The sequence below is a fragment of the Flavobacterium sp. GSB-24 genome (genome assembly GCF_027924665.1).
GTDB lineage: Bacteria > Bacteroidota > Bacteroidia > Flavobacteriales > Flavobacteriaceae > Flavobacterium.
This window is the reverse complement of sequence record NZ_AP027043.1, coordinates 2017882-2133224: the sequence shown is the minus strand read 5'-3', so window position 1 is coordinate 2133224 and position 115343 is coordinate 2017882. Positions and strand designations below refer to the sequence as shown.

Genomic DNA, 115343 nt, shown 5'->3' with positions numbered 1-115343 from the left:
CGATAAGAACAATGAAATTGGTGAAAGAAGTTTTAATTAATGAAGAAACTTTGTCTGCAGATTTTGAGAATGTATGGAATGTTTATGATGATTTTGAAGATTTAGAAAATGTACCATTTGGTGATGGATTGTTTTACAGGATTACCGTTTCAAAACAAATTGAATATGCAGATTCAGATTCGACAATTGATAATCCTATCATAAGCATCGATTATGCACCATCACAACCGTCAAAAATTACAGCTGTCGTTATTGTGGATAATGTTTCGCCAGAATCTCCGGACTTAGAAGCTTCGGGAGTGCCAACAGGAACAAATGGAGAAATCTTAAAACCAATAGTTTTCAATTGGGAGAAAACAGTTCATAATGGTAAATATCATTTATATAAAATGAATAATCAGGGGAATTGGGAAAAAATTCATGAACTCAAGTCAAACTTAAACGAAGTTATTCTTCCTCTCAACGACATTGAAAAATTTACCGACGAATTAGTAATAAAAACAGAAGATGGAGACCGAATCTATCATCACTTTAAAGCGATTTCTGAAAATTCATCTGGTATGTACAGCAGTGATGAAAAAATCCTAACTCTTTAAAAAACTATTAAATACCAATGAATTACCTCATTGGTATTTAATATCGAGTCTTATCAAAAAACATTTAAAAGCAAAGAAATAAAACTATATAACATGGCAACAAGCAGAAATGACTTTCGCAACAAATTCAATGACGGAGATATTCCCTCACACATTGACTTCGTAGAGATTTTTGAAAATTTCGTTCATAGAGACGATGACAAAGCTAATTTTCAAATGGTCGAAACAGGTACAGATAATGAACATTATATAACTCCAGCACTTTTAAAAGTTGCTTTTCAAAATGCCGGAATTATTTCTGGTAATTGTTATGTCCCTTTCAAAGAATTTCAGGATAACTTTTCAGGATCATATATTCAGTTAAATCATACCCCTATTGAGGACAGTGTAAAGGTTTATAAAAATGGTCAGTTACTAAACGAAACTAACGATTACAATTTAAATGATAATGCCATCATTGTTTTTTCTGATCCCATAAGCAACCGCAATATCGAAGTAAATTACTGGGCTAAAAATATCGATACAGAACCAGATGATCCTAATTCTGATCCTATTCTTGGAAGTTTATCTGTTCCTTTCAAAGAAAATTTTGATCATGACACTTTTAATGATGATAAAATTACTTTAACAGAAATTCCTATTAAAGATAGTATTCGCATCTACAAAAATGGTCAGCTTCTTAGAGAGGGAACTGGTAAAGATTATATCGTAAACTACAACAATGGAATAATTACATTTTCTGCTGTAATAAGCGATCGTAATATCGAAGTAGATTACTGGTATAAAAGTTCTGTTTCATTATCAGATTTGGAACTAAATAACAAATACGTTGATTTAACAACAGCTCAAACTATTGCAGGAATTAAAACTTTTACTGAAGCAACAGAAAGTAAGAGTTTCATTAAAACCGGCGGAACTCCAAGTCAATTTTTAATGGCAGACGGCTCAGTTTCGACCTCTCCAGGTTCGGATTATGATGCTGGACATTCTATAGGCTTAATCCCTTTTACTGGAGGCTATCAAAAATTTAGCAACGGATTAATATTACAGTGGGCTCATTTAATGAGTAATGCCAATACGTACACTTTTCCTTTAACCTGGCCAAATGGTGCTTTGAGTGTTATGGTATCAACTTTAAGAACAAATTCGGGAAGCAGAGGATATAACCACGTGGGTAATATTACAAAGAATACTTATTATGCCCTTATCGATGCCAATGAAGGATATATGTTCTCAATTGGATATTAACAATAAACTTTAAAAAATGAAAAATACATATAAAGGAACTTACGATCAAAATGGAGAATACACAGGTTTTTATGTTGAAGGAATTCACGAAAACATTCCTCAACCTAATATCGAACTAACCGAAGAAGAATGGCAGCAGGCATTGTCAAAAAATTATAAAGTAATTAATGGAACTCACACTCACTTTCCTTTCATTCAAAGTCAGGAAGAACTTCTAGAAAATATTAGGGCTACTAGAAACACCTTATTAACCGAAAGCGACTGGACACAAGTAGAAGATTCACCACTTTCTGAAGAGAAAAAAAGCGCTTGGAAAAATTATAGACAAGAACTTAGAGAATTAACTGATATCGATGATTTAGCATCTATTGTCTGGCCAATACAGCCAGTTTAATCAAAGTAATTGTTTAATGTCTTTTTTAATGATTTAAGAAAGCAAATTATTAATGAATATATGGAAGAAAACACAACATATAAGCCTTTTTCGTATTTAGACAATTATATTCCTGTTGAAGGCGAAACTGTTTATTATAATACAGAAAAAACTTTAAATAAAACCAAAAATGATTGTGCTGCAGGAATCGGAAGTTCTGTTTCACTGATTGCTCCAGCAAATAAATTTGTATCAAATTTGAGCATTAACGATGCAAATGAGCAAGCACAAGAATGGTTAAATACCAATAGTCAAGCGTATGCCAATAACGTAGGAACATGTTTAATTGATTCTACTCCACCAAGTAGTTTTTCTTTAAGTCAGACATCTATTACTGCAACTACAGTATTATTAACATGGACTCCTGCAATAGACAATATTGGAGTTGTTGCTTATGACATTTTCATCGACGATAGCTTTTTAGATTCTATTTCATCTAATGTGTTTAGCTATGCTGTCACAGAACTCTCATCATCAACCACATACAATTTTTATATAAAAGCAAAAGATGCTGCTGGCAATTCGACTAATAGTAATATTCTAGCTGTTACTACTCTGCCTATTACTTTAATTTTACCTGTAACTAAATCAGCAATATTTGAAAATAAAAATAGTAACTGGTCAATCTGTCACGATGCCGATGCAGCAACAACTTATTATGAAGGAAATGCTTACTTAGGAGCTGCAAAAGATGCATCAGGATTTTCCCTTAATAGATACAGAGGAGCAATTGATACCTCATCAATTACATCGAACCCTAAATCTGCTAAAATAAAATTTAAGTTCGCGACAAATGCAGTTGGTAACGCATTAACTTTTAATCTTTATACCTCTAACATTCGAATTCCTTACTTTAAAAATTTTGAACTTATTGATTGGAACGATTGGGATTCTAATAATTTTCTTGGCAGTGTAATAGTACCTAGTAACTCAACTGCATATGTAGAAATTACATTAAATCCTGCTCAATTCTATTTACTAACCCAACGAGAAGGTTTTAATTTTTTCCTAATCTCAAATGCCGATAAGGAAGGCAATAGTGCCCCTACTACAAATAACAGACCTATACTTTCTACTACAGCAGACTCTGGCGAAATTTATTTGGAATGTGAGTTTTAGATTTATTAATCTCAAAACTTAATAATAAAAACAAATTTAAATACCACAAAAAATGGATACAAACTACAATAGAATAAAAGTGGCTGATTTAGAAACAAATCAGCCAGATAAAATTTTAAGCACAAACTCAAGCGGCGAATTGGAGTTTAATGATATTGATGCGATTAAAATTGATAGTTACAATGGTTTAGATTATACTGAAGAAGGAAAAGTTTTAGATGCTAGACAAGGAAAAGTTTTGAAAGATTTAATTAATAATTTTTCATCAGCAGTGCCATATACTGTATTTATTGACACTGTTAATGGTATAGATAGTACAGGTATAATTGAAAACAGATCAAAACCATTTAAAACAGATGAAGCTGCTTATGCTGCATTACCACCTAATGATGGTAATGCATGGAATTTCGTTTTCCTTTGTAATGATGTTACTAGAGTGTTAAATACAAATACTAATTCAAGAAGGATAAAGTATATTTGTTATAACAAGGGAATTATTGACTTTTCATCTTTTAACGGTTTTAATCATAAGGAAATTTATTTTGATATCCCTTACGGAACACTATTTCACTCAACATCTATAACCACAGGTTTTAGTTCTTCTTCGGTTCTTAACATTTATATCAATGCCAATAAATTTCATACAGAATCCACGATTCTGTTTATCAGTAAAGGGGCAGGTAGTGTGAATTTTTACGCAAATGAATATTATCAAAGAGTTTCAACTTATTCTCTTTTTAGAAGTGGATACTTCAGAATTGATAAATTTGACTCAATATCCACTACGTTGGTTTCTGCAACTTTAAGCGATTTGGATATTCAAATAAATAACCTTGTTCTTAATAATAACTTCTTATTAAATCACATTGGGAAATTTCCAGTAAAGAAGATTACAGGTTCAGGTCTTTTAATGGTTGGCGGCAGTGATGTAATAGACGTTTCAAAAATTATAACAAGCGAAAATGTCACAATTGTTATGTCACAATCATCTGTTTTAACTGGTAAAACCAATGGTCTTTTTTTAGGTAAGATATGTCTCTCTCCATACAGTACAACAAATATTTTTAATTTCTATGGCAAAATTGAAAAATCGACACCTAATTATCCAATAATGAATGCTGGCTTTCAATTAACAATAAATGCTATTAATAGTACAATTTTTCTAGAAGAATCACTAATAGAAAGCAGCTTAGATCTAAATGGAGGTCCTTATAATTTTTATTTTAATAATGTAGAAATAATCATGATAACACCTTCAAGTTTAATCAAAAATGTGAAAAATAATCAACTAGTAAAATATTACAAAACTGGATTTATAAAAAGTAATGGGAATTTAGGATTAAATGGTATCAATATCATAATTGAAGACAGAACAAGTAATTCATATTAAGAATTAAAATATACGGTATTAAATAAGATTCATACTATACTGAATTTGTTAAATATCTCAAGAAATCAATTGATACGAGTAAAATTTATTTAATTCAAAATTAAAGAACACAAATCAAAATAGAAGAAAAGTGTGTGAATTTGAAAAAACCAAATTGTACTCTCAACCAGCAGGTAAACTTTAATTTCTTAATTTTTAACAGAGATATAGAAAACAATACTCCAAAGCCGAATAGCTGACCTTTCCAAAACTGTTGAGACAGGCGAAATTTATTTGGAATGTGAGTTTTAGATTTATTTAATCTCAAAACTTAATAATAAAAACAAATTTAAATACCACAAAAAATGGATACAAATCACAATAGAATAAAAGTGGCTGATTTAGAAATAAATCAGCCAGATAAAATTTTAAGCACAAACTCCAATGGCGAATTGGAGTTTAGTGACATAACCTCTGCTTTAGATTTTAAAACTATCAATGGAGAAGCAATTCTCGGAATCGGAAATATTGACTTGTCTAACAAACAAGATATTTCAAATCAGATTAATGTGACATTGCCTGCAACAGTTCAGGATACATGGCATGGAAAAACGGTGAAATTTACTGGAACTGGTACACTTACAATTCCTAATTCGTTTGCTAATTCAGGAATGTGTTTCGAAGGAATCACAAAAACAGGAGCAACATTAAATTGGTTTATTACAACTCCCAAAACATTTGAATTTGGCTCACCTCCAACAGTAACTGAAAAACAGATATTTACATTTATGCAAAATGAGGGTCAGCATTCAATAATGATTTTAGGACTATAATTATGGGGTTACGAAAAACAATATTTGGAAGAGTAAAATCAAAACCTAATACTTTTATTGGAGGCATTTCAGGAACAATAAATACCCCTGCATTGTTAGCTACAAAAATAGGTGTATCTGCTAGTCAAATTAAAGACTTTAAAGTGGTTGGCAATGATATTCATTTTAAAATAAACACAATTTATCAAATACCATCTAATGCTTTTAATGGAAATACTAATATAACATATTTTAACGATTCTGAAGGATATGTAAATTCATTAGGAGTAAGATCATTCTATAACTGTACTTCTTTATTAAATTTTACTGCAGACAACCTAGAATCGATAGCCGAATCGGCTTTCTACAATTGCACATCCATAACAAGTTATAGTTTTCCTAAAGTTACGATTATCGACAGCCAGTCTAATACTTCACTTGGCACATTCAGGAATAATACTTCTCTGCTAACTTTCTATGCTCCATTGCTCACCAGCATAACGGGAACTGGAAGATGCTTTGAGGCCGCAAGCAAAATGACAACCTTCTATGCTCCAAATTTAGCAGGCAGCCTTGCTGGAACAAGCTTTAACGGGTGTGCAGCATTGAATGACTTTACAGTGGGGCCGATTACAAGTATTGGCAGTAGCTGCTTTTCAGACTGTTCTTCTCTGACTTCTCTAACTTTTAATAGTCTGAATACATTAACAGGAGCTAACGCATTTTCCAACTGCTCAGGCTTAAAATATTTTTCAGCCAACAGCCTAAAAGATATTCCAACCGGAACTTTTACAGGGTGCGCCAACTTGGAAAATGTTTACATAGCCTCATCTGTATCCATTCCTGCCAACTGCTTTATTGGTTTTACTAAATTGAAAAACATAGACATTTCATCGGTCAAAACGATAGCCAGCAGAGCTTTCTATAACTGTACTTCTCTATTAAATTTTACTGCAGACAACATAGAATCGATAGCCGAATCGGCTTTCTACAATTGCACATCCATAACAAGTTATAGTTTTCCTAAAGTTACGATTATCGACAGCCAGTCTAATACTTCAATTGGCACATTCAGGAATAATACTTCTCTGCTAACTTTCTATGCTCCATTGCTCACCAGCATAACGGGAACTGGAAGATGCTTTGAGGCCGCAAGCAAAATGACAACCTTCTATGCTCCAAATTTAGCAGGCAGCATTGCTGGAACAAGCTTTAGCGGGTGTGCAGCATTGAATGACTTTACAGTGGGGCCGATTACAAGTATTGGCAGTAGCTGCTTTTCAGACTGTTCTTCTCTGACTTCTCTAACTTTTAATAGTCTGAATACATTAACAGGAGCTAACGCATTTTCCAACTGCTCAGGCTTAAAATATTTTTCAGCCAACAGCCTAAAAGATATTCCAACCGGAACTTTTACAGGGTGCGCCAACTTGGAAAATGTTTACATAGCCTCATCTGTATCCATTCCTGCCAACTGCTTTATTGGTTTTATTAAATTGAAAAACATAGACATTTCATCGGTCAAAACGATAGCCAGCAGAGCTTTCTATAACTGTACTTCTCTATTAAATTTTACTGCAGACAACATAGAATCGATAGCCGAATCGGCTTTCTACAATTGCACATCCATAACAAGTTATAGTTTTCCTAAAGTTACGATTATCGACAGCCAGTCTAATACTTCACTTGGCACATTCAGGAATAATACTTCTCTGCTAACTTTCTATGCTCCATTGCTCACCAGCATAACGGGAACTGGAAGATGCTTTGAGGCCGCAAGCAAAATGACAACCTTCTATGCTCCAAATTTAGCAGGCAGCATTGCTGGAACAAGCTTTAGCGGGTGTGCAGCATTGAATGACTTTACAGTGGGGCCGATTACAAGTATTGGCGGTAGCTGCTTTTTAGACTGTTCTTCTCTGACTTCTTTAATACTTAATGATGTAATGTCAATTGGAACAAACGCTTTTTATAATTGCACTAATATCAACAACATAAGTCTTGAATCTTTAACTACATGTGGCGATACCACGGCAAGCAACAATGTGTTTTTTGGAATTAAATTAGGTTGTAATATAACTGTACCTGTCACCTTACAGACTGCAAATGCAGGAGCACCAGATGGCGATTTGGTTTATGCCCAAACATCTAGAGGTGCAATTATAAATTATATATAAAAAACATTCCAACGTATGAAGGGGGAGCCTTCTTTAGATTATCATGCTACAAATTTTGCAAAGAAAAAAATTAAAAAAGGCTTTTCTCTTTATTACCAACTTAAAAGAAAAACACTTCAAACATCTAAAAGATACAATTGAAGCTTACACAATCTGAAGAAATTCAGAGAGAAGAAAAAATTATACGATTTAAAAACTTACTTAAAAAACACCTGAAATTTTTTCTACAGTTGTGGTCCATTTTACCGGATTGTACATTTGTCCGAACATGGAAACTGAGAGCAATAACAGGAATGTAATTATGGTATTTCTTATTGTTTTTTCATTAGATTTTTGAAAAAAAAGAGCTGCTTGCCGACAGCTCTTAAAAGGTCTTTCATAGAAAATGGCTTACTAATTCAGATTCTAAAATGAAATAATGAAAGACGATTACTGATTGATGATTTTAGTCTCAGTTTACAATCACAGTTTACAGATTAGGTTACTAACTGAAAGCTGTGACTGTAAACTGCCACTTAAAAAAAACTACTTCAACGGATTACCGTTTTGGTCAAGAGAACCAGATTTGATTATAATCATTTTATCCAGTTGGATGTATTTCTTAATCGCATCGTTTACTTGCTGTAAAGTTGCTTTTTGAATATCTTTTGGATATTGGTCAATATAGTTTGGCTCTAAACCTCTTTCTATAAAACTCAAAATTGTTCTTGCCAGCCCGTTTGTCGTGGACATTCCAACTTTAAAACTTCCTATTAAGTTGGTTTTCTTGTTTTCTAATTCTTCTGCCGTAATTCCGTTTTTTACCCATTTATCAACTTGAACCATCGTCGCGTCTAAACCTTTTTGAAATAATCCTGGATTGAAAGAAGCGTTTACAAACCAGTAACCACCTGTCTGAATATTTCCGCCAATTCCTGAAGAAATACTATAGGTCAAACCATCATTATCGCGAACTGTCTGCATTAAACGTCCTGCAAAACCAGCTCCCAAAGTATAATTAGCAATATAAAACGGAATATAATCTGCATCGGCTCTTTTTAAACCTGTAAACTGTCCTATAAACAATTCTGCACTTGGTTTTTCTGGAATTGTAACGACTTCTTTTTTAGCCGAAGTTTTTGAAGCTTCTTCAAATTTCAAGTTTTCCGCAACTCCCCCATTCCAATTTTTATAAGATTTTTTTAATGAAGCATTTAAATTCGCTCCATCTGTGTCTCCTACAATTACCAGACGCATAGATGCTGTTCCGAAATATTTTTTGTGAAAAGCTTTAACTTCATCCAACGCTGCATTCTTAATATTCGAAATATTATCTTCAACGTTCAAGCTGTAATTTGGATTGTTTTTTGGATAAATGGCTTGAGATAAAGCAATGCTTCCTCTTTCGCCTGGATCGTTTAAACTTTGTTGTATGTTTCCGATAAACTGTTGCTTTAGATTTTCAAACTCTTTTGAATCAAACAGAGGATTTCTCAATTCTTCTGCCAATAAGGCAATTACTTGATCTAGATCTTTTTTCAAACATTTAAATCCAATATTTATTTTAAATGTTGATGCATTGACATTCAAGTTTACTCCTAGTTTTTGAAGCTTTTCTGAGAATTTAAATTTATCATTTAAAGTCGTTCCTTTAGACAGCATCGAAGCGGTTAAAGCAGGGATGATAGGATTTTTATTTTCTCCTGAATAATTTCCTAATGAAATACTCGCTGCAACTGTAACGAAATCTTTAGCAGAAGTTTTAACCGAAACTACATCTATTCCTGATACTTTTTCTCTTTTATAAGCTGAAGCTGTTTTTTCAATATTTTCTTTCGAAATACTTTCCTCTAAAATATTTTTTATCGGTGAAGCAGCCACAGATGAACTTTCTTCCTGTACATGTCCTTCCTCTGAATGTCTGTAATAAAATGGTCCGTTTTCTGGTAAAAAATTATTTGCCTGAGCTGTTTCTTTATTTTGAGAACCTGACTGCTTCGGAATAAAATATCCAGTTGTACTTTGATCTTCAACTAAATATTGCTGCGCTACGCGAATAACATCTGCCGGAGTAACTTTTTTCAAACGGTCAACTCCTGTAATGTAATCGGTCCAGTCTCCAGCTGCAATGGCTTCGTTTAATTCGGAAGCAATAACACCAGAACCGTCACGAGCTAAGATTGTTTGTGCGCTAATTTTTGCCACAACACGATTTACCTCATCCTGTGTCACGCCTTCTTTCTGAATTTTAGCTACAACTTCAGTGATTTTAGCATCGATATCTTCATGTTTTGATGTGGTTGGAAAACCAACACCAATGGTAAAAAGTCCGACTTCTTTAAAATTCGTTGCATTCGCATACGTATAAACTCCCATTCGGGTATCAACGAAAGTTTTGTTCAAAATAGCCGAAGGACCCGAACCAATGATTTCTCCCAAAATATTCAATGCCGGAAGATCTTCATGCAATGCACCTGGAATTTTATAGGCTTTGTTTACTACGCCCAATTCTCCTGGTTTTCTAACCACAATTTTACGAGCTCCATACTGCTGAGGCTCTTCTGTATATGGCTGAGGCATGACGTGTGGCGCTTTCGTAATTTTTCCGAAATACTTTTCAATCAATTCAAAAACATTTTCTTTTTTGAAATCTCCGATAATTGTTAAAGTTGCATTATCTGGCCAATAATAGGTATTGTAAAAGTTTTTTAAGACTTCAATTGGCGCTTTTTCAATATCTGATTTCCATCCAATTGTTGAATGATGATATGGATGTGCAATATAAGCGGAAGCCCAGATTTCTTTATCTAATAAACTGTTCGGATCGTTTTCACCACGTTCAAATTCGTTTCGCACAACTGTCATTTCCGCTTCTTTATCTTCTTTTAATAATAAAGAATTTCGCATTCTGTCAGCTTCGATTTGAATCGCCAATTCGATTTTATCACTCGGAAGTGTTTCAAAATAATTGGTACGGTCGTACCAAGTTGTCGCATTTAACTGTGCTCCTGTATTTTGAAGAACATCAGTAATTGTATTTCCGTTTTTTTTGTTGAAAGTCGGAGTTCCTTTAAACATTAAATGTTCTAAAAGATGCGTTGATCCCGTGTTTCCTAAAACTTCATGTTTAGAACCTACGCGATATACGATTTGTACCGTTGCAACTGGCGAAGCGTTGTCCTGCAAAAGCAAGATATTCATTCCGTTGGGCTGATATAAATATTCTTCGATTCCGCCGACTTCTTTAATTTTCTTAAAATTAACCGATTTATTCTGCGCAGAAACAAGCGTACAAAAAGCTAATGAGCAATAGCCCATAAAGATGTATTTTTTCATTTTTTTGTGATGTTATTTTTTTAGTTTTCAGTCACAGTTTTCAGTCGCAGTTCCACTGGAAACTGAAAACTGTGACTGAAAACTAATTTAAGATTTACTGAAGATTTCTTTCAATTTTGATTGTAATTCAGCTTCTCTAAGATTTTTGGCAATGATTTTCCCGTCAGGTCCAATTAAGTAATTGGTTGGAACCATTTTTACACCGTATAAAACGGCAGCTTCGTTCTGCCAGCCTTTTAAATCAGAAACATGAGTCCACGTTAATCCGTCTCTTTCAATTGCTTTTTCCCAAAGTTTCTTTTTATCATCTAACGAAACTCCTAAAACATCAAATCCTTTATCATGGTACGTTTTATAAGCCAAAACTACATTTGGATTCTCTTTTCGACATGGACCGCACCAGCTCGCCCAAAAATCAACCAAAACATATTTTCCTTTATAATCGGCTAATTTCACAACTTTTCCGTTTACGTCAGGTTGAGAAAATTCAGGTGCCTGAGAACCAACAGCTGTTTTATCATTAAGATCAATGGCTTCTTTTAACTGTTTTCCGTAAAATGATTTTTGTACTTCTGGAGACAAAACAGCAAAATACGTTTTTACTTGTGCTGGAGTTCCGTAAGAAACAATTCGATCATTAATTATTAAAGCAGCGGCTATTTTATCTTTATTTTTTCGGATAAACTTATCGGTTAAATCATCAGCGAAAGCGGCAAGATCTTTCCATTTTTTATCCATTGCAGTTTGCTGTTCTGCATTTAATTTTACTTTTCCGTTCTGAGTTAAAGAATCAGACAATTTGTAAATAGGACCAGCGATGTTTTGTATTTTTTTGAATTCGTTATCATAATACGACTTATAAATATCGTTTTGTGTCGCGCCGCTAACTTTAGCTTTAAAAATGGAATCTTTTTTAGCTTCTACTTTTATATCTTCATTATCCAAAAGAAAATAGGCACCGTATTCTTCTCCCTTTAGTTTAATAGTATGCAGCAATGGTTCTGAAACTTTTCCCGTAAAAGTAAAAGCTCCTTCTGGACTGATTTGTGCGGAATCGGTTATTTTCTTGTTTCCTTTTTCATCTGTGTTTTCCAGATAAACCGTTCCTTTATCTAATCCTGCGATTGTGCCATTGATCGTAAATCCTTCTTTTTTGGAACAAGAAGAAAGCGCGGTTATAAATGCCAAAGCAGTCAAACCTGATTTTAAGATTGTACTTTTCATGTTATTTTTTTGTTTTTATTTTTTATTTAAACACGTAGAATCATAGATGCTGTAAGCTTTAAAAAAGACATTTCATTTATTAAAACAAACATAGTTATAGTTCTGATCAAGTGTTTTTTAATTTTTAATTCTCAATTTTTAATTCCTAATAATTAAGATTTCAAAAGCTCTTTTAATTTTGCTTCCAATTCTGCACCTCTTAAATTATCGCTGATAATTATACCTTTACTATCTACTAAATAAGTGGCTGGAATTGTTTTTACGTTAAACGATTTACTTACTTTATCATCGTCTAAAAGATTGTGCCATGGCATTTTTTCTATTCCTAGTGCTTTATGCCAGGCTTTATCATCTTTATCAATTGAGATGCTTAAAATTTCAAATCCTTTATCGGCATACTCAGAATAAGCTGTTTTTAAGTGCGGAATTTCTTTTCTACATGGACCGCACCACGAAGCCCAAAAATCAATTAAAATATATTTTTTTCCTGAAACGATTTCTTTAGCTGTATAAGCCTTTCCGTCTTTATCTTTTAATCCGAAATTAGCAACACTTGTTCCTATTAGAGATTTAGGATTCAAATCTTTGTCTACCAATTGTCCGTAATAACTTTTCTTTGCCGTTTCAGAAAATTGCTCAAAAAGCGGCTTTTGATCTGGCGTAAAATAACTGTATTGGGTCATCATGAAAAAAGGTCCCCACCAAGTTGTTTTATGTTTGGCGATAAGATCTGTTGTTGTTTTTTGTACTTTGGTAAAAAATGCTTTTTCATCTGCTTCGAATTTTTTCCATTCTGGAGAATTGCCGATAGAGTCTATCAGCTTTTTATTTCCAGACGTTCTGGCTTTCGAATATAGTTTTCCAAGTTCTTCTGTACCTTTATGATAGTTTTCGTAATCTTTATTTAATTCAGCTTTAAAAGCAGTTTCCTTTTTATAATAGTCGTTTGATTTAGAACCTGTAATAACTTCATTTTTAAAGTTAATTCGCTCGTCTTCACTTTTTGAAACTTCTCCATCTGCTGTAACTTTTATTTTAGAATTTTCAACGATTAAATGAATATATCCTTTATTCTTTCCAAAAACCAGATAAAAAAAACGCGGTTCATTTAATTTTCCTGTAAAGATAAATTTACCCTCTTTCAAGGTTGTTTCAGCGACTGGCGATTCAGAAGAATGTGTTGCGCCAGGAATTAATTGCACTGTTGTCCCGTCTGCAAGTCCAGTAATAGTCCCTTCGATAGAATAAGAAGCTGGTGCAGTCATTATTGCTTTTTTCTTTTGTGCAATACCGTGATTTGAAATCACAAATAGGCAAATACACAATCCTAATATTTTGTATTTAATTGTATTCATTTTTTTGGATTGATGTTTAAAAAAAGCTTCCCTTTCGGAATTCCTACTCAGGAAGCTTTGGGATTTTTATTTCGCTACATTTTGAGTTATCGTTCCGTTTCCTGGATTTTGCGTCGCTCCCTGTGGAAATGGCATTGTCCATAAATGAGAATCTGATGATAATGTGTACATAGTTCCGTTTGCTGTTTTAGTATAACTTACTTTATAAACACCTTCTGCATTTAAACGGCGTGCGTCTGCAAAAGGAATCAATGTGTTCGTAAGTTCATTGTTTTTTGTTCTGAAAATAGCATTCAAAGCTGTTGTTTTATCTGTAGTCGAAATATCCTGATAAGAAGCTGGAAGAATACGAGTTTTACGAACTGTATTTAAAACGTTCAGCGCCTCACTAATTTGTCCTGCGCGAGCCAAACATTCAGCTTTAATTAAATAAACTTCTACAGTTGTGATTCCGCCGAAGTTAAAAAAGCCAGACAAAGTTCTTCTGTAATAGGTTTCTGCACCAACAGTGTAAATTTTCCAACGAGAAATAAAACGGGCATCACCAGTTTCAAAACGCTGTGCGCGCTCTACTGGAATACTATTTTCTGTCGATAAATTATTTGTAATACCATGACGATAATTATAATTTTCTACATAGTTAAATCCCATAGGAGAAGTTGTTGCAGTATAAGAATTTGGAACATCAATAATTGCTTTATTTGTATTGTAATATCCAATCCAATCATACAATTTATTATTTTCTGCTAATGCTAAATCTGCATATTTTAACGCTTCTGTATAATTATTCATTTGCAGATAAACTCTTGCATAAAAGGCATAACCCGCTCCTAAATTTGGATGTAAAGGCGTTTGAGAAACTTTCAACAAATAGGGTAAAGCTTCTTTGACATCATTCAAAATGAAATCATACATTTCCTGAATCGTTACTTGTTTGCTCGGTGCATTAATATTGGCACTTGTAATTAACGGAACTGATAATTTTGTTGAAGCTGATGAAGCGACATAAGTATCTGCATAAAAATTCACCAAATTAAAGTAATTCATGGCACGAAGTACTTTTGCTTCTGCCCATACTACTCTTTGTTCTGCTTCCGTTGCTTGAGTGGTACTTAATGCATTTTCAATAATTAAATTAAAAGTCGAAATTCCAGCATAACTTGAGTAATACATCGTTTCATCAGATACCTTCAATGCAATACGGTCTGCATTCTCGTCCCACATATAATTGGCAGCATATAACCTATTATTTGCCAAAGAGGCAACAGTTACATATTGGTCATTTAATAATTGTGAAGCTCCAGTAATATCAACTCTATGATTTGTGTATTCGTCACGTAAAAAAGCTTCATAATCTGCTAATGTTGTTGGTGATTTTGATCCTTTTGGAATGTCACTCAAATAATCTTCGCAAGATGCTAAAGTCAATCCTAAAGCCAATAAGCACGCAATCTTTTTATATATATTTTTCATCGTCTAGTCTTTATAAATTAGAAATTAACGTTTACACCCAAAACAAAACTTGGAGATTGGAAACCATTTAAAAGATACTTTGCATCTCTGCTTTTAGCAAAAGTATATACGTTTTCTGCGTTTAAATTGAAACGTACACCGTCTAATTTTACTCTTTTTATAATGTCACTTGGCATTTGATAAGCCAATGAAATGTTGCTTAATCTTACATTCGATGCATCTAAAATATTAATATCTGCATAGGAATAAATAGTACGAGAATCTGAGCTAAATTCTGGATCATATTCGTATACTGCTCTCGGAATATTTGTGAAAGCTTCGTCTCCAGGCTGCTGCCAACGGTCTGCAATATGATTATTAACAACTGAAATATTGGTAATATAACCTCCCATTGCACCCGAATAAACATTATCTAACATTGGCAGAAACGTATTTCTAATTTTATGACCTAGTTCGTAAATGAAAAGTGCTGAAAGTGAGAAGTTTTTATAATTTGCAGAAGTATGGAAAGATCCACTGTGCGTAGGAACTGTTGAACCAAAATCCTGAATAGCATCTATTTGTCCCGGATTGTATTTTACTGCCGTTCCAGAAGCATCATAAACCTGAGGTATTCCTGTACTGCTTAAGCCAGCCCACTTGTAACCATAAATAGAATTAAAACTTGTTCCAACTCTAGGAAAAGCCTGTGGGTAATCTAATTGCAGGTAATAAACGGGCGCTTTTACATTTACGTAATCGACTTTGTTCTTGTTGTAAGCATATAAAACAGATGCATCCCAAGAGAATGAAGGCGTTTTTACAATAGTTCCTCTTAAAGTAACTTCGATACCTTTGTTAGTCATTTCCCCATTGTTAAGCGTGTAAGTCGAATAACCCCATCCTTCTGTTGGAATTCCCTGGCTGCTCGCTAACAAATTTTCTCCTTTTTTATTATATAAATCTAAAGTTCCGCCTAATCTGCTCTTAAAAAATGAAAAGTCTAAACCGATATTAGTTGTCGTTGTTTTTTCCCAAGACAATTCTGGGTTTGGTCTCTTGCTTACAGTTCCCTGGTTTCCTCCAACATTGGAGTTAGAATTATAATATGCTGTTAAGTACGGCGCAGAATCTTTAGCGATATTTCCTCCAATACCATATGAAGCACGAAGTTTAAGCCCGTCTACCCATGCAGCATCAAAAAATGATTCTTTGTCAATATTCCATGCGGCTCCTGTTGACCAAGTTGGTTTGTTTTGGTATTCACTGTCTGTTCCCCAAAGGTTAGAACGATCCCAGCGAATACTTCCAGAAAGTGTATATCTTTTATCATAAGTATAACCTCCAGTTCCATAAACCGAAACGAAACGATTTTGTAATTCTTTTTCTAATGAAAACTCGTTTTGTGACATATAACCACTAAAAACAGTTCCGTACACTTTTAATAAATCAGCTTGATTTACTGGTGCAAAACCTAAAGTCTGCGAATCATATCCGTAACGTGTATTGTCTTTATATTCTTGTTTGGAATGGCGGATTTCCATACCTGCAATCGCAGAAAAATCGTGCTTTTCGGCAAAAGTCTGATTGAAGTTTAATTGCTGACGGAAATTATAAGAATTAGAATACTGATTGGTTTCTTTTATAATATCTCCGTATGGTAAATTATAAACAGCTTTGTTATTGGCAATTGTCACCATTCCGTTCACCTTACTTCTTACATAATAAGAGTCTTTACCAAATAATTGATTAGCACGATCTGAACCAAACTCGTATTGAAACATTGCATTATATGTAAATGCGTTACTAAATTTCACATTAAACTTTGCATACGTCCTGTTTAAGAAATTTTTGCTTTCAATTAAATTTCTCCCCAACTCATCCATCGGAGTGATGCTCATATCATAAAGACCATAATTCTTTATAGAATTAAGTGTAAAACTATTGTAGCGAGATTCTGGTGTAGATACAAAATTAGTTCCATCATTATTAACTAATTGATTGTATGGCTGATATTTATATCCAGGATTTGAAGCAAAATAACTTTGCGTATCTCCTTTTCCGAAATTAACATAAGTCCCTAAGTCTAAAGATAACCAGCTGTTAATTTGAGTCGAGTTTTTTAAATTAAGACCGACTGTTTCATTTTCAGAATAAATATCTTCAAGCTGATTATTTTTATAGGTTAAAGAAGCATTGAAAGTATTCGTTTCTGTCGCTTTTCCTAGACTAAGATTATGCTGCAAAAAATATTGATCGCGTTTTGCATATCGCGCTACATCATCATAATATTTATAACCTTGAGAACCAAGCGCATCTAAACGACTGTTCATTTCTGCCATTGAAGTTTTTCCTGCATAACCATTTAAAATAGTCTGCATTCCTAAACTTGTAAATACGGCATTGTTTAGCAATGATTGTGCATACGTACTTGCATTAGCCGTTTTTAAATTAGGATTTCCGTCTGCCCATCCTTTTTCTAAACCAATAATATCAGCAGAACTCGTAAGGTTTCCGGTATAATTTCTATAAGGAGTAACCGTTAAATTACTTGAAAATGAAATAGTTGTTTTTCCTGCTTTTGCTTTTTTAGTTGTAATAACGACAACTCCATTTGCGGCACGCGCACCATAAATAGACGAAGCAGCAGCATCTTTTAGAACCGTTATCGTTTCAATATCTTCTAAGTTCAGACTTGGAAGATTTTCTTCTAGTGTACTATAAGGAGTTAGCCTAGTGTTTTCAACAGGAAACCCGTCAATAACATACAAAGGCGCTGTTGACCCAGTCATTGAAGTCGTTCCACGAATTTTACCATCCTGATATCCTACGATACGTCCTTCTAAAATTTTATCTATACTGCTTAAACGTTGTTCTTTAAAGTCTGCAGCTTTTAAATTTGAAAAAGATCCTGTAGCCTTTTCCGCATCAATATTTTGATATCCAGTTTTTAATACTAAACCTTCTAGTTCTAGTACATCTTCTTTCAATACAACATTAATAACACTTCTTCCTTCAACTTTAATTTCTTGTCTTACATATCCTAAATAAGCAAATGCTAAAGTAGTTTCGCTGCTTACCGCTATAATTTGATATTCTCCATTAAAATCTGTCTGAACGCCTCTACCCGAACCATTATCAGAAATTGCGGCGCCAACTAGAGGCATACCTTTTTCATCGGTTACACGTCCTTTTACGATAAAGTCTGCTTCGGCTTTTACTGTTCTTTCTTCAGGAGCTTTTTTAGCCATTAAAACGATATGATTTCCAGAAACTTTATAGTCAGTTCCTGTATCTCCAAAAATGGTATTTAAGAGTGTCTCAATAGCAACATTACTTTCATTAATAGTAATGATTCTATTTAAATCGACAGATCTTACATTGTAAACAAATCTGTAATTGGTTGTGTATTCGAGCTTTTCAATAGCTTTAGCAACAGTCATATTATTAGCACTAAAAGAGATTTTAGCTTTTTGCGAATAAGTAGTTCCGGCGTGCATTATTGTTAAGGCGGTGAATAAAAATAATGTGGTCAATTTCATCTTCAAATCAAATTTCAAAAAAGGCTTGTCGAACCTGATTTTGTTCAATACTTTTTTCATACTTTTAAAATGTTTTTTTAATGTTGGTTGGTTAATTAACTGACCGCATTTACTCTACCGGGAAATGTTGGCGCATTTTCCGGTTTTTTTTATAAATAACGATCCATTTCATTTTTGGACTTTTGTTACATAGGCGCTTTTTATTTTAGATTGGTGATTTTAGATTTTAGATTGGTGATTTTAGATTTTAGATTTTAGAGTATTAACATTCAAACTAACAACTAACAACTAACAACTAACAACTAACAACTAACAACTAACAACTAACAACTAATAACTAATAACTAATAACTAATAACTAATAACTAATAACTAATAACTAATAACTAACAACTTACTTAATCGTGATTTTATCCCTGTCAATGATATAATCTATTGCGTAACTATCACTAAAATATTTCAAAACCACTTCGATGGGTTCGTTATCAAATCGGGCATTGAAAATTTCTTTTCCGAGCATTTTATTTCGGTTTATAAACGTGACATTATAATGACGTTCCAGCTTCTTGATAATATCATTAAACGAAGCATTTTTAAACACTAAACTTCCTTTTACCCAAGCCGTATAATAGTCTGTATTAACTTGTTCTATTTTAATTTCTGAACGACTTTTTATAGTCGATCCTTTTTCACCAGGTTTTAAGTAAACAGGATTTTCTTTTGCTTTCTGATCTTTATAAAGCGATACTTTTCCTTCGACCAAAACCACATCAGTACTTATATTTTCAGTATATGTATCTACGTTAAATTTGGTTCCCAAAACCTCAACGTTTACATTTTGTGTATTAATCATAAACGGATGCTGCTTGTCTTTTTCTACTTCAAAATAGCCTTCTCCAAGAAGATAAACTTGTCGGTTTTGATTTTTTACAAATTGCACTGGATATCGAAATGAAGTCCCAGCGTTTAAATGCACCAATGTGCCGTCTGATAATTGCACTTCAAACTTTTTACCATATGGAATTCTAAGGACATTATAAACCAGTTCTCCTTCAGAATAAGCTTTGTTATAAACCAATCTATTTTTTTCTTGTTTACCAATGATGTTTCCATTTTTGTCGGTTACATTTCTGGCTTCATTGGGATCAAGAGTTTGCGATTCATTTCCCAACTGCAGTACAATTTCATCTTCTCTCGGAATCACTACATTTTGCTTTGAAGGTGAAGATTCTGAATTTTTATAAAGATAAAATCCTCCCAGAGCCACAATCAAAATCGCTGCATATTTATAATAAGATGAAAATCTTCTTTTTGCAAAAACATTATTTTCGTTTTGAATTCTTTGAGAAAGCTGTTTTCTTACTTCGGTAGAATCAAAATTGTTCATAGCAGTATCTATTGCGTAATTGGTTTTCACAAAATCCTTAAACACAATTTGGTTTTCATCTTCTTTTAACCATTCTGTCAGCTTCTCAATTTCTTCCTGACTTGCCTGATTTGTGATAAATTTAACGATTAACCGCTCTGATTTTTTCACTGTCATTTTTGTTGTTTTTAATATTATTACGAAGCAAAAAAACAAAACCCTAACAATTTGATAAAGTTTTTTTCATTTTGCTGATTTTTTTTCTTTTCACAAGTTTTTTCTTTCAACAAACACGACTAATTTGATAGAATAAAAGGGTAAATGTTTTTACTTTTGCATTTTTTGCTCCTTTTATTTGTAATAATTTTCAAATAGAAAATCAAAAAATCGGGAAAATTGAACCAAATACAGTCTAATTTAAGCCCTAAAACCTATTAATTTATATATTTGTTTCTATGAAAACTGATGATTACAACGATAATGATAAACTGATTGAGTCTCTCAGAAATGGAGATGAAACGGCGTATACTTATTTAATCGATACTTATCATCATCAACTTTGCGTTTACGCCAACAGTTTAGTCAAAAATGTGTACAGTGCCGAAGACATTGTGCAAAATGTTTTTATTAAAGTTTGGGAACATCGTACACGATTAAAATCGGATCATGCCTTGAAAAGTTTTCTTTACAAACTGACTTACAATGAGTTTATAGATTTGTACAGAAAAAATCAATCTTTATTTTCTTTAGAAAAATCATATTATGATGCTTTGAACGGAATCGTTCAGGAAGATAATTCAGAAGCTTTTCAGAGAGTTTTAAATGCGGTAAATAAAGAGATTCAAAATCTTCCTCCAAAATGTAAAGAGGTTTTCATTTTGAGTAAAAAAGAAGGTTTGACTAATATTGAAATTGCAGAACATTTAGACGTTTCTATAAAAACGGTTGAAGCTCAGATTACTAAAGCTTTTTCTATTCTCCGTTCTTCTTTAGAAGAAAAAGTAAGGAGTGTATTGTTTTTGTTATTTTCAGCTAAAAAAAAATTCAGACTAAATAATTTAATCTGAATTTTCCTTTTATTGTTTTAAAGCATAAATAAATCCTGTTCCCTTTTTTCCGTTTTCGAGTTCATATTCCGTTTGAATTCGCGTATAACCGTCGCCTTCAAATTCGTCAAGATAATCCCAATTTGCTGTTAGATCATTAGAAAAAAGCACATAACAATTGATAGTTTCTGCCTCTTCTGCATTGACAGGAATAAAACCATGATATCCTAGAGATGATCCCCAGCCTCCTTCCTGCAATTTCCCTTTTATAGCTGCTTTCCGCCATTCTCCCTTAATAGGATTCATAACAGAATGATTGGATTCGCCCGGTGCCAGCGAACCGTAAATAATTAATGCAGGCATTGATTGTAAATCTTTCATTTATGATACGTATTCCATTTTTTGTTCAAAAAATTCCAGAACTGGCATTTTCATATCGTGGTAAAAAAGCACTTTCCAGTTTTCGTCTTTTGCCTGCTGTTCCCATTTTTTTCGTGATTCCATAGCGCGTTTTCCATCAAAGTCAGTTTTGTAAGCAACGTGCATTGACCAGTATATTTTTTGAGGCAAATCGTCTGCGCCGTAAAAAACAATTTCATCATCGGCTTTGATCCAGAAAACTTGGTGATATTTGGTATGTCCGGCTGAAACTTCGTAGAAAATTTCATCAGTAATCTGCCCGCTGTCATTATGCATTAATTTTACATTAGGCAGTTTTTTCAGCTCATTTAAAATCTCAAAAACATAAGACGGATTATTGATTTGCTCTAAAGCAAAATCTATCTCCCGTTCCTGAATGTAAATCTTAGCATTTGGAAAATTACAAACGAAATTTCCATTCTCAAAATAACCAATTCCTTCGATATGATCTTTATGCAGATGTGAAACTAAAACTTTTGTTATTTGGTCTGGTGTAATATTATTCTTTTTCAGTATTTCATGAATAAACGGAATTCCATCATTCATAAATCCTAAACCCAAATCTAATAATATGACATCATTATCTGTAATGACCAAAAAAGGTTGTATTGCCATTTTAAGACCTGTATCGGTTGTTTCTTTTGTAATCAGCTTAAACTCCTTTTTAGAATTAGCTATATAATTTCCTTCTTGTAAAGCTATAATTTTCATTTTTGTTCTGCTTTAATTTTGCGACAATACAAAGTTCTTAAGATTTTTTATATTTGTAAAACCTTATTTTTCGATAAAATCAATCGATAAAACCGATTTAGAAATGGAACTTCGACAACTTAAATATTTTCTGAAAGCAAAAGAATTACTGAATTTTACAGAAGCCGCAACTGCGCTTCATATCAGTCAAAGCACTTTATCACAGCAAATTAAACAATTGGAAGATGAATTGCAAGTACCTCTTTTTAATAGAATTGGAAAACGAATTACACTTACAGAAGCAGGAGATTTATTTTCGGTCTACGCACAGCAGTCTGTCAACAAAGCAACTGACGGATTTGAACTTTTAAAAGATTTGAATAATCTTGAAAATGGAAAAGTAGCGATTGGTGTGACATACGCACTTCGTCATGTGGTTACAAAAGCTTTGATTTTATTTAGTTCAGAGTATCCTAAAATTCAATTCGAAATCGTCTTTGGAACTTCGCAGGAACTGATACAAAAATTAAATCTTTTTGAGCTTGATGTGATTCTCACTTTTGAAGAAATTGCTTCTGAAGCACATTTTAAATACAGGGAATTATTTACATCTCCAATGGCTTTGGTTACCTCAACCGAAACATCATTTAGCACTAAAAAAAGTATTTCTTTGAGTGAAGTCAGTTCTCTGCCGCTCGCACTTCCTTCAAGTGGTTTCAGTACTACACAGTTTATAAATAAAGCTTTTAAAAAAGACAATCTCAATCCGGAAGTTACGATTGAAATTAATGATATTCCCACTTTACTTGAATTAATCAAAACGGGAAAATGGCATACCATTTTAACTAAAACAACAATCGAAAACGAAAAAGATTTGCATGCGATACCCATAAAAGGAGAAAACATGACCAGAACTGCGATGCTTATTTCTTTGAAAGAAGTGTATGAGAAAAAAGCGGTGATTGCGTTTTTGAAAACGTTGATGGAGAATTTGCAATAAGTTTTTACATCATTATTTTAAAATTTGTTATTGGTAAAATTCTCTGCATCACTTAAAAAAAAGCCCTTTTCAGTGCGAAAAGGGCTTAGGTCAATGCTGTATTTAGAGTTTAGAGATTCATTTTTTTAGCATCTTCAACAAATTGTTTCAAACCAATATCTGTTAGCGGATGTTTCAACAAACCTTTAATTGCCGAAAGAGGTCCAGTCATTACATCTGAGCCTACTTTTGCACAATTTACAATATGCATAGTATGTCGTACTGAGGCTGATAATATTTGAGTTTGGTAATTGTAATTATCGTAGATTTCTCTGATTTCTTCAATTAAATGCATTCCATCTGTAGAAACATCATCTAATCTTCCTAAAAATGGAGAGACATAAGTTGCGCCGGCTTTCGCAGCTAATAAAGCCTGACCTGCAGAAAACACTAAAGTTACATTGGTTTTAATTTCTTTTGATGAAAAGTATTTACAGGCTTTTATACCATCGCCGATCATAGGCAGTTTTACCACAATCTGCGGATGAAGCGCAGCAAGCTCCTCTCCTTCTCTTACCATTCCTTCATAATCGGTTGAGATTACCTCAGCAGAAACATCGCCATCTACAATGTTACAAATGTCAAGATAATGTTTAAGGATATTTTCTTTTCCGGTTATACCTTCTTTCGCCATTAAAGACGGATTGGTTGTTACGCCGTCTAAGACACCCAAAGATTGTGCTTCTCGAATATCTTCTAGATTCGCAGTATCAATAAAAAATTTCATAGTTTTTGGTTAAATAATTTGATTAAATAGTGGTTTATTTTGAGTATAACCTTGTAATTTGTCGTTTTGATTCCAAGGATCGGAATCGAAATGACAAGATTGTGTATAAACTTTAGTGAGAACAAATGTGCATTTCGATGATTCTGCTCTTCAAAAAACCTTCAATAAAATGCTTTCTTATTATTTTATTAAACTGACTTATTTCCTCGTTTTCATTATAAAAAATAGTAACTAAACTTTCAAGCTATTTTTATCAAATTTCAATCTAAAAAAAAAGTCATAATCTTAATATACATTTCTCAAGTTTCATCTTAAAAAAATATTTAAAATAGTTTCAAAAGAACTTACCGTTATTTGACTATCTCTTTAAATTTCAGATATGCTGTCTCACTAAATATTATTTGTAGAAACCTAACAGGCTCTGAAAACCTGTTAGGTTTGATATGAAGATCTAAACCAATTAAATATATTGGTTGATGATATTTTCAAACAATTCTTGTTTACCGCTTTGAAGTGTTAATTCTCCATTTTGGTTCGCGATATCATATAAATCTTTAAGGTTTAATTTTCCGTCAGCAAAATCTTTTCCTTTTCCAGAATCGAAAGAGCTGTATCTTTCTTTTCTTAATTTTTCATAAGGAGAAGAAGTGATAATTTTATCTGCAGTCAATAAAGCTCTTGCAAAAGTATCAGCACCACCAATATGAGCTAAGAAAACATCTTCTAAATCTGTAGAATTTCTTCTAATTTTAGCATCAAAGTTAACTCCTCCGCCTTGTAATCCGCCAGCTTTTAAGAAAACCAACATTGCTTCAGTCGTTTCCTGAATATTATTTGGGAACTGATCTGTGTCCCATCCGTTTTGATAATCACCTCTGTTCGCATCGATACTTCCTAACATTCCAGCTTTTGCAGCCACTTCTAATTCATGTTGAAAAGTATGCTGTGCCAAGGTAGCGTGGTTAACCTCGATATTGATTTTGAAATCTTTATCTAAACCGTATTCTTTTAAGAATCCAATTGCAGTTGCCGAGTCAAAATCATATTGGTGTTTTGATGGCTCCATTGGTTTTGGTTCGATGAAGAAAGTTCCTTTAAAACCTTGTGATCTAGCATAGTCTCTAGACATTGCTAAGAATTGCGCCATGTGGTCTAATTCTCTACCCATGTCTGTGTTTAGTAAAGACATATAACCTTCTCTACCTCCCCAGAACACATAATTTTCTCCACCTAAAGCGATTGTTGCATCCAAAGCTAATTTTACTTGTCCTCCAGCTCTCGCTACAACATTAAAATCAGGATTTGTAGCTGCTCCGTTCATAAATCTTGGATTTGAGAAACAGTTTGAAGTTCCCCAAAGCAATTTAATTCCAGATTCTGCTTTTTTCTGTTTTAAGTAATCTGTAATGAATGCCAAACGTTTTTCAGATTCTGCGAAAGTTGCGCCTTCAGCAATCAAATCGTAATCGTGGAAACAGAAATAATCGAATCCCATTTTGCTGATAAATTCAAAAGCAGCATCTGCTTTATCTTTAGCCGCCTGATATGGATCTGAAGATTGGTCCCAAGCAAATTGCTGTGTTCCAGGTCCGAATGGATCACTTCCTTGTCCGCAGAAAGTATGCCAGTAAGCGATAGCAAATTTAAAGTGCTCGCGCATTGTTTTTCCAGCTACGACTTGGTCTGGATTATAATATTTAAATGCCAACGGATTATCAGATTCTTTACCTTCAAATTTAATTTGGCCAATACCTTTGTAGTATTCTTTATCTCCTAAAACTATCATTTGATTTTTTTATTTATTTGTTAATATTAATTCTAATTCTTTTTTCCATTTTTGATAAGCAGTCTCATATGGTTCTTTGTTGTGAAGTGGTAAAAATGTCATTACATGATCATTGTCACTCACATTAGCTCCAAATTTGCTATAATCACCATCTTTTAAACCAACCGCTCTTGCAGCACCAACTGCTCCTGTTGTATTGTAAATTTCAATTTCGTGGCCAATTAAAGTTGCCACAGTATTAGAGAAAATTTCAGAACGGAACAAATTATCATTCCCCGCTCTAATGACATTAATCGTCGCATTATCCTCTTTTAAACATTCCATTCCGTACACAAACGAAAAGGCAATTCCTTCTAAAGAAGCTCTAAACAAATGGGCGCTATTGTGAATATTCAGGTTTAGATTTAAAAAATGTGTTCCGATATTTTTGTTGTTGAACATACGCTCTGCACCATTTCCAAACGGAATTACCACAACGCCTTCTGATCCTACTTCAACATTTGAAGCTTTTTCATTCATTACTTCGTAACTTTCATTCCCCATATTATTACGAAGCCATCTGTACTGAATTCCTGCTCCATTAATATTTAAAAGTTTACCAACTCTCGGCGTTTCCAATTCGTAATTTACGTGAACGAAATTGTTTACTCGAGTGCTTTTTCCAGAAGACATTTCGCTTACTGCATAAAAAACTCCAGATGTTCCGCCTGTTGCCGCTACTTCTCCCGGATTCAAAACATTTAATGACAAAGCATTATTCGGCTGATCCCCGGCCCTGTAAACAATCGGAATTCCTGCTGGAAGACCCGATGCTGCCGAAGCTTCTTCCGTAACAACTCCTTGATTTGTAAAGTTCTCTACAATTTTTGGCGTCAAAGACTGATCTATTCCGTAGTAATCCAAAAGCCAGTCGGCTACTTTATTTTCTTTATAATCCCAAAGCATTCCTTCAGATAAACCGTTTTTGGTTGTCGTTACTTCGCCTGTCAATTTCAAAGCGATGTAATCTCCCGGAAGCATGTATTTATCAATTTTCTTATAAACTTCAGGCTCGTTTTCTTTTACCCATTTCAGTTTCGAAGCTGTAAAATTCCCTGGCGAATTCAATAAATGCGACATGCATTTTTCTTCTCCAATTTCGGTGAAAGCCTTATTTCCAATTTCTACCGCACGGCTGTCACACCAAATAATCGAATTTCGAAGTGCCTTTTTTTCTTTATCCACGATCACCAATCCATGCATTTGGTAAGAAATTCCAATTCCCTGAATTTTCGATGCATCGATATTTGATTCTTTAATTGCTCTTTTTGTCGCAGTACAAATGTGCTGCCACCAGATTTCAGGATCCTGCTCTGCCCAATCTGGGTGAATAGAAAGGATTTCCATTTCGTTCTGCGGTTCATTCAAAACGATTACTTTTTTACCCGTTTCTGCTTCCACCAAGGCTGCCTTGACAGAAGAACTTCCAATATCATATCCGATATAATACATAATTTACAATGATTCTCTTAATATTAAATTTGTCGGCACATAACACTGAGTATCTTCGTCATGCGTAATAAATGCCGCTGCTTTGGTTCCTATTTCTTTAAAATCAGTTGACACAACCGAAATTCCTTTGTATATAAATTTCTTCATTGGCGTTTCGTTATAAGACAAAAATCCAACGTCTTTTCCAGGTTCTAAATCTTTCTCTTTGCACTGCTCCAAAAAATATCCTAGAATCCTGTCACTTACACTGATATAAGCAATTTCTTTTTCGATATTGAACTTTTTAGGATCTGTAATAATTTCATATTCAAAATTAAAATCAGCACAAAACTTCTTAAAAAACTCAACCGTTTCCCAAGGATGATTCGTAAAATCGGGATAAACAAAATCTATTTTTTTATACTTTTTAAACAAATCAACCGCTTGTGTCAATGAATCGTAAAATGCTCTACCAAAATCCTGAAAAACATAATTACTAGCTTTACCAGCCTGAATATTCCAGTCAATTAAAAGCAGTTTATCGTTTGAAATCGCAGACAAAGCTGGAGCAATAGCTGCGTGGTCAAAATTCATCACCACATATTTATAATACTTTCCGATTCCGTTGTTGATAATCGTTTTAAAAACATCAATATTATAATGATGAAACTGCACATCGATAATCACATTGTCTGGCAGATTATTCACAACCGAATGGTATAAAACCTCCTTATATGCTTTAAAAGTGTCTAAAACCAAAAGCACTTTTCTCGTTTCGCCTGCCACATAATAGCCCTTATTCGGAACCGAATCAATTACATTCTGCTCTTTCAAAATCGAATAAGCCTTAAAAACTGTATCTCTCGAAAGCTGGTACGTTTTACAAATCACATTTACAGACGGAAGTAAATCTCCCTTTTGCAAAATATTCTCAGCAATCGAATTTGTGATTCCGTCAACCAGTTGCTGGTACTTCGGGATATCACTATCATGATTGATTATAAATTCAAATTTTTCTTCTTCTTTTAGCATACCGTTCTGTTCCGTTCTGTTATGCTAAAGTAGATAAAAATCTTTTATAAAAAATTCTTTTTGACATTAAAATTGTTAATTTTTAAATCAAAATAATTTGGGCGTGTCCTTCGGCCGGGCTATCCGCTTCAAGTCCTCGCTCTTCCTTCGTCAGGCTGTGGGCTTTCCACTACTATCCCTCACGCAGACGGTTTTCAAAAAAAAAGCTAGATATTATTTTCTATATAATTTTAATAGCTTCAGAGGGAGCGAAATATTTTCAAGATATATTTCGCTCGTTTGGAGTTCCTTACTAATACAATAAATGTTTCTATAAATTTTCGCCCCGCTGGGAATACTAGAATTATTTATAAATCAATTTCTCTAAAGCTCCAGAAGACATCCTCATCGTCACAAAGCTCTAGCTGAGCGACCTATTATTATATTATTTCATTTCAAACTTCAAATTTCATTTCAAACTTCAAACAACACAACCGATTGTGATTTTTGTGAAATTTTTTTATACTAAAAAATCCTAATCAAACAATCTCCTTATCCCATAAGGATCAATCGTCACTATCGAACCATCTTCAAGATAATCGATTTTGGTAACTTTCATGCTTCTTAAATGCGTTACACCTTTTGACAAACTCGAATCGTGGTAAAATAAATACCATTCACCTTCAACTTCACAAATTGAATGATGCGACGTCCATCCTACAACCGGATTCAAGATTCTTCCCTGATACGTAAATGGTCCATAAGGATTATCGCCAATAGCATAACAAATAAAATGCGTGTCACCTGTAGAATACGAAAAATAATATTTTCCGTTATACTTATGAACCCATGAAGCTTCAAAGAAACGACGGTCATTATCCCCTGCTAAAAGATCTTTTCCGTTTTCATCCAGAATTTTAATTTCTCTTGGATCTTCTGCAAACTCAAGCATATCATCACGAAGCAAGGCTACGATTGGTCCTAAAGCAGGTTCATTTCCAGAAGGCTCTTCGTTATTTTGATTGTATTTGTTATTTCTATATTTCTGTAATTGCCCGCCCCAAATACCGCCAAAATATATATAATGCTTTCCGTCTTCGTCTTCAAAAACCGCAGGATCAATGCTGTAACTTCCTTTTATGGCGTCTGGCTGAGGTAAAAAAGGTCCAACTGGAGAATCACTTACAGCAACTCCAATCTGAAAAATTCCGTTGGCACGTTTGGCAGGGAAATACAAATAATATTTTCCGTTTTTATGTGCCGCATCTGGCGCCCACATTTGTTTTTCGGCCCATCGAACATCATTCACATGAAGTGCAACACCATTATCAACGGCTTTTGATGAAATGTCATCCATCGAGAAAACATGATAATCTTCCATTCCGAAATGATCTCCATTATCGTTAAAAGGAATTCCCGCATCAATATCATGCGACGGATAAATATAAATTTTACCATTAAATACATGCGCAGACGGATCTGCAGTATAAATATGAGATACTAAAGGCTTTGAAATTGCCAGTTTATTAATTTCTTCGAAATTAATTTGTTCAATACTATCTTCAGGCATAGTGATATCTTTGTTTAATAATTAAGTTCTTCTTTCTTTTAATTCTGTTTCAATCTGCACTTCCATCTGTTTATTTATTTTATAGAAAAACAATAATCCAGCTCCAATTAAAAATGGAATTGCAGGAAAGATGCTGACCAATAATTTGATTCCGTTAATGGCAGTTTCCGTCTGTACAGCCGAATTTGGAGCGTAATGAAAATAACCTAGAAACAATGTTGTTAAGGCTCCGCCAATACTCAATCCTGCTTTTAAACCTACCATCATTGCAGAGAAAATAATTGCAGTTGCGCGGCGGTTGTTCAGCCATTCCGAATAATCAGCTACATCAGCAATCATCGCCCAAAGAATTGGAATCGTGATTCCGTAGAAAAATCCATGTAAAATTTGGGAGAAAAACATCAATCTGACTGATGTTGGAGGGTAGAAATAGAATGCGATAATAAATAAGGTTGAAATAAATAAAAACAATCTGAATACATTTCGCTTTCCGTATTTATCTGCCAGGTTTTTAGATAATGTAATTCCGACGATCATAAATATAATTCCGCCGGCATTAAACAATCCAAATCCTGCAGAAACGGGATCATTTCCAAAATGATTCAACCCTATATTTGATAAAGTATCCAAAATAGGCTGAATAAAAACTGCCAACTGCTCTTTATCTACATAGTTTTCAAAATAATAAACATACGAACCGCCTTTCATCGCCAAGGTAATGAAAACCAAAGTAGTAAGAGAAAGCATAATTACCCAAGGTCTGTTTTTGACTAGGTCGCCTAAATCTTCTTTTACACTCGATTTTTGTTCTGGTTTTGGAATAATCCTTTCTTTGGTAGTCAAAAATGTAATTAAAAGCATGATGGTTCCAATAACTGCTAGAACTGTCATTACTTTTTCAATGCCAATTGCCTTGTCTCCGTTTCCTGCACTTTTTATAATTCCAAGCATAAAAACCTGAACAAAAAACTGAGCAAACATAACCGCTACAAAACGATAGGACGACATACTGTTTCTTTCGGACATATCGCCTGTTATAACGCCGCTCAAAGCAGAATAAGGCAGATTATTTCCTGCATAAAAAAGTAGTAATAAAGTATAAGTTACTACTGCGTAAATTACTTTTCCTTTATAAGAGAAATCTGGAGTTGAAAAGGCTAATAATGCTACTACTCCAAGCGGAATTGCAGTTGCTAAAATCCACGGTCTGAATTTTCCCCATTTTGTACTGGTTCTATCTGCTAAAACTCCAATAATTGGATTAAAAATAAAAGCGGCAACTAACCCAACGACTAGCATTATAATAGATGAATCTGTTGGCGATAAGCCGTAAATATCGGTATAGAAATAAGCCAGATATGTCATCAAAGTCTGAAAAACTAAATTGGCGGCTAGGTCTCCTAAGCTGTACCCAATTTTTTCTTTGATAGATAATTTTTGTGAAATGTTAGTCATTGGTGGTTTTGTGATTAGTTAGCTTCTCTCCTGCAAGTTTTCAAAACGTTGTAGGTCTTAGTTCGAACTGCTTTTTTAGTCATTACTGCAAGGTTTTTAAACCTTACAGAAATAAAATCTTTATTAAAACAATCGGTTGTGTAAAATTAGGTAAAAAAACATATTATGCAAATTTAGTTTACTTTATTTCAATAATATTTTAAAAAACAACCGCTTGTTAGTAATTTTCTAATAGAAACAATATTTAACTAATTATTCTTCAGCATTTTTTAATTTCAAAATGCTATCGTAAGCAGGTTTGTGTTTTAAATTAACATCAAAGGGCAGCGGATAATTGGTTCTGCCTTTAATAGGCCAGTCATTTAACCAGGATTGCCCATCGTAAACACCCCAAAAAGTAACTCGGCTAATTTTGTCTTTGTGTTTTAAAAATAATTTAAAAATAGATGCATAGCGTTCTGCTAATTTTGTTTGAATAGAATCTGGCAACTTTTCAGAATACGGATTCATTTTTGGATTTCCCTCAAATTTCTGATTGACATCTGCTCCTTTTAAATCCCACGGATTTGGTAAAACCGTAATATCCAATTCTGTAAAAGCAACTTTAATTCCCAATGCAGAATATTCTAAAATACTTTTCTCGATTTCTTCAATCGATGGACTTTGCAGCCTCCAATGTCCTTGAATCCCAACACCATCAACTTTTCCGCCTTCGGCTTTTATTCTTTTTATTAAAGCAATCGCTCCAGCTCGTTTTGCAGGTTCTTCGATATTGTAATCGTTGTAATATAACTCTGCTTTTGGATCTGCCTTTTCTGCCAGTTTAAAAGCATCAACTAAATATTTTTCACCCAGTGCTTTCAAAAAAACAGACTGTCTCAAAGTACCGTCATCGTTTAAAGCTTCATTTACGACATCCCAAGAATTGATTCTTCCTTTATACTTAGAAACAATAGTTGTGATATGATCTTTCATAAAAGCTTTCATTTCTGTACTGTCTATAATTTTCTCCATCCACGGCGCTAATTGACTGTGCCAAATCAAAGTGTGCCCATGAATAAACATTTTGTTTTTCTCGCCATATTCCACAAATTTATCTGATAAAACAAAATCATATTTATCTTTCTGCGGATGCGTGAACATTGATTTCATGATATTTTCTGCTGTAATTGCATTAAATTCTTTTTTAATCAACGAATCTACTTTGGCATCTTTTTGTTCGATTTGATCTGCACTTAAAGCTGTTCCTATGTAAAAATCATTCTTGTAAACATCTTTTAGTGAAGCGGTTTCTTTTTGAGATGTACAGCTTACAGTCAGTAAAGTTGTGACGGCAAATAAATAAGGTTTAATAAATTTCATATATTTGGTTTAATAGTTAATAGTTTTTATCTAATCTACGATCACAGTTTTATCATTTCGAAGTAAGAAGAAATTGCACTCAGGATTTGACAAAGATTAGCGACATTCTATGCAGAGTTTCTCGTGCGATTCCGCGTTCCTCGGAATGACAAATAGAACACTTATCTCTTCTAAACCGTAAGTTTATTTTATTTCAATTTATAAGCAATTCCCATTTCTAATCCTCTTAACTCAGCAAGACCTTTTAGTCTTCCTACCAAAGAATATCCAGGATAGGTTTCTTTCGTTTCATCTGCTGAATGCAGAAATCCGTGATCGGGACGCATTGGCAAGCTTATTTTTGTTTTATCCATCAGCATCAATAATTTTTCTACAATAGCTTCCATATTCGCATCACCATTTAAATGTTCTGATTCCCTGAAAATAGTTTCGCTTTCGCGGATGGTATTTCGAAGATGCAAAAAGTGAATCCTGTCTCCAAAATCGTCTATTATTTTCTCCAGGTTATTATTAGGATTTGCACCCAGAGAGCCTGTGCAATAACATAGTCCGTTTGCATTTAACGGAACAGCTTCTAAAATGGCTTTAATATCTTGTTCTGTAGAAACAATCCTCGGCAATCCTAAAACAGAAAACGGCGGATCATCGGGATGAATCGCTAATTTTGCGCCAATTTCTTCCGCAATGGGGGTAACTTCTGATAAAAAATAAATCAAGTTTTCTCTCAATTTTTCATTATCGATATTCGCATAATTATCTAATAAAGATAAAATCTGTTCTGCCGTAAAATTGACCTTACTTCCCGGCAATCCCAACAAAACATTTTTAAATAATAATGCTTTTTCATCTTCTGAAAGTTTATTCCCAAAGTTTAAGGCATTGTGTTTTTGAACCTCAGAATAATCGTTTTCAGCATTTGGTCTTTTTAAAAGAAAAACATCAAAATAAGTAAAAGCATCCTGATTATAAAGTAAGGCTTTACTTCCATCTCCGTTGATAAAATTATGATTCGTTCTAACCCAGTCCAAAATCGGCATAAAATTATAGGTGATAATTTTGATACCGCATTCTGCCAGATTTCTTAAACTAATTTTATAATTTTCGATGTATTGCAGATAATTTCCTGAGGCTCTTTTTATTTCTTCATGCACAGGCAGACTTTCAACCACAGTCCATTCTAATCCATAATTTCGAATGATTTCTTGTCTTTCCTTTATTGCTTCAATCGTCCAGATATAACCAACCGGAATTTGATGCAAAGCGGTTACAATTCCCGTTGCTCCAGCTTGCTTAATATCAGTCAAACTTACATTGTCATTAGGACCGAACCATCTCATGGTTTGCTGCATTTTTATCATACTTCTTTTTTTTATGCCACGAAGGCACTAAATCACAAAGTTTTTCTCTTCCAAATATTTTAAAATAAACCTTTGTGACTTAGCGACTTTGTGGCATTTTCACAATTAAAACCCAATACTATTTCCTCCATCAACTGGCAAAACAGTTCCTGTTGTATATTTTGACTCGTTTAAAGCAAAATAATAAACAGCGTCTGCAATATCTGAAGGTTCTCCTAAAAAGCCCATTGGAGTTCTTCCCAATACTTTATTTTTTCTTTCTGGATCATTATCCAAAGCTGCCGCTGACATTTTAGTTTTAATAAATCCTGGAGCAATACAGTTTACGCGAATGCCGGACGGAGCCAATTCTGTTGCCATTGCGCGTGTCATAGATTCAATTGCGCCTTTACTTGCAGAATATGCAATTACTTTTGGAATTCCGTATTGCGATGCCATTGAACTGATATTAACGATACTTCCTCCGCCATTTTCTTTCATGTTTTTAATCACTTCTCTACTTACTGTAAAAACACTCAAAAGATTGGTGTGAATTACCGAAAGAAAATCTTCATCCGTCACGTCTGGAATTTCTTTTTTAAGATTGATTCCTGCATTATTTACCAAAATATCTATTGAACCATGTTTTGTAAGACTTTCAATCATTGCAGGAATTCCAGCCAAATCATTCAAATCAAAAATCACTGGAATTGCATTTTCACCAATTTCACGACAAGCATCTTCGGTCTTCTCTTTCGATCGGCCAATTATATACGTTTTGATTCCGTTATCACACAGTTTTTTTGCTGTGGCATAACCTAAACCTGAATTTCCTCCTGTAACAATTGCAGTTTTTTTACTCATAATTTATTATGTAATTTAATTTCCCGGCGCAAATGGGAATTTTAATGATTTAAAATATTCTAATGTTTGTGTTGGTTTTTCAACTCCTTCAGGAAGTGCTTTTCCAGAAAACTGCTGAAAATATAATAAGCAGGCATCGCGCCACCATTTTGCTTCTTTTTGTTGGATTTCTAATAACATTTTAACTTCGTTAAAGCGTTCGTAGTCAATATATTTTTCTGTTTTATTCCAAACATTTTGCATCTCTGTAACCTGATTTACACCTTCCTGATATTTAAGCGAAAGTCCGTTCCAAAGTGTCTGACCGTTTTTCAGTTTATAATCCCACGAAATATGATGAAACCATAATAAATCTTTCTCAGGACAAGTTTCTATATTATCAAAAAGCTTTTCTAGTTCTGGCGCGTATTGGGAAGTGGCATTTGTTCCCGACTTTGACCTGTCGAAACCAATTCCATTTTTGTCCGCTTTATGATAATATGTAGGATTCCATTCTGGACGTGATAAATCTGAAACCCAAGGTCCCGGTCCGTAGTGATGACCTGTATCCATAATATGATGCAGACCAAGCGGTGTCATATAATTTACAACGGCTTCACGCGAATCGATCATCATCTTTTTAACTGGTTTTATAAAATTTTCATCGTTTGAAAAAGTACATCTCAACCACTCATCGGCAATCGTTTCTGAATCCAAATACGGATTCCAAGCCAGTCTTCCGAAACCATACCAATTTGCCTGTGCAAAAGGATGCCCAGTCCAGTTCAAATCGTTGCCGATATTGGCAACACCAGCAATTCCAGTTAGTTTATTTTCATATAAAGTACCATCTATAACTTTGGCAACGGTTGAACCTTTTCCTTTTTGATACGTATCTGATTCTAAAACTTCCTGAAATAATTTGGGCAGAAAAACCAAATGCGTGCTAAACCCTAAATATTCCTGCGTGATTTGAAATTCCATCATTAAAGGCGTTTTCGGCATAGCACCAAATAAAGGATGAAATGGTTCTCTAGGCTGAAAATCGATTGCTCCATTTTTTACCTGAACAATTACGTTTTTTTTGAATTTTCCATCATACGGCTGAAATTCGGCATAAGCCTGTTTTGCACGATCATTTGCGTCGTGTTCTGAATATACAAAGGCTCTCCACATAATTACACCTCCAAAAGGAGCAACTGCATCTGCAAGCATATTGGCGCCATCAACATGATCTCTTCCGTAATTTTGAGGCCCAGGCTGACCTTCTGAATTGGCTTTCACCAAAAACCCGCCAAAATCAGGAATTCGTTTGTAAATTTCTTTTGCTTTATTTTTCCACCAATTCATCACTTCAGGATCTTTGGGATCGGCAGATTTTAGTTTTCCAATTTCAATTGGTGCCGAAAATCTTGCAGTTAAATATACTTTAATTCCATAAGGCCTGAAAATATTCGCTAAAGCTTCAACTTTTTCTAAATATTGTGAGGTCAGGATTAAAGCATTTGCATTCACATTATTTAAAACAGTTCCATTAATTCCAATTGAAGCATTCATTCTTGCATAATCGATATAACGCTGATCGATAAAATCAGGAAGTTTCTGCCAATTCCATAAAGAAAATCCAGCATAACCTCTTTCAATTGTACGGTCGAGATTATCCCAATGATTTAAGATGCGGATATTTGTTTTTGGAGAATCAACAATATTTAAATTCTGGATTGATTTATTGGTTTGCAATATTCTCAGTAAATTAAAAACTCCGTACAAAACTGCAATGTCATTTTTACCCGTAATAATGATTTGTTTTTTGCTTTTAAGGGAAATAGATTTAATAATAAAACCTTCTGTATTTATTTTATCAAAATCAGACTGTACTTCTTTTTTAACTTCAGCATTTAAATTCGATTGTGAACCAATTATTAAATTGTTCTCTCCTTTTATATCCGAATTAATTTCAAGAATATTTCCGAACATATCTAAAAATCCTATTTTAATTTCCTTTTCAGCAATTTTTATGGTTTCGGAATTTCCTAAAACTACAATTTTTTTAAAATTGTTTTTATATTCTGAAGCAATTGCAGAATTACTCACAACATTGTACTGAAGCCACAATTTATAATCCTTTTGGGCCCAAGCTGAAAAGGAAATCAAAATAAACAAGAAAACAAATCTTAATGAAGTCATTGGTTTTAATTTATTCTTTACAATTTTATTTTAAAAGAATCAATATTTAATTCCTTAATAAAAGTATTTGACAAAATTTTAATTTAAAAAATACATTATCTGAAATAAAATACTGATTGCAATCGGTTGCGTAAAAATATAAGATTGTTATATAAGAAAAAAATTTTAGCTGTCTTTTTTTTAAAAAATAATTAGTATAACAAATAAAAGCAGGATAATTATAAAAACTATCCTGCTTTAACTGGGTTGAATTTGTATTAAAATCCTATTTTTAACTTTTCTGCGAAGATTCTCTAGCTAATACTTCTGTATTTAAAAAAGTAATTTCCTTGGCATCATCATTTTTAGATGATTTCAGGTTTTTGATAATAATATCAGCTGCTGCTTTTCCCATTTTCTCAGCGGGATGTGTAATTGTAGATAAATTAGGATCAATAATCTGTGAAATTGGATCGTTATTAAAGCCAATTACCTTGAATTCTTCTGGCACTTTAATACCTCGTTTCTTTGCAGTCTGTACAGCACTTACTGCCAGGATATCTCCAGGTGCAAATAAACCGTCTGGAATTGGATTTAAATCAAACAATGCATTGCTGGCTTTTACACCATCTTCGTAAGTAACCGAATTCAAGTTAATAATCAATTCTTCTTCAACTTCTATATTATGGTCTTTTAAAGCTTCGATATAACCTCTTTTTCTTTCGTTGTACAAATTACCTAATTCTGAACCAGCCGTTAAATGACCAATGCGAATACATCCTTGTTCTATAAGATGTTTTGTAGCTTTGTACCCTGCTGTATAATTATCAATAACAACCCTAAAAGTGTTATAATCTTTAGGAACCCTGTCCACAAATACCAACGGAATATTATTATTTGAAAACTGATGAAAATGAGCTGTATCTCTGGTTTCCATTGCAAGAGAGCAAATCACACCACTTACACGATTGCTGTATAATGATTTGGCCATATTGACTTCTTCTTCGTAAGAATCATGCGACTGCATAATAATTACGGTATAATCCGACTTTTGAGCTGTAATTTCTATACCGCTAATTAGTGATGACAAAAATGGCTGAGTAACAGTCGGAATCAAAACACCAATAGTTCTGGTTTTATTGCCTCGCAAACCTGCTGCTAAAGTATTAGGAACAAATCCCATTTCTTCAGCAGTTTTTTTTACTTTCTTTATTGTTTTATTACTTATGGTATGATGATCTTTTAAGGCCCGTGAAATGGTCGATGTAGCCAAATTTAATCGTTCAGCAATATCATAAATCGTTACATGTTTATTTTCTTCCATGAAATAAAAAATAGAAATGTAAATATAAACTATTTTCTCCCAAGATTATCTTTACTGAAATGGCTCAAAATAAAAATGTCCATCTAAAATAAGTCCTTCATTTAATTTGAAGATTTACTTTAGATGAACATAGCATAGTAAATATCAATTTTATTTTTCTTTTATGCCATTTTTTTTGTCTTTAAGGATTTTACCTTCTTTAGTGAATTCCAAATCAATATCATTTGTTAAATCCACATCCAAATCTTTATGCCCATAATCAATATGAGTAATTTTTTCATTCGGATAATTTTTTGATACATACTCTTTAATATTATCTGGAATAAAAGCAGTTGGAATTGGTTTGTCTCCGCCGTCTACTTCTCTATATGATCCATCCTTCCAGAATTCTACTTCTGTTCCGTCTTGCAATTTTACCTCAAAACCTTTCTCACCGTGTTCTGCATCTTTATTAGCACTTGTGACTGTCGTTTCGCTAAAATGTTTTTTCAAAAATTCCTGAGCTGGTTTTGGCAATTCTGATACTTCGATCTTCTTCTGTGCGCTGACCGAAATTGTTAAGCTTAACAATCCTATGGCTAAAAATATTTTCGTTTTCATAATGATTTATTTAAGTATAGTATTACTAATTTACTACAAGAAAATTTTTATTCAAATCTATTTAAGATTTTTTTAGTGTTTTAAAATGCAATATATACAACTGATTACAAGATTAATACATTGCAATTTCACCAAAAAAAGAAAAAAAAATCGATATGGAAAATAATTTGTAAATTAGTTCAAACTACTAAATTTTAAACCCATGCGTTATATCCTGATCTTTGGAGTTTTTTTACTAACAGCATCCTGTAAAAAAGAAAACCAATCGAATGAACTTACTAATTATTTCAGCTACAATCAAGGTGATGTAGAATCTGCAGGAGTAAAAATGATCCCAATAAAGACTCCACTTGGCGAATTTAAAGTTTGGACAAAACGTTTTGGAAATAATTCAAAAATCAAAATACTTCTATTACACGGCGGTCCTGCAATGACGCATGAATATATGGAGTGTTTTGAAACATTCTTTCAACGAGAAGGCTTCGAATTTTATGAATACGATCAGTTGGGATCTTATTACAGCGATCAGCCTAAAGATAGTAGTTTATGGACAATTGAACGATTTGTCGATGAGGTAGAACAAGTACGTAAAGCAATAAATGCAGATAAAAATAATTTTTATGTTCTGGGAAACTCATGGGGAGGAATTCTTGCAATGGAGTACGCCTTGAAATATCAAAAAAATATGAAAGGATTATTAGTTTCTAACATGATGGCAAGTGCTCCAGATTACGGAAAATATGCTGATGAGGTTTTAGCAAAACAAATGAACCCAGAAATTCTTAGGCAAATAAGATCTTTAGAAGCTAAAAAAGATTTCAATAATCCAAAATATATGGAATTACTAATACCCAATTTCTATAAAAAGCATTTGTGCCGATTAAAAGAATGGCCAGACGGATTAAATCGTGCCAGCAAACATATAAATGGAGAAATTTATAGCTTAATGCAAGGTCCAAGTGAATTTGGCATCAGCGGGAGATTAGCAAAATGGGATATTAAGAGTAGATTACATGAAATCACAATTCCAACCTTAATGATAGGAGCCAAATACGACACAATGGATCCAAAAGCTATGGAAGAACAAAGTAAATTAGTTCAAAATGGACGATACTTATATTGTCCAAATGGCAGCCACTTAGCAATGTGGGATGATCAAAAAATCTTTATGAATGGAGTAATTAAATTTATAAATGAGGTTAATGACAAGAAAATCTAATGGCATAAGCATAAATCAGGATTTAGATTCAAAATCAATAAATACAATCCGAAATTACATTAAACTAAAAACCAATAAAAACGAAAAAACCCTGTTTCGATTAGAAACAGGGTTTTGAAAAAAAAGGCGACGACATACTCTCCCACAATACTGCAGTACCATCTGCGCAGGCGGGCTTAACTACTCTGTTCGGGATGGGAAGAGGTGAGCCCCGCCGCAATAACCACCTTAAGGTTTTTAGTTATGGTTTTTGGATTTTGGTTTAGAGTTTATTGTTTTTCAACTCAAAACTTATAACCCAGGACTCATAACTGCCCGCGAAAGGCAAATATCTTAACATACTGAGATAAAGAAAAGTAAATATATTTTAGAAAGTTTCTTCTCCCGGCCGCAGCCGGGAGAAAAGGGTGTACATAAGCTTACGGATTATTAGTACTACTCGACTATGACATTACTGCCTTTACATCTATAGCCTATCAACGTGGTCATCTTCCACGATCCTTAAAAGAAATCTCATCTTGTGGTGGGTTTCGCGCTTATATGCTTTCAGCGCTTATCCCTTCCAAACGTAGCTACTCTGCGGTGCCCCTGGCGGGACAACAGATACACTAGAGGTTTGTCCAATTCGGTCCTCTCGTACTAGAATCAGATCCACTCAAATTTCTAACGCCCGCAGTAGATAGAGACCGAACTGTCTCACGACGTTCTGAACCCAGCTCGCGTGCCACTTTAATGGGCGAACAGCCCAACCCTTGGGACCTTCTCCAGCCCCAGGATGTGACGAGCCGACATCGAGGTGCCAAACCCCCCCGTCGATATGAGCTCTTGGGGGAGATCAGCCTGTTATCCCCGGCGTACCTTTTATCCTTTGAGCGATGGCCCTTCCATGCGGAACCACCGGATCACTATGCTCTACTTTCGTACCTGATCGACCTGTATGTCTCTCAGTCAAGCTCCCTTATGCCATTGCACTCTACGCACGGTTACCAAGCGTACTGAGGGAACCTTTAGAAGCCTCCGTTACTCTTTTGGAGGCGACCACCCCAGTCAAACTACCCACCAAGCAATGTCCCCCGCTTTTGCGGGGTTAGGCCTCAGATAAACAAAGGGTTGTATTTCAACAATGACTCCAAAGCGCCTGGCGACGCCCCTTCACAGTCTCCAACCTATCCTACACATCATTTATCCAAGGTCAATACTAAGCTATAGTAAAGGTGCACAGGGTCTTTTCGTCCCACTGCGGGTAAACGGCATCTTCACCGTTACTACAATTTCACCGAGCTCATGGCTGAGACAGTGTCCAGATCGTTACACCATTCGTGCAGGTCGGAACTTACCCGACAAGGAATTTCGCTACCTTAGGACCGTTATAGTTACGGCCGCCGTTTACTGGGGCTTCAATTCAATGCTTCTCCGAAGATAACATCTCCTCTTAACCTTCCAGCACCGGGCAGGTGTCAGGCCCTATACTTCATCTTACGATTTTGCAGAGCCCTGTGTTTTTGATAAACAGTCGCCTGGACCTCTTCACTGCGGCCCCGATTGCTCGGGGCGACCTTTCTCCCGAAGTTACAGGTCTATTTTGCCTAATTCCTTAGCCATGAATCTCTCGAGCACCTTAGGATTCTCTCCTCAACTACCTGTGTCGGTTTACGGTACTGGTGCTTATTACCTGAAGTTTAGAGGTTTTTCTTGGAAGCCCTTAGGCGCACTATCTCTTTGTCCGAAGACTCCGAGTACTATCGTATTTCACCATTCTCTGCGGATTTGCCTGCAGAGAATATAGCTAGGTACTTTAACGAACTATTCCGTCAGTCCGCGGCGCTTTCATCACTCCGTCACCCCATCACAGTAATAAGCAGTACGGGAATATTAACCCGTTGGCCATCGACTGTCCCTTTCGGGTTCGCCTTAGGACCAGACTAACCCACAGCTGATTAGCATAGCTGTGGAAACCTTAGTTTTTCGGTGTGCGGGTTTCTCGCCCGCATTATCGTTACTTATGCCTACATTTTCTTTTCTGACCGGTCCAGCATACCTTACGATACACCTTCTGCCCTGTCAGAATGCTCCCCTACCACTTACAGTAAACTGTAAATCCATAGCTTCGGTAATATGCTTATGCCCGATTATTATCCATGCTCGTCCGCTCGACTAGTGAGCTGTTACGCACTCTTTAAATGAATGGCTGCTTCCAAGCCAACATCCTAGCTGTCTGGGCAGACAAACCTCGTTCTTTCAACTTAGCATATATTTGGGGACCTTAGCTGATGGTCTGGGTTCTTTCCCTCTCGGACTTGGACCTTAGCACCCAAGCCCTCACTGTTATCAATCATTATACAGCATTCGGAGTTTGTCAGGAATTGGTAGGCGGTGAAGCCCCCGCATCCAATCAGTAGCTCTACCTCTGTATAACTAAAATAACGCTGCACCTAAATGCATTTCGGGGAGTACGAGCTATTTCCGAGTTTGATTGGCCTTTCACCCCTACCCACAGGTCATCCGAAGACTTTTCAACGTCAACCGGTTCGGTCCTCCACTGTGTGTTACCACAGCTTCAACCTGCCCATGGGTAGATCACACGGTTTCGCGTCTAACACTACTGACTAAAGCGCCCTATTCAGACTCGCTTTCGCTGCGGATCCATGTCTTAAACACTTATCCTTGCCAGCAACGTTAACTCGTAGGCTCATTATGCAAAAGGCACGCCGTCACCCCACGAAAGGGCTCCGACCGCTTGTAAGCGTATGGTTTCAGGATCTATTTCACTCCGTTATTCACGGTTCTTTTCACCTTTCCCTCACGGTACTGGTTCACTATCGGTCTCTCAGGAGTATTTAGCCTTAGCGGATGGTCCCGCCAAATTCAGACAGGGTTTCACGTGCCCCGCCCTACTCAGGATACCGCTATCTATTATACTTGTTACCCGTACGGGACTGTCACCCTCTATGGTGCTCCTTTCCAGAAGCTTCCGGTTCCTTGTACATAAAATACCGCGGTCCTACAACCCCGGCACTGCCGTAACAGCACCGGTTTGGGCTAATCCGCGTTCGCTCGCCACTACTTACGGAATCACTTTTGTTTTCTTCTCCTCCGCCTACTTAGATGTTTCAGTTCAGCGGGTTTGCCCACCTATCGGTGTGCTATGCCTTCAGCATAGCGGGTTGCCCCATTCAGGTATCTGCGGATCAATCGGTGTGTGCCCGTCCCCGCAGCTTTTCGCAGCTTATCACGCCTTTCATCGCCTCTGAGAGCCTAGGCATCCCCCATACGCCCTTATTTTGCTTATTGTACCAATCCTAAAATTAATCAGGACCGTTTTTTTTTGTTTTTTACAATAAAATTGTAAAAAACGCTTTCTACTTTCTTATTATTTTCTTATCTCAATATGTCAATGAACTTTTGTCCTTTCGGACCTGTGGAGAATAACGGAGTCGAACCGTTGACCTCCTGCGTGCAAGGCAGGCGCTCTAGCCAGCTGAGCTAATCCCCCATTTTAAATCTTAGATTTTAGAATTCAGATTTTAGATTTCTTAATTCTTCTCTAATTTCCTTTGGTGAATCCCAGCTTCCAGAATTTCCTTTAATCAAGCTTACAGTCTTTTTTTATTCCGTCTTTTGTAATTTATAATTCATAATTTACAATTAACCATTTTAAAAAAGTAGTCCCGGGCAGACTCGAACTGCCGACCCCTACATTATCAGTGTAGTACTCTAACCAGCTGAGCTACGAGACTCTGTTTTACTTAATTTTCATTTCTTTTAAATTAACAGCAAGAGTAATACAATCTCCAATTCAGATACCTGAAGATAACCATCTTTTTTCCTCATCGTGCCATTGTGTTAAATGTTATACGTTAAGGGTTAAGCGTCAAGACGCATCACTCATAACTTCTAACTCATAACCTTCGTGCTAACAATTGAGGCTCTAGAAAGGAGGTGTTCCAGCCGCACCTTCCGGTACGGCTACCTTGTTACGACTTAGCCCTAGTTACCAGTTTTACCCTAGGCAGCTCCTTGCGGTCACCGACTTCAGGCACCCCCAGCTTCCATGGCTTGACGGGCGGTGTGTACAAGGCCCGGGAACGTATTCACCGGATCATGGCTGATATCCGATTACTAGCGATTCCAGCTTCACGGAGTCGAGTTGCAGACTCCGATCCGAACTGTGACCGGCTTTATAGATTCGCTCCTGGTCGCCCAGTGGCTGCTCTCTGTACCGGCCATTGTAGCACGTGTGTAGCCCAAGGCGTAAGGGCCGTGATGATTTGACGTCATCCCCACCTTCCTCACAGTTTGCACTGGCAGTCTTGTTAGAGTTCCCGACACTACTCGCTGGCAACTAACAACAGGGGTTGCGCTCGTTATAGGACTTAACCTGACACCTCACGGCACGAGCTGACGACAACCATGCAGCACCTTGTAAATTGTCTTGCGAAAGTTCTGTTTCCAAAACGGTCAATCTACATTTAAGCCTTGGTAAGGTTCCTCGCGTATCATCGAATTAAACCACATGCTCCACCGCTTGTGCGGGCCCCCGTCAATTCCTTTGAGTTTCATTCTTGCGAACGTACTCCCCAGGTGGGATACTTATCACTTTCGCTTAGCCACTGAAATTGCTTCCAACAGCTAGTATCCATCGTTTACGGCGTGGACTACCAGGGTATCTAATCCTGTTCGCTACCCACGCTTTCGTCCATCAGCGTCAATCCATTAGTAGTAACCTGCCTTCGCAATTGGTATTCCATGTAATCTCTAAGCATTTCACCGCTACACTACATATTCTAGTTACTTCCTAATAATTCAAGTCCAGCAGTATCAATGGCCGTTCCACCGTTGAGCGATGGGCTTTCACCACTGACTTACAAGACCGCCTACGGACCCTTTAAACCCAATGATTCCGGATAACGCTTGGATCCTCCGTATTACCGCGGCTGCTGGCACGGAGTTAGCCGATCCTTATTCTTACGATACCGTCAGGCTGATTCACGAATCAGTGTTTCTTCTCGTACAAAAGCAGTTTACAATCCATAGGACCGTCATCCTGCACGCGGCATGGCTGGATCAGGCTTGCGCCCATTGTCCAATATTCCTCACTGCTGCCTCCCGTAGGAGTCTGGTCCGTGTCTCAGTACCAGTGTGGGGGATCTCCCTCTCAGGACCCCTACCCATCGTTGCCTTGGTAAGCCGTTACCTTACCAACCAGCTAATGGGACGCATGCTCATCTTTCACCGTTGTGACTTTAATTACATCCCGATGCCGGGTCGTAATACTATGAGGTATTAATCCAAATTTCTCTGGGCTATCCCTCTGTGAAAGGCAGATTGCATACGCGTTACGCACCCGTGCGCCGGTCTCTAAATCCGAAGACTTATACCCCTCGACTTGCATGTGTTAAGCCTGCCGCTAGCGTTCATCCTGAGCCAGGATCAAACTCTTCATCGTATATTGTAATATTATATTGCGATGATCATCTATCGGTTCTTTTCGAATCTTACAATTCTATTACTCTTATTCTTTTGTTCTAACATCTCTGTTAAAACGGCTGTCAATTCAATATGTCTACGAACGTGTCTTCTTTATCATTCCGCCTGTGTTTCAAAGCGGGTGCAAAACTAAAAATTCTTTTTGTTTCCTGCAAGAAAAATTAAAGTTTTTTTTGAAATTTTTAAATCTCTTTTTCTCCAATTCTTCTCTCAGTATCTCAAGGAACTTCCCGTGTTCTGCGGGGATGCAAATGTAATATCCGTTTTCCATTCCCACAAGCTTTTTCTAATCTTTTTTTGAAAATTTCTTTTCTCTTTTAATTAGTTTTTTCCTGCCGGTATTTCTGTGAACATTTCGTTGTTGCGGGTGCAAAAGTACTACCTTTATTTACATCTGCAAGACTTTTTTTTATATTTTTTCCATCTTTTTTGAAAGTTTTTCTTAACACACTGATAACTGCTAATTTACATTTATCAACCTTTTTGATAATTATGATTTATTTCTTCTTATTTCATCCTAAAAAAAGCTATAGATGAGATATTCCCCAAAAAAGGTTATAAAAGAATTGAAATTATTCTACAAGTAAATCTTCTTCGCCGTCATCAAAAGCCTGGTTCAAAACAGTCCAAAAAATAAATTGCATATACAGGATTAGTGAAACATGCAGAGTATTTGGTTATCACAAACCAGCTTATTTACAAACAGAAATCAAATCAATTAAAGTCAGCTCCCGACAAAGACCACCTCAAATCCACAGAGATATCGGTTCGTCATAAGATTCCAAAAACCGGCAGCAGGAAACTGTATTATATACTAAAAGATGATTTAAAAACATGTCAGATAAAGATAGGCAGAGACAAATTGTTTGTTTTTTTTACGTGATCAATATTTATTGATCTAAAGTTAGAAGATCCCATAAGACAACAAATTCAATACCCTAGATGTACAAATATCCAAATCAATAAAAGGAATTAACTCAAAGTACAAGAGCAGATTGGACTGCAGACATAACATACCTAAGAATAAAAGACAAGGTACATTACCTATTAGAAATCATAAGACAATATTATGACATACAAAATCATAGAGCTGATTAATCAATAAAACAACAACTCAATTAGAATCAAGATAAAAAACCAATAAAAACGAAAAAACCCTGTTTCGATTAGAAACAGGGTTTTGAAAAAAAGGCGGCGACATACTCTCCCACAATACTGCAGTACCATCTGCGCAGGCGGGCTTAACTACTCTGTTCGGGATGGGAAGAGGTGAGCCCCGCCGCAATAACCACCTTAAGGTTTTTAGTTATGGTTTTTGGTTTATTGTTTTTTAACTCAAAACTTATAACCCAAGACTCATAACTGCCCGCGACAGGCAAATATTTTAACATACTGAGATAAAGAAAAGTAAATATATTTTAGAAAGTTTCTTCTCCCGGCCGCAGCCGGGAGAAAAGGGTGTACATAAGCTTACGGATTATTAGTACTACTCGACTATGACATTACTGCCTTTACATCTATAGCCTATCAACGTGGTCATCTTCCACGATCCTTAAAAGAAATCTCATCTTGTGGTGGGTTTCGCGCTTATATGCTTTCAGCGCTTATCCCTTCCAAACGTAGCTACTCTGCGGTGCCCCTGGCGGGACAACAGATACACTAGAGGTTTGTCCAATTCGGTCCTCTCGTACTAGAATCAGATCCACTCAAATTTCTAACGCCCGCAGTAGATAGAGACCGAACTGTCTCACGACGTTCTGAACCCAGCTCGCGTGCCACTTTAATGGGCGAACAGCCCAACCCTTGGGACCTTCTCCAGCCCCAGGATGTGACGAGCCGACATCGAGGTGCCAAACCCCCCCGTCGATATGAGCTCTTGGGGGAGATCAGCCTGTTATCCCCGGCGTACCTTTTATCCTTTGAGCGATGGCCCTTCCATGCGGAACCACCGGATCACTATGCTCTACTTTCGTACCTGATCGACCTGTATGTCTCTCAGTCAAGCTCCCTTATGCCATTGCACTCTACGCACGGTTACCAAGCGTACTGAGGGAACCTTTAGAAGCCTCCGTTACTCTTTTGGAGGCGACCACCCCAGTCAAACTACCCACCAAGCAATGTCCCCCGCTTTTGCGGGGTTAGGCCTCAGATAAACAAAGGGTTGTATTTCAACAATGACTCCAAAGCGCCTGGCGACGCCCCTTCACAGTCTCCAACCTATCCTACACATCATTTATCCAAGGTCAATACTAAGCTATAGTAAAGGTGCACAGGGTCTTTTCGTCCCACTGCGGGTAAACGGCATCTTCACCGTTACTACAATTTCACCGAGCTCATGGCTGAGACAGTGTCCAGATCGTTACACCATTCGTGCAGGTCGGAACTTACCCGACAAGGAATTTCGCTACCTTAGGACCGTTATAGTTACGGCCGCCGTTTACTGGGGCTTCAATTCAATGCTTCTCCGAAGATAACATCTCCTCTTAACCTTCCAGCACCGGGCAGGTGTCAGGCCCTATACTTCATCTTACGATTTTGCAGAGCCCTGTGTTTTTGATAAACAGTCGCCTGGACCTCTTCACTGCGGCCCCGATTGCTCGGGGCGACCTTTCTCCCGAAGTTACAGGTCTATTTTGCCTAATTCCTTAGCCATGAATCTCTCGAGCACCTTAGGATTCTCTCCTCAACTACCTGTGTCGGTTTACGGTACTGGTGCTTATTACCTGAAGTTTAGAGGTTTTTCTTGGAAGCCCTTAGGCGCACTATCTCTTTGTCCGAAGACTCCGAGTACTATCGTATTTCACCATTCTCTGCGGATTTGCCTGCAGAGAATATAGCTAGGTACTTTAACGAACTATTCCGTCAGTCCGCGGCGCTTTCATCACTCCGTCACCCCATCACAGTAATAAGCAGTACGGGAATATTAACCCGTTGGCCATCGACTGTCCCTTTCGGGTTCGCCTTAGGACCAGACTAACCCACAGCTGATTAGCATAGCTGTGGAAACCTTAGTTTTTCGGTGTGCGGGTTTCTCGCCCGCATTATCGTTACTTATGCCTACATTTTCTTTTCTGACCGGTCCAGCATACCTTACGATACACCTTCTGCCCTGTCAGAATGCTCCCCTACCACTTACAGTAAACTGTAAATCCATAGCTTCGGTAATATGCTTATGCCCGATTATTATCCATGCTCGTCCGCTCGACTAGTGAGCTGTTACGCACTCTTTAAATGAATGGCTGCTTCCAAGCCAACATCCTAGCTGTCTGGGCAGACAAACCTCGTTCTTTCAACTTAGCATATATTTGGGGACCTTAGCTGATGGTCTGGGTTCTTTCCCTCTCGGACTTGGACCTTAGCACCCAAGCCCTCACTGTTATCAATCATTATACAGCATTCGGAGTTTGTCAGGAATTGGTAGGCGGTGAAGCCCCCGCATCCAATCAGTAGCTCTACCTCTGTATAACTAAAATAACGCTGCACCTAAATGCATTTCGGGGAGTACGAGCTATTTCCGAGTTTGATTGGCCTTTCACCCCTACCCACAGGTCATCCGAAGACTTTTCAACGTCAACCGGTTCGGTCCTCCACTGTGTGTTACCACAGCTTCAACCTGCCCATGGGTAGATCACACGGTTTCGCGTCTAACACTACTGACTAAAGCGCCCTATTCAGACTCGCTTTCGCTGCGGATCCATGTCTTAAACACTTATCCTTGCCAGCAACGTTAACTCGTAGGCTCATTATGCAAAAGGCACGCCGTCACCCCACGAAAGGGCTCCGACCGCTTGTAAGCGTATGGTTTCAGGATCTATTTCACTCCGTTATTCACGGTTCTTTTCACCTTTCCCTCACGGTACTGGTTCACTATCGGTCTCTCAGGAGTATTTAGCCTTAGCGGATGGTCCCGCCAAATTCAGACAGGGTTTCACGTGCCCCGCCCTACTCAGGATACCGCTATCTATTATACTTGTTACCCGTACGGGACTGTCACCCTCTATGGTGCTCCTTTCCAGAAGCTTCCGGTTCCTTGTACATAAAATACCGCGGTCCTACAACCCCGGCACTGCCGTAACAGCACCGGTTTGGGCTAATCCGCGTTCGCTCGCCACTACTTACGGAATCACTTTTGTTTTCTTCTCCTCCGCCTACTTAGATGTTTCAGTTCAGCGGGTTTGCCCACCTATCGGTGTGCTATGCCTTCAGCATAGCGGGTTGCCCCATTCAGGTATCTGCGGATCAATCGGTGTGTGCCCGTCCCCGCAGCTTTTCGCAGCTTATCACGCCTTTCATCGCCTCTGAGAGCCTAGGCATCCCCCATACGCCCTTATTTTGCTTATTGTACCAATCCTAAAATTAATCAGGACCGTTTTTTTTTGTTTTTTACAATAAAATTGTAAAAAACGCTTTCTACTTTCTTATTATTTTCTTATCTCAATATGTCAATGAACTTTTGTCCTTTCGGACCTGTGGAGAATAACGGAGTCGAACCGTTGACCTCCTGCGTGCAAGGCAGGCGCTCTAGCCAGCTGAGCTAATCCCCCATTTTCTTAGTGATGAGTTATTAGTTATGAGTTATGAATTAGTTCTCATAAGGCCTCAACCCCTAAAATTTCCTTTTAATCAAGCTTACAGTCTTTTTTTATTCTGTCTTTTGTAATTTATAATTTACAATTAACAATCTTAAAAAAGTAGTCCCGGGCAGACTCGAACTGCCGACCCCTACATTATCAGTGTAGTACTCTAACCAGCTGAGCTACGAGACTCTGTTTTACTTAATTTTCATTTCTTTTAAATTAACAGCAAGAGTAATACAATCTCCAATTCAGATACCTGAAGATAACCATCTTTTTTCCTCATCGTGCCATTGTGTTAAATGTTATACGTTAAGGGTTAAGCGTCAAGACGCATCACTCATAACTTCTAACTCATAACCTTCGTGCTAACAATTGAGGCTCTAGAAAGGAGGTGTTCCAGCCGCACCTTCCGGTACGGCTACCTTGTTACGACTTAGCCCTAGTTACCAGTTTTACCCTAGGCAGCTCCTTGCGGTCACCGACTTCAGGCACCCCCAGCTTCCATGGCTTGACGGGCGGTGTGTACAAGGCCCGGGAACGTATTCACCGGATCATGGCTGATATCCGATTACTAGCGATTCCAGCTTCACGGAGTCGAGTTGCAGACTCCGATCCGAACTGTGACCGGCTTTATAGATTCGCTCCTGGTCGCCCAGTGGCTGCTCTCTGTACCGGCCATTGTAGCACGTGTGTAGCCCAAGGCGTAAGGGCCGTGATGATTTGACGTCATCCCCACCTTCCTCACAGTTTGCACTGGCAGTCTTGTTAGAGTTCCCGACACTACTCGCTGGCAACTAACAACAGGGGTTGCGCTCGTTATAGGACTTAACCTGACACCTCACGGCACGAGCTGACGACAACCATGCAGCACCTTGTAAATTGTCTTGCGAAAGTTCTGTTTCCAAAACGGTCAATCTACATTTAAGCCTTGGTAAGGTTCCTCGCGTATCATCGAATTAAACCACATGCTCCACCGCTTGTGCGGGCCCCCGTCAATTCCTTTGAGTTTCATTCTTGCGAACGTACTCCCCAGGTGGGATACTTATCACTTTCGCTTAGCCACTGAAATTGCTTCCAACAGCTAGTATCCATCGTTTACGGCGTGGACTACCAGGGTATCTAATCCTGTTCGCTACCCACGCTTTCGTCCATCAGCGTCAATCCATTAGTAGTAACCTGCCTTCGCAATTGGTATTCCATGTAATCTCTAAGCATTTCACCGCTACACTACATATTCTAGTTACTTCCTAATAATTCAAGTCCAGCAGTATCAATGGCCGTTCCACCGTTGAGCGATGGGCTTTCACCACTGACTTACAAGACCGCCTACGGACCCTTTAAACCCAATGATTCCGGATAACGCTTGGATCCTCCGTATTACCGCGGCTGCTGGCACGGAGTTAGCCGATCCTTATTCTTACGATACCGTCAGGCTGATTCACGAATCAGTGTTTCTTCTCGTACAAAAGCAGTTTACAATCCATAGGACCGTCATCCTGCACGCGGCATGGCTGGATCAGGCTTGCGCCCATTGTCCAATATTCCTCACTGCTGCCTCCCGTAGGAGTCTGGTCCGTGTCTCAGTACCAGTGTGGGGGATCTCCCTCTCAGGACCCCTACCCATCGTTGCCTTGGTAAGCCGTTACCTTACCAACCAGCTAATGGGACGCATGCTCATCTTTCACCGTTGTGACTTTAATTACATCCCGATGCCGGGTCGTAATACTATGAGGTATTAATCCAAATTTCTCTGGGCTATCCCTCTGTGAAAGGCAGATTGCATACGCGTTACGCACCCGTGCGCCGGTCTCTAAATCCGAAGACTTATACCCCTCGACTTGCATGTGTTAAGCCTGCCGCTAGCGTTCATCCTGAGCCAGGATCAAACTCTTCATCGTATATTGTAATATTATATTGCGATGATCATCTATCGGTTCTTTTCGAATCTTACAATTCTATTACTCTTATTCTTTTGTTCTAACATCTCTGTTAAAACGGCTGTCAATTCAATATGTCTACGAACGTGTCTTCTTTATCATTCCGCCTGTGTTTCAAAGCGGGTGCAAAACTAAAAATTCTTTTTGTTTCCTGCAAGAAAAATTAAAGTTTTTTTTCCGAAATTTTTAAATCTCTTTTTCTCTAATTCTCCTCTCAGTATCTCAAGGAACTTCCCGTATTTGCGGGGTGCAAATGTAATATCCGTTTTCCATTCCCACAAGCTTTTTCTAATCTTTTTTTTGAAAATTTCTTTTCTCTTTTAATCAGCTTTTCCTGCCGGTATTTCTGTAAACATTTATCGCTTCTGCGGGTGCAAAAGTACCACCTTTATTTACATCTGCAAGACTTTTTTTTATATTTTTTCCATGTTTTTTATAAACAGCTGGTTTTGTGTTTTTTACAAAACAAAGTTTTTTTCGCCGTTTGCCTTTATTGGGATTTTGGCTGTTTTGCTTCGCTTTGCCTGGTTCTGCCGCCAAGGCACTAAGGCCCGAAGTCTGTTTTTTTTTATGTTTTTTTTTAATCCCGCAGAGGCGCAGAGGCGCAGAGTTTCCTTTTTTTACTTTGTTTTTTCTTCTGAAATGGTCTTTTCTTGCCGATTTTTTCTTCTGAAAACTGATGGCCCCAGCCCCTATAGTCCCAAGGATTCGGGAGGAAATCCTTTTTGGGGCGGGGTTCGCCCCAAAAAGATTGAAGCGGACAGCGGGAATAGCTTCTTATTAAAAACAAATTCTAATTTTTAAATTCCAAATTCCAAATCATAGCATTGGGCTTCGACTCCGCTCAGCCTGACACTTGACACTTAAATTAAATTATAGTTCTCCTTATATATTTAGAAAAAAAAACAAACCCGGCAGGTTTTTAAAACTGTCGGGTTGGGTGAATGAAATCTAATCTTACATATAGTATACTTATATATGTATACTTTCATTTAAACTGTCGATCGCTTCTTTTGTGATTTGAATACTTTTTAGTTTTGCCTGATGATCGAAGATCGGACTTGTTACCATGAGTTCGTCAATTCTTGCGTAGTCGATGAACTTTTTTAAATCGGTAACTAATTGTTCTTTGTTTCCTGTGAAGGTTCCTGCTGTCATTTGATTGACATGGAAACGTTCTTGCTCGTTCATAATGTCATCTAATGATGGAACTGGAGGCTGTAAACCTTTACGATCGTTTCTAATTAAGTTCAAAAACATTTGATACAAACTTGTAGACAATAGTTCTGCTTCTTCGTTTGTGTCTGCAGCGATGATATTAACACAAGCCATTGTTTGGGGTTTTTCTAAATATTCTGATGGCTGGAAATTTTCGCGATAGAATTCAAATGCCTGAATCATCAATTTTGGTGCAAAGTGTCCTGCAAAAGCATAAGGCAATCCGTAAGCTGCTGCCAAAGCCGCACTATCCATACTTGAACCCAGAATCCAAATTGGGACTTTTAAACCTTCGGCTGGGAATGCACGCACTTTTCCTGTTTCATTTTCGGAAGAAAAATACTCTTGAAGTTTGCTTACATTTTGCGGAAAACGTTGTGCCTGCTCAAAAAAGTCTTTTCGAATTGCTTCCGCAGTTGGCTGATCTGTTCCTGGCGCTCTTCCTAAACCTAAATCGATTCGGTTTGGATAAAGCGTTTCTAAGGTTCCAAATTGTTCAGCAACTACTAAAGGAGAATGATTCGGCAGCATGATTCCGCCAGAACCTACACGAATATTTTTTGTCTGACTTGCTACATAACCAATTAAAACAACTGTTGCTGTACTTGCAACGTGTGCCATATTGTGATGTTCTGCCAGCCAAAATCGCTTGTATCCTAAATTATCTGCTAATTGCGCTATGTCTTTTGTTTTTTGAAATGTTTCTGTGGCGTTGCTATCCTGAGTGATGATAGCGAGGTCTAATAATGAGACCGAAATTGGGTTTTTCATATAAAAAATGCTAGTATACAAAATTAACTCATTTATCTGGATGCCTTTTGTTTTCTAATGTTAATAGAATTATAATATTCACCAAAGTCAAAAGATGGGCTATTTTTAATAATTAATTATTGTTTTACAATAATTAATTATACATTTGCAATATCAATTTAACTTTTAATATATGAAGACAACTCATATTGTATCTCGAATATTATTTTACTTTACCAGATTTTTGTCCGTTGTTTATTTCTTTTTGGCGGCATATTCTGTTTTTACTTTAATGACGGGATTGTTTTTGACCTTTAAAGATAACGGAAAGTATTTTCAGGTTTGTTATCCTTTTACTTCTCATCCTTTAATGTTAGGAGATTATAATATTCCATATATTCTTTTTGATTTTTTAGCACCGCTAAGTCTATACGGTCTTTTCTTTTTATTGAGCAGCAATGTTTTTAAGGTCTTTTATCAGCCAAAATTGTTTACTGCAAATGGAATTTCTCATTTAAGGCGTTTCTATTTATCTAATTTATTAATTCCGAGTATTGTACTATTTGTAGCTTTCTTTTTTGTTCCGCTGGATAATGAAGTTTGGCTTTTTATTATACTGCACGGAATGCTTGGTACTTTTGCTTACTTTTTAGCTGCCATTTTTAAACAAGGTTTAAACCTTCAGAACGAACAAGACTTATTTATATAACTATGCCAATAATTGTAAATGTTGATGTAATGCTTGCCAAACGCAAGATGCAGAGTAAAGAGTTGGCAGAAAAACTAGATATTACGCCTGCCAATTTATCGATTCTAAAAACTGGAAAAGCAAAAGGAATTCGGTTTGATACTCTCGAAGCTATCTGTAAAATTCTGGATTGCCAGCCTGGCGATATTTTAGAATACGTAGCAGAATAGCTTTCTTTTAAATTTTAATTTCTAAACATAATAAATCGGTTTTTGAAGCCGACAGGCATTCTATTGCCTAAAATTTTCAAATCAATAATTCATTTAATCATCTAAATCAATCAAAAATGAACAGTTTATCAATCAAAAATCTCAGCAAAACTTATGAGAACGGCACGAAAGCGATTGACCAATTATCGCTTGAAATCACAAATGGCATGTTTGGCTTATTAGGTCCAAACGGCGCCGGAAAGTCAAGTTTAATGCGAACCATTGCCGCTTTACAGGAACCCACTTCTGGAATTATTGAATTTAACGGAATTAATATTCTGGAAAACCCAATGTTTATAAGGCAAAATCTGGGTTATCTTCCGCAGGAATTTGGAGTTTATCCTAAAATTTCTGCTTATCGCCTGCTCGATCATTTGGCAGTTTTGAAAGGGATCGTCGATCAAAAGGAACGTCACGATCAAATTTTGTACTTATTACAGCAGACTAATTTATTACAGCATAAAGATAAAGCAGTTCATTCTTTTTCCGGCGGGATGCGTCAAAGGTTTGGAATTGCGCAAGCTTTACTTGGAAATCCAAAGATTATTATTGTGGATGAACCTACGGCTGGGCTTGATCCGGAAGAAAGAAACCGATTTAATAATTTACTGAGCGAAATTGGTGAAAGTATTATCGTGGTTTTATCAACTCATATTGTAGAAGACGTTCGAGATTTGTGTCCTAAAATGGCAATTATCTCCAACGGAAAATTGATTTTGGAAGGAAAACCAAATGACGCAATCGATTCTTTGAAAGATAAAATCTGGATGAAAGCGATTCAGAAAACAGAATTGAAGGATCATCAATTGAATTTCAATATCATTTCTTCTCACTTAAATTCGGGAAAAATCAATATTCATGTTTTCGCAAATGAACGTCCAGATTCTGGTTTCGAATTGATATCGCCAGATTTAAGCGATGTTTATTTTAGTGTTTTAGGTCAAAATCAACTTCAAAATTAAGGTTATGTTTTCTAAATTAATTCAATTTGAATGGCATAACAACACCAGAAGCTGGACTTTTTATGCCACGTTTATCATTTATTTGGTTTTAGGATTTTTTGTGAGCACATTTGCGAACTTTTCTTTTTCGGGCGCTTACAAAAATAGTCCGTATGTTTTAACTTATGCGATTGGTCTGATTTCGTTAACGACTACATTCTCGATTACACTTCAGGCGGCGCAAAGCTTTTTAAAGGAATATGAAACGAAATTCGATTCGATTATTTTCTCCTCTCCTATTTCTAAGTTTAATTATTTAACTCCAAAATTTATTACAGCATTTATAATCGCCGTAGTTTCTTTTGGAATGTTTATCATCGGAATGATTGTTGGACACCAAATGTCATGGCTTCAAAAAAGTGAACTTGGACCTTTTGAAATTATAAATTATCTCTGGCCGTATTTGGTCATTGTGATTCCAAATATTTTTTTGTGCCTTTCGATCTTGACTGCTTTGGCGTGGCTTACCCGAAGTAAACTTTTCATTTATGTTGGAGGTTTATTAATTTACATCTTATATATAGCAGGTTCGATTTTTTCGAATTCGCCCCTATTTGCAAATGCTTCTCCGTCTTCGGCGAAAGCCATGTCTTTGGCAGCAAAAATAGATCCGTTTGGTTTGGCTGCTTTCTTGGAACAAACGAGATATTGGACAGCGATTGAAAAAAATACCCAACTGGTTTCGCTTTCTGGCAATTTTTTATTCAATAGAATACTGTGGATTTCTGTATCTCTGCTTTTACTTTTTGTTTCGTATCGATTGTTTTCATTTCGAAAAACGAAAACTAAAAAGGTAAAAGCATCTAAAATTATATCAAAAAAAACAAAAGTCTTTTCGACAGCAATTCCGAATAACATCGAAATCAAAACTTTCATACATAATTTAGCTGTTTTTAAAAGCAATATAAAACTGGATATTTACTTAATTCTGAAAGGAATTCCATTTTTACTGATTGTTCTTTTATTTTCTGGATTATTAATGATTGAGATTTCAGATGAAATTGATGGAGGAATTCGATTAGCTGAAAAAATTACGGATACGGCTTTGATGATTTCCACAATAATGGATCGCCTGCCATTTATTCTGATTTTGATTCTTCTTTTTTATAGTAGTGAATTATTAAACCGAAGCGAAAATTCGAGATTTGAAATGCTTGAAAATACAGCGCCTTATTCTCAATTTGTAGTTTTACTGGCAAAATTAACGGCACTTTTTATCATTCCGTTACTCATTATTAGTATTAGTATTTTGATTGGATGCGGATTTCAAATTATGAATGCGAATGCTTCAATAGAAATTGGTCTTTATCTTTCTTTGTTTTATTACATTGGATTTCCGTTGCTGCTAATTTCAATTTTGATCATTGCAATTCAGACTTTTATTAAAAATAAATATATCGGACTTGCGATTTCGGCTTTTGTCTGCATTTTGTTTTGTACTGGAATTGGAGAGCAATTAGGAATTTCACATCCTTTATTTCGTTTTGGAAATGCTTTTAAAACAGAATATTTTGATTTGAATGGTTTCGGAAAATATACAATCCCGTTTCATATTTCGATGTTGTACAATTTTGGATTGGCTCTTGTTCTGCTTACTTTGACCGGAATTTTATGGAAAAGAAATGCTTCAATCGTAAAAACCTTTCGCAGAAATTCATTTAATGGTATTCAAAAAACAACTTTAGGATTCGGAATGATTCTTTTTATTGGTTTTGGAGGTTATCTTTTTTATAAAACCAATATTGAATATCCTTATTTAACCGAAGACGATCAGAATAACTGGAGCGAGAAATATGAAAGTCAATTTAAAAAATATACAAATCTGGCTCAGCCCACAATTGTTTCTGTAAAAAGTAAAGTCGATTTATTTCCCGAAGAAAACCTTTATCAAGTAAAAGGCACTTATGAACTAATCAATAATTCTGAAAAACCAATAGATAGTTTACTCCTATATATAGATCGAAATTCGAAACTGACTTCTGTTGAGATTCCGACTTCTAAAAAATTAGACGATGTTTCTGATTTTCAACATTATTGGTTTCGATTAGAAAAACCTTTACAGCCACAGCAAAAACTGAAAATGAATTTTTCTTTTGAATCATCTTGGTCACCTTTTAAAGGACATACGGCTTTTAATTCTATAATCGAAAATGGTTCTTTTATGCGAATCAGCCGTTACTTTCCGCTTTTTGGTTATCAGGAATCGAATGAAATCAGCAGTAAAAAAGAGCGTGCAAAAAGACATTTGAAGCCTCAGACGCCTCTTAAAAAACTGGAAGATAAATCTGAAATCAAATATGATTTTATTGATTATGATGCTGTAGTTTCGACATCCAAAAATCAAACTGCTATTGGTGTTGGAGATTTAATTGGAAATTGGAAAAAAGACGATCGCAATTATTTTCATTATAAATCTAATGGAAAGATTCCGTTTCGATTTGCTTTTTCTTCTGCCGAATATCAAATTCAAAAAACAAATTACAAAGGGATTTCTATTGAAGTTTTTTATGATAAAAGACATTCCAGAAACGTTGAGAAACTAATTCAAGATGTAAAAAATACTTTAGATTACTGCCAGAGCAATTTTGGTAAATATCCATATAAAACGATTCGATACGCAGAAGTTTCTGCTTTCGCCGATGGATTTGCGGCGACTTCATATCCGTCGACAGTTTTTATGAAAGAGAATTTCGGATTTTACAGCGATCTCAAAAACAAAGATAAAGAAGACGTAATCAATCAACTAACGGCTCATGAATTGTCGCACGAATGGTGGGGAAATTCACAAATAAGCCCAGAACAAAAAGAAGGAAGCTGGATTTTGACCGAAACTCTGGCACAATATACCGAGCTGATGCTTTATGAAAAAGAACATGGTTTGGAAAAAGCTTTGGAAACTTTAAAAATCCATCTTGATTTATATTTAAGTAGCAGAAGTTACGATCCAGAAACACCTTTATATAAAACCAATTACGACACGCCTCATTTACCTTATGATAAAGGAATGCTGGTTATGCATCAATTGCGAATATTAATTGGTGAAGAAAAGGTAAATCTGGCTTTGAAAAATTTTCTGAATCATTATAGATATCCAAATCCGTTTCCTGATTCTGAAGATTTATTAAAAGAAATTTATGCTGTAACAGATAAAAATCTATATACAAAATTAGATGAAATGTTTAAGCAGATTATCACTTATTCATCTAAAATAGAATCTGTCGAAAGCATTAAAAAGAATGGCTTTTATGAGATCTCTTTTAAAGCTTCTTCTGAAAAATATAAAGAAAATGCAACGGGAGAAAGAAAACAAATTCCAAACAACAATAAAATAGATATTGGAATTTATGATGAAAACGGAAAGTTATCGCGTTTTAAATTTTCAATAAAAAACAATAAAATAGAGGGAAAAATAAAATCTAAAATAAAACCTCAACGAATTGTTGTAGATCCTTATTTAATGAATATCGATACTTTTATAAAGGATAACGAAAAGGAGATTGATTAGAAAGTTTTGCCACAGATTAAAAAGATTAGAAGGATTATTTATTATGAAAGTAAAAAAATCATTAGAATCCTTTTAATCTGTGGCTATATTTTTTATTTCAGCTGAATGAAAATCTGTTTGTGAGTTGTTTTTCCGTCGTCTTTAATTTTTAAATCTTTATTTGATTCGATTTCAAATTTTGAAGAAGTATCAACTGTTAAAGAAATATCTCGATTTCTAAAGTTTTCTGGAATTTCAGGCAATACAATTGTCACTTCAATTTCTTTATCTTTCTGTTTGTAATCGACTTTAATTCTGTCTCTTAACCAAATATATTCGTAAACTTCCTGCCACGGCGCCATCCAAATTGTATCACTTCCTTTTACGCCGTACTTATCTGCAAGCGCTGTCATATAATATTTAAAATCGGGAAAACGCATGCTTAAATTCCATAAATTTCCATTGCCTGTTCCGTGTGTAAATTCGTTAAACCAAAGTGTATTTGGTTGTTTTACAATTGAATCTAGTGTCTTTAAATAACGATCCATTGTTTTGAAACTAGTCGAATCTTTTGAACTCTGCACAAAAGTTCTGGCTGTAATCATTTTATCTAAATCAACTTTTGAATCGACATTAAAAACTGGCCCAACACCATAATAAGACGCTACCGAAAAATGTTCGTTATTAAGTGCCTCTTTTTCATATTCTAAATAATATTTCTCATCACCTTCTCCGCCAGGAACCACAAAATGTGACATGGTAAAATCAAGATTTTGTTTTATCGAAGTAGTATTTTCAGTTACTTCTGTCAAATAATTTGTACCGTGTTTTGTAGCGTGATGAAAACCGTGATTCAAAACATCCCAGCCAGCATTATACATTTCTTGAATTTCTTGCCAAGAAAGATGTCCGCGATTTGCTGGCAAATCACGAATTGCACCACCGTTAATTGCCAAAGCCAATTTAAATGGGATTTTGTTTCCGAAACCGTCTGAATAAAAAAGACCATTTGAAGTTGTTCCGTCTCCGCCTTGATCGATTTTCCATTCGTTTTTATCAGGATTACTGATTTTTCCGCCATTCAATAATGGAAAGGCTGTTAAATAAGCAGATCGATATCCATCATCAAGCGTAAAACTATAGGCAAAATGTTTATTGAATTTTAAAGGAGCAGGTTTGATTTTAACCTCATCGGCGGATTTTAATTTGATTTTAAAAGAAATAGTTTTTGATTTTGAAGAATCTTTTTGAACAATTTCATTTGAGAAACCATTAAAACTTCCGAAGATTACGACAGCTATTAAAAGGAGAATTCGTTTTGACATAAATTTTAGTGGTTCTTTTTGGATCTAAAAATACATTTCTTTTCGATGAAAATATTTTAAAACTTATTACATACTTAAAAATAATTTATTCCGAATTAAAAAAGGAAAGTGATTTAAAACCTAAATTTGTACATCAAAATAACTTTCTTTCCTCAAATGACACACAAAATTTTAATTATAGACGACGAAGAAAAACTGAGAAGTCTGTTGGCGCGTATTATAAAATCTGAAGGATTTGAAGTTTTCGAGGCAAAAGATTTAAAATCTGGTTTTAAGAAACTAGAACAAACCGAAATTGATGTCGTTTTGTGTGATGTCAAATTACCTGATGGAAATGGCGTTGATTTTCTTCAAAACATAAAAGCAAGTTTCCCGCTTGTAGAAGTTATTTTGCTGACTGCTTTTGGAAATATCCCAGACGGAGTTCAGGCAATGAAAAATGGTGCTTTTGATTATATTGTAAAAGGTGACGATAACGATAAAATTATTCCGCTTCTTTATAAAGCTTTAGAGAAAGTGGAATTGCAGAAAAAAGTACAGCAACTGGAAAAACGTATTGCAAGCAAATATTCTTTCGAGACTATAATTGGAAAATCTAAAGGAATTGAACAGGTTATTGATCTTGCCCAAAAAGTTGCCAAAACAGATTCGACCGTTTTATTGACTGGTGAAACTGGAACTGGAAAAGAAGTTTTTGCGCAGGCTATTCATGAAAACAGTAATCGTGTCGGAAAATCTTTTGTGGCTTTAAATTGCAGTACTTTCAGCAAAGAGATTCTGGAAAGCGAACTTTTTGGTCACAAACAAGGCGCTTTTACCGGAGCTTTAAAAGATAAAAAAGGCTTTATAGAAGAAGCAAATGGCGGTACTTTGTTTTTGGATGAAATTGGAGAAATGCCAATTGATCTTCAAGCCAAATTACTTCGCGTTTTAGAAACTTCTGAATATATTCCGGTTGGCGATACAACTCCAAAAAAATCAAATTTCAGGTTAATTGCCGCGACAAACCGAGATTTAAAAACAGAAAGTGACGAACATCGTTTCCGTTCTGATTTGTATTTCCGCTTGAATATTTTCGAAATAAAATTGCCTTCTCTACGAGAAAGAATAAAAGATATTGCCGTATTGACGCATTATTTCGTCAAACAGTTTTCTGAGAAAACAAACAAAAAAACATTACATATTGCTGATGATTTTCTTCAGAAATTAGAAAATTATTCTTGGCCGGGAAATATCCGAGAACTTAAAAATATTATCGAACGATCGGTTATTTTGAGTAATGGCGATACTTTAACTTCAGATGTTCTGCCGTATGAAATGCAGCATCAAGCTGAAAAAAGCACAAAATCAATGTCGGCTTTCTCAATGCAGAGTGTTGAAAAACTGCACATTCAGAAAGTTTTGAATTATACGAAAGGTAATAAAGCCGAAACAGCACGGTTATTAGAAATTGGAATTGCGACTTTGTATCGAAAATTGGAAGAATATGGGATTGAAAATTCCAAAATTTAAATTTCAAATTCCAACTGCAATAACAATGTCAACCACAAATTCAATTTTTAAAGCTTCGAAGAAGCGAAATATTTATAGAATTATTTATTGCCAATAATGTAAAGCTCCAGCGGAGCGACACCTATGCAATCTAAAAAAATATGTCACCCCGCTGGGGCTCTGATAACTATGATTCTTTTATTTCTATAAATATTTCGCTCCACCGGAGCTTGACAATAACATATCAAAACGAGAAAAGCTTATCAAAATGATAGGCTTTTTTTATGCCCGCTTTTTGGCATGTAATCATATTTCTTTTATTGACAGCACTTTAGCAACATCTTGACTTTTTCGGAACATATTTTGGCATAAGGAGGAAGAACATAAAAATTCATTCTCATGAAAAATCAAGTCACCTCAATCTACAAACAAGCAGAACGCTTTGCCGAGATAACTAAAAAATCTATTATTTCTGGAAACATCGTTCGTGCCAAAAAATGCCTGGCTCTTGCTGAACGCTTATTTATCAGCGGAAGCATCGAAACTAAAAATGCCATTTCTAATGTCTATGTTTTTTCAGTTTCTTCTTTTATGGAAATGCGCCACTGCAATATTTCACATCTTTTCCCTCAAACGCTTAAAGCGGAATATATCAAGCAGGTTAATGCTTCGGGAGTCTAATTCGTGAAATGTTTCTTGTGAAATGTTAGATGTTCATATCTCTTTTCACAGTAACATTTTACTTCTCACATTTCACAAATCTAAAATCTAAATAATCCTATGATCACTTTTCTTTTACTCGCATTGGCCGTTGTGCTATTTGCTATTTGTTTTCTGTCAGTTGAATTCTTTGAAAAAATCTAAATCATGACTGCACTATTTATTATTTCAATCGCCGTTTTCGTGTATTTGGTTTATGTCTTAATCAAACCCGAAAAATTTTAAATCATGTAAAAAGTTATAAGTGAGATGTTAAATGTTATACGTCAGTCTGCTTTTACCTCTCACATTTTACAATTAACAAATCACATTTATGAACACAGAGTTATTAGGCGTCATTGGTATTTTTATCCTAACTATTATTTTAGCGATTCCTTTAGGAAAATATATTGCTAAAGTTTATTTGGGAGACAAAACACTTTTTGACCCGATTTTCAATCCAATTGAAAAATTTATTTTTAAAATCAGCGGTATAAATGCCACTGAAGAAATGAACTGGAAACAGCACTTAAAAGCACTTTTAAGTATAAACATGGTTTGGTTCTTTCTTTGCTTTTTTGTCTTATTGTTTCAGGGTTCTTTGCCTCTTAATCCAGACAACAACCCTTCAATGACGCCAGATTTGGCATTTAATACTGCTATCTCATTTTTGGTTAACTGCAACTTACAGCATTATTCTGGCGAAAGCGGGGTTTCTTACCTTTCACAAATCGTCTTGATGTTCCTTCAGTTTGTTTCTGCTGGTATCGGAATGGCTGCCGCCGCTATGATTTTTACAGCAATGAAAGAAAGAACTACAGAACAGTTGGGTAATTTTTATAATTATTTCATCAAAAGCTGTACTCGTATTTTATTACCCCTTTCAGCAATTGTGGCTGTTGCATTAGTTTTTAGCGGTACGCCAATGATTTTTGAAGGTAAAGATGCTATTACAACGCTGCAAGGCGATCATGTAGAAGTTTCTCGCGGACCAGCCGCAGCCTTTATTGCTATTAAACATATTGGTACAAACGGTGGTGGATTCTTTGGAGCCAACTCAGCACATCCATTAGAAAATCCTACTTATTTTACTAACGGAGTTGAGCTTTGGGCGCAGATGATTATTCCGTTTGCGATGATTTTTGCGCTTGGCTTTTTCTTAAACAAAAGAAAATTATCGAATATCATTTTTGGTGTAATGACGGTTGGATTTTTACTTCTGGTTGTTCCAACAGTGATGAGCGAAATCAACGGAAATCCTGCTATTGAAAAAATGGGTATCGCACAAACGACTGGAGCGATGGAAGGAAAAGAAGTTCGATTTGGCCCTGCAATGTCAGGTTTCTGGAGTATTGCCACAACGGTAATTTCTACAGGTTCTGTAAACAGTATGCACGATAGTTCGATGCCGGTTTCTGGCGCTATGCAATTATTATCGATGATGGTAAATGCTTTTTACGGCGGTTGCGGCGTGGGTATTCTAAACTACTACATTTTCATTATTCTAGCGGTATTTATCTCTGGATTAATGGTAGGTCGAACTCCTGAATTTTTAGGGAAGAAAATCGAAGCACGGGAAGTTAAAATTGCTGCTTTTATCGCTATTCTTCATCCTTTATTAATATTAGCGGGAACTGCTTTAGCATCTTATTTTGCTGCACATGATACCGCAATGGGCTATTGGTTTAGCGGAAATGCAACAGGCTGGTTAAACAATCCTGGAAATCACGGATTCTCAGAAATGCTATACGAATACACTTCAAGCGCGGCCAATAATGGTTCTGGTTTTGAAGGATTAGGAGATAATAATCCGTTTTGGAATATCACTACAGGAATTGTGTTATTGTTAAGCCGTTTTATTCCAATCATTGGACCATTAGCAATTGCAGGTTTATTAGCAGGTAAAAAATATATTCCAGAGAGTGCAGGAACTTTAAAAACAGATACCTCAATTTTCGGAATAATGACTTTTGCTGTAATCGCAATTATCGCTGCTTTATCATTCTTTCCAGCGTTGGCTTTAGGTCCATTGGCGGAATTCTTTACTTTAAAATAATATAAAAAATGACAACTAATAAATCCACATCGTTGTTTGAAAGTAAGCAGGTAAAAGAAGCTCTAGTGCAGTCTTTTGTCAAGCTGAATCCAAAAATGATGATCAAAAATCCGGTAATGTTTACCGTAGAAATAGGAACTGCGATCATGTTTGCTGTTTGTATTTCCATATTAATGGGAGCAACAGATCAAGGTAGTTTTATCTATAATCTAATTGTGTTTTTAATTTTACTGGCAACACTTTTATTTGCCAATTTCGCCGAAGCAATTGCCGAAGCAAGAGGAAAAGCACAAGCCGACAGTTTAAGAAAAACAAGAGAAGAAACTCCTGCAAGACAGATTCTGCCAAATGGAGAAATCCGAAACATCAGTTCATCAGCATTAAAAAAAGACGATATTTTCGTTTGCGAAGCAGGCGATTTAATTGCTGCCGATGGTGAAATTATCGAAGGTCTGGCTACAATCGACGAAAGTGCCATTACCGGAGAAAGTGCTCCTGTAATTCGGGAAGCAGGTGGTGACAAATCATCTGTAACCGGAGGAACAAAAGTATTATCAGACAAAATTAAAGTAAAAGTAACATCTGAACCTGGTGAAAGCTTTTTGGATAAAATGATTGCTTTGGTTGAAGGTGCAAGCCGCCAGAAAACACCAAACGAAATTGCCTTAACCATTTTATTAGCCGCCTTTACTTTAATCTTCGTGATTGTGTGCGTTACGCTAAAACCGTTTGCCGACTATGCCAACGCACCCATCACGATTGCGGCTTTCATTGCACTTTTTGTTTGTTTGATTCCAACGACAATTGGAGGTTTACTTTCTGCAATTGGTATTGCGGGTATGGACAGAGCGCTTCGTGCCAATGTAATTACAAAATCTGGAAAAGCGGTTGAAACTGCCGGAGATATTGACGTATTGCTTTTGGATAAAACCGGAACCATCACTATTGGAAACAGAAAAGCAACCAATTTTTATCCAACCAAAGGAGTTTCTTTTGATGATTTTGTAAAATCAGCTGTTTTGAGTTCGCTTGCAGATGATACTCCTGAAGGGAAAAGTATTCTAGAGTTAGGTAAGATCTTAGATGTAAATAGTAAAATGCAATCAGACATTTCACTTCTAACAGAAAACATCTCACATAGTATAAAATTTACTGCTGAAACCAGAACTTCTGGAGTCGTATTAAAAGACGGAACCAATATTAGAAAAGGTGCTCAAGATGCTGCAAAAAATATTGCGCAGCAAGCTGGAAATTCTTTCCCCGAAGATACTGCACAACAAGTTATTACCATTTCATCTAACGGAGGAACACCATTGGTAGTAATTAAAAACAATGAAGTTCAAGGTGTTATCGAACTTCAGGATATTATAAAAACCGGAATGAAAGAGCGTTTTGAGCGTTTGCGCAGAATGGGAATCAAAACGGTTATGGTTACGGGAGATAATCCACTTACGGCTAAATTTATTGCCGAAGCTGCAGGAGTTGATGATTTTATTGCCGAGGCTAAACCTGAGGATAAAATGAATTACATCAGAAAAGAACAGGCAGAAGGAAGACTGGTTGCCATGATGGGAGACGGAACAAATGATGCTCCTGCCCTTGCTCAAGCAAATGTTGGAGTTGCTATGAACAGCGGAACTCAAGCGGCAAAAGAAGCCGGAAACATGGTCGATCTTGACAATGATCCAACGAAATTAATCGAGATTGTTGAAATTGGAAAACAGCTTTTAATGACCCGCGGAACTTTAACTACTTTTTCTATTGCAAATGACGTTGCGAAATATTTTGCTATTGTTCCTGCTCTTTTTATTACTGCGATTCCTGCGTTGCAAGGGTTAAATATTATGCATCTGCATAGTCCTGAAAGTGCGATTTTATCTGCTGTAATTTTCAATGCGATTATTATTCCGATATTGATTCCGCTTGCGCTCAAAGGTGTTGATTACAGACCAATTGGAGCCAGTGCTATTTTGAAAAGAAATCTTTTGATTTATGGCCTTGGCGGCTTGATCGTTCCTTTCATCGGAATTAAAGTAATTGATTTGGTTGTTACTTTCTTTATTTAGTGAAATGTGATTTGTAAAATGTGAGATGACAAAATCAAAAACTCACATATAACAATTTTACAAATCACTTTTTACATCTAACATTTTACATTAGAAACATGAAAACTATATTTTCACTCTTAAAACTTACCGTACTTACTTTGATTTTGTTTGCGGTTATCTATCCTTTAGCGATTTACGGAATCGCACAAATTGCTCCAAACCAAGGAAAAGGAGAAACGATTTCGGTTAACGGAAAAGTGGTTGGTTATCAAAAAATCGGACAAAAGTTCGATAAATCGAATTATTTCTGGGGAAGACCTTCGGCTGTAGATTATAATGCTGCTGGAAGTGCCGGAAGTAACAAAGGTCCAAGCAATGCTGATTATTTGGCTTTGGTTCAAAAAAGAATTGATACGCTTTTATTGGTTCACCCCTATTTGAAAAAATCGGACATTCCAGCTGATATGGTTACGGCTTCTGGAAGTGGTTTAGATCCGAATGTTTCTCCGCAAGGTGCTTTGATTCAGGTTAAGCGAATTGCTAAGGAAAGAAAATTGGATGAAGCCAAAGTAAAAGCTTTGGTGGAATCTAAAATTAATACGGCTGTTGTTGGTCCTGAAACGGTTAATGTTTTGGAATTGAATGTGGCTTTAGACCAATTAAAGTAATCTGGTTTTAAACCAGACAGGTTTTTAAAACCTGTCGGGTTGGACAAAGTAATTCACCTATTTTATGTCATTGCGAGGAACGAAGCAACCTCACTAACAATTATACATAAAGTTGACTTTGCAAATGTGGCTGCTTCGTTCCTGGCAATGACAAACTGTGACGAGAATTGGAATCGACAAACTAAACTTGAAATAATACCTACAAGGTTTTAAAAACCTTGCAGGAAACGAAAATGCCTTTTTTACCCCAAATGCCCTAGCCCCGATAGAAACGAAAATCCTTTTGTGTCTCGTTTCTTTAACGAGACACAAAAGATTGTAGTGGATAGCGGGATTAGCTCCTAAAAAAATCTACTAATAAATAATTGAATACCACAAAAAATGAAAAAAATAATACTTACTGCTTTAATCGTTTTTGGTTATAGCAATTTACAAGCACAAGAAGAATCTAAAAGTCCGTTGACATTTTCAGGATATGTAGACGCTTATTACAGTTATGATTTTGGAAAACCTGAAAATCATACGCGGCCAAACTTTTTTTACAGTTATAATAAAAGCAATGAGGTAAACCTGAATTTGGGTATGGCAAAAGTGAATTATTCGAAAGAAAATATTCGTGGAAATTTTGCTTTAATGGCGGGAACTTATGCCGAATATAATATGGCTGCCGAACAGGGTTTGTTGAAAAATGTTTACGAAGCAAATGTAGGTGTGAAGATTTCTAAAAACCATAATTTATGGATTGATGCGGGAATTATGCCATCGCATATTGGTTTTGAAAGTGCCATTGGAAAAGACTGCCAGACTCTAACCCGAAGTATTTTGGCTGAGAATTCGCCTTATTATGAAACTGGAGTTAAAATTGGCTATACGTCTGAATCAGGAAAATGGTATTTGGCAGGAATGTATTTGAATGGATGGCAAAGAATTGAGAAAGTGGAAGGCAATCAAACTCCAGCTTTTGGAACTCAGATTACGTACAAACCATCTGATAAAGTGGCTTTGAACTGGAGCACTTATGTTGGAAATGAACAGCCGGATATCGACAAAAAATGGCGTTATTTTAATAACTTCTACGGACAATTTAAAGTAACGGAGAAAACAAATGTAACGGCTGGTTTTGATGTTGGATCTCAGCAATCGGCTAAAAACAGCAACAAATATGACACTTGGTTTTCGCCAGTTTTAATTCTGCAATACAAACCAACAGAGAAAATTCAGCTTGCAGCAAGAGGTGAATATTATAGTGATGAAAAAGGCGTAATTATCGCAACTGAAACGCCAAATGGTTTTAAAACTTACGGATTTTCAGCTAACTTTGATTACTTAGTTACTGATAATGTTATGTTTAGAATTGAAGCCAGAAATCTTTCGAGTAAAGATGAAATCTTTACAAAAGATAACGCTCCAACGGATACGAATACTTTTGTAACGACTTCATTGGCGATTTCATTTTAGCTTTAGGCTATAGGCTTTAAGCAGTAAGCTTTTTAAAAGTTATACTGCCTAAAGCCTAAAGCTTATTGCTTAAAGCATATTTTTATGGAAAACGAAAATAATAACGCACAGCACTTTCTCGATTTAATTCAGAAATCACGAAAAGGAAAGTTTAAAATCTACATTGGGATGAGCGCCGGTGTGGGCAAAACTTTTCGTATGCTTCAGGAAGCGCATTCGTTATTGAAAAACGGAATCGATGTAAAAATTGGCTACATCGAAACGCACATGCGAAAGGAAACGCATGAATTATTGGCGGGTTTGCCTGTGATTCCGCGACGGACGATTTTCTATAAAGGAAAAGAATTAGAAGAACTCGACGTTCAAGCCATTATTAATCTTCGTCCCGAAGTGGTTATTGTTGATGAACTGGCGCACACGAATGTTGAAGGAAGCAAAAATGAAAAGCGTTGGCAGGATGTTTTGGAGATTCTGGATGCAGGAATTAATGTCATTTCGGCTGTTAATATTCAGCATATTGAGAGTTTAAATGAGGATGTAAAACGTATTACAAATATTGATGTTCAGGAACGCATTCCAGATAATGTTTTGCGATTGGCAGATGAAGTCGTAAATATCGATTTAACTTCTGAAGATTTGATTGCGCGTTTGAAAGAAGGAAAAATTTATACTCCGGATAAAATTCAGACGGCTTTAACGAACTTTTTTAAATCGGAACAAATTCTTCAACTTCGAGAACTGGCTTTGAAAGAAGTAGCGAGTCAAGTCGTTCGAAAAGTTGAGAATGAAGTTCCGAATCTTCATGCTTTGCGACATGAAAAATTACTGGCGTGCATTAGCAGTAATGATAAAACAGCCAAAATTGTGATTCGAAAAGCAGCACGATTGGCAAGTTATTACAACGGATCATGGTATGTTTTGTACGTAGAAACACCGCAGGAAAGCAGTACAAAAATTGCTTTAGACAAACAACGTCATTTAATAAATAACTTTAAACTCGCCGTACAATTAGGCGCAGAAGTTATTAAATTAGAACATAAAAATATTGCCGATGCGATTTTGATTACTGCAGAAGAAAAACAAATTACAACTGTCTGCATTGGTAAACCGCATTTGAATTTATTTAAAGTAATTTTGTCTACAACAATTTTCAGGCGTTTGCTAAACAAACTGTCTTTATCAAATGTTGATCTTGTTATATTATCGTGAAATGTTTGATGTAAAATGTGAGATGATCTTTGGGAAATACATTTTACATCTCACAGCCAACATTTTACAAAAATTAAAATTATGAGAATTAAAACCAAATTAAATCTGGGTGTTGGATTATTATTTTTAATGATCATTATACTTTCGCTCGTAAGCGGTTATTCTGTTTTTTTAATAAAAGCAGATACAGAGAATATTCTAAAAGCGAATTATAATACGCTGGAATATTCGCGAAATATGATTTTGTCTTTGGATGAAATTAAAACCAATCCTGATAATGAAATTCAAACTTTTAAAAAATATCTGGAAAAGCAAACGCAAAATGTAACTGAACCTGGAGAAAAGGAAGCAACTGAAAATCTGGAAAAAAGTTTTTCGCTTTTAGAAAAAAATGGTACTGATGAAACTTTAAAAACGCAAATCAGAAAAGACATTTTTGCGATCATGAAACTCAATCTCGATGCTATAAAACAGAAAAGTGATATTGCCAAACTCACAGCCGAAAATGCTAATTTATGGATTGCCATTGTTGGAAGTTTATGCTTTTTAATCGCTTTTAATCTACTCGTTAATTTACCTAATAATATTGCAAACCCAATAAAGGAATTAACGCTGAGTATTAAAGAAATAGCCAATAAAAATTATTCAGAACGGGTACATTTTACAAGTCATAGCGAATTTGGCGATCTTGCAAAGTCGTTTAATACGATGGCGCAGAAACTTCAGGAATATAATGATAGTAATTTGTACAAATTATTCTTCGAAAAGAAACGTCTGGAAACCCTTATCAATAATATGCACGATCCAATTATTGGGTTGGACAATGAAGGAATTGTTTTGTTTGCCAATGATGAAGCGCTAAAAATTATTGGTTTAAAATTGGAAGATGTTGTTGGAAAATTAGCTTCAAATTTGGCTTTATCGAATGATTTAATTCGTTCTTTGATTTTAAAAGATGATATTGATGCACCTAAAAAACAACCGCTTAAAATTTATGCTCACGGAAAAGAGAGTTATTTTGAAAAAGAGATTCTGAATATTACTATAATTCCGACTGGCGAAGAAAAAGAAATCAATATCGGTGATGTAATTATTCTTCGAAACATTACACTTTTTAAAGAATTGGATTTTGCCAAAACCAATTTTATTGCGACCGTTTCGCACGAATTAAAAACGCCGATTGCCTCTATAAAATTAAGTCTGCAATTGCTTGAAAATGCTAAAACGGGCGACATGAACGACGACCAAAAACAATTGGTTGAAAGTATAAAAGATGACAGTCAAAGACTATTGAAAATTACAGGCGAATTACTTAATTTATCGCAATTGGAAACTGGAAATATTCAACTAAATATTGAAAAAAGCAATCCGCATGAAATTGTAAATTATGCTGTTGAAGCCGTAAAAGTTCAGGCCGATCAAAAACAGATTAAATTGGTTATTGATGCCGATGAAAATCTGCAGGACGTAAAAGCCGACAGCGAAAAAACAGGCTGGGTTTTAATTAATTATTTGTCGAATGCTATTCGGTATTCTTCTGAAAAAAGCACCATTTTCATCAAATTAAAAAAAGAAAATAATCAAATCGTATTTCAGGTCATCGATACCGGAAAAGGAATTGATACAAGATACAAAGACAAAGTTTTCGATAAATATTTTCAGGTTCCGGGAAGTCAAAAATCCGGAACAGGATTAGGCTTGGCAATCAGCAAAGAATTTATTGAAGCGCAAAATGGGAATGTTGGGGTCGAGAGTAATTTAGGATTGGGAAGTACGTTTTGGTTTTCGTTGAAGGTTTAAAAAGATTCGAACCATTTTCTAGAACTGATGACACTTAAAAAAAGATAATATTTAGTCAATCTTAATCAAACCATTCTATTTAAAACCAACAAATTAACATTCCCTTAAGGTTCAATTAAGCCCAAAATACCTGCATTGAACATTCGTTATTATTGCAAAATATAACGACAAAAACAATGTTCCTCAAAACGATTTCCCTTGTATTCCTGTTCGGATTATTTTCTGCAAATGCACAGCAAAATGATTCAATTGTAAAAATTGACAGTACTTCAAATCATTTAAAATTTAATTACAAACAATTAATTATTCCAAGTGCATTAATTGGCTATGGTGTTATTGGAATTGGAAATGATCAACTCCTAAGTTTTAATCATCAAATTAAGAATGAAGTTACTGAAGACATTGACGAGAAAATTACTATTGACGATTTCTCTCAATACGCACCCGCAGCATCTGTTTATGCTTTGAATGCTTTTGGAGTAAAAGGTAAAAACAATCTACGAGATCGTTCTGTAATATTTGTGACTTCTTATGTTATAATGGCTTCAACGGTTTTAGGTTTAAAATCGATTGTGCATGAAGAACGTCCAGACGGAAGTTCGAACAATTCTTTTCCTTCAGGACATACTGCGACTGCTTTTGCCGGAGCCGAGTTTTTATGGCAGGAATACAAAGATAAATCGATTTGGTACGGAATTGCCGGATATGCCGTTGCAACCGGAACTGGATTATTTAGAATTTACAATAACCGCCACTGGTTAACCGATGTCGCTGCAGGAGCTGGAATTGGAATTTTGAGCACCAAATTAGCGTATTGGATGAATCCTTATATTACCAAAAAATTATTCAAATCTTCTTCTGAAAGTAAGTCAACTTCTATGGTAATGCCTTTTTATAATGGGCAGCAATATGGATTGGGTTTTGTGAAAGTTTTTTAGCGTTTTTAACCACAGAGATTAAAAGGATTAAAAAGATTTTTTGACTAATGTTGTCTATATTTTTCCATCACGAATTTACGAATTACTTTAAATCAAAATTCATAAATTCGTGGCGGAAAAAAATAATCCTTCAAATCTGTGCAATCTGTGGCAAAAAGCCTTTTAAGTGTTCGAAGTATTATTCTTAATCTCCATCACTTCTCTTTTTACTTCAAGAAGCAGTTCTTTCATACTTTCAGTTTCAGATAAGGTTTGTTTTTTATCAGATCGGCCGATGTTGCATTCGTACTCCCAAATCTCTAAAATATCAGAAGCTTTCACTTCATAATTTGGGTAAAAACTATTATCAGATTCCAAAACTAAAGAATTCTTTTTGTTTTTATTGAGACGTTTGTAGACCATACCTTCATTTTTGGTAATCAAGATATAGGTCTTACCATCCATCACCTCTCCTAACCTTTCCACATAACGTCCGATAATAATAGAACCATCTTCGTGTGGCGGCATCGAATCACCTTCTACAGGAAATCCGCGGTGTTTACCAGGCCCTAAAAAAGGAAGAGAAACCTGCTGCAAACTTTCAATGTATTCTGGATCGGCATAACCGTTGAGGTAACCGGCTTTTGCTTTTTGAGATACAATTTCGATATAATTCTCCCCAAAACTATCTACCTGTATGGGTAAAATAAGTCGATTGCCTTCTAGTTTTATTAAATTTTCTACGTTTATTTTACGTATATCGACAGACAATAACAAATCGATACTCATATGAAAATATAAAGCGATTTGCTTTAAAATGTCATACGGCGCTTCGGAAGTTCCATCTTCGTATTTAACGTATCTACCTCTTGTAATTCTTAGGTTTTGGGCTAACTTTTCTTGTGATATTTTATGCTTAACCCTTAATGCTCTGATATTGTCTGAAAATAAGGACATAACTAATTTGTTATAATTTGGAACAGCAAATATACAAAAAATTGTTATCATCTGTGTTAATTTTGTTTCATACAAAAACAAGAAAATGGCAAGGGCAATTGTACACATGGATTTGGATACTTTTTTTGTATCCTGTGAACGACTAACCAACTCAGAATTAAGAGACAAACCTCTTATTATTGGTGGAGGTGATCGTGGCGTTGTAGCCTCTTGTTCTTATGAAGCCCGCAAATTTGGGGTGCGTTCTGCAATGCCTATTCAAATGGCGCTGAAACTTTGTCCAGATGCAAAAGTTATGAAAGGGGACATGGAATTGTATTCACAATTATCGCACGATGTTACTCAAATTCTTCAGGAAAAAGCACCCGTTTTAGAAAAAGCCAGTATCGATGAATTTTATCTGGATATTACTGGAATGGATAAATTTCACGGAAGCTATAAATGGACAGATGAATTGGCAAAATCTGTAATAAAAGAAACTGGTCTGCCAATTAGTTTTTCGCTATCTATTAATAAAACTGTTTCTAAAATTGCAACTGGCGAAGGCAAACCTGTAGGGAATCTCGAAATTCCTGAGCAAGGAGTTCAGGCTTTTTTAAATCCGTTATCGATTCAAAAAATCCCGATGGTTGGAAATGTCACTTTTCAGCTTTTATCCCGAATTGGTGTTCGTAAAATTCAGACTTTAGCAGAAATGCCTCCTGAGGTTTTACAGCAGATGATTGGAAAAAATGGTTTGGACATCTGGAAAAAAGCCAACGGAATCGACCATACGCCTGTAGAACCTTACAGTGAAAGAAAATCAATTTCTACCGAACATACTTTTGCTCAGGATACAATCGATATTGCCAAACTAAAAAGAGTGCTTTTAGGAATGGTCGAAAAACTGGCTTTTCAGCTTCGATCTGAACAATGGTTAACCTCAACAGTTACGGTTAAAATACGTTATGCCAATTTTGATACAGAAACCAAACAATGCAGAGTAGCTTATACATCAGCAGATCACGTTTTGACCAAAAATGTAATGGAACTTTTTGAGAAATTGTATCAGCGTCGTATGCGTTTACGTTTGATTGGTGTTCGCTTTAGCGGATTAGTTAGAGGCACCTACCAAATTGATCTTTTTGAAGATACTCAGGAAATGCTTTCACTTTATGCCGCTATGGATAAAATGAAAAACCGTTATGGCTTTGATGCCGTAATGCGCTGTGCCGGAGCTTCTTTTAAACCCAATAACAAAGACGAAATTTTAAAACGCAGTAAATAATGTATCTCAATTGTCATTCATATCATTCATTACGTTACGGCACAATTCCTCTTGATAAACTTATCGAGGAGGCCGTTTCCTATGGTGTTAAAGCAATGGCACTTACTGATATTAATACAGTAACAGGAATTTATGATTTTATAAAAGCATGTATTGAAAAAGAGATTAAACCATTGGTCGGAATGGAGTTTCGATGCAGTCATGAGTTTCGATATATCGGTTTGGCTCAAAATGCTGAAGGTTTGGCTGAAATGAATCGTTTTTTAACGAATCATAATTTCAGCGGAGAAAAACTGCCATTAACTGCACCCGAATTCAAATCGGTTTTTGTAATTTATACTTTAGAAAATGCTCCGAAAGTTCTTCGTGAAAATGAATTTATCGGCATTCGTCCCGAAGAAGTTTCAAGACTTTTCACATCAGAACATAAAGATAAAATTTCTAAAATGGTTGTACTGCAATCGGTAACTTTCAGAAATAAAAAAGAATTTAATCTGCATAAAATTCTGCGTGCAATTGATACGAATATTATCTTATCAAAATTAACAGAAGCTGATTATTGCAGAACTTCTGAAAAAATGTTGCCTGTAGAATCGCTGTTACCTTTTTATGAAAAGTATCCTGAAATTATAATTAACACAGAGAAAATTATTAATTCCTGCAATTTTGAATATGATTTTTCTACTCCAAAAAACAAAAAATTCTTTACTACAAGTCGTCAGGAAGATTTAAAAATGCTTACCGACTTGGCTATGAAAGGATTAAAAAGACGTTATGGAAACGAGAATCCAGAAGCAAAAAAGCGTATAGAAAAGGAACTAAAAGTGATCGATAAATTAGAGTTCAGCGGTTATTTTTTAATTACTTGGGATATTGTACGCTACAGCAATAGTCAGGGTTTTATGCATATTGGCCGAGGCAGCGGTGCCAATAGTATTATAGCCTATTGTTTAGGCATTACAGATATTTGCCCATTAGAATTGGATTTGTATTTTGAGCGATTTTTAAATTTAAATCGTAAAAGTCCGCCCGATTTTGACATCGATTGGAGCTGGAAAGAGCGTAATATAATTTTAGAATATATTTTTGATAAATATGGCCGCGATCATGTTGCTTTTTGCGGTACCAATGTAGAATTCAAACACCGTTCTATTTTCAGGGAAGTCGGGAAAGTTTTTGGTCTTCCAAAAGAAGAATTAGATATGCTGGCCAAAAATCCAATGGCATTGCAAGAAACTAATTCTATTGTACAGCTGGTTCAGTATTATAGTCTTATGATGAATAAATATCCTAATCAGCGCAGTATGCATGCCTGTGGTATTATTATTTCTGAAGAACCGATCACCAATTATACGCCGTTGGAAATGCCTCCAAAAGGTTTTCCTATTGTACTTTTTGACATGCATATTGCCGAAGAAATTGGTTTCGAAAAATTCGATATTCTAAGTCAGCGTGGCATTGGGCATATCGATGACAGCGTAAAACTAATCGAAAAAAACCGAGGCATAAAAGTGGATATTCGTGACACTTCTATATCTAAAGATGAAGCTGTATGCAATGTTCATTTGGCACAAGGAAAAACCATTGGCTGTTTCTATATCGAAAGTCCCGCAATGCGTGGATTATTACGCCGTTTAAATTGTGATAATTATAGGATTCTTGTAGCGGCTTCTTCAATTATTCGCCCCGGCGTTGCACAATCCGGAATGATGAAAGAATATATTTTTCGTCATAATAATCCAGATCAGTTTCAATATTTTCATGAGGTTTTCAAAGAACATCTTGGCGAAACCTATGGTATTATGGTTTATCAGGAAGATGTGATCAAAATTGCCCAGCATTACGGAGGCGTTCCTGCAGCAGACGGTGATATTCTGCGTCGCGCCATGTCTGGAAAAGGGCGTTCTAAAGAAGCGCTTCAAAAAGTAAAAGATAATTTCTTTGCTTCGTGTGCCCAAAAAGGACATCCTGAAGCTCTTAGTCAGGAAATTTACCGCCAGATTGAATCGTTTGCAGGATTTTCATTTTGTAAAGCGCACTCTGCTTCTTATGCGGTAGAAAGTTACCAAAGTTTATATCTCAAGATCAATTATCCTGTAGAGTTTATGACAGCGGTTATTAATAATCAAGGCGGATTTTACAGAACAGAAGTTTATGTACACGAAGCACGTATGTCTGGCGCAGCGATCCTTAATCCGTGTGTGAATAAAAGTGAATATCAAACTACGGTTTATGGAAATGATATCTATCTAGGTTTTATGCACCTGCAGGGTTTAGAATCGAAAATAGCAAATTTGATCGAATCGGATCGGGAGAAAAATGGTGAATTTATTTCTTTGGAGGATTTTATCAACCGAATTCCAATTGGTATTGAAAGTATTAAAATTTTGATTTTTATAGATGCTTTTCGCTTTACAGGAAAAACCAAAAATCAGCTTCTCGTTATTGCCAGTTTACTTTTAAATAATTTTAAACCAGAAAACAGAAGTTTGATGCTTTTACAAGAACCCGTTAAAGAATATAAGCTTCCAACTTTAGATCGTTCTGTTTTTGAAGATGCTTTTGATGAAATCGAGCTTTTGAGTTTTCCTGTATCCTGTACCGTTTTTGATTTATTACAAACCAAATACCGCGGCGATGTTATGGCAAAAGATCTTGTCTCGCATCATAAAAAACAGGTTCGAATGCTGGCTTATTTAATTGCCCGAAAACAGGTTCCTACCAAAAAAGGAAATATGTATTTTGGAACTTGGATTGATCATGAAGGCTCTTATTTTGACACGGCGCATTTTCCTGATAGTCTGGCGCAGCATCCTTTTCAGGGCGGAGGCTGTTATTTGCTTTTAGGAAATGTAGAAGTCGATTATCACTTTCCAACCATAACGATCCTCAAAATGGCCAAGATGCCTTTTATCCCCGATCCTCGTTATATGGATGCAAAAGATCAGTTTAAAACACAGCGATTAATTAAGGAGGATGTTAGTCCTACGCATCGCGAACCTTATCCGCAGGGACATGAAATTAATCTGCCGAGACATCGAATGAAATTTTAGCATTAAAATAACAAATGAAGAAATAGATTTTACGTTATATAAAGATGAGAAATACGGAATATGCCATAGTCGATATTGAAACCACAGGCGGGAATGCCAGTGGCAGCCGCATTACAGAAATTGCCATTATTATTCATGATGGTAAAAATGTAATTGACCGTTATGAAACGCTTGTAAACCCCGAAAAAGAAATACCACTTTCTATTTTTGGTTTAACAGGGATTAATAACGAAATGGTGTCCAATGCACCTATTTTTGATGATATTTCGGAGAAAGTACTCGAAATGCTTACCGATCGTATTTTCGTCGCGCATAACGTCAACTTCGATTATTCATTTGTTCGTCATCAATTGGAACAAGCTGGTTTTAAATGGACTGCCAGAAAATTGTGTACCGTTCGCGCAGCACGAAAAATTAAACCAGGATTGGGATCGTATAGTTTAGGGAATCTGTGTAACTCCTTAAATATCTGTTTAGAAAACAGGCACCGCGCCGGCGGAGATGCAGATGCTACTGCTATATTGTTTTCTTTATTATTGGAATGGGATGATGCAGGCGAGATCAACAAAATGATCAAAAAAACATCTGAAGACCAGCGTTTGCCACCAAATTTACCTCCAGAAGATTTTAATAATTTACCCGAAAAACCAGGCGTTTATTATTTTTATAATCAGCAGAAAAAGGTGATTTATGTTGGAAAAGCGATTAACTTAAAAAAACGCGTTGCTTCTCATTTTAGCGGGCACAAAATTAATTCGCAAAGGCAGCATTTTCTGCGTGATATTCACGGAATTTCGTTTGAAGTCTGCGCAACCGAATTAATGGCTTTGTTATTAGAATGTACCGAAATCAAGAAACTCTGGCCAACTTACAATAGAGCATTAAAGCGCTTTGAGGCGAAATTTGGAATTTACCAGTATGAAGCAAGAAACGGATATAAATATTTAGCCGTTGGAAAACTAACCAAATTTCAGACTTGTATTCATGAATTTAATAGTTTGTATAACGCTATAAATTTACTGAGAGAGCTGTCTGAACAATTTGAAATTGATCAAAGATTCTGCAAATATTCCAGACCTGAAGATGGGGAGCTTTTTCAGAATAATGATATAAAAAGTCTGCCTGATGCCTTGCTTCATAATCAGCAAGTTGATAATGCAATTGATTTTCTGTTAAACAACCGTCCCACTTTTGCCATTATTGATAAAGGGAGAACCAAAGACGAACGAAGTTGTATTTGGATTGAAAACGGTCATTTTTATGGTATGGGACATATTCCGACAGATGTTTCGATTACAGATCCATCAGAAGTAAAAAACTATGTTACGCCCTATAAAAGCAATCAATACATTGTGCATTTGATTTTTGCTTACGCAGAAAAATATCCAGGTAAAGTATTCTTTAAGAAACAGTTCCTTAACCAAGAATAGAATTAAATACTTAATTATCAGTAAATTTAATATTACAACTAATTAAATGTACCATGAAAATAGCAACCTATAATGTAAACGGAGTTAACGGACGCTTAAATGTATTACTGCGCTGGCTTGAAGAAGCTGCTCCAGATATTGTCTGCCTTCAGGAATTAAAAGCACCACAGGATAAATTTCCGCTTAAAGCGATAAATGATGTGGGTTACAATGCTATTTGGCACGGACAAAAACAATGGAACGGCGTGGCAATTCTTGCCCGTAACATGGAAATTGAAGAAATAACCCGTATTCTTCCAGGTGATGAAGAAGATATCCAAAGTCGTTATGTCGAAGCTTTAATTAACGGAATTGTAATTGCCTGTCTTTATCTCCCAAACGGAAACCCTGCGCCGGGACCAAAACTTGAATATAAACTGAAATGGTTTGATCGTTTGGCCGAGCGTGCAGAAACCCTATTGAAGTTAAAAATTCCCGTAATACTTGTTGGCGACTATAATGTTATGCCAACAGAATTGGATGTTTATAAACCTGAAAAATGGGTAAAAGATGCGCTTTTCCTGCCTGAAGTCAGAAAAGCTTTTGCAACTATTGTTTCGCAGGGATGGACAGATGCTATTCGGAAATTATATCCTGATGAGAAGATTTATACTTTTTGGGATTATTTTAGAAATGCTTATGAACGTGATGCAGGATTGAGAATTGATCATTTTTTATTGAGTCCTCAAATTGCAAAAGAATTGCGCTCTGGAGGTGTTGACCGTCATGTGCGAGGCTGGGAAAAAACAAGCGATCATGCTCCTGTATGGATTGAAATTGATAAAAAATGAATGCAACAATGACATTATTTAACGACACCGAATTATTTACCCCAGGTTTGGCAGGAAAAAAAGTATTTGACATTCCTGATTCTGAATTGATTTTGATCGATAATTTTTTCACCAAAGAAGAATCTGATCGCTTTTATGAAAGACTGCTCCGTAAAACCAAATGGAGAGAATACGAAATGGAAATTTACGATAAAATCTACACCGTTCCCAGAATGATTGCCTGGTATGAAGACAAGGATAATCCAGGAGCAGATCCAAAAGGTCCGGACTGGAATTACGAATTATTGACTATTAGAGGCCGCGTAGAGAAAGAAACACAGCTTGATTTTAATACCGTTCTGCTTAATTTATACCGAGATGGAAATGACGGTGTGGGCTGGCATAGCGACAAAGAACACAATACTGGACCAAACCCGATTATTGCATCGGTTACTTTTGGTGAAACTAGAATGTTCAGGCTTCGTCATAAATTCAACAAAGACATTCCGCAGGTTGAAATCCCGCTGCATCATGGCTCTTTTTTATTGATGTCCGGAACAACAAATAGCTTTTGGCAGCACCAAGTTCCGAAAACCGCGCGAGATGTTTTACCAAGAATCAATTTAACATTTAGGCAAACCCGCCGAAATGTGTAAGTTATTAGTAACTAAAAATGAGCCAGTTTTTTGGCTCAATAACGAAGAGGAAAATTCTGTCGAAAAAAGTTAAATTACTGATTGTATGAACGTTTTATTAGGCAGACCCTATCTTTTTTAGTATTTTTGCAACCTTTTTTTAAATACAATACCGTAATGGCATATTCAAACAATGATTTAGCGCGCTTCTTAGATGCGCAAAACAAACTTTATCTTACCGCTCTTTCTGAAATCAGTAAAGGGAAAAAGGAAACACACTGGATGTGGTTTATTTTTCCCCAAATTAAAGGTTTAGGAAAAAGCGATACTGCAATTCTTTACGCCATTAATGATTTAAAAGAAGCATCTGATTATTTAGAACATCCAATTCTAGGAAAACATTTAATCGAGATTTCAGAGCTTTTATTAACCTTCAAAAGAAAATCTGCAGACGGAATTTTTGGCGATTTAGACGCTCGAAAATTACGTTCTTGCATGACTTTGTTTTCTTTAGTAGAAAATACAAATCCGATATTTAACGAAATTCTGGATGCTTTTTTCTCTGGAGAATGCGACCCACTGACTTTGTCTATTATTAATTCAACTATAAAATCATCTACTGAGCCTTCTATTGTATAATTTACAATACTCATAGATTTTTTACATTTTAAAGACACTACAATTGCGTAGTGTCTTTTTTATTTTAAAGCCAAAAAATATCAAGAAGTAAAGTTTTATATTTGATAGCCTTTTAAGTTTTATCTTGCATTATCCTAAAATTCAATATCATGAACGAGAAAATTAAAACTTTACAAGTTATTCATCTTGCTATTTGTGCCGGAACAGTTCTTGCTTATTACTTTTTAGGAGAGCTTTCAATTGAAAAATTAGACATTCCAACAATAGATTCAACATCTCTAGTTTATGTATCTATACCTGTCCTCGCTTTCGTTTTTAGCAGTTTTTTATTCAAATCACAATTAAAACAAATCGATCCAAAATTCAAAGCGGAAGAAAAAATGCGAATTTATCAAGCAGCATCTATTATGCGATGGGCAGTTTTAGAAGGCGCAGCTTTTTTAATATTACTTTTAAAACCAGATTTTGTATTATTCGGAATACTTATTATTATATATCTAATTTTCCTGAGACCAACAGAAGAAAGAATTAACAACGATCTATCAGATTCTTAAATAGAATTTACTCAAAAAAGAACGCCTTGTGTACTTAACAAGGCGTTCTTTTTTATATTGGATTTTATAACTTGAACTAACTATTCTTTCGGCTTTGTTAAATAATAAACTGGAATACCCGTCAGCATAATTAAAACTCCCCAGCCGCAGGTAGAGAATTTTGTGATTAGCAAAGAGATACAAATTGCTGTTGCTGTAATAATATACAACATTGGCAAAAACGGATATCCAAAAGCTTTGTAAGGTCTTTCGACATCTGGCATTTTTTTGCGTAAAATGAAGATTCCATAGATTGTTAAAATGTAAAAAATCAAAACAATGATGATTACAAAATCTAGTAAATCACCATATTTACCTGTCAAACATAAAGCCGAAGCCCAAACACACTGCGCCCAAAGTGCCCAAGCTGGAACACTAGAACTATTTAAAATAGCCGCTTTTTTAAAGAACAATCCATCGTTTGCCATTGTGTAATAAACCCTTGCTCCTGCCATAATTAATCCGTTGTTACAGGCAAAAGTCGAAATCATAATCATGATTGCAATAATCAGTGTTCCAATGTTCCCGAAAATATATTGTGATGCTACAACCGCTACACGATCAGATTTTGCTGTTGCAATTTCGTCTAACGGAATCACTGCCAAATACATAATATTTGTTAAAACATAAATAATCGTTACAATAAAAGTTCCTAAAAACAAACTGAAACCCACATTACGTTTAGGATTTTTAATTTCACCAGCAATAAAAGTTACACCGTTCCAGGCATCGCTGGAAAATAAAGATCCAACCATTGCTGCAGAAATTCCAGTTATTAAAGCTGATCCTCCAATTGGAAGCCATGATCCAGTTTCTTTGTCAAATGCACGAGTATTCCATCCATCTGCCCAGTTTGCATCCCAAACAGAAGCTTTTGCTGCAAGCGTTAATCCAAAAACTATTAATCCGAGCAATGATAAAATCTTAATAATCGTTAAAACCGTTTGCAGAATTTTTCCGTTTTTGACGCCTCGGCTATTGATGTAAGTCAATAAAACAATTGTAAAAATAGAAACTAACTGCGCCGCATTAAGTTTAAAAGAACCTAACTCATAAAGAATATTTTCATCACTAAAGGGCTCATACAAATAAGCAGCAAATTTCGAAAAAGCTACTCCCACCGCTGCAATTGTTCCAGTTTGAATCACAGCAAAAAAACTCCAGCCGTACAAAAAGGCAATTAATTTATTATAAGCTTCTTTTAAGTATACATATTGTCCTCCCGCTTTTGGGAACATTGCACTTAATTCGCCATAACTTACGGCAGCAATAATCGTAATCAATCCAGAGATCAGCCAAATTAAAGTCAGCCATCCAGCAGATCCTACTTGTCTGGCGATATCGGCGCTAACAATAAATATCCCAGATCCGATCATAGAACCCACAACAAGCATGGTTCCGTCTAATAATCCGAGTTCTCTTTTAAAATGTTCTTGGTCGTTTTCTTGCATTTTTATTGGTTTAGGGTTGGTTAAAGATATACTTTTTTTAGAAATTTTAGATTTTAGAAAATAAATCGCAAATACGTTTTGCATTCTAAAAGAAAAATAAAATTACAACAAAATATTTTTTGTAGTATTTTTACGCATTATTTATAAAAATTTAAAGTATGAATTTATTTAGTAATTCTGTTGTACTCTTAACAGGAGCTGACGGTGACATAGGAAAAGCTTTCATAGAAGAGTTATTAAATCAAAATGTAAGGAAAATATATATTACAGGAATAAATATAGAAAAACTATCTGCTCTTGCATCTCTACATCCTAACAATTTATTTCCATTTCTTTTAGATGTAACAGATAGTAATCAAATCAAAGATTTTTGCTCTAACCACACAGATATTAACATATTAATTAATAATGCTGGAATAGAGTTGAAATCTAATTTTTTGAATTTAAAAGCTCATGAATATGCTAAACTAGAAATGAATATAAATTATATTGGAGTTGTAAATCTCACCAACGAATTAATCCCTACTCTAAAATCAAATTCAAATGCAACTATAATTAATATTTTATCAATTGCAAGTCTTTATGTTATTAAAAGATTATCAACGTATTGTGCATCAAAAACGGCAGCACATATTTTTACGCAATTAATCAGAGAAGATTTAGCAGAAGATAATATTAAAGTATTTGGAATATATCCTGGTTATGTCGATTCAAAAATGTCTTCAGACGTAGAATATAATAAAATTTCACCTCAAGCATTAGTCAAAAATATCTGCAATGATATAAATTTAGATTTCTATGATGTATTTCCAGACCCAATGTCTATTGCATTTAAAAATAGTAATAAATTAACTATAGATTATATATAAGTATTTTGTAAATGGTTGTAGTCATTTTTGGCATGACCTTAAAGCTATTTCAAATTTATAAATTAAGACAAAAAATAACTTTTCCAATATTTTCTCTAAACTGCAAGCTTCACAACTTGCAGTTTTTTTTATAAATAAATTTCATCCTTACGCTTTCCCGTAAACATTTACGATTTCAAGTATTTATATTTGATCGACTAATCAAAATAAACCAAAATCTAAAAAATCAATTTATGGAAACCAGTGCAACAAGTTCATTAGAAATTTCAAGTCAGTTTTACAATTATGCTGCTGACTTGATGGTAAATCAAGAGAAATCTGCTTCTGAAACCAAAAATGCTTTGATCTCACAAGGCCTTACTCCAGAAAATGCAGCATTTGTTGTTGAGAATATCGAAGGTCAAATAGAAGAAGCAAAAAATGATAAAGCTAGAAAAGACATGATTTATGGAGCTTTATGGTTTGCCGGCGGTACTATTTTGACTCTTTCAAATATTGGCTTTATTTTTTGGGGAGCTATTTTATTTGGCGGTATTCAATTTTTTAGAGGATTGATAAATTTAAATTCTTAACTTTAATTCAGCATTTCAAAATTACTCTTTCATTTTAAAATTTAAAAACATGAAAAAAATTACTTTTTTGCTTTTATTCTTTTTTACTTCATTAAGCACATTTGCCCAAGATATTACAGGTGATTGGAAGGGAGTTTTGAAAGTGCCCGGCGCAGAACTTAATCTTGTTTTGCATGTTACAAAAACTGAAAATGGTTTTAGCGCCACTTTAGACAGTCCAGATCAAAAAGCATTTGGACTTCCAGTGACAACAACAACATTCGCAAATTCAACCCTCAAATTTACTGTAGAAAATTTAGCGGTAGAATATGAAGGCGTTCTCGATAAAGATCAGGTTATAACTGGAACTTTCAAACAAATGGGACAAGCGATCCCATTAATTTTAAAACGTTAGCAATACTATATTTTAAATAAACCGATTATGACTTGGGATCCAAAAAAATACAACGAGTTCAAAGAAGAACGTTCGAAACCTTTTTTGGATCTTACAAGTCATATTGTTGATAAACCAAACCTAAAAGTTATCGATTTAGGATGCGGCACAGGCGAACTCACAAAAAAATTGTCCGAAAAACTTACTAATCCAATTGTATTAGGTATCGATAATTCTGCTGAAATGTTGGCAAAAGCTCCCTTAGGATCGCATATTAAATTTGAAAAAAGAACAATTTTAGAACAGCTCGAAAATGAAACCAAATGGGATTTAATTTTTTCTAATGCGGCATTGCAGTGGATTGATAATCACAATGAACTTTTTAAAAAAATTATTTCTCGTATAAATCCAGGTGGACAATTGGCCGTTCAGATGCCACAGCAAAACGAAAATATTCTTAACAAAATACTTTTAAACCTAGTTCAAGAAGAACCATTTTCATCTTACTTGAATAATTGGACACGTCCTTCTCCTGTATTAACTCTAGATGAATATGCTAAAATTCTTTTTCAAAATGGCGGCAAAGATTTGGTCCTTTACGAAAAAGTATATCCCTTAATTTCTGCTAATAAAAACGATTTTTTCGATTTTATTTCTGGCTCTGCATTAAAAGTTTATCAGGAACGTTTAAAGCCAAATGAATTTGAAGAATTGTCAAATGAATTTAAAAAAAGAATCGATACCTATTTTCCAGTTGTCCCTTCTATTTATGCTTTTAGACGATTGATTATATATGGTAAGTTTTAATTAAATTCTTGGATTCAAAAAGCATAATTTTTTCTCTACTTTTAATTTAACTATTATTCAAAAATAATTAAACAAAAAATCATTTACAATTGATTGCTCAAGGGTTTTAATATTCCCTTTGTAAACTCATTTTATCTTCTCAGAAAAACAATCCATTTTTATGTAAAAATTAAAGACAAAAACACAAAAACCTATAAAACAAATAATTAAGTAAAACAAACCTTGATTTTATATTCTTTTGGACAGTTATTTTTTTTGTAAAAATAATAAGATAAATTTTATTATATTTGAGAAAACCATTCCAGATATTTTTTTCAATGACAAATAATTTTAACAAGTGTTTAATTTATATTAACTGATAAGCTTTCCCCATAAGTTTATTTCTAAGTCTACATAAGCACACAAAAGGCACTTTATATTAACCTATTAATTATAAGATTATGTCTAAGTTACAAGCATTAAAAAACTTTCGTTTTCCAAAAGTTTTCATTCTTATTTTAATAGTTTTTATCTCGTGTGCACTGCTAATCTGCATTAACTTTTTTACTATCAAAATTTTATCCGCTAATAGAGCTTATGTTAATGGTGAATCTCATTATTCGAAGGGACAAAAAGACGCATCAAGACATCTTATAACTTATCTATATACTAAAAATCCAAATCAGTGGAAATTGTATTTAGAAGAACTAAAAGTTCCTCAGGGCGATGGTATTGCTCGAATTACACTTTTAAAAGCCGGCGACAATAAAATTGCTCGTAACGGATTTTTAATTGGCCGAAATCATGAAGAAGATTTAGATGATATTATTTGGCTTTTTGACAATTTTAAACAGATTTCTTATCTATCAAAAGCGATAGATGAATGGGGAAAAGGTGACAAATTGATTTTCAAATTATTTGTTATCGGCCAGCAGATTAATGCTAAAATTGAACGGAATCTTTTGACGATTGAAGATCAGCAGCAATACTTAAAACAAATCAGCGCTATAAGTGATCAATTAACTATTAACGAACGGAATTTTTCTAATGTTTTAGGTGAAGGAACCCGAAAAATAAAGGATTTATTGATTATTTCGAATGTCTTTTTTATTCTAATAATAATCTGCAGTGTTTGTCTTTATTATTCTATTATGGTCAAAAGACTACTTGTTTCCAAAAAAGAGACTGAGATAAAAAATGAAAATCTTATTATCGTAAATCGCGAATTAGACCGATTTGTATATAGTGCATCTCATGATTTAAGATCTCCTATAACTTCATTAAAAGGTCTTATAGAAATTACGGCATTAGAAGATGATGTAAATCAAGTTCGAAATTATCTTGAAATGATGCATCAGAGTCTCGCTCGACAAGATCAATTTATTAGCGATATCATTGATTATTCTAAAAACAAAAGAAAAGAAGTAATCATGGAGCCAGTAAGCTTGAAAGAATTGTTTAATGAAGCTATTTTACAATTAATGCATATTGAAAATGCAAGTAAAATCAAATTTACGCAGGAACTCGAAGTAGATCAGATTGAAAGTGATGGTCTTCGTTTAAAAATCATTATTAATAATCTGCTTTCAAATGCCATAAAATATGCTGACTGCAGCAAACAAGAAATGTTTATTACTATTAAAACATATTTTAGTGAAGGCTTAAATAAAATTGAAGTAGCAGATAATGGTATTGGAATTCACGATGATCATAAGGACAATATTTTTGATATGTATTTTGGAACAAACAAAAATAAAGGTTCTGGACTAGGTCTTTATATTGTCAAAGAAGCTGTAGAAAATATTAAAGGCGATATTTCTGTTTTTTCAGAAAGTACTGTTGGAAGTAAATTTATTGTAACGATACCTAATTCAAATGCAATTTAAACCGCAATTTCTAATTATAGAAGACAATTTAATTGACCAATTTATCATTAAAAAACTGCTAAAAAAAGGATTAGATATCAATCCTTTATTTATAGCTAATAATGGAAAAGAAGGAATAGATTGGCTTGTTCAAAATCCAGATCATAAATCGCTGATTATTCTTTTAGATATTCAGATGCCTATAATGAATGGATTTGAGTTCTTAGCAGAATTTGCCACTCTAGAAGAAAACTTAAAAGCTAAAATTGAGATTTTTGTTCTTTCATCAACTTTGGATATTGACGAAATTAAAAAGGTAAAAAACAATAAATATGTTTCAGATTTTTGGAACAAGCCTTTACGACTGGATTTACTAGAAAGTATTTCTCTCTAATATTATTCTAAAACGCGATTTACTTGAGAAAATGCTCTAGTGTAGTACGGTTCTTTTGTAGAAGAAATCATAACACCTCCGTGAGTTGATGAATGAACAAATTTTATTTCACCATCGGCAACTTCAACGATCATTCCAACGTGATTAATGTGACGTCTCCCATTGGTTCTAAAGAAAATTAAATCTCCTTTTTGAGCTTCTTCTGTGTTCACTTTTGTACCAATACGAGATTGTTCTATTGAACTTCTTGGCAATTTAATATCAAAATTATTAAAAGTACAAATCATTAAACCAGAACAATCAAACCCTGCTTTTGTGGTCCCGCCCGATCTATAACGCACTCCAATGTTTTCTGTAGCATTTGCAATAAGCTGATCTATTAATTCTGAATGACTGCCAGTTGATAATCTAACAAATGTAGAATCTTTTTTAATTTCAGCAGTTTGTGCTATTTGCACTGGTGAAGATACTGCAGCATTTTGTGATTCTTTAATTGCAATAGCCGATTGAATCGCGTCTGCTTTTTCTTTTGGAACTCGAATTTTTAAAAGATATCCAACAGGTACTTTCCCTTTTATAGACGGATTCTGGCGCTCTAATTCTGCAACAGTAATTCCATATTCTTTAGAAATACCGTATTTCGTCTCTTTCGGTTTCACTTCTCTATAAAGCTCAACTTCTGTAGAGATAACTTCTGGTGCATTCTCACGTGGCTTTTCATTTGTGGATGCAACATCAGAAGAATTAGAAGGAATTGTTATCTGTTGTCCAATTTTCAATCCTTCCGTTTCCAAAAGCGGATTAGCTTTCTTTAAATCATCAACAGAGACGTTGTATTTTTTTGAAATTCCCCACAGCGTTTCTTTGGCTGCTACTTCGTGTGAATTTGGGTTGGTACTTATAACTACTTCAGATTTAGGCTCAGACTTAGTTTTAACGTTAGCATTATTTTTATTTGGAATTAAAAGGATCGAATTTAGTTTTAAGATTTTAGAAGAGTTTGGATTTGCATCGGAAATCTCTTTAACTTTTACTCCATATTTTTTAGCAATAACAGAAAGATTTTCCCCTTTTGAAATTTTGTGCTTAACAAAATTGTCTTGTGCAAATACTCCAACACTGAAAAAAAACATTCCTATTATTAATCTAAAAATCATAAATTACTATTTAAGTTAGTACTTCTTTTTTTTAAGTTTAGTTACATAATTAAACTTAAAAATTATAAATATATTACCTCAAAGGCGAATTTAACTCTTAAAACCATAAAAACCATAATTTTTAACAATTAATTTATTCCAAAATGTCAAATTTAAACTTGACTTAATATCAAAAAAAGCTTCATTATTGATTTTCAGATAATTAAAATTTAAGCTTATTTTTCTTATAAAATGATGTTCACAAAACAGTAATTAAAAAAATAAGTTTTTCCATTTAGCGATCTTAAATAAAAAACGCCCCGTTTTCACAGAGCGTTTTTTTTAATATATAAAGGTAAATCTTAAAGATTAAGCTTTTCCAGCAGCAATTAAGTTTAAAGCAGAGCCTGCAACAAACCAGCCAATTTGACCTGCGTTGTAAGTATGGTTCGCCAAGATTATATCTTTTGTACCATCTGCATGAACAAACTCTAATGTTAATGGTTTTCCTGGAGCAAATTCAGTTAAATCTAAGAAGTTGATTGTATCATCTTCCTGAATTTTATCGTAATCTGCTTCGTTAGCAAATGTCAATCCTAAAAGACCTTGTTTTTTAAGGTTTGTTTCATGGATACGAGCAAATGATTTTACTAATACTGCTTTAACTCCTAAGAAACGAGGCTCCATTGCAGCGTGCTCACGAGAAGAACCTTCGCCATAATTATGATCTCCAATTACTATAGACGGAACCCCAGCTGCTTTGTATGCACGTGCTACGGCAGGAACGGCATCGTATGTACCTGTTAATTGATTTTTAACCGAATTTGTTTTTTGGTTGAATGCATTTACAGCACCAATCAACATATTATTAGAAATATTATCTAAATGTCCACGGAAACGAAGCCATGGCCCAGCCATAGAAATGTGGTCAGTTGTACATTTTCCAAATGCTTTAATCAGCAGTTTAGCTCCTGTAATGTTTTTACCATCCCAAGCATCAAAAGGAGCTAATAATTGTAAACGCTCAGATGTCGGACTGACTACTACCTGAACTCCCGAACCGTCCTCAGCCGGAGCTTGAAATCCCGGATCTTCAGCATAGAAACCTTTAAGAGGAAGTTCGTCTCCAGTTGGAGCATCAAGCATTACTTCTTCTCCGTCTTCGTTTATTAATTTATCTGTTAATGGGTTAAATCCTAAATCTCCAGCAATGGCTAACGCAGTTACCAATTCTGGAGAACCTACAAATGCCAAAGTGTTTGGATTACCATCTGCACGTTTTGAGAAATTACGGTTGAAAGAGTGAACGATTGTGTTTCTTTCTTCTTTTTCTGCTCCTTCTCTATCCCACATACCAATACATGGTCCGCAGGCATTAGCAAATACAGTAGCGTTGATTTTATTAAAAGTTTCTATAAAACCATCTCTCTCTATTGTAGAACGCACCACTTCAGAACCTGGAGTAATAGTAAACTGAGCTTTAGTTTTTAAATTCTTAGCCGCAACTTGTTTTGCCAGTGATGCTGCACGAGAGATATCTTCGTAAGATGAATTTGTACAAGAACCAATTAAACCAACTTGAATTTGTAAAGGCCAGTTATTTTTGATTGCTTCCTCTTTCATTTTAGAAATTGGGGTAGCCAAATCTGGAGTAAAAGGACCATTTAAATGCGGTTCTAATTGCGATAGGTTAATTTCGATAACCTGATCAAAATATTTTTCTGGCTCTGCATAAACTTCTGGATCTCCAGTTAAGTAAGAAGCTACTTTATCTGCAGCATCGGCAACATCGGCTCTGTTTGTAGAGCGTAGGTAACGACTCATAGAATCATCATAACCAAAAGTTGAAGTTGTAGCTCCAATTTCAGCACCCATATTACAAATAGTTCCTTTACCCGTACAAGACATTGCAGTTGCGCCTTCTCCAAAATATTCAACGATAGCACCAGTACCACCTTTTACCGTAAGAATACCAGCCACTTTAAGAATAACATCTTTAGGAGCAGTCCAACCTGATAATTTACCAGTTAATTTAACTCCAATTAATTTAGGAAATTTAAGCTCCCAAGCCATACCAGACATAACGTCTACAGCATCGGCTCCACCAACTCCAATTGCCACCATTCCTAAACCACCTGCATTTACAGTGTGAGAATCGGTACCAATCATCATTCCACCAGGGAAAGCATAATTTTCAAGTACTACTTGGTGAATAATTCCAGCTCCTGGTTTCCAGAAACCAATTCCGTATTTATTTGAAACTGACGACAAGAAATCGAAAACTTCATTACTTTGTGTTTTTGCTCTGGCCAAATCTGTTTTAGCATCTACTTTTGCCTGAATCAAGTGATCACAATGCACTGTTGTAGGAACTGCTACTTTAGATTTACCAGCATGCATAAATTGTAATAAAGCCATTTGAGCAGTTGCATCTTGACAAGCTACACGATCTGGTGCAAAATCAACATAATCAACTCCTCTTCCAAACGCCTTTGTTGGATTTCCATCCCAAAGGTGATTGTATAAAATTTTCTCTGTTAAGGTAAGTGGACGACCAACAATCTCGCGTGCCTTGTCAACACGACTTGGCATGTTTTCGTACACTTTTTTAATCATTTCGATATCAAAAGCCATAAGTTTTATAATTATTTTTTGTTTTTTTATTTTATTTTGAACATCACAAGTTACAAAAAATAGAGGAGCTATAAAAGAAAAAGCCCGAGTTTATCGCTCGGGCTTTAATATATTAATAATCGAAGGATTACATTACTAATTGCTTGTTAGAAGGCGCAAATTTAGTTAAGTTGATGCCTTCAACTGCAGTTGTATATTCATCTAATGTTGGAGTTCTACCTAAAATTGTAGATAAAACTACAACTGGTGTAGAAGAAAGTAACGACTCTCCTTTTTTACCTTCAGAATCTTCTACGACTCTTCCTTGGAAAAGACGAGTAGAAGTTGCCATTACAGTATCTCCTTTTGCCGCTTTTTCTTGATTACCCATACAAAGGTTACATCCTGGACGCTCTAAATACAACATGTTTTCATATTCTGTACGCGCTGCACCTTTTGGAGCATTATCGTCAAATTCGAAACCTGAATATTTTTGTAAAACTTCCCAGTCACCTTCAGCTTTAAGCTCGTCTACAATGTTATATGTAGGAGGCGCTACAACAAGCGGTGCCAAAAATTCTACTTTACCTTTTTGATCTTCAATATTCTTAAGCATTTGAGCAAGAATCTTCATATCTCCTTTGTGAACCATACATGAACCAATAAATCCAAGATCTACTTTTTTCACTCCTCCATAAAAAGAAAGAGGTCTAATTGTATCGTGAGTATATCTTTTAGAAACATCAACATTATTTACGTCTGGATCTGCAATCATTGGCTCAGCAATCTGATCCAAATCAACTACAACTTCAGCGTAATATTTAGCGTTTGCATCTGGAGTTAAAGCTGGTTTCTCAGCAGATTTAATTTCAGCGATTCTCTTATCAGCTTTATTAATTAACCCTTGAAGAACGTGTTTATCGTTATCCATACCTTTATCGATCATGATCTGGATTCTGCCTTTTGCAATTTCCAATGATTCGATTAAAGTATCATCTTCAGAAATACAGATAGAAGCTTTTGCTTTCATCTCTGCAGTCCAGTCAGTAAACGTAAATGCCTGGTCAGCAGTAAGAGTTCCAATGTGAACCTCAATAATTCTACCTTGGAATACGTTTTCTCCTCCAAACTGATGAAGCATTTGTGCTTGAGTAGCATGAACTACATCACGGAAGTCCATGTATCCTTTCATATCTCCTTTGAAAGTAACTTTTACAGATTCTGGAATTGGCATAGAAGCCTCACCTGTAGCTAATGCAAGAGCAACTGTTCCTGAGTCAGCTCCAAAAGCAACACCTTTTGACATTCTGGTGTGAGAGTCACCACCAATTATGATAGCCCACTCATCTATAGTGATATCGTTAAGTACTTTGTGAATTACGTCTGTCATCGAGTGATAAACACCTTTTGGATCACGAGCTGTAATTAAACCAAAATCGTTCATGAATTTCATCAACTTTGGAATATTCGCCTGAGCTTTTTTATCCCAAACAGAAGCAGTGTGACAACCTGATTGGTACGCACCGTCTACGATTGGAGAAATTACTGTAGCAGCCATAGATTCTAACTCCTGAGCAGTCATAAGTCCAGTTGTATCTTGAGAACCTACAATATTAACTTCTACACGAACATCAGAACCAGCGTGTAATACTTTACCAGCAGGTACACCAACAGTGTTTCTGTTAAAGATTTTTTCTACTGCTGTAAGACCTTGTCCTTCAATAGAAATTTCTTTTGATGGAGCAAATACAAGAGGAGCTTCAATACCTAAAACTTTCGCAGCTAATGTTTGAAGTTTTTTACCAAATACAATCGCGTATGAACCTCCAGCTTTAATAAATTCCATTTTCTGAGGTGTAAATGCCTTAGAAATGTCAATTAATTCCTGATCGCCGTTGTATAATTTTTTCTCTTTAATATTAATTGTAAGAACTGTTCCTGTTGCTACAGAATATGCCTGCTCTAGAATTGGTTCGTCATTTTCATTACGAACAACATTACCATTCTCATCAAGTTTTTTAACCCAGTTTTTTAGATCTAAACCAATACCACCAGTAACATCAACAGTGGTTAGGAAAATTGGAGAAATTCCGTTTGTTCCACCAACAATTGGAGCGATATTTACGAATGGAATATATGGACTTGCTTGTTTTCCTGTCCAAAGTGCCACGTTATTTACACCTGACATTCTTGAAGAACCTACACCCATTGTTCCTTTTTCTGCAATAAGCATAACGCTTTTATCAGGATGCTGTGCTTGCAGCATTTTGATTTCGTCTTGTGCTTGAGGAGTAATCATACATTTACCGTGAAGTTCACGATCTGAACGGGAGTGAGCTTGGTTACCTGGAGAAAGCAAGTCTGTAGAAATATCTCCTTCACCAGCAATATAAGTAACGACTTTAATTTCGTCAGCTACTTCTGGAAGTTTTGTAAAGAACTCAGCTTGAGCATAACTTTCAAGGATTTCTTTTGCAACTACATTGTCATTTTTATATGCCTCTATTAAACGATCTGTATCCGCTTCATAAAGGAAAACTTGTGTTTTAAGAACTTTTGCCGCTTCTGCTGCGATAGCAGTATCATTTCCTAGAGCTAAATCTAGCAATACTCCAATTGAAGGACCACCCTTCATGTGAGATAATAATTCAAAAGCAAAAGTTGGAGTTATTTCTTTTACAACAGATTGACCAAGAATAATTTCTTTTAAAAACTTAGCTTTTTCACCAGCTGCACTAGTTGTCCCCGGCAATGTGTTGTAAATAAAAAACTTAAGAGAATCTTCTCTATATTCGTTATCTACATCTTTAATTTGCGAAATGATTTCGCTTAATAATTCTGCACCATCAATCGGCTTTGGATGAAGTCCTTGGCCTTTTCTTTCTTCAATTTCTTTAATGTAATCTTTGTAAGTATTCATAATATAGTAGAAGTATTTTTTTTTGTATGCAAATTTAAAAATTAAAGCCGAGAATTAAAAAGAATATAATAGATCTCGCCTTTTCAAAAATTATTATTGCTAAAAAACGATTTTCAATGTCAGTTTTTGCTAAAACAGCAATTTTGAATCAAAAAAATGAATTATTGATATTTTAAAATCTTTTCATTAACAAAGTCGAAATTTAATGTTACGAAGTAAGTGAGATTTTACCTCTATTTTCGCAAAGAACTGTTCTAAATAAGCAATTATAACGTTATAGTTGTCTTGAACGGATCAATTTATTATTTTTTAAAGACATCGAAATTCAATATTTTTTCTATTTTATTAACCACGTAAAATAAAAAAAGCCTGATAAAATTATCAGGCTTTTTTTTCAATTTCAATTGATATTTTACATCAGCTTTTTAATAATAACTTCTTCTGTTATTCCTTCGGCATCTGCTTTATAATTTTTAATAATTCTATGACGTAAAATTCCAGTTGCAACAGCTTGGACATCTTCAATATCTGGTGAAAACTTTCCATTGAATGCTGCATGAGCTTTTGCTGCCAAAATTAAGTTTTGTGAAGCTCTCGGTCCTGCTCCCCAATCGAGATAATTTTTCACAAAATCATTTGTCAAAGCATTATCAGGACGAGTTTTGCTTACTAAAGTAACTGCATATTCTATAACATTATCAGCAACAGGAATTCTACGAATTAAATGCTGAAAATCTATAATTTCCTGAGCTGTGAATAGTGGATTTATTTCTGTCTTTACATCAGAAGTTGTACGTTTTACAACTTGAACTTCTTCTTCAAAACTTGGATATTCTAATTTTATTGCAAACATAAAACGGTCTAACTGCGCTTCTGGCAGCGGATATGTTCCCTCCTGTTCAATTGGGTTTTGAGTAGCTAAAACAAAATAGGGTAAATCTAATTTATGATGCTGTCCTGCAATAGTTACCGATCTTTCCTGCATAGCCTCAAGGAGAGCTGCCTGAGTTTTAGGCGGTGTTCTGTTAATCTCATCTGCCAAAATAATGTTAGAAAAAATTGGCCCTTTTATAAATTTGAAATTTCTATTTTCGTCTAGAATTTCACTTCCTAAAATATCAGAAGGCATTAAATCCGGCGTAAACTGAATTCTTTTAAAATCTAAACCTAAAGCTTGAGACAAAGTATTAATCATTAAGGTTTTTGCCAAACCCGGAACACCTATTAAAAGTGCGTGTCCTCCAGAAAATATACAAAGTAAAATTTGATCTACAACGGCGTCCTGCCCTACAATGATTTTCGCTATTTCTTTTTTTAATTCGTTTCTTTTTTGAACTAAATTGTGAATTGCTGTTACGTCAGACATTTATGAATATATTTTAAATTAAAAAGAGTTAGTTCTATGAATTCATAAAACTAACTCTTTTTATTTATTTAATAAAAATTATTTTTTCAACCAGTTGTTTGCGAAAGCACATTCTTTGTATTCACCAATAATTTTAATATAAGTATCTTTAATCTTAGTATCAAACCATTTTGCGATTGCATTGATTTGTTTTTCTTTCAATGCTAATTCTTTGATTTTTGTATAATCCTTAGCATAATCTGCTGTATGCTCGTCAATTCTGTTTGTTACAGTAATCAATTTATACGTTTTTTTACCTTTATCATCTGTATTTAAAAGTGGCTGAGAAACTTCATCTCCTTTTAAATTAGAAACTTGACTGTATAATACTGGATCCATTTTCGTCAATTCGAAACGAGTATCTTGAGTGGTAGGATTTACTAAAGTCCCTCCATTTGCTCTTGTTTCTTTTTCATCAGATTCAGTTCTTGCAGCATCAGCAAAAGTGATTTCTTTATTGATTATCTTATTTCTGATGTTTGTAATTCTTTCTTTTGCTTCTTTTAAAGCAGCTTCTGAAACAGTTGGAGCAATCAAAATATGACGAAGTTCTACTTCTTGTCCTTTTATTTTCTCAACCATAATAATATGGAAACCAAAAGTTGTTTCAAATGGCTGTGAAATCTCACCTGCCTGTAAACTAAAAGCAACATCTTTAAATTCTTTTACAAAAGGAGTTTTTCTAGTCATTTTATAATAACCTCCATTTGGAGAAGATCCTGGATCTTGAGAATATAAAACGGCTTTTGTAGCAAAACTAGAACCATCTAAAACGTCCTGTCTTATCGAATTTAATCTGTCAATTACTTTTTGCTTATCTTCTTTAGAAACTTTTGGTTCTACAACAATTTGAGCTACTTCCATCTCAGCACCAAAGGTTGGCAATTCATCTTTTGGTATTTTCTTAAAGAAATTACGAACTTCTTCTGGAGTAATTTCAACATCTTTAATAATCTTGTCTCTCATTTCTGAAGCAAGTTTCTGCTCTTTTAAGATGTCCGCAAAATATGTTTTAAATTCTTCTACAGAACTCTTTTTGTAATATTCAACAACTTTGCTGATATCTCCACCAACTTGCTGCGTCATATAGTTCAGACGCTCTTCCATCATACTTCTAACTTCGGCATCACTAACAATGATACTATCCTGAATAGCTTGATGTGCATATAATTTATCTTCTAAAAGCTTACCAAGCATTTGGCATCTTGTAATATCTTTAGTAGAACCACCTTGCGCAGTAATTTCTAAAAATCCTTTATCAATGTCAGAATCCAAAACAATATAATCTCCTACTGTTGCAATAATTCCGTCGATTTTTAATTTTCCTCCTGAGTGAGTTTCAACAGGTTTTTCGGCTACAACATCAGGAATTATTTCTTGAGCTGTAATAATTGGAGCAAAAAAAAGAAAAAAACAAATTGCTAGTGCAAACTTGAAATCAATTGTTTTTAGCTGTAATTTTTTTAATGACATTATTTTAAATTTAATTTGAATGTAAGCCTGTTTTAGATAATCCGCCAAAATTATAGATGTTTTTTAAATACTCATCAAACATAAATAATTAGAGTATAGTTCTTTCGTAACTTATAACGAACAAAAATAACAATTCAATTACATAATACAACTATCCGCTATACTATTAACAAAAAATTATATGATGATTATATTCAGGTACTTTAAAGAGGTTAACTAGTTTCCTTTATATCAATCAAATAACTATTCCTTAAACTAGCTTTAGAATCGAGGTTGCCTATTGCAAATAAATACCTTAAAGTAAGCCGAATAAAAAAAGTTCTCAACACTACAACGTTTTCGTAACAAACTATTTTCTTACAAATTAAAATTAATTCAAAAAATACATACTTTAGATGCGTAATTAGTAATTTATCACATATAAAAATAACAATATCATCTTTTTATAGCCTTTAAATTAAATAATTGCAATAACTATTTAACTAAACCCTATCTATTATGAAAAAACCTTTTTTAAAGTTGTGCCTTATTACAGCTGTTACGGGACTGCTGTATTCCTGTTCACAAAATGAAACCAACGAAATTGATTCAAAGGCTGAAAGCCAGCAATTCAAAATTATTGATGTTACGCATCACGATGGAAAACCTTTTAGCACAGGAACTTCAAGTTCATCCACAGGTAAATATGTAGACAACCCAGGAGGCGGCGTAATGATGCAAGCCTTCTATTGGGATGTTCCTGCAGGCGGAAACTGGTGGAATACTGTAAGCTCAAAAGTAACCGCGTGGTCAAATGCCGGAATTGGTTCTATTTGGCTTCCACCTGCTTCTAAAGCTCAAAACGGAGCTTTTTCTATGGGTTATGATCCAACAGATTATTTTGACTTTGGAGATTACAATCAAAATGGAAGTACAGAAACTAGATTTGGATCTAAAACCGAATTGGTTAGTTTGATAACTGCTGCTCATACTGAAAACATGAAAGTGTATGCCGATATTGTAATTAATCATAACAGTGGAGGCCAGTCAGAAGCTAATCCTTTTACTGGAACAAATACTTGGACTAATTTTACTGGAATTGCTTCTGGAAAATTCAAGCGTACTTATAATGATTTTTATAAAAACAGTTACGGAAATAATGATGAAGGTGCCTTTGGAGGGTTTCCAGATTTATGTCACGCTGCACCAAATGTTCAAGACTGGCTTTGGCTGAGAGCTGATGGAGTTGGTAAATATTACAAGAACACTATGAAGTTTGACGGCTGGAGATTTGACTACGTTAAAGGATTTGGTCCTTGGGTTGTAAATGCTTGGAATGCAAATGTAGGCGGATTTTCTGTTGGTGAATATTGGGATTCTAATGTAAATACTCTTGAATGGTGGGCTAATAATGCGAATAGTTCTGTATTTGATTTTGCCTGCTATTACAAAATGAATGATGCCTTTGATGGAAATAATCTTGCGCTTTTGAACGATGATATGATGTGGAAACGAAATCCATACAAAGCGGTAACTTTTGTGACTAATCATGATACAGATGAAATATGGAGCAAATTATTGGCTTATTCTTATATATTAACACACGAAGGTTATCCAACAATTTTCTACAGAGATTACGAAGAATGGCTGGACAAAAACAAATTAAATAATTTGATTTGGATTCATAATAATAAAGCAACTGGAACAACGTCTATTTTATATTCTGATAATGATGAATATGTAGCGAGAAGAAATGGTTACAATGGAAATCCTGGATTGGTCGTTTATATTAACAATTCTGATGTCTGGCAGGAAAGATGGGTTCAAACCAATTGGGCCAATACACAAATTAAAGATTTCACCGGAAATTCGACTTGGTATCCAACAACCCAAGCCGATAAATGGGTAAAAATACAATGTCCTCCAAAAGGATATTCAATTTGGTCAATTAATCAGTAATTTAAAATGACTATTGTAAGGCTGTTTTATAACAGCCTTATTTTTTTCTTTTAGACTTGAAAGAGAAAAACTGTTCCAATTTAAGAAGTGAATATTTTTATTAAGCGGTAATTAATAGTATTTTTGCAACCTATTTATACGAAATATGAGCTTTTTAAAAGAAATACAACGCAGAAGAACATTTGGAATTATATCGCATCCCGATGCTGGTAAAACAACATTAACAGAAAAATTACTGTTATTTGGAGGTGCAATTCAGGAAGCAGGAGCTGTAAAGAATAACAAAATAAAAAAAGGAGCAACGAGTGACTTTATGGAAATCGAACGCCAAAGAGGTATTTCGGTTTCGACTTCTGTACTTGCTTTTAATTATAAAGACAAAAAAATCAATATCCTTGATACGCCAGGACACAAGGATTTTGCCGAAGATACATTTAGAACTTTAACCGCTGTTGATAGTGTAATTGTTGTTATTGACGTTGCAAAAGGGGTTGAGGAACAAACAGAAAAATTAGTTGCTGTTTGTAGAATGCGTAACATTCCGATGATTGTTTTCATTAATAAGTTAGATCGTGAAGGTAAAGATGCTTTTGATTTAATGGATGAAGTGGAGCAAAAATTGGGTTTAACTGTTACGCCTTTAAGTTTCCCTATCGGAATGGGTTATGATTTCCAAGGAATTTATAATTTATGGGAAGAAAACATCAATCTTTTTAGTGGAGACAGCCGAAAAAATATTGAAGAAACAATTGCTTTTTCTGATGTTCAAAATAATCCAGAACTAGATAAAATTGTTGGTCAAAAAGCTGCTGAAAAACTTCGTGAGGAATTAGAATTGATTGATGAAGTGTATCCAAAATTTGAGCGTCAGGATTATCTTGACGGAAAAATCCAGCCTGTATTTTTTGGATCTGCTTTAAATAATTTCGGAGTTCGTGAATTGTTAGATTGTTTCGTTACAATCGCTCCCTCACCAAGACCAAAAGATTCAGAAACTCGTTTGGTTGATCCAACCGAAGAAAAAATGTCTGGTTTTGTATTTAAAATACATGCTAACATGGATCCTAAACACCGTGACCGTTTAGCTTTTATTAAAATTGTTTCCGGAACTTTCGAAAGAAACAAACCTTACTACCATGTCCGCCAGAAGAAAAATTTGAAATTCTCTAGTCCAAATGCCTTTTTTGCTGAGAAAAAAGAAATCGTTGATATTTCTTATCCAGGAGATATTGTTGGTTTACATGATACAGGAAACTTTAAAATTGGTGATACGTTAACAGAGGGAGAAGTGATGAGTTTTAAAGGAATTCCGAGTTTCTCTCCAGAGCACTTTAGATATATTAATAACGCTGATCCGATGAAAGCGAAACAATTGGACAAAGGTGTTGATCAATTAATGGACGAAGGTGTTGCTCAGTTATTTACTTTAGAAATGAACAACCGTAAGGTAATTGGAACTGTTGGAGCGCTTCAATATGAAGTTATTCAATATCGTCTAGAGCATGAATACGGTGCAAAATGTACATATGAGAATTTCCCTGTTCATAAAGCGTGCTGGGTAAAGCCAGATGATGCAAAGAATGAAGAGTTCAAAGAATTTAAACGAATCAAACAAAAATTCCTTGCACATGATAAATATGGCCAATTGGTATTTTTAGCCGATTCAGACTTTACAATTCAAATGACTCAAAGTAAATATCCAAGTGTGAAATTATACTTTACATCAGAATTTGATTAATTCTATTGGAAAGAAAAAAATATAAAAGGCTGTCTAATAAATTTTAGACAGCCTTTTTATTTGCAATAAAAAAAGCGCTAATATTAAAATTAGCGCTTTTCTTTAATTTGAATTAAATCAACCTTACTAAGTCATTATATTTCAAAAATAATCTTTCATACAAGCTACCAAATTACTCTAATACAATTATTTAAAGAAATTTAATCGACTAAAGGAGATTAAATCAGATAAAATGCATTTAATCCTATTTATAATAAAAAAGCCCCATTAAAAAATGGGGCTTTAAAATTTATGCTTGTCCCGCAGGACCAAAATTAAGCGGTATTGGTGCTTGTTCTGTCTCTTTGATTTCGCCATGGGCTGCTTCAAATCGATGGATGTTTTCACCTATTGCTCTTAATAATCTTTTAGCATGTTGTGGTGTCAAAACAATTCTTGACTTTACCTTGGCTTTAGGAATACCGGGCATAATGCTCACAAAATCTAAAACAAACTCTGACGATGAGTGATTAATAATCGCAAGATTAGAATAAATTCCTTCAGCAATAGTTTCGTCTAACTCAATATTAATTTGCTCTTGTTGTTGTTTCGGATTACTCATAGTTTCCTAATTAATAAATGTATTCTTCTTTATTAGCCATCATTTCGTTGTAATCGTCTTTAGATCCTACGATAGTGTTATCGTATTCTCTCATACCAGTTCCCGCAGGAATTCTGTGTCCAACAATTACATTTTCTTTTAATCCTTCTAAATCATCTACTTTACCAGCTACAGCAGCTTCGTTAAGTACTTTTGTTGTTTCTTGGAAAGAAGCAGCAGAGATGAATGATTTAGTTTGTAACGAAGCTCTTGTAATACCTTGAAGAACTGGCGTTGCAGTTGCAGTAATTACGTCTCTTGCTACAACAAGATTTCTATCATTTCGTTTCAATAATGAGTTTTCATCACGTAATTCACGAGGTGTAATAATCTGACCTGGTTTCAATACTGAAGAATCTCCAGCATCTTCAACTACTTTCATACCATATAATTTATCGTTTTGAACGATGAAATCTTTAGTATGAATTAATTGATCCTCTAAGAATAAAGTATCACCTGGATCCTGAACTCTTACTTTACGCATCATTTGACGAATAACTACCTCAAAGTGCTTGTCATTAATTTTTACCCCTTGTAAACGGTATACCTCTTGAATTTCATTTACCAAGTACTGTTGAACAGCAGCTGGACCTTGAATTCTTAAGATGTCATCTGGTGTAATTGCACCATCAGACAATGGAACTCCCGCTCTTACGAAGTCATTTTCTTGTACTAAGATTTGGCTAGAAAGTTTAACTAAATACTTTTTAATTTCACCAAATTTAGACTCAATAACGATCTCACGGTTACCTCTTTTAATTTTTCCGAAAGATACAACACCATCAATTTCAGACACAACTGCTGGGTTTGAAGGGTTACGAGCCTCAAGCAACTCAGTAATTCTTGGTAAACCTCCTGTGATATCGCCTGCTTTAGAAGAACGACGAGGGATTTTTACTAATACCTTACCTGCTTTAATTTTCTCACCATTTTCAACCATTAAGTGTGCACCTACTGGTAAGTTGTAAGAACGAATCAATTCTCCTTCTTTACCGTAAACCAATAAAGTTGGGATTAATTTTTTGTTTCTAGCCTCAGAAATTACTTTTTCTTGGAAACCAGTCTGCTCATCGATCTCAACCATGAACGATTGACCTTGTTCTAAATCTTCGTAAGCAATCTTACCAGTAAATTCAGAAACAATTACACCGTTATATGGATCCCACTTACAGATTACAGTTCCTTTTGCGACAGTATCACCATCATTTACAAAAATACTAGAACCGTAAGGAATGTTATGTGTATTTAAAACTATTCCAGTTTTCTCATCAACTAATTTTAATTCAGTTGAACGTGAAACTACGATATCAACAGAGTTTCCTTCTCCGTCTTCTCCTTTAACTGTTTTTAAATCTTCAATTTCAAGTCTACCGTTAAATCTTGTAATAATACTAGATTCTTCAGAAATACCTCCAGCAACCCCTCCAACGTGGAACGTACGAAGTGTTAACTGTGTACCTGGCTCTCCAATAGACTGAGCTGCAATAACTCCGACAGCTTCACCTCTTTGTGTCATCTTACCAGTAGCTAAGTTTCTACCGTAACATTTAGCACAAATTCCTTTTAAAGCTTCACAAGTTAATGGAGATCTAACTTCTACTTTTTCAATTGGAGAAGCTTCGATAGTTCTCATAATTGATTCCGTAATTTGCTCTCCAGATTTAACCATTACTTCATTAGTAAGAGGATTAATAACATCTTGCAATGCAACACGTCCTAAGATTCTCTCACCTAAAGATTCAACGATTTCCTCATTTTTCTTCAATGCAGCAACTTCAACACCTCTAAGAGTTCCACAATCTTCGATGTTAACAATAACATCTTGAGAAACGTCATGAAGCCTTCTTGTTAAATAACCAGCATCGGCCGTTTTAAGAGCCGTATCCGCAAGACCTTTACGAGCACCGTGAGTAGAAATAAAGTACTCAAGAATCGAAAGGCCTTCCTTAAAGTTAGAAAGAATCGGGTTTTCAATAATCTCACCACCACCAGCAGTAGATTTTTTAGGCTTAGCCATCAAACCACGCATACCAGTTAACTGACGAATCTGTTCCTTAGAACCCCTCGCTCCAGAGTCAAGCATCATATATACAGAGTTGAAACCTTGCTGGTCTTCTCTAATATTTTTCATTGCTAATTCTGTTAACTGCGCATTTGCTGAAGTCCATACGTCAATAACTTGGTTGTAACGCTCGTTATTTGTGATAAGACCCATGTTATAGTTAGTTGAGATACCTTCAACTTGCTCTCTAGCATCTGCAATTAACTTAGTTTTTTGTTCTGGGATTCTAATATCACCTAAAGAGAATGATAAACCTCCTCTAAATGCAAATTTATACCCCATATCTTTCATATTATCCAAGAAAGCTGCTGTAGTAGGTACATCAGTCACACTTAAAATGTGTCCGATAATATCTCTAAGGTTTTTCTTAGTCAATACGTCATTGATATATCCAGCTGCTTCAGGTACTACTTCGTTAAATAATACACGTCCTGCAGTTGTTTGAATAATTTGGTACACTAATTCTCCAGCTTCATTAAAATCTTTTGCTCTAATTTTCACACGAGCATTTAATTCTAATCTTCCTTCGTTTAATGCAATGTTTACTTCTTCAGCAGAATAGAAAGTCAAATCTTGACCTAAAATTTTGTGATCTTCTGTAGAAATACGCTCTTTGGTCATATAATATAGACCCAAGACCATGTCCTGAGAAGGTACAGTAATAGGCGCACCATTTGCAGGGTTCAAGATATTATGAGAAGCCAACATTAATAATTGAGCCTCTAAAATAGCCTCTGGTCCTAACGGTAAGTGAACCGCCATCTGGTCACCATCGAAATCGGCGTTGAAAGCCGTACATACTAATGGGTGTAATTGGATCGCTTTTCCTTCAATTAATTTTGGCTGAAAAGCTTGAATACCAAGTCTGTGCAAAGTAGGAGCACGGTTAAGTAATACTGGGTGTCCTTTAATTACATTTTCAAGGATATCCCAAACTACAGGCTCTTTTTTGTCAATGATTTTCTTTGCAGATTTTACTGTTTTTACAATACCTCTTTCGATCAATTTACGGATAACGAAAGGCTTGTATAATTCAGATGCCATATCTTTTGGCAATCCGCACTCATATAATTTTAACTCTGGACCAACAACAATTACCGAACGAGCAGAATAATCCACACGTTTTCCTAAAAGGTTTTGACGGAAACGTCCTTGCTTACCTTTTAAAGAGTCAGATAATGATTTTAATGGTCTATTAGATTCTGTTTTAACAGCAGAAGCTTTACGTGTGTTATCGAATAATGAATCTACAGATTCTTGCAACATACGTTTCTCGTTTCTTAAGATAACTTCTGGAGCTTTAATCTCCATTAATCTTTTCAAACGGTTGTTACGGATGATTACACGACGATATAAATCGTTCAAATCTGAAGTTGCAAAACGACCTCCATCAAGTGGCACAAGTGGACGTAATTCTGGCGGGATAACTGGAACCACTTTCATAATCATCCATTCTGGACGGTTCTCGCGGTTTTCGTTAGACTCACGGAAAGACTCAACAACTTGTAATCTTTTTAAAGCTTCAGTTTTACGTTGTTTAGATGTTTCGTTGTTAGCGCTGTGTCTTAATTCATAAGATAAAGCATCTAAGTCAATACGAGCTAATAAATCCATGATACACTCTGCTCCCATTTTGGCAACAAATTTGTTTGGATCTAAATCATCTAAATATTGGTTTTCTTGTGGAAGAGTATCTAAAATATTTAAATATTCCTCTTCAGTTAAGAAATCTAATCTTTGTAAAGATTCTCCATCTGCATTTTTAGCAATACCAGCTTGGATTACTACGTATCTTTCGTAGTAAATGATCATGTCTAATTTCTTAGATGGAAGACCAAGGATATAACCAATTTTATTTGGAAGAGAACGGAAATACCAAATGTGAGCAATTGGCACAACAAGGTTGATGTGTCCTACTCTATCACGACGTACTTTTTTCTCAGTAACTTCAACACCACAACGGTCACAGATGATACCTTTGTAACGAATTCTTTTATATTTACCACAAGCACACTCAAAATCCTTAACAGGTCCGAAGATTCTTTCGCAGAAAAGTCCGTCACGCTCAGGCTTGTGCGTTCTATAGTTGATAGTTTCTGGCTTTAAAACCTCTCCTCTTGATTCTTTCAAGATAGATTCTGGTGAAGCCAATCCAATTGAGATTTTATTAAATCTTTTAACTGGATTTTTATCTTTATTGTTTCTATTATTCATCATAGTTTTTACTATTGATTTATTTGCAATTAAAAAATTGATTTTAGATTTATAATCTACTCTTTTAGAAAAAAGAGTTAATCATTCAGCTACTACCTCGGGTTACTTCTCTAAACCTCAGAATTAAATTTGAAGTGCTAGTTATAAAATGCCTCGCATTTTAATAAAAAATCGGAACGGTTTACGGGTATAAATCTTTAAAAACTTTATAAATGAGTAATCAGTCCCATTAAAAAATGAGACTGATTACAAAACTTTTTTTTATTCTTCTAAACGAATGTCTAGTCCAAGACCTTTCAATTCGTGCATCAATACATTGAATGATTCTGGTAAACCTGGTTCTGGCATAGATTCTCCTTTAACGATAGCCTCGTAAGTTTTAGCTCTACCAATAACGTCATCAGACTTAACAGTTAAGATCTCACGTAAAGTACTTGAAGCTCCATAAGCCTCAAGTGCCCAAACCTCCATCTCTCCAAAACGCTGACCTCCAAATTGAGCCTTACCTCCAAGTGGCTGCTGCGTAATCAATGAGTATGGTCCGATAGAACGTGCGTGCATCTTATCATCAACCATGTGTCCTAATTTAAGCATGTAAATTACACCCACAGTTGCTTTTTGTGCAAAACGCTCTCCAGTTCCACCATCATAAAGGTATGTATGTCCAAAACGTGGTACGTTAGCCTCATCAGTCAAAGCATTGATTTCGTCAAGAGAAGCACCGTCAAAAATTGGAGTAGCAAATTTTCTACCCAAGTTCATACCAGCCCATCCAAGAACAGTCTCATAAATCTGACCAATGTTCATACGTGAAGGTACCCCAAGTGGATTCAATACGATATCTACTGGTGTTCCATCTTCTAAGAAAGGCATATCTTCATGACGAACGATTCTAGCAACAATACCTTTGTTACCGTGACGACCTGCCATTTTATCCCCTACTTTCAATTTACGTTTTTTAGCAATATAAATCTTAGCTAATTTCAAGATTCCAGATGGTAATTCATCTCCAACTGTAATAGTGAATTTTTCTCTTCTTAAAGATCCTTGTAAGTCGTTCAGCTTAATTTTATAGTTATGAATTAAATCATTAACCATTTTATTTGTAGCGTCATCAGCAACCCATTGACCTTTGCTTAAGTGAGCAAAATCTTCTACTGCGTAAAGCATTTTTTGAGTATATTTTTTACCTTTTGGTAAAACTTCTTCACCCAAATCATTCATTACACCTTGAGATGTTTTTCCGTTAACGATCAAGAATAATTTTTCAACTAATCTGTCTTTTAATTCAACAAATTTAGTTTCAAACTCCATTTCTAAAGCGCCTAAAGCATCTTTATCTTGAGTACGTTTACGTTTATCTTTTACGGCTCTTGCAAATAATTTTTTGTCAAGAACTACACCATGTAAAGATGGAGAAGCTTTTAATGAAGCATCTTTTACATCACCTGCTTTATCCCCGAAGATTGCACGAAGCAATTTCTCCTCTGGAGTAGGATCTGATTCTCCTTTTGGTGTAATTTTTCCGATCAAAATGTCGCCAGGTTTAACCTCTGCTCCAATTCTAATCATACCGTTTTCATCTAAATCTTTAGTAGCTTCTTCAGAAACGTTAGGAATATCGTTTGTTAACTCTTCGTTTCCTAACTTAGTATCTCTAACCTCTAATGAATAATCATCAACGTGGATAGAAGTAAAAATATCATCACGAACTACTTTTTCAGAAATTACAATCGCATCCTCGAAGTTATACCCTTTCCATGGCATGAACGCAACTTTTAAGTTTCTACCTAAAGCTAATTCACCATTTTGAGTAGCATATCCTTCAGACAATACTTGCCCAGGAACAACTCTATCACCTTTTCTTACGATAGGTTTCAAGTTGATACTTGTACCTTGATTGGTTTTTCTAAATTTAATTAAGTTGTACGTTTTCTCATCAGCATCAAAACTAACCATTCTTTCGTCTTCAGTACGATCGTATTTAATAGTAATGATATTAGCATCAACATACTCAACAGTGCCATGCCCTTCAGCATTGATTAATACTCTTGAATCTGAAGCTACTTGACGCTCTAAACCTGTACCAACAATCGGCGCTTCAGGACGGATCAAAGGAACTGCCTGACGCATCATGTTTGATCCCATCAACGCACGGTTAGCATCATCATGCTCCAAGAAAGGAATTAAAGATGCAGAAATCGATGCAATTTGGTTAGGAGCAACGTCTGTATAATGTACTGATGTTGGTTCAACAACTGGGAAGTCACCTTCCTCACGAGCAATAACATTGCTAGCAGTAATTTTACCAGAAGCATCCATTTCAATGTTTGCCTGAGCAATCATTTTTCCTTCTTCTTCTTCAGCACTTAAATAAATAGGTGTACTTTCTAAATCAACTACACCATCAGTAACTTTACGGTAAGGAGTCTCAATAAATCCCATTCCGTTTACTTTTGCATAAACACCAAGAGATGAAATCAAACCAATGTTTGGTCCCTCAGGAGTTTCAATCGGACATAAACGACCATAGTGAGTATAGTGAACGTCACGAACCTCGAAACCAGCTCTCTCTCTCGAAAGTCCACCTGGTCCTAGTGCAGAAAGTCTTCTTTTGTGTGTAATCTCAGCTAATGGATTCGTTTGATCCATAAATTGAGATAACTGGTTAGTACCAAAGAAAGAGTTGATAACTGATGATAATGTTTTAGCATTAATCAAATCAATTGGTGTAAACACCTCGTTATCTCTAACGTTCATTCTCTCACGAATAGTTCTAGCCATACGTGCTAAACCAACACCGAATTGTTGAGACAATTGTTCACCAACTGTTCTAACACGACGGTTTGATAAGTGATCGATATCATCAATCTCTGCCTTAGAGTTAATTAATTCGATCAAATATTTTACGATTGTAATGATATCTTCCTTAGTAAGCACTTGCTTATCCATAGGGATATCTAAATCTAATTTTTTGTTCATTCTGTAACGACCTACTTCACCTAAGTTGTAACGTTGATCAGAGAAGAACAATTTATCTATAATACCACGAGCAGTTTCCTCATCAGGCGGTTCAGCGTTACGTAACTGACGGTAAATGTGCTCTACAGCTTCTTTTTCAGAGTTTGTTGGATCTTTTTGTAACGTATTGTGGATAATAGCATAATCTGCTTGGTTATTATCCTCTTTGTGTAACAAGATAGATTTAACGTTAGAATCGATGATTTCTTCCACATTATCTTTGTCGATAATAGTATCACGATCAAGGATGATTTCGTTACGTTCGATAGAAACTACCTCTCCAGTATCCTCATCTACGAAATCCTCGTGCCATGTATTCAATACACGTGCAGCAAGTCTTCTTCCAATATATTTTTTAATTCCTGTTTTAGAAACTTTAATTTCTTCAGCTAAGTCGAAAATTTCAAGGATATCCTTATCTCTTTCGAATCCAATCGCACGGAATAAAGTTGTTACAGGTAATTTTTTCTTTCTATCGATATAAGCATACATTACACTATTGATATCAGTAGAAAATTCTATCCAAGAACCTTTAAAAGGAATTACTCTGGCAGAATATAGTTTTGTTCCATTTGCGTGGAATGATTGTCCAAAGAAAACCCCAGGAGAACGGTGTAATTGAGATACTACTACACGCTCGGCACCATTAATAACAAAGGTACCACTTGGAGTCATATAAGGAATTGTACCTAGATAAACATCTTGTACAATTGTTTCAAAATCTTCGTGTTCTGGATCTGTACAGTATAGTTTCAACCTAGCTTTTAAAGGCACACTATAAGTAAGACCTCTCTCTATACATTCTTGAATTGTATAACGTGGTGGATCAACAAAATAATCTAGGAACTCCAATACAAAGTTGTTTCTTGTATCTGTGATTGGAAAGTTTTCCATGAAGGTGTTGTATAACCCTTCGTTGCCTCTTTCGTCAGATTTCGTTTCTAATTGAAAGAAATCTTTAAAAGATTTAACCTGAACATCTAAGAAATCTGGATAGTCAGGAATATTTTTTGTAGAGGCAAAATTCAATCTTTCAGTCTGATTTGTTATCATCAATGGACAAAATTTTGATTAAAAAAAAGTAATTTTTTGTGTAAACACACACTGTTTAATCTATACTTTCTTATTATAATCAATACATCTTTAAAAATAAACTGTAAAAAAGAGTTCAATTTTTTGTCTTCGTATTGATCAAAAACTTTTTCGTATTTTAAACTATTTGATAATAAAACTTGATCTATTTTATTATACGAAAAATGGTTTAGACCCTTGGATGATTCCATCCAAGGTCTAAACCTAGTTCTAAACTGCGTTTTGTTATTTTAACTCAACAACAGCTCCAGCTTCTTCTAATGCTTTTTTAAGACCTTCAGCCTCTTCTTTAGAAACACCTTCTTTAACGTTACTTGGAGCACCGTCAACTACATCTTTAGCTTCTTTAAGACCTAAACCTGTAAGTTCTTTAACTAATTTTACAACTGCTAATTTAGAAGCTCCAGCTTCTTTTAATACAACTGTAAATTCAGTTTGTGCTTCTTCAGCAGCACCTTCTCCACCACCAGCAGCAACTACTACAGCTGCAGCAGCAGGCTCGATACCATACTCGTCTTTTAATATTGTTGCTAATTCGTTAACTTCTTTAACTGTTAAGTTAACTAATTGTTCTGCGAATTGTTTCAAATCTGCCATTTTTTCTATCGTTTAAAATGATTTGTAAAATTATATTTTGTTTATTGTGCGCTATTTAAGCAGTAAGAGAAAACTCTCTTACAATAATTATTATGCTTCAGCTTCCTCTTCGCTACCAGCGAATTTGTTTTGCAAAGCAGAAATAATTCTTTGAGCTGGAGATTGTAACAATCCAATAAGCTCTCCAAGAAGTTCTTCTTTAGATTTAATAGTTGCTAATGCATCTAATTGATTATCTCCAATATAAACTTCATTATTAATGAAAGCACCTTTTAAAACTGGTTTATCAGATTTCTTACGGAAATCTTTGATAATTTTCCCAGGAGCATTAGCTACATCAGAAATGAAGATAGCGCTATTACCTGTCAATACTGAAGGTAAATCACCATAATCATTAGCAGAAGCTTCCATTGCTTTTGCAAGCAAAGTGTTCTTAACAACTTCTAATTTGATTCCTGCTTTAAAACAAGCTCTACGTAAGTTTGAAGTTGTTTCTGCGTTTAATCCAGAAATATCAGATACATAAATGATATTTGTACCAGCTAACTGCGCAGTTAAATTTTCAATCGCGATTGATTTTTCTTCTCTAGTCATACTAAAAATTTTTAACTACCAATTATACTGCTTTAGGATCCAATGCAATAGCTGGACTCATAGTGCTTGTAAGGTGAATACCTTTAATGTATGTACCTTTAGCAGCAGTTGGTTTAAGTTTTATTAATGTTTGAATAATTTCGTGTGCGTTGTCAACAATTTGCTCAGCTCCAAAAGAAACTTTACCAATTCCTGCATGAACGATACCAGTTTTGTCAACTTTAAAGTCAATTTTACCAGCTTTAACCTCTTGAACAGCTTTAGCAACATCCATAGTTACTGTACCTGTCTTAGGGTTTGGCATTAAACCCCTAGGTCCTAAAATACGACCTAACGGACCTAATTTACCCATAACAGCAGGCATAGTAATGATCACATCAACATCTGTCCAACCGTCTTTAATTTTTTGTAAATAATCGTCAAGACCTACATAATCAGCCCCAGCTTCTTTAGCTTCCGCTTCTTTATCTGGAGTAACCAATGCTAATACTTTAACGTCTTTACCTGTTCCGTGAGGTAATGTAACCACACCTCTAACCATTTGATTCGCTTTTCTTGGATCTACACCCAAACGAACTGCGATATCAACAGACTCATCAAATTTTGCAGAAGCAACTACTTTTATTAATGCAGCTGCATCTTTAAGAGAATATAGTTTGTTCTTTTCAATTTTTGAAGCAGCCTCTTTTTGCTTTTTTGTTAATTTTGCCATGTCTTTTTCTTAATTAAAAAGGAGCGTCTCCTGATACAGTTATACCCATAGATCTAGCTGTTCCAGCAACCATACTCATTGCAGCTTCCACAGTGAAAGCGTTTAAGTCTGGCATTTTGTCTTCAGCAATAGTTCTAATTTGTTCCCAAGTAACGCTAGCTACTTTTTTACGATTAGGCTCACCAGAACCAGATTTTAGCTTTGCAGCTTCCATTAACTGAACCGCTGCTGGAGGAGTCTTAACAACAAAATCAAATGATTTGTCTTTGTACACAGTGATTTGCACTGGACAAATTTTGCCAGGTTTATCTTGAGTTCTAGCATTAAATTGCTTACAAAACTCCATGATATTAACCCCAGCAGCTCCTAAAGCAGGTCCAACCGGTGGCGACGGGTTCGCAGCACCTCCCTTAACTTGTAGTTTAACTACCTTACTAATTTCTTTAGCCATTTTTAAAAAATTTAACACTGTAATCAATGGAAGCGATTACAATGGTTATTATAGTGTAACAAAAAATTATACTTTTTCTACTTGCATAAAGCTTAATTCTAATGGTGTTTTTCTTCCGAAAATCTTAACCATAACCTCAAGTTTACGCTTCTCTTCATTGATTTTTTCAACAGAACCATTAAATCCGTTAAAAGGACCATCAATAACCTTAACAGTCTCGCCAACACTAAATGGTATAGATCTTGTATCTGTATTTACAGCCAATTCATCTACCTTACCTAACATACGGTTAACTTCAGATAGTCTCAAAGGAACAGGTTCCCCGCCTTTAGTCTCTCCTAAAAAACCAATAACACTAGTAATTGACTTAATAATATGAGGTATCTCACCAACCAAGTTGGCTTCGATCATAACATATCCAGGAAAATAAACTTTATCCTTAGACATTTTCTTTCCCTCTTTTACAGTAACTACTTTTTCTGTAGGCACTAAAACCTGGGAAACATAATCACCCATACCTAATCTGGCAATTTCAGTTTCGATATAAGCTTTGACTTTGTTTTCTTGTCCGCTTACAGCTCTAACTACATACCATTTTTTCACATTATTATCTGCCATCACAAAAAAATTATCCTTTTAACCAGTTAAAAAATCCAGCCAAAGCTTTTGCAAAAAATTCATCTACTCCCCATGTTGCCAAAGCGAATAAGATAGAAAATACAGCCACAACAATTGTCAATTTTTGAACTTCAGCCCAAGCTGGCCAAGTAACATTTGACTTTAACTCTTCGAAAGCCTCTGATAAATAATTAGTAACTTTTGTCATTTGATATATTTTTTTATTGCACGGGCGGAGGGATTCGAACCCCCATCAACGGTTTTGGAGACCGCTATTCTACCCTTGAACTACGCCCGTAATTAAAAGCCAGTGACCTCATTTAAGAAAGTCAACTGGCTTTTTAATATTTATAGAAATTATTCTAAAATTTCAGTAACCTGACCAGCACCTACTGTTCTACCACCTTCACGGATAGCAAAACGTAAACCTACGTTCATTGCGATTGGGCTTAATAAAGCAACCTCAATTGTCAAGTTATCACCCGGCATTACCATCTCTACACCTGCTGGTAAAGAAATAACTCCTGTTACGTCAGTTGTACGTACGTAGAACTGTGGACGGTAGTTATTGTGGAATGGAGTGTGACGTCCACCTTCTTCTTTTTTCAAGATATAAACCTCAGCTTTGAATTTAGCGTGTGGTTTTACTGAACCTGGCTTAATAATAACCATACCTCTTTTGATATCAGCTTTATCAATACCTCTTAACAATAAACCTACGTTATCTCCAGCTTCTCCTCTGTCAAGGATTTTACGGAACATCTCAACTCCTGTAATAGTAGAAGTTAATTTTTCAGCTCCCATACCAATGATTTCAACAGGATCTCCTGTATTAGCAATACCAGTTTCGATACGACCTGTAGCAACAGTTCCACGACCTGTAATTGTAAATACGTCCTCTACTGGCATCAAGAATGGTTTAGCTACGTCACGTACTGGCTCTTCGATCCAAGCATCAACAGCATCCATCAATTCTAAAATTTTAGGAACCCATGCAGCATCATTATTCAATCCTCCTAAAGCAGAACCTTGAATAACTGGACCATTATCTCCATCATATTCGTAGAAAGATAATAAATCTCTAATTTCCATCTCAACAAGCTCTAACAACTCAGCATCATCAACCATATCCACTTTGTTCATGAAAACAACGATTCTTGGAATACCAACCTGACGACCTAAAAGGATGTGCTCACGAGTTTGTGGCATTGGACCATCTGTAGCAGCAACTACTAAGATAGCTCCGTCCATTTGAGCTGCTCCAGTAACCA

Annotated in this window: 79 protein-coding genes, 5 tRNA genes and 6 rRNA genes (2 of these 90 only partly in view); 40 read left to right on the top strand and 50 right to left on the bottom strand. The window is 35.2% G+C overall.

From position 1 onward, the window contains the following. From QMG60_RS09455 to QMG60_RS09425, 7 genes are all read left to right on the top strand, one after another. Window positions 1-596 carry the 3' portion of a vWA domain-containing protein gene (locus QMG60_RS09455; RefSeq protein ID WP_281867619.1) on the top strand. The gene continues 5227 nt to the left of window position 1, outside the view, so the window shows 596 of its 5823 coding nt (coding positions 5228-5823); its start codon lies beyond the left edge, outside the window; its stop codon occupies window positions 594-596. Between the two features lie 93 nt (window positions 597-689). Continuing rightward, window positions 690-1844, top strand: coding sequence for a hypothetical protein (locus tag QMG60_RS09450; protein ID WP_281867618.1), 1155 nt, complete (start codon window positions 690-692; stop codon window positions 1842-1844). A gap of 16 nt (window positions 1845-1860) precedes the next feature. Beyond that, on the top strand, window positions 1861-2238 hold the full coding sequence (locus QMG60_RS09445) for a tail fiber assembly protein (protein ID WP_281867617.1): 378 nt from the start codon (window positions 1861-1863) through the stop codon (window positions 2236-2238). A 60-nt stretch (window positions 2239-2298) separates the two neighbouring features. Beyond that, on the top strand, window positions 2299-3396 hold the full coding sequence (locus QMG60_RS09440; protein ID WP_281867616.1) for a DUF5977 domain-containing protein: 1098 nt from the start codon (window positions 2299-2301) through the stop codon (window positions 3394-3396). A gap of 52 nt (window positions 3397-3448) precedes the next feature. Further along, the gene (locus QMG60_RS09435; protein WP_281867615.1) at window positions 3449-4786 is read left to right on the top strand and encodes a hypothetical protein; all 1338 of its coding nucleotides are present in this window, start codon (window positions 3449-3451) and stop codon (window positions 4784-4786) included. A gap of 344 nt (window positions 4787-5130) precedes the next feature. After that, a complete protein-coding gene (locus tag QMG60_RS09430) occupies window positions 5131-5598 on the top strand; it encodes a hypothetical protein (protein WP_281867614.1) in 468 nt (155 codons plus the stop codon). Window positions 5599-5600: 2 nt separating this feature from the next. Continuing rightward, window positions 5601-7754 carry a leucine-rich repeat domain-containing protein gene (locus QMG60_RS09425; RefSeq protein WP_281867613.1) on the top strand — a complete coding sequence of 718 codons (2154 nt, stop codon included), beginning with the start codon at window positions 5601-5603 and terminating at the stop codon, window positions 7752-7754. A 525-nt stretch (window positions 7755-8279) separates the two neighbouring features. Here QMG60_RS09425 and QMG60_RS09420 read toward each other — a convergent pair. From QMG60_RS09420 to QMG60_RS09395, 6 genes are all read right to left on the bottom strand, one after another. Continuing rightward, window positions 8280-11069: a pitrilysin family protein gene (locus QMG60_RS09420; RefSeq protein ID WP_281867612.1), complete on the bottom strand. Its 2790-nt coding sequence runs from the start codon at window positions 11067-11069 to the stop codon at window positions 8280-8282. A gap of 87 nt (window positions 11070-11156) precedes the next feature. Then, complete coding sequence (locus QMG60_RS09415) at window positions 11157-12293, bottom strand: TlpA disulfide reductase family protein (RefSeq protein WP_281867611.1); 1137 nt, start codon at window positions 12291-12293, stop codon at window positions 11157-11159. Between the two features lie 152 nt (window positions 12294-12445). Then, window positions 12446-13648 (bottom strand): TlpA disulfide reductase family protein, encoded by a 1203-nt coding sequence (locus tag QMG60_RS09410; protein WP_281867610.1) that lies wholly within the window; start codon window positions 13646-13648, stop codon window positions 12446-12448. Window positions 13649-13714: 66 nt separating this feature from the next. Further along, window positions 13715-15121, bottom strand: coding sequence for a RagB/SusD family nutrient uptake outer membrane protein (locus QMG60_RS09405; RefSeq protein ID WP_281867609.1), 1407 nt, complete (start codon window positions 15119-15121; stop codon window positions 13715-13717). A gap of 17 nt (window positions 15122-15138) precedes the next feature. Continuing rightward, window positions 15139-18702 (bottom strand): SusC/RagA family TonB-linked outer membrane protein, encoded by a 3564-nt coding sequence (locus QMG60_RS09400; protein ID WP_281867608.1) that lies wholly within the window; start codon window positions 18700-18702, stop codon window positions 15139-15141. A gap of 334 nt (window positions 18703-19036) precedes the next feature. Continuing rightward, on the bottom strand, window positions 19037-20185 hold the full coding sequence (locus QMG60_RS09395; RefSeq protein ID WP_134140411.1) for a FecR family protein: 1149 nt from the start codon (window positions 20183-20185) through the stop codon (window positions 19037-19039). Between the two features lie 278 nt (window positions 20186-20463). Here QMG60_RS09395 and QMG60_RS09390 point away from each other — a divergent pair, with 278 nt between their 5' ends. Next, window positions 20464-21075, top strand: a complete 612-nt coding sequence (locus tag QMG60_RS09390) for an RNA polymerase sigma-70 factor (RefSeq protein WP_134140408.1) — start codon at window positions 20464-20466, stop codon at window positions 21073-21075. Window positions 21076-21084: 9 nt separating this feature from the next. Here the strand turns inward: QMG60_RS09390 and QMG60_RS09385 are convergent, their stop codons facing one another. Both QMG60_RS09385 and QMG60_RS09380 read right to left on the bottom strand, forming a co-directional pair. After that, complete coding sequence (locus QMG60_RS09385; RefSeq protein WP_281867606.1) at window positions 21085-21435, bottom strand: gamma-glutamylcyclotransferase; 351 nt, start codon at window positions 21433-21435, stop codon at window positions 21085-21087. Further along, complete coding sequence (locus QMG60_RS09380; RefSeq protein ID WP_281867605.1) at window positions 21436-22185, bottom strand: MBL fold metallo-hydrolase; 750 nt, start codon at window positions 22183-22185, stop codon at window positions 21436-21438. A gap of 103 nt (window positions 22186-22288) precedes the next feature. On the opposite strand from QMG60_RS09380, the gene QMG60_RS09375 reads away from it, so the two are divergent. Next, complete coding sequence (locus QMG60_RS09375) at window positions 22289-23164, top strand: LysR substrate-binding domain-containing protein (RefSeq protein WP_134140402.1); 876 nt, start codon at window positions 22289-22291, stop codon at window positions 23162-23164. Window positions 23165-23273: 109 nt separating this feature from the next. Here the strand turns inward: QMG60_RS09375 and fsa are convergent, their stop codons facing one another. From fsa to QMG60_RS09315, 12 genes are all read right to left on the bottom strand, one after another. Beyond that, entirely contained in the window at window positions 23274-23930 is a 657-nt protein-coding gene (gene fsa, locus QMG60_RS09370; RefSeq protein WP_057119742.1) for a fructose-6-phosphate aldolase, read from the bottom strand. Window positions 23931-24390: 460 nt separating this feature from the next. Next, window positions 24391-25716 (bottom strand): xylose isomerase, encoded by a 1326-nt coding sequence (gene xylA / locus QMG60_RS09365; protein WP_281867601.1) that lies wholly within the window; start codon window positions 25714-25716, stop codon window positions 24391-24393. 9 nt (window positions 25717-25725) lie between these two features. Then, window positions 25726-27207 (bottom strand): FGGY family carbohydrate kinase, encoded by a 1482-nt coding sequence (locus tag QMG60_RS09360; protein ID WP_281867599.1) that lies wholly within the window; start codon window positions 27205-27207, stop codon window positions 25726-25728. A 3-nt stretch (window positions 27208-27210) separates the two neighbouring features. After that, complete coding sequence (locus QMG60_RS09355; RefSeq protein ID WP_281867598.1) at window positions 27211-28218, bottom strand: GntR family transcriptional regulator; 1008 nt, start codon at window positions 28216-28218, stop codon at window positions 27211-27213. A 514-nt stretch (window positions 28219-28732) separates the two neighbouring features. Beyond that, window positions 28733-29767 carry a glycoside hydrolase family 43 protein gene (locus QMG60_RS09350; RefSeq protein WP_057119750.1) on the bottom strand — a complete coding sequence of 345 codons (1035 nt, stop codon included), beginning with the start codon at window positions 29765-29767 and terminating at the stop codon, window positions 28733-28735. 21 nt (window positions 29768-29788) lie between these two features. Beyond that, a complete protein-coding gene (locus QMG60_RS09345) occupies window positions 29789-31222 on the bottom strand; it encodes an MFS transporter (protein ID WP_281867595.1) in 1434 nt (477 codons plus the stop codon). A 252-nt stretch (window positions 31223-31474) separates the two neighbouring features. Beyond that, complete coding sequence (locus QMG60_RS09340; protein ID WP_281867594.1) at window positions 31475-32584, bottom strand: endo-1,4-beta-xylanase; 1110 nt, start codon at window positions 32582-32584, stop codon at window positions 31475-31477. Window positions 32585-32772: 188 nt separating this feature from the next. Next, window positions 32773-33933 (bottom strand): mannonate dehydratase, encoded by a 1161-nt coding sequence (gene uxuA, locus QMG60_RS09335; protein ID WP_281867931.1) that lies wholly within the window; start codon window positions 33931-33933, stop codon window positions 32773-32775. A gap of 114 nt (window positions 33934-34047) precedes the next feature. Beyond that, window positions 34048-34785, bottom strand: a complete 738-nt coding sequence (locus QMG60_RS09330; protein WP_281867593.1) for an SDR family oxidoreductase — start codon at window positions 34783-34785, stop codon at window positions 34048-34050. Between the two features lie 15 nt (window positions 34786-34800). Beyond that, a complete protein-coding gene (locus QMG60_RS09325; protein WP_281867592.1) occupies window positions 34801-36951 on the bottom strand; it encodes an alpha-glucuronidase family glycosyl hydrolase in 2151 nt (716 codons plus the stop codon). 271 nt (window positions 36952-37222) lie between these two features. Next, the gene (locus tag QMG60_RS09320; protein WP_281867591.1) at window positions 37223-38254 is read right to left on the bottom strand and encodes a LacI family DNA-binding transcriptional regulator; all 1032 of its coding nucleotides are present in this window, start codon (window positions 38252-38254) and stop codon (window positions 37223-37225) included. Between the two features lie 150 nt (window positions 38255-38404). Next, window positions 38405-38854 carry a PepSY-like domain-containing protein gene (locus QMG60_RS09315; RefSeq protein WP_281867590.1) on the bottom strand — a complete coding sequence of 150 codons (450 nt, stop codon included), beginning with the start codon at window positions 38852-38854 and terminating at the stop codon, window positions 38405-38407. Between the two features lie 202 nt (window positions 38855-39056). Between QMG60_RS09315 and QMG60_RS09310 the strand changes: the two genes are divergently transcribed. Then, on the top strand, window positions 39057-40073 hold the full coding sequence (locus tag QMG60_RS09310) for a proline iminopeptidase-family hydrolase (protein WP_281867588.1): 1017 nt from the start codon (window positions 39057-39059) through the stop codon (window positions 40071-40073). Window positions 40074-40194: 121 nt separating this feature from the next. Here QMG60_RS09310 and rrf (QMG60_RS09305) read toward each other — a convergent pair. The 10 genes from rrf (QMG60_RS09305) to QMG60_RS09260 form a co-directional block, all read right to left on the bottom strand. Beyond that, window positions 40195-40304: ribosomal RNA gene (gene rrf, locus QMG60_RS09305) — 5S ribosomal RNA — on the bottom strand. Between the two features lie 178 nt (window positions 40305-40482). Further along, window positions 40483-43364 (bottom strand): 23S ribosomal RNA (locus QMG60_RS09300). A 128-nt stretch (window positions 43365-43492) separates the two neighbouring features. Next, window positions 43493-43566, bottom strand: a tRNA-Ala gene (locus tag QMG60_RS09295). 170 nt (window positions 43567-43736) lie between these two features. Further along, window positions 43737-43810: transfer RNA gene (locus QMG60_RS09290), tRNA-Ile, on the bottom strand. Window positions 43811-44005: 195 nt separating this feature from the next. Further along, a 16S ribosomal RNA gene (locus tag QMG60_RS09285) occupies window positions 44006-45519 on the bottom strand. 1227 nt (window positions 45520-46746) lie between these two features. Beyond that, window positions 46747-46856 (bottom strand): 5S ribosomal RNA (gene rrf / locus QMG60_RS09280). Window positions 46857-47020: 164 nt separating this feature from the next. Next, a 23S ribosomal RNA gene (locus QMG60_RS09275) occupies window positions 47021-49902 on the bottom strand. A 128-nt stretch (window positions 49903-50030) separates the two neighbouring features. Continuing rightward, window positions 50031-50104: transfer RNA gene (locus QMG60_RS09270), tRNA-Ala, on the bottom strand. A gap of 148 nt (window positions 50105-50252) precedes the next feature. After that, window positions 50253-50326, bottom strand: a tRNA-Ile gene (locus QMG60_RS09265). A gap of 195 nt (window positions 50327-50521) precedes the next feature. Further along, window positions 50522-52035: ribosomal RNA gene (locus QMG60_RS09260) — 16S ribosomal RNA — on the bottom strand. Together the 16S, 23S and 5S rRNA genes with 4 tRNA genes alongside form the textbook arrangement of a ribosomal RNA operon. 465 nt (window positions 52036-52500) lie before the next feature. Between QMG60_RS09260 and QMG60_RS09255 the strand changes: the two genes are divergently transcribed. Further along, window positions 52501-52878 carry a hypothetical protein gene (locus QMG60_RS09255; protein ID WP_281867586.1) on the top strand — a complete coding sequence of 126 codons (378 nt, stop codon included), beginning with the start codon at window positions 52501-52503 and terminating at the stop codon, window positions 52876-52878. Window positions 52879-53046: 168 nt separating this feature from the next. On the opposite strand, the gene QMG60_RS09250 is transcribed toward QMG60_RS09255, so the two are convergent. Further along, window positions 53047-54063 (bottom strand): LLM class flavin-dependent oxidoreductase, encoded by a 1017-nt coding sequence (locus tag QMG60_RS09250; protein ID WP_248729670.1) that lies wholly within the window; start codon window positions 54061-54063, stop codon window positions 53047-53049. 172 nt (window positions 54064-54235) lie between these two features. On the opposite strand from QMG60_RS09250, the gene QMG60_RS09245 reads away from it, so the two are divergent. From QMG60_RS09245 to QMG60_RS09230, 4 genes are all read left to right on the top strand, one after another. Then, window positions 54236-54751 (top strand): DUF2975 domain-containing protein, encoded by a 516-nt coding sequence (locus QMG60_RS09245; RefSeq protein ID WP_281867584.1) that lies wholly within the window; start codon window positions 54236-54238, stop codon window positions 54749-54751. Window positions 54752-54753: 2 nt separating this feature from the next. Beyond that, on the top strand, window positions 54754-54960 hold the full coding sequence (locus tag QMG60_RS09240) for a helix-turn-helix transcriptional regulator (RefSeq protein WP_012024053.1): 207 nt from the start codon (window positions 54754-54756) through the stop codon (window positions 54958-54960). A 116-nt stretch (window positions 54961-55076) separates the two neighbouring features. Continuing rightward, complete coding sequence (locus tag QMG60_RS09235; protein ID WP_281867582.1) at window positions 55077-55961, top strand: ABC transporter ATP-binding protein; 885 nt, start codon at window positions 55077-55079, stop codon at window positions 55959-55961. Between the two features lie 4 nt (window positions 55962-55965). Further along, entirely contained in the window at window positions 55966-59505 is a 3540-nt protein-coding gene (locus tag QMG60_RS09230) for a M1 family aminopeptidase (protein WP_281867581.1), read from the top strand. A gap of 92 nt (window positions 59506-59597) precedes the next feature. Here QMG60_RS09230 and QMG60_RS09225 read toward each other — a convergent pair whose 3' ends face one another. Further along, window positions 59598-60809 carry a polysaccharide deacetylase family protein gene (locus tag QMG60_RS09225; RefSeq protein ID WP_281867580.1) on the bottom strand — a complete coding sequence of 404 codons (1212 nt, stop codon included), beginning with the start codon at window positions 60807-60809 and terminating at the stop codon, window positions 59598-59600. A gap of 156 nt (window positions 60810-60965) precedes the next feature. On the opposite strand from QMG60_RS09225, the gene QMG60_RS09220 reads away from it, so the two are divergent. From QMG60_RS09220 to QMG60_RS09175, 10 genes are all read left to right on the top strand, one after another. Further along, entirely contained in the window at window positions 60966-62321 is a 1356-nt protein-coding gene (locus QMG60_RS09220; protein ID WP_281867578.1) for a sigma-54 dependent transcriptional regulator, read from the top strand. A gap of 378 nt (window positions 62322-62699) precedes the next feature. After that, window positions 62700-62981: a hypothetical protein gene (locus QMG60_RS09215; RefSeq protein ID WP_113677797.1), complete on the top strand. Its 282-nt coding sequence runs from the start codon at window positions 62700-62702 to the stop codon at window positions 62979-62981. Window positions 62982-63167: 186 nt separating this feature from the next. Then, on the top strand, window positions 63168-63245 hold the full coding sequence (kdpF, locus tag QMG60_RS09210) for a K(+)-transporting ATPase subunit F (protein ID WP_081909388.1): 78 nt from the start codon (window positions 63168-63170) through the stop codon (window positions 63243-63245). Between the two features lie 88 nt (window positions 63246-63333). Then, complete coding sequence (kdpA, locus tag QMG60_RS09205; protein WP_281867577.1) at window positions 63334-65055, top strand: potassium-transporting ATPase subunit KdpA; 1722 nt, start codon at window positions 63334-63336, stop codon at window positions 65053-65055. 8 nt (window positions 65056-65063) lie between these two features. Beyond that, on the top strand, window positions 65064-67121 hold the full coding sequence (gene kdpB / locus QMG60_RS09200; protein WP_281867575.1) for a potassium-transporting ATPase subunit KdpB: 2058 nt from the start codon (window positions 65064-65066) through the stop codon (window positions 67119-67121). A gap of 98 nt (window positions 67122-67219) precedes the next feature. Beyond that, window positions 67220-67771, top strand: coding sequence for a K(+)-transporting ATPase subunit C (locus QMG60_RS09195; RefSeq protein WP_281867574.1), 552 nt, complete (start codon window positions 67220-67222; stop codon window positions 67769-67771). A gap of 381 nt (window positions 67772-68152) precedes the next feature. Further along, the gene (locus QMG60_RS09190) at window positions 68153-69229 is read left to right on the top strand and encodes a porin (RefSeq protein WP_281867572.1); all 1077 of its coding nucleotides are present in this window, start codon (window positions 68153-68155) and stop codon (window positions 69227-69229) included. An 84-nt stretch (window positions 69230-69313) separates the two neighbouring features. Further along, window positions 69314-70438 carry a universal stress protein gene (locus QMG60_RS09185; RefSeq protein ID WP_281867571.1) on the top strand — a complete coding sequence of 375 codons (1125 nt, stop codon included), beginning with the start codon at window positions 69314-69316 and terminating at the stop codon, window positions 70436-70438. A gap of 81 nt (window positions 70439-70519) precedes the next feature. After that, on the top strand, window positions 70520-72238 hold the full coding sequence (locus QMG60_RS09180; RefSeq protein WP_281867570.1) for an ATP-binding protein: 1719 nt from the start codon (window positions 70520-70522) through the stop codon (window positions 72236-72238). A 176-nt stretch (window positions 72239-72414) separates the two neighbouring features. Beyond that, window positions 72415-73176, top strand: a complete 762-nt coding sequence (locus QMG60_RS09175; RefSeq protein ID WP_134139612.1) for a phosphatase PAP2 family protein — start codon at window positions 72415-72417, stop codon at window positions 73174-73176. 162 nt (window positions 73177-73338) lie between these two features. On the opposite strand, the gene QMG60_RS09170 is transcribed toward QMG60_RS09175, so the two are convergent. Next, window positions 73339-74112: a LexA family transcriptional regulator gene (locus tag QMG60_RS09170; protein WP_134139672.1), complete on the bottom strand. Its 774-nt coding sequence runs from the start codon at window positions 74110-74112 to the stop codon at window positions 73339-73341. Between the two features lie 85 nt (window positions 74113-74197). Between QMG60_RS09170 and dinB the strand changes: the two genes are divergently transcribed. The 7 genes from dinB to QMG60_RS09135 all read left to right on the top strand — a co-directional run bounded on the left by dinB (window position 74198) and on the right by QMG60_RS09135 (window position 82499). Beyond that, complete coding sequence (gene dinB / locus QMG60_RS09165; protein WP_057117033.1) at window positions 74198-75379, top strand: DNA polymerase IV; 1182 nt, start codon at window positions 74198-74200, stop codon at window positions 75377-75379. Beyond that, on the top strand, window positions 75379-78432 hold the full coding sequence (dnaE, locus tag QMG60_RS09160) for a DNA polymerase III subunit alpha (RefSeq protein WP_281867568.1): 3054 nt from the start codon (window positions 75379-75381) through the stop codon (window positions 78430-78432). The genes dinB and dnaE overlap by 1 nt, the downstream gene beginning before the upstream one ends. 44 nt (window positions 78433-78476) lie before the next feature. Beyond that, window positions 78477-79862 (top strand): exonuclease domain-containing protein, encoded by a 1386-nt coding sequence (locus QMG60_RS09155; protein ID WP_281867567.1) that lies wholly within the window; start codon window positions 78477-78479, stop codon window positions 79860-79862. Between the two features lie 53 nt (window positions 79863-79915). After that, window positions 79916-80692 carry an exodeoxyribonuclease III gene (gene xth, locus QMG60_RS09150; protein ID WP_281867565.1) on the top strand — a complete coding sequence of 259 codons (777 nt, stop codon included), beginning with the start codon at window positions 79916-79918 and terminating at the stop codon, window positions 80690-80692. An 8-nt stretch (window positions 80693-80700) separates the two neighbouring features. After that, on the top strand, window positions 80701-81327 hold the full coding sequence (locus tag QMG60_RS09145) for an alpha-ketoglutarate-dependent dioxygenase AlkB (protein WP_134139671.1): 627 nt from the start codon (window positions 80701-80703) through the stop codon (window positions 81325-81327). Between the two features lie 156 nt (window positions 81328-81483). Then, window positions 81484-81945, top strand: coding sequence for a DUF1810 domain-containing protein (locus QMG60_RS09140; RefSeq protein ID WP_057117037.1), 462 nt, complete (start codon window positions 81484-81486; stop codon window positions 81943-81945). Between the two features lie 149 nt (window positions 81946-82094). Further along, complete coding sequence (locus QMG60_RS09135) at window positions 82095-82499, top strand: hypothetical protein (protein ID WP_057117038.1); 405 nt, start codon at window positions 82095-82097, stop codon at window positions 82497-82499. An 80-nt stretch (window positions 82500-82579) separates the two neighbouring features. Here the strand turns inward: QMG60_RS09135 and QMG60_RS09130 are convergent, their stop codons facing one another. After that, a complete protein-coding gene (locus tag QMG60_RS09130; RefSeq protein WP_057117653.1) occupies window positions 82580-83989 on the bottom strand; it encodes an amino acid permease in 1410 nt (469 codons plus the stop codon). A 158-nt stretch (window positions 83990-84147) separates the two neighbouring features. Here QMG60_RS09130 and QMG60_RS09125 point away from each other — a divergent pair, with 158 nt between their 5' ends. The 6 genes from QMG60_RS09125 to QMG60_RS09100 all read left to right on the top strand — a co-directional run bounded on the left by QMG60_RS09125 (window position 84148) and on the right by QMG60_RS09100 (window position 88848). Next, window positions 84148-84858 (top strand): SDR family NAD(P)-dependent oxidoreductase, encoded by a 711-nt coding sequence (locus QMG60_RS09125; RefSeq protein WP_281867563.1) that lies wholly within the window; start codon window positions 84148-84150, stop codon window positions 84856-84858. Window positions 84859-85091: 233 nt separating this feature from the next. Beyond that, complete coding sequence (locus QMG60_RS09120) at window positions 85092-85430, top strand: hypothetical protein (protein ID WP_057117040.1); 339 nt, start codon at window positions 85092-85094, stop codon at window positions 85428-85430. Between the two features lie 49 nt (window positions 85431-85479). Continuing rightward, window positions 85480-85824 carry a hypothetical protein gene (locus tag QMG60_RS09115; protein WP_281867561.1) on the top strand — a complete coding sequence of 115 codons (345 nt, stop codon included), beginning with the start codon at window positions 85480-85482 and terminating at the stop codon, window positions 85822-85824. Between the two features lie 27 nt (window positions 85825-85851). After that, window positions 85852-86610: a methyltransferase domain-containing protein gene (locus tag QMG60_RS09110; protein WP_281867559.1), complete on the top strand. Its 759-nt coding sequence runs from the start codon at window positions 85852-85854 to the stop codon at window positions 86608-86610. Between the two features lie 671 nt (window positions 86611-87281). Beyond that, complete coding sequence (locus QMG60_RS09105) at window positions 87282-88475, top strand: HAMP domain-containing sensor histidine kinase (protein ID WP_241774358.1); 1194 nt, start codon at window positions 87282-87284, stop codon at window positions 88473-88475. Further along, window positions 88465-88848: a response regulator gene (locus QMG60_RS09100; protein WP_057117044.1), complete on the top strand. Its 384-nt coding sequence runs from the start codon at window positions 88465-88467 to the stop codon at window positions 88846-88848. The genes QMG60_RS09105 and QMG60_RS09100 overlap by 11 nt, the downstream gene beginning before the upstream one ends. 2 nt (window positions 88849-88850) lie before the next feature. On the opposite strand, the gene QMG60_RS09095 is transcribed toward QMG60_RS09100, so the two are convergent. The 5 genes from QMG60_RS09095 to QMG60_RS09075 all read right to left on the bottom strand — a co-directional run bounded on the left by QMG60_RS09095 (window position 88851) and on the right by QMG60_RS09075 (window position 98395). Continuing rightward, window positions 88851-90005 (bottom strand): peptidoglycan endopeptidase, encoded by a 1155-nt coding sequence (locus QMG60_RS09095; protein WP_281867557.1) that lies wholly within the window; start codon window positions 90003-90005, stop codon window positions 88851-88853. Between the two features lie 348 nt (window positions 90006-90353). Then, on the bottom strand, window positions 90354-92618 hold the full coding sequence (locus QMG60_RS09090; RefSeq protein WP_281867556.1) for an aconitate hydratase: 2265 nt from the start codon (window positions 92616-92618) through the stop codon (window positions 90354-90356). Between the two features lie 127 nt (window positions 92619-92745). Then, window positions 92746-95517 (bottom strand): bifunctional aconitate hydratase 2/2-methylisocitrate dehydratase, encoded by a 2772-nt coding sequence (locus QMG60_RS09085; protein WP_281867555.1) that lies wholly within the window; start codon window positions 95515-95517, stop codon window positions 92746-92748. A 412-nt stretch (window positions 95518-95929) separates the two neighbouring features. Then, window positions 95930-96883 carry a MoxR family ATPase gene (locus QMG60_RS09080; protein ID WP_057117048.1) on the bottom strand — a complete coding sequence of 318 codons (954 nt, stop codon included), beginning with the start codon at window positions 96881-96883 and terminating at the stop codon, window positions 95930-95932. Window positions 96884-96961: 78 nt separating this feature from the next. Continuing rightward, window positions 96962-98395, bottom strand: a complete 1434-nt coding sequence (locus QMG60_RS09075; protein ID WP_281867554.1) for a peptidylprolyl isomerase — start codon at window positions 98393-98395, stop codon at window positions 96962-96964. A 498-nt stretch (window positions 98396-98893) separates the two neighbouring features. On the opposite strand from QMG60_RS09075, the gene QMG60_RS09070 reads away from it, so the two are divergent. Further along, window positions 98894-100333: an alpha-amylase gene (locus QMG60_RS09070; RefSeq protein WP_134139596.1), complete on the top strand. Its 1440-nt coding sequence runs from the start codon at window positions 98894-98896 to the stop codon at window positions 100331-100333. Between the two features lie 145 nt (window positions 100334-100478). Then, a complete protein-coding gene (locus tag QMG60_RS09065) occupies window positions 100479-102071 on the top strand; it encodes a peptide chain release factor 3 (RefSeq protein WP_057117050.1) in 1593 nt (530 codons plus the stop codon). 289 nt (window positions 102072-102360) lie between these two features. Here QMG60_RS09065 and QMG60_RS09060 read toward each other — a convergent pair whose 3' ends face one another. From QMG60_RS09060 to tuf, 11 genes are all read right to left on the bottom strand, one after another. Continuing rightward, window positions 102361-102672 (bottom strand): DUF3467 domain-containing protein, encoded by a 312-nt coding sequence (locus tag QMG60_RS09060; protein ID WP_012024017.1) that lies wholly within the window; start codon window positions 102670-102672, stop codon window positions 102361-102363. Window positions 102673-102682: 10 nt separating this feature from the next. Next, window positions 102683-106990, bottom strand: coding sequence for a DNA-directed RNA polymerase subunit beta' (rpoC, locus tag QMG60_RS09055; protein ID WP_057117051.1), 4308 nt, complete (start codon window positions 106988-106990; stop codon window positions 102683-102685). 258 nt (window positions 106991-107248) lie between these two features. After that, entirely contained in the window at window positions 107249-111061 is a 3813-nt protein-coding gene (rpoB, locus tag QMG60_RS09050; RefSeq protein WP_057117052.1) for a DNA-directed RNA polymerase subunit beta, read from the bottom strand. A 264-nt stretch (window positions 111062-111325) separates the two neighbouring features. Beyond that, window positions 111326-111697 carry a 50S ribosomal protein L7/L12 gene (rplL, locus tag QMG60_RS09045; RefSeq protein ID WP_026730429.1) on the bottom strand — a complete coding sequence of 124 codons (372 nt, stop codon included), beginning with the start codon at window positions 111695-111697 and terminating at the stop codon, window positions 111326-111328. Between the two features lie 90 nt (window positions 111698-111787). Continuing rightward, on the bottom strand, window positions 111788-112291 hold the full coding sequence (rplJ, locus tag QMG60_RS09040) for a 50S ribosomal protein L10 (protein ID WP_057117054.1): 504 nt from the start codon (window positions 112289-112291) through the stop codon (window positions 111788-111790). Window positions 112292-112313: 22 nt separating this feature from the next. Beyond that, window positions 112314-113003 carry a 50S ribosomal protein L1 gene (gene rplA, locus QMG60_RS09035; RefSeq protein ID WP_057117055.1) on the bottom strand — a complete coding sequence of 230 codons (690 nt, stop codon included), beginning with the start codon at window positions 113001-113003 and terminating at the stop codon, window positions 112314-112316. Window positions 113004-113016: 13 nt separating this feature from the next. After that, window positions 113017-113454: a 50S ribosomal protein L11 gene (gene rplK, locus QMG60_RS09030; RefSeq protein ID WP_057117056.1), complete on the bottom strand. Its 438-nt coding sequence runs from the start codon at window positions 113452-113454 to the stop codon at window positions 113017-113019. Window positions 113455-113520: 66 nt separating this feature from the next. Further along, window positions 113521-114072, bottom strand: a complete 552-nt coding sequence (gene nusG, locus QMG60_RS09025; RefSeq protein WP_057117057.1) for a transcription termination/antitermination protein NusG — start codon at window positions 114070-114072, stop codon at window positions 113521-113523. Between the two features lie 10 nt (window positions 114073-114082). Continuing rightward, complete coding sequence (gene secE / locus QMG60_RS09020; RefSeq protein WP_008466927.1) at window positions 114083-114280, bottom strand: preprotein translocase subunit SecE; 198 nt, start codon at window positions 114278-114280, stop codon at window positions 114083-114085. Between the two features lie 19 nt (window positions 114281-114299). After that, window positions 114300-114370 (bottom strand) — tRNA-Trp (locus QMG60_RS09015). A 59-nt stretch (window positions 114371-114429) separates the two neighbouring features. After that, window positions 114430-115343, bottom strand: partial view of an elongation factor Tu gene (gene tuf, locus QMG60_RS09010; RefSeq protein ID WP_057117058.1) — the 3' portion only. 274 nt of this gene lie beyond the right edge of the window; only the last 914 of its 1188 coding nucleotides appear in the window; its start codon lies beyond the right edge, outside the window; it ends in the stop codon at window positions 114430-114432.

What these genes read in the sequence shown, in the direction of transcription:
- QMG60_RS09080 (WP_057117048.1), bottom strand. Translation starts at nt 96,883, where the DNA reads ATGTCTGACGTAACAGCAATTCACAATTTAGTTCAAAAAAGAAACGAA.
- QMG60_RS09250 (WP_248729670.1), bottom strand. Translation starts at nt 54,063, where the DNA reads ATGAAAAACCCAATTTCGGTCTCATTATTAGACCTCGCTATCATCACT.
- dinB (WP_057117033.1), top strand. Translation starts at nt 74,198, where the DNA reads ATGGCAAGGGCAATTGTACACATGGATTTGGATACTTTTTTTGTATCC.
- QMG60_RS09145 (WP_134139671.1), top strand. Translation starts at nt 80,701, where the DNA reads ATGACATTATTTAACGACACCGAATTATTTACCCCAGGTTTGGCAGGA.
- QMG60_RS09065 (WP_057117050.1), top strand. Translation starts at nt 100,479, where the DNA reads ATGAGCTTTTTAAAAGAAATACAACGCAGAAGAACATTTGGAATTATA.
- rplJ (WP_057117054.1), bottom strand. Translation starts at nt 112,291, where the DNA reads ATGACTAGAGAAGAAAAATCAATCGCGATTGAAAATTTAACTGCGCAG.
- QMG60_RS09100 (WP_057117044.1), top strand. Translation starts at nt 88,465, where the DNA reads ATGCAATTTAAACCGCAATTTCTAATTATAGAAGACAATTTAATTGAC.
- fsa (WP_057119742.1), bottom strand. Translation starts at nt 23,930, where the DNA reads ATGAAATTTTTTATTGATACTGCGAATCTAGAAGATATTCGAGAAGCA.
- QMG60_RS09395 (WP_134140411.1), bottom strand. Translation starts at nt 20,185, where the DNA reads ATGACAGTGAAAAAATCAGAGCGGTTAATCGTTAAATTTATCACAAAT.
- QMG60_RS09420 (WP_281867612.1), bottom strand. Translation starts at nt 11,069, where the DNA reads ATGAAAAAATACATCTTTATGGGCTATTGCTCATTAGCTTTTTGTACG.
- kdpF (WP_081909388.1), top strand. Translation starts at nt 63,168, where the DNA reads ATGACTGCACTATTTATTATTTCAATCGCCGTTTTCGTGTATTTGGTT.
- nusG (WP_057117057.1), bottom strand. Translation starts at nt 114,072, where the DNA reads ATGGCAGATAATAATGTGAAAAAATGGTATGTAGTTAGAGCTGTAAGC.
- QMG60_RS09450 (WP_281867618.1), top strand. Translation starts at nt 690, where the DNA reads ATGGCAACAAGCAGAAATGACTTTCGCAACAAATTCAATGACGGAGAT.
- QMG60_RS09445 (WP_281867617.1), top strand. Translation starts at nt 1,861, where the DNA reads ATGAAAAATACATATAAAGGAACTTACGATCAAAATGGAGAATACACA.
- rplL (WP_026730429.1), bottom strand. Translation starts at nt 111,697, where the DNA reads ATGGCAGATTTGAAACAATTCGCAGAACAATTAGTTAACTTAACAGTT.
- QMG60_RS09185 (WP_281867571.1), top strand. Translation starts at nt 69,314, where the DNA reads ATGGAAAACGAAAATAATAACGCACAGCACTTTCTCGATTTAATTCAG.
- QMG60_RS09070 (WP_134139596.1), top strand. Translation starts at nt 98,894, where the DNA reads ATGAAAAAACCTTTTTTAAAGTTGTGCCTTATTACAGCTGTTACGGGA.
- QMG60_RS09235 (WP_281867582.1), top strand. Translation starts at nt 55,077, where the DNA reads ATGAACAGTTTATCAATCAAAAATCTCAGCAAAACTTATGAGAACGGC.
- QMG60_RS09060 (WP_012024017.1), bottom strand. Translation starts at nt 102,672, where the DNA reads ATGAGTAATCCGAAACAACAACAAGAGCAAATTAATATTGAGTTAGAC.
- QMG60_RS09440 (WP_281867616.1), top strand. Translation starts at nt 2,299, where the DNA reads ATGGAAGAAAACACAACATATAAGCCTTTTTCGTATTTAGACAATTAT.
- QMG60_RS09225 (WP_281867580.1), bottom strand. Translation starts at nt 60,809, where the DNA reads ATGTCAAAACGAATTCTCCTTTTAATAGCTGTCGTAATCTTCGGAAGT.
- xylA (WP_281867601.1), bottom strand. Translation starts at nt 25,716, where the DNA reads ATGATAGTTTTAGGAGATAAAGAATACTACAAAGGTATTGGCCAAATT.
- kdpA (WP_281867577.1), top strand. Translation starts at nt 63,334, where the DNA reads ATGAACACAGAGTTATTAGGCGTCATTGGTATTTTTATCCTAACTATT.
- QMG60_RS09245 (WP_281867584.1), top strand. Translation starts at nt 54,236, where the DNA reads ATGAAGACAACTCATATTGTATCTCGAATATTATTTTACTTTACCAGA.
- QMG60_RS09215 (WP_113677797.1), top strand. Translation starts at nt 62,700, where the DNA reads ATGAAAAATCAAGTCACCTCAATCTACAAACAAGCAGAACGCTTTGCC.
- QMG60_RS09125 (WP_281867563.1), top strand. Translation starts at nt 84,148, where the DNA reads ATGAATTTATTTAGTAATTCTGTTGTACTCTTAACAGGAGCTGACGGT.
- QMG60_RS09140 (WP_057117037.1), top strand. Translation starts at nt 81,484, where the DNA reads ATGGCATATTCAAACAATGATTTAGCGCGCTTCTTAGATGCGCAAAAC.
- rpoC (WP_057117051.1), bottom strand. Translation starts at nt 106,990, where the DNA reads ATGATGAATAATAGAAACAATAAAGATAAAAATCCAGTTAAAAGATTT.
- QMG60_RS09360 (WP_281867599.1), bottom strand. Translation starts at nt 27,207, where the DNA reads ATGTATTATATCGGATATGATATTGGAAGTTCTTCTGTCAAGGCAGCC.
- QMG60_RS09375 (WP_134140402.1), top strand. Translation starts at nt 22,289, where the DNA reads ATGGAACTTCGACAACTTAAATATTTTCTGAAAGCAAAAGAATTACTG.
- QMG60_RS09405 (WP_281867609.1), bottom strand. Translation starts at nt 15,121, where the DNA reads ATGAAAAATATATATAAAAAGATTGCGTGCTTATTGGCTTTAGGATTG.
- uxuA (WP_281867931.1), bottom strand. Translation starts at nt 33,933, where the DNA reads ATGCAGCAAACCATGAGATGGTTCGGTCCTAATGACAATGTAAGTTTG.
- QMG60_RS09230 (WP_281867581.1), top strand. Translation starts at nt 55,966, where the DNA reads ATGTTTTCTAAATTAATTCAATTTGAATGGCATAACAACACCAGAAGC.
- QMG60_RS09085 (WP_281867555.1), bottom strand. Translation starts at nt 95,517, where the DNA reads ATGAATACTTACAAAGATTACATTAAAGAAATTGAAGAAAGAAAAGGC.
- QMG60_RS09350 (WP_057119750.1), bottom strand. Translation starts at nt 29,767, where the DNA reads ATGCCTGAAGATAGTATTGAACAAATTAATTTCGAAGAAATTAATAAA.
- QMG60_RS09240 (WP_012024053.1), top strand. Translation starts at nt 54,754, where the DNA reads ATGCCAATAATTGTAAATGTTGATGTAATGCTTGCCAAACGCAAGATG.
- QMG60_RS09430 (WP_281867614.1), top strand. Translation starts at nt 5,131, where the DNA reads ATGGATACAAATCACAATAGAATAAAAGTGGCTGATTTAGAAATAAAT.
- QMG60_RS09220 (WP_281867578.1), top strand. Translation starts at nt 60,966, where the DNA reads ATGACACACAAAATTTTAATTATAGACGACGAAGAAAAACTGAGAAGT.
- QMG60_RS09345 (WP_281867595.1), bottom strand. Translation starts at nt 31,222, where the DNA reads ATGACTAACATTTCACAAAAATTATCTATCAAAGAAAAAATTGGGTAC.
- QMG60_RS09115 (WP_281867561.1), top strand. Translation starts at nt 85,480, where the DNA reads ATGAAAAAAATTACTTTTTTGCTTTTATTCTTTTTTACTTCATTAAGC.
- QMG60_RS09355 (WP_281867598.1), bottom strand. Translation starts at nt 28,218, where the DNA reads ATGCTAAAAGAAGAAGAAAAATTTGAATTTATAATCAATCATGATAGT.
- QMG60_RS09310 (WP_281867588.1), top strand. Translation starts at nt 39,057, where the DNA reads ATGCGTTATATCCTGATCTTTGGAGTTTTTTTACTAACAGCATCCTGT.
- QMG60_RS09170 (WP_134139672.1), bottom strand. Translation starts at nt 74,112, where the DNA reads ATGTCCTTATTTTCAGACAATATCAGAGCATTAAGGGTTAAGCATAAA.
- QMG60_RS09340 (WP_281867594.1), bottom strand. Translation starts at nt 32,584, where the DNA reads ATGAAATTTATTAAACCTTATTTATTTGCCGTCACAACTTTACTGACT.
- rpoB (WP_057117052.1), bottom strand. Translation starts at nt 111,061, where the DNA reads ATGATAACAAATCAGACTGAAAGATTGAATTTTGCCTCTACAAAAAAT.
- QMG60_RS09180 (WP_281867570.1), top strand. Translation starts at nt 70,520, where the DNA reads ATGAGAATTAAAACCAAATTAAATCTGGGTGTTGGATTATTATTTTTA.
- QMG60_RS09320 (WP_281867591.1), bottom strand. Translation starts at nt 38,254, where the DNA reads ATGGAAGAAAATAAACATGTAACGATTTATGATATTGCTGAACGATTA.
- QMG60_RS09090 (WP_281867556.1), bottom strand. Translation starts at nt 92,618, where the DNA reads ATGGCTTTTGATATCGAAATGATTAAAAAAGTGTACGAAAACATGCCA.
- QMG60_RS09410 (WP_281867610.1), bottom strand. Translation starts at nt 13,648, where the DNA reads ATGAATACAATTAAATACAAAATATTAGGATTGTGTATTTGCCTATTT.
- QMG60_RS09255 (WP_281867586.1), top strand. Translation starts at nt 52,501, where the DNA reads ATGTTTTTTATAAACAGCTGGTTTTGTGTTTTTTACAAAACAAAGTTT.
- QMG60_RS09330 (WP_281867593.1), bottom strand. Translation starts at nt 34,785, where the DNA reads ATGAGTAAAAAAACTGCAATTGTTACAGGAGGAAATTCAGGTTTAGGT.
- xth (WP_281867565.1), top strand. Translation starts at nt 79,916, where the DNA reads ATGAAAATAGCAACCTATAATGTAAACGGAGTTAACGGACGCTTAAAT.
- QMG60_RS09385 (WP_281867606.1), bottom strand. Translation starts at nt 21,435, where the DNA reads ATGAAAGATTTACAATCAATGCCTGCATTAATTATTTACGGTTCGCTG.
- rplK (WP_057117056.1), bottom strand. Translation starts at nt 113,454, where the DNA reads ATGGCTAAAGAAATTAGTAAGGTAGTTAAACTACAAGTTAAGGGAGGT.
- QMG60_RS09390 (WP_134140408.1), top strand. Translation starts at nt 20,464, where the DNA reads ATGAAAACTGATGATTACAACGATAATGATAAACTGATTGAGTCTCTC.
- QMG60_RS09415 (WP_281867611.1), bottom strand. Translation starts at nt 12,293, where the DNA reads ATGAAAAGTACAATCTTAAAATCAGGTTTGACTGCTTTGGCATTTATA.
- secE (WP_008466927.1), bottom strand. Translation starts at nt 114,280, where the DNA reads ATGACAAAAGTTACTAATTATTTATCAGAGGCTTTCGAAGAGTTAAAG.
- QMG60_RS09120 (WP_057117040.1), top strand. Translation starts at nt 85,092, where the DNA reads ATGGAAACCAGTGCAACAAGTTCATTAGAAATTTCAAGTCAGTTTTAC.
- QMG60_RS09195 (WP_281867574.1), top strand. Translation starts at nt 67,220, where the DNA reads ATGAAAACTATATTTTCACTCTTAAAACTTACCGTACTTACTTTGATT.
- QMG60_RS09155 (WP_281867567.1), top strand. Translation starts at nt 78,477, where the DNA reads ATGAGAAATACGGAATATGCCATAGTCGATATTGAAACCACAGGCGGG.
- QMG60_RS09325 (WP_281867592.1), bottom strand. Translation starts at nt 36,951, where the DNA reads ATGACTTCATTAAGATTTGTTTTCTTGTTTATTTTGATTTCCTTTTCA.
- QMG60_RS09095 (WP_281867557.1), bottom strand. Translation starts at nt 90,005, where the DNA reads ATGATTTTTAGATTAATAATAGGAATGTTTTTTTTCAGTGTTGGAGTA.
- rplA (WP_057117055.1), bottom strand. Translation starts at nt 113,003, where the DNA reads ATGGCAAAATTAACAAAAAAGCAAAAAGAGGCTGCTTCAAAAATTGAA.
- QMG60_RS09380 (WP_281867605.1), bottom strand. Translation starts at nt 22,185, where the DNA reads ATGAAAATTATAGCTTTACAAGAAGGAAATTATATAGCTAATTCTAAA.
- QMG60_RS09435 (WP_281867615.1), top strand. Translation starts at nt 3,449, where the DNA reads ATGGATACAAACTACAATAGAATAAAAGTGGCTGATTTAGAAACAAAT.
- QMG60_RS09190 (WP_281867572.1), top strand. Translation starts at nt 68,153, where the DNA reads ATGAAAAAAATAATACTTACTGCTTTAATCGTTTTTGGTTATAGCAAT.
- QMG60_RS09425 (WP_281867613.1), top strand. Translation starts at nt 5,601, where the DNA reads ATGGGGTTACGAAAAACAATATTTGGAAGAGTAAAATCAAAACCTAAT.
- QMG60_RS09130 (WP_057117653.1), bottom strand. Translation starts at nt 83,989, where the DNA reads ATGCAAGAAAACGACCAAGAACATTTTAAAAGAGAACTCGGATTATTA.
- QMG60_RS09400 (WP_281867608.1), bottom strand. Translation starts at nt 18,702, where the DNA reads ATGAAAAAAGTATTGAACAAAATCAGGTTCGACAAGCCTTTTTTGAAA.
- QMG60_RS09075 (WP_281867554.1), bottom strand. Translation starts at nt 98,395, where the DNA reads ATGTCATTAAAAAAATTACAGCTAAAAACAATTGATTTCAAGTTTGCA.
- QMG60_RS09135 (WP_057117038.1), top strand. Translation starts at nt 82,095, where the DNA reads ATGAACGAGAAAATTAAAACTTTACAAGTTATTCATCTTGCTATTTGT.
- QMG60_RS09175 (WP_134139612.1), top strand. Translation starts at nt 72,415, where the DNA reads ATGTTCCTCAAAACGATTTCCCTTGTATTCCTGTTCGGATTATTTTCT.
- kdpB (WP_281867575.1), top strand. Translation starts at nt 65,064, where the DNA reads ATGACAACTAATAAATCCACATCGTTGTTTGAAAGTAAGCAGGTAAAA.
- QMG60_RS09315 (WP_281867590.1), bottom strand. Translation starts at nt 38,854, where the DNA reads ATGAAAACGAAAATATTTTTAGCCATAGGATTGTTAAGCTTAACAATT.
- QMG60_RS09110 (WP_281867559.1), top strand. Translation starts at nt 85,852, where the DNA reads ATGACTTGGGATCCAAAAAAATACAACGAGTTCAAAGAAGAACGTTCG.
- dnaE (WP_281867568.1), top strand. Translation starts at nt 75,379, where the DNA reads ATGTATCTCAATTGTCATTCATATCATTCATTACGTTACGGCACAATT.